This is a genomic window from Alexandriicola marinus (assembly GCF_004000435.1).
In the GTDB taxonomy this organism is placed as follows: domain Bacteria; phylum Pseudomonadota; class Alphaproteobacteria; order Rhodobacterales; family Rhodobacteraceae; genus Alexandriicola; species Alexandriicola marinus.
On record NZ_RBVZ01000003.1, the window covers coordinates 225,364 to 322,888 of the forward strand.

A 97,525-nucleotide genomic window follows, 5' to 3' on the forward strand; every position below is an offset into this window, starting at 1 on the left:
GGTCATGTCCGTGCGCCCGTCTTCGGAGATGTTCTGCACGATCATGTCGACATTCACACCCGCCTCGGCCAGCGGGCCAAAGATCGCGGCGGCGATCCCGGGCCGGTCGGCCACGGAGATGAGCGTCATCTTGGCCTCGTCGCGGCTATAGGCGACCCCGGCGACCACGTTGGATTCCATGATTTCCTCCTCGTCGCAGACGAGCGTTCCGGCTTCGTCGGACTGTTCCTCGAAACTTGACAGCACCCGAAGGCGCACCTTGTAGCGCATCGCCAGCTCGACCGAGCGGGTCTGCAGGACCTTGGCCCCAAGGGACGCGAGTTCCAGCATTTCCTCGAAGGCAATCTTGTCCAGCTTTCGGGCCTTGTCGCAGATGCGCGGGTCGGTGGTATAGACCCCGTCGACATCGGTGTAGATGTCGCAGCGCACCGCGCCAAAGGCCGCGGCAAAGGCCACGGCGGTGGTGTCCGATCCGCCCCGTCCCAGCGTGGTGATGCGGCCTTCGGGGCTGACGCCCTGAAATCCCGCGACAACGGCGACCTTCATCCCTTCGCCGAACTTGGCGAGGATGTTGGCGGGCGGGATCTCCTCGATCCGGGCGGAGGCATGGGCCGAGGTGGTCTTGACCGGCACTTGCCAGCCTTGCCAGCTGCGCGCGGGGATATCCATTTCCTGAAGCCGCAGGGCCATGAGGCCCGCGGTGACGTTCTCACCGGAGGACACGACGGCATCATATTCGCGGGCATCGTAAAGGGGGGAGGTCTCGCCGACCCAGCCCACCAGCTCGTTCGTCTTGCCTGCCATGGCCGAGACGATGACGATCACGTTGTGACCTTTGGCGACCTCGACGGCGACGCGCTTGGCGGCCCTCTGGATACGGTCGAGCGTGGCGACGGAGGTGCCGCCGAATTTCATGACGAGGATGGACATCTTGGGCGGTTCGATCCCGGTGGCGAATTTCGCGCCCTCTTACTGTTCTTGGCGCTTCAGCGCAATGCGCATGAGAGCGGTCCTAGAAGGGGATCGTCTCGCCGTCATAGGCCTCGAACGTGCCGGTGGTCGCAGGCGTCAGCGCTGCGATGCGGGCCTGAAGGCCACGGGCCGAGGTCGCCGCGTCGATATCGGCGCCCGCTCCGCCCATATCGGTTCGGACCCAGCCGGGATGATAGATGCCGACGCTGATGCCCTCTGGCGCCAGGTCGCGGGCGAGATTGCGCCCGATGTTCAGCGCCGCGGCCTTGGACGCGCGATAGATATAGCTGCCGCCGGGCGCGATGTCCTGGCTTCCCATCCGGCTCGAGATGATGGCGATCTTGCCGGCCTGCGCCCGGCGCAGCGCGGGCATCAGCGCCTGGATCGTCAGGAACACGCCGGTCACATTGGTGGCCAGTCCCTCGGCCCACATCTGGGCGGGAAAGGTGTCGCCGATATCCATTCCCTTGTCGGGATAGATGCCGGCATTGCAGACAAGAATATCCAGCGGCGCGTCACCCAGCGTGGCGGCAAGCGCCGCACAGGAGCCGGGATCGGTGACGTCGAGGGGATGCAGCCCGCCTGTTCCGGCGCGCGATGTGCCGATCACGTCATGGCCCGCCGAAGCATAGACATCGTGAAGGGCCGCACCTACACCGCGCGAGGCACCGGTGATCAGAACACGCATCAATTGGCCTTTGATTTGGGTCGGAAGGGCAGGGGCGCGACCGGCACGCCGTCTTCGATCAGTTTGCGCGCCTCTTCGGCCTTGGCCTCACCGTATATGGGGCGCTCGGGGGCGGCGCCCTCGTGGATGGCACGGGCCTCCTTGGCGAAGGACATGCCGACGTATTCGGAATTTTCCTCGACGTGGCGGCGCAGTTCAGCAAGGGCCTGTTCAGCCGGCGATGCCGGGGCCGAAAGCCTGGGCTCGGGCGTGTCGGCCTTGACGTTGGGCGCCATGAGCGCCTTTTCCACCTTCCCCGATCCGCAGACCGCGCAGGACAGGTGCCCCGATGCAGACAGGCCGTCGAACGCCTCGGCCGAGGCGAACCAGCTATCGAAACGGTGGCCGTCTGCGCATGAGAGGGTGTAGCGGATCATCTGTCTATCGGTGACTCCCGGTCTGTCGGTCAGAACTTAGGATCATGTCGCGTGAAGACAACGGCTGTCAGTCAGCGGTGATCAGGCCGATCATGTGGCGCGTGGCCAGCGCATAGCCCCGAACGCCAAAGCCTGCCATCACCGCATCCGCCCGCAGGCTGACATAGGAATGATGGCGGAAGCTTTCGCGTTTGTGAACCTGGCTTATGTGCAGTTCGATCACCGGACCGTCGAACGTGTTCAGCGCGTCGAGAACGGCGATGGAATAATGCGTCAGCGCGCCGGGATTGATGATGATGCCCGAGGCCTCTTCGCGGGCCTCGTGGATCCAGTCAACGATCTGGCCCTCGTAATTGGACTGCCGCAACAGGACTGAGACGTCCGAGCCTTCGGCCTCGGCCCGACACAGCGCCTCGACATCGTCGAGCGTGTCGTGGCCATAGATTTCGGGCTGACGTTTGCCCAGCAGGTTGAGGTTGGGCCCGTTGAGTATGTGGATCGACCTGGTCATCTGGATGCTACCGGAAAGAAAGCCGCCACTTGGCGCGCATTGGCGCAAGGCGTTAGCATTTTTCCCATGCGCTGCCTAGCCTTGCGCGCTCAGTCCGACAGATAGGCCGCAAGGGCCGCCTCTGCGCCCTTGTCCCAGATCAGCGTCAGCCAGCGGACGAAGGGATCGCGGAACGCCGGCTGGCCCGCGAGATCGCCGTAGATCTTGCGCTGCTCGAGCCACACCTCGGGCCGGGTGCGGGCGGCCCTGGCCGCGGCGACGAGATCGTCCCAGACCGGATCGTTGGGGGCGATGGCGCTGCCATCTTCGCGGGTGCCGGCGCACATCCGCGCCCAGAATGCCTCGACTAGCGCGAGGCCGTCGACCGAGCGGCCATCGGCCAGCGCCTGCGTGACGGCGGGCAGGACAAACCCGGTATGGCGGGACGAGCCGTCAAAGGCCACGCGGCGCGTCGTGTCGACGATGGCGGTGTTGGAAAACCTATCCTCGATCAGATCGACATAGCCCGCGGGCGTCATGTCCGGAACGGCGCGCACGATGGGGGCGATCTCTTCGGTCAGGACCTTGTGGAAATAGACCCCGATCAGCGGATGGTTCATGCAGCCCGAGATCGTCTCGACGGACAGGACCTCGCCCGCATTCGCCAGCACCTGGTGCCCGGCATTCAGAAGCCTGAGCTTCATCGTCTCATAATCGTGCACCCGGTTCGAGAACGTGGCCCCGACCTTGTCCCAGTCCGGGCGACCGGCGCAGAAATCATCCTCGATCACCCATTGGCGGAAGTTTTCGTGGGTGACGGGCGCGGCATCATCGATGCCGAAGTCGCGGACCAGGGCCAGTTCGGTCGGGCCTGTCGCGGGGACGATGCAATCGACCATGGAATTCGGAAAGCTGCATTCGTTGTCGATCCATGCGGCCAGACCGGGATCCGACAGCCGCGCCAGCGACACGACGGTCTGCCGCAGGATCCGACCGTTGCCCAGAAGGTTGTCGCAGCTTAGCCCGGTCAGGGGGCCGTGTCCTGCGTCGCGCCGCGCCCGCAGCGCCGCTACGATCGCACCAAAGGCGGTCCGGGGCCGGTCGGGATTGGCCGCGTCATGGACGATATCGAAGTGGCTGGGATCAAAGCTGTTGGTGACGGGATCGACGTAATAGCCTCCCTCCGTCACGGTCATGGCAACGATACGGATTTCGGGTTGGGCCATGCGCGCGATCAGGGCTGCATTGCCCTCTTCGATCGGGAGATAGTCGATCATGGAGCCGACCACTTCGGCGGATTTGCCGTTCGGACCAAGCTCGATCAACGTGGTCAGGCAATCCTGCGCCAGAAGCTTTTCCCGCATTGCCGCATCATAGGCCCGGACGCCCGCGCCGATGATCGCCCAGTCGAGCGCCTCGCCTGATTGCATCAGACGATGCAGATACCAGGATTGATGCGCGCGGTGGAAATTGCCGACGCCGATATGAACGATCCCGGGACGCAGGGCCGCGCGATCATAATGCGGACGGGCCACGCCTTGAGGGATCCTGTCGAGCGTCGCATCTGAAAGGGCGATCGCCTTTGACATTGTCTTTGTCTCCGTCATCAGCTCAACCAGTTTCCGCCATCGACATTATAGGTCTGGGCCACGATGTAGTCGGCCTCGTCCGACGCGAGGAAGATGGCCATACCGGTCAAATCCTCGGCGCGGCCCATCCGCCCATAGGGCACCGCGTCGCCGACTTCACGCTTCTTCTGGCCCGGGGCCTTGCCTTCGTATTTCGCAAAGAAGGCGTCCACGCCATCCCAATGTTCGCCGTCGACGACACCGGGGGCGATGGCGTTCACGTTGATGCCGTGTTCGATCAGGTTGAGCCCGGCCGACTGAGTCAGGCTGATGACCGCGGCCTTGGAGGCGCAATAGACCGCGACCAGCGGCTCGCCGCGCCGTCCGGCCTGGCTCGCCATGTTGATGATCCGTCCGCGGATACCTGCCTCGATCATGTGGCGTGCAACGGCCTGCATCACGAAAAGGGTGCCCGCCACGTTGATGTTGAAGACGCGGTCATAGTCGGCGCGCTCGATCTCGGCGATGGGAGCCGCGGTAAAGAGGGCGGCGTTGTTGATGAGGATGTCGATCTGGCCGAATTGCGCGATGACACGGGCCACGCCCGCATCGATGCTGGTCTGGTCCGTGACATCCATTGCGACGGCAAAGGCGGCGGGACCCAGTTCGCCGGCCGTCTGTTCGGCGCGCGCGATGTCGATATCCGCGATCGCCACGCGGGCGCCCTCGCGGATATAGGCCTCGGCAAAGGCGCGCCCGATACCCCTTGCGGCGCCCGTAATGAGGGCGCTCTTGCCGGCAAGCCGTGTCATGCGATCCGCAGCCCCTGTGCGTCGAAGCGGTGCAAATGTTCGAGCCGGGGGGACAGATAGACTTCCGCCCCGTATTCATAAGACAATTCACCGGTGGCCCGGACTGTCAGCGGCTCGGACGAGATGTCGCTGGTGATGTGAAAGAAGGTGTCGGAGCCCAAGTGTTCCGACACGCCGATCCTGCCCTTCCACAAACCATCCGTATCGGACAGGTCGATATGTTCGGGGCGAATGCCGATCGTCTCGGCCTCGTGCTTGCGGGCCTCGGCACCGGCGACCAGGTTCATCTTCGGCGATCCGATGAAGCCCGCGACAAAGGTGTTGCGGGGCGCCTGATACAGCTCGAGAGGGCTGCCCACCTGTTCGATGTTGCCGGCGCGCAGGACCACGATCTTGTCGGCCATTGTCATCGCCTCGACCTGGTCATGGGTGACGTAGATCATCGTGGTTGTCAGGCGCTTGTGCAGTTCGGAAATCTCAAGCCGCATGCCCACGCGCAGGGCGGCATCGAGGTTCGAGAGCGGCTCGTCGAAGAGGAACGCCGCCGGTTCGCGCACGATGGCCCGCCCGATCGCGACACGCTGGCGCTGACCGCCCGACAACTGGCCCGGCCGGCGGTCGAGGTAGTCGGTGAGGTTCAGGACAGAGGCCGCGCCGTTGACCCGCTTGTCGATTTCAGCCTGATCCATCTTGGCCATCCGCAGCGGGAAGGCGATGTTCTTGCGCACCGTCATATGCGGGTAAAGCGCATAGGACTGGAACACCATCGCAAGCCGGCGCTTGGCGGGCGGAACCATGGTGGCATCGTCGCCGTCGATCACGATCCGGCCCGAGCTGACATCCTCGAGCCCCGCGATCAGCCGCAGGAGCGTGGACTTGCCGCAGCCCGAGGGGCCGACGAAGACCACGAATTCGCCGTCGTTGATATCGAGGTCGAGAGGCGGGATGACATTGACGTCACCAAAGCTCTTCGTGACCTTTTCAAGTGTGATGCGTCCCATTGGTCGCTCCTTACTTCACGGCGCCGAAGGTCAAGCCCCGGACGAGTTGTTTCTGGCTGAACCAGCCAAGGATGAGGATCGGCGCGATCGCCATGGTGGAAGCCGCGCTGAGCTTGGCGAAGAACAGGCCCTCGGGGCTGGAGTAGCTGGCGATGAAAGCGGTCAGGGGGGCTGCGTTCACCGCGGTGAGGTTGAGAGTCCAGAAGGCCTCGTTCCACGCAAGGATGAAGTTCAGAAGCAGCGTTGACGCGATGCCCGGGATCGCCATCGGCGTCAGGACATAGATGATCTCGCTTCTCAGGCTGGCGCCATCCATCCGCGCGGCCTCGAGGATTTCGCCCGGGATCTCGCGGAAATAGGTATACAGCATCCAGACGATGATCGGCAGGTTGATCAGCATCAGAACAATGATCAGGCCGGCCCGGCTGTCGAGAAGCCCGAGTTTGATGAAGATCAGGTAGATCGGGTAGAGCACACCCACCGCCGGCAGCATCTTGGTCGAGAGCATCCACAAGAGGATGTCCTTGGTCCGACGCGACGGCACGAAGGCCATCGACCAGGCTGCGGGCACGGCGATGATGATCCCGAAGAGCGTGGACAGGCCGGCCAGCAGGACCGAGTTCCACAGGAAGCGCATGTAGTTCGACCTCTCCTGAACCACGGCGTAGTTCTCGAGCGTCCAGTCGAAGAACAGGAAGACCGGCGGATCGGCAATCGCGACAGCCTCGGTCTTGAAGCTGGTCAGGATCGTCCAGAGGATCGGGAAGAAGATCAGCAGACCGATCCCCCATGCGACGATGGTATAGATCGCCTTACGTTGCGTCGTGACGCTGCGGGCCATAGCGTTACCTCCTCAGGCGTCCAGGTTCTTGCCGACGATGCGCATCAGGAAGATGGCAACGATATTGGCAAGGATGATGGCATAGACACCGCCTGCAGACCCCAGCCCCACGTTCTGGCTTTCCAGAACCCTCTGGAAGATCAGGTAGGTCAGGGTGCGGGTTCCGAAGGCGCCGCCGGTGGTGACGAAGATCTCGGCGAAGATCGACAGAAGAAAGATCGTCTGGATCAACACCACGATGGTGATGGCGCGCGCGAGGTGCGGCAGCACGATGTAGACGAACCGTTTGTGCACGGGGGCGCCGTCCATTTCCGCGGCCTCAAGCTGTTCGCCATCCAGCGACTGGATCGCGGTCAGCAGGATCAGCGTCGCGAAAGGGAGCCACTGCCACGACACGATCATGATGATCGACCCCAGAGAGGCGTCACTGAGCCAGACCACGGGTTCGGCCCCGAAGAACCGCCAGAGATGGGCGAACAGGCCGTTGACCGGGTCCATGAACATGTTCTTCCAGACCAGCGCAGAGACGGTCGGCATGACGAAGAAGGGGGCAATCACGAGGATACGCACCGCGCCCTGTCCCCACATCGGCTGATCCAGAAGGATCGCCAGAAGAATGCCCAGAACGATCGTGATCAGAAGAACGCCGCCCACGATCACCAGCGTCGTCTGGACACTGGGCCAGAACGCGCTCGACGAGAAGAAACGGACATAATTGTCGAAGCCCGCCCAGCCAGGCTCTCGGTCGGGGCGCAGCGGGAAATAATTCCGGAACGAAAACCAGAGCGTCATCGTCAGGGGCACCAGCATCCAGCCCAAGAGCAGGATCACTGCGGGAGCCATCATCAGGCGCGCGGCTGATCGGGAATGCTGGGTGGCCATGGCGTAAACCCTCTGTGTTCAAGCAAGTCGCTCGGTCTTGGCGGTTCGGAGGCAGACCCTGAGAAACGGAACCCTGGCATGGACACGCAACGTCAAGACGTCGAGTGACAACGACACCAACAAAAACTCTTGGGTTTCAAGGACTGCTTCGGAAACGCTCGACACGGTCGTCGGAGATCCGGCGGAAAACGCCGGGGGGCCCGCTACTTAGGCCCCCCGACAAGGGAGAAGGATCAGTAGCCTGCGGCTTCCATCTCTTCGGTCGTGATCGCCTGCGCTTTTTCCAGCGCTTCTTCGATCGTCTGCTGGCCGGCGTAGGCTGCAGAGAACTCCTGGCTCACCTGGGAGGCGATACCAGCGAATTCGGGGATCGCGGCGAACTGCACACCCACGTAGGGGGTCGGCAGGACGGTCGAGTCGTTCGGATCAGCCGACAGGATCGAGTCGAGCGTCATCTGAGCGAAGGGCACGGCCTGGTAGTTCGGGTTCTCGTAGAGAGAAGTCCGCGCACCCGGGGGAACGTTGGCCCAGCCTTCGTTGGCAGCAACCAGCTCGATGTAGTCCGTCGACGTGGCCCACTCGATGAAGGTCTTGGCTTCAGCAACCTGCTGCGTGCCTGCCGGAACGGCGAGAGCCCATGCCCAGAGCCAGTTCGAACGCTTGCCAAGGCCGTTATCGGGGGCCAGGGCAAAGCCGACGCTGTCAGCGACTTCGCTGTCTTCCGGGTTGGTCACGAAGGAGGCTGCAACAGTGGCGTCAATCCACATGCCGCACTTGCCCTGGTTGAACAGCGACAGGTTTTCGTTGAAACCGTTCGTTGCATAACCGGCGGGGCCGGAAGCATCCATCATGTCCTTGAAGAAGTTGAGCGTATTGGCCCACTCTTCGGTGTCGAACTGGGCGTTCCAGTCTTCGTCGAACCAGCGTGCGCCGAACGAGTTGGACATGGCTGTGATGAAGGCACCGCCTTCGCCCCAGCCGGCCTTGCCGCGCAGGCAGATGCCGTTGATGTCGGCGTCGCGGTCGGTCATGGCGGCAACAGCTTCGGCGATGAATTCCCAGGTCGGATCGTCGGGCATTTCAAGACCGGCAGCTTCCATCAGGTCAGTGCGATACATGACCATCGAGGATTCGCCGTAGAACGGAGCCGCATAGAGCGTGCCGTCGTAGGACAGGCCACCAGCCATGGCGGGAAGAATGTCGCCGACGTTGTATTCTTCGGACAGGTCGTCCAGCGGGACCAGCCAGCCATTGGCACCCCAGATGGGGGTTTCGTACATGCCGATGGTCATGATGTCGAACTGGCCACCATTGGTGGTGATGTCCGTCGTAACGCGCTGGCGCAGAACGTTTTCTTCAAGGGTTACCCACTCGACTGCGATCCCCGTCTCGGCGGTGAACTGATCGGTGTAGCCCTGCATCCGGATCATGTCGCCATTGTTCACGGTCGCGATCGTGATGGTGGCCGAATGCGCATCGGCGAAAGCCGCCGTTCCGGACGTGAGTGCGAGCATGCTCGCCGCACAAAGTGCGCTTCTGAAAGACATCCTATTCCTCCCTGGTTTGGATGTGATGTCCGCAACCCTAAGAGACAACTTGTCGCGGCGTCAATTAAAATTTTGCGCGCGTTAAGTTTTAGGCGGAATCCCTGAGAATGAGCCGTGCCGGGAAAAGCGTTTCGGTCCGTCTGGCAAGGCGTCCGCCGCCTTCGATCACCTCGAACAACGTCTCGACGCTGCGATTCGCGACATTGTCATAATCGTGCGCCGCGGTGGTCAGGGACGGGCAGGTGAAGCGCGAGAACGGGTGATCGTCGTTCGAGGCAACCCTGAGCGCGGCCCCCGAATCGCGGCCTACGCGAATCCCTCGTTCATAGCAGGCCGCCAGGAATCCGATGGCCAGACGGTCGTTGCTGCACAGGATCGCATCCGTCGGCAGGTCATTGGCCTCGAGTATCTTGTGCGCGCCCTTGTGTCCGATTTCCTCGAAGTTCCAGCCCTCGCCTTCGACGCGGATGACGTGCGGTTCGAAGCCCAGCCTCTCCATCATCTCGAGATAGGCGAGCCGGCGTTTGTTCGCGTTCGGGTTGGCGGGGGTGCGCATTTCGAAAAAGGCGGGCGGCTCGCCCGTGCGGGTCAGGTATTCGACGGTCTGCGATACGAAGCTGTAATTGTCCGAACCGACGAACGCCTCGCCTACGCCGTCGATGTTACTGTCGAACAGCACGGTCGGGACATCTGCACAGAATTTCTCGATCTCGGCCCGGTCTGAGGAGCGGCCCAGCGGTGCCATCAGCACGCCTGCGGGTTTCAACGAGCGGAGGCTGTCGAGGATGTCGACTTCCAGCGTCTGCTGACCATGCGCGCTGTAGATCGTGGGGCGAAATCCGGCATCAAGGCAGCGCTGTTCGATCTTGCGCGCGATCTCGGCGAAGAAGGGATCGGCGAGATAGGGAACCACGATGCCGACATTCTTGGTCAGCTTGCGGTTCTGGTTCATCGCGAAGATATTCGGCCGATAATCGTATTGTTCCAACGCCTTCTCGATCCGGGCGCGTGTTGTCTGGCGCACGCTGTCGGGGTCGTTGAAATACTTCGAAACGGTCGGCCGGGAGATACCGCTGACCGCCGCGAACTCCTCCATATTCCGAATTTTGCTTTCTGCCATATCAAAGTGCCTTCACGACGGCTGTCCCGTCGCTTGCTCGTGGATTTTCCATTTGCCTGACGATTTCTTATCGCGCGCAAGAATTCAATGCGCTTGTTTCAGCACCTGCCCGGACATGTCCTGTGCAGATGTGTCTTATTGCCCGCCGGTGAATTCGATCCGCATCACGGCCGTGTCTCCGTCGATCCGGACGCCGCCTGCGATTTCACTGGCGTCCGGGCCGGCGAACCCGGCCTCGAACTCGATCTGGGAAGCGGTTGCATCGGCACTGACCCCGGCTTCCCCGAAATCGGCAAGAGAGGCCCCTGTCTCGGTGCCGCTGACAATGCCGAATTGGGTGTCTTCCAGGCCTGTGATCGACACGCTTTCCGTCCCTGTGGGTGTATAGGCACCCGGCCCTTCCGTGGGGGTCGCAGCACTCGAGAAGGTGGCATCTGCAAGGTTTTCGAGGGTCAGGCTGCTGCCTGTCGGATCATCGAAATCGGCGATGGCCCGGGCGTCCATGATGCCGACATAGGTTCCCGTGGCGTCGCCCGCATCCGTGAGCGTGACCAGAACGGCTGCAGCCCCGTTGAAGACGGATTGCCCCGTCGTCGGGATCTCGGAAAAGTCGGTGGGAACATAGACAAGCCGATAGCTCGACCCATCGTCGAGCGCTGCGCTGTAGAAGCGCCCGTCGTTCAGGGCCGAGGTGCTGTCGATCGTCAGTTCGAAGGATTGCCCGTCGACGGTAAGGTCCACGATATCAGTTGATCCGTCGAAATTGCCGGCGACGATGGTCACGAAGTCGCCGGAATTGTTCAGCTCGATCACGCGGACGTTGACGGCGGTTTCTGTGGTTTCGTCCAGAGAATCCGGTGGCGGCGGGATGTCGGTTCCGCCGCCGTCACCAGAGCCGCCGCCGTCGCCGGTTCCGCCACCGTCACCAGAGCCGCCGCCGCCGCCCGTGCCACCACCGTCACCAGAACCACCGCCATCTCCCGATGGGGGATCGTCGTCCATGTCGCCTCCGCTGCTGACGCAGCCTGACATGCCCATAACCAGAAGGAGCAGGATCGCGAGGGTGCGGGTCATGGTCATTCGATGGGCTCCTGTCTGGCGAAATCGCGCGCCCCGTCCGGACGTGGTTCTGGCAAGTATATGTTATACAAAGATGAAATCGCTCTCAGACAAGTCGGTGACCGAAAGACCCACGATGGTGATCGTGCCTTGTTCCGTGTCGATCAAAACGCCGTCCGACGTGTCCGTCAGCTCGAGATCATCGAAGGAGGTCACGTCCGCGATGGCGCTCAGGTCGATCCGGTCAAGCCCGGTCTGGAAATCTGCGCCCGCCAGCAGCGGCACGTCCGAGATGTCCGCCGGCCTATCGGCAAAGACCGCGTCGATGTCGATCCGGGCGATGGTATCGTTGCCGTGGCCATCGCCGAAGACGAAGAGGTCGGCGCCAAAGCCGCCCTGAAGCAGGTCGTCTCCTGTTCCGCCGTCGATCGTATCGGCGCCAAAGGCCCAGTCCTCGGCCGGGTCGCCGATCACGATGTCATGGCCAGCGCCCGCCATCAGAGCGTCGTCGCCCCAGCCGGCCACGAAGATATCGTCAACCGGCCTGTCGGTCGTCTGGGACGTGCCGGCATCGTCTTCGGCAAAGGTGGAGTTGCCGCTTTGGGTGATGCCGGTATCTGACCCCGCGCCGCCATCGATCTGGTCGTCGCCGCCGATGCTGAAGATGAAATCTGATCCGCCGCCGCCGTCGATTTGGTCATCGCCGCGGCCACCGGTCAGGAAATCGTCTCCGCTGCCGGCCTGAAGGACACCACCTGCGTCGGGCGTGCGGGCCACCGTGAAATTCTCGACGCCCGTGAAGCTGCCGGTATAGGTGACGGTCTCGCTGATGATCGCGATCTCGAACCCGTCATCCTCGACCTCGGGAACGATCCGGTCGAGGTCGTCGATACTGTCGGTGAAGATCGGGTCCGATTGGAGGATTTCGTCGGGCGTCAATGTCGTGCCGTTGATCGTTCGGCTGCCATCGGTGCCCTGCATGCTGGCGCCGTTATCGTCGGCCCAGACCGCCCGGCTGACAAGCAGTTCGGCGGTATAGGTGCCTTCGCCCGTCTCGGGGTCCACGATGACCTCGACCTTGGCCGAGGGGCCGAATTCCAATGTATCGACGCCCACGCCGCCATCGATCGTCATGGTTCCGGCACCGATCACGAAATAATCGTCGCCATCCCCGCCATAGGCCTCGTCGTTGCCCTGCAGAGCGATCCTGTCATCGCCGCCAAGCCCGATGATCGTGTCGTCGCCATCACCGGCATCAAGCGCGTTGTCGCCCGCATCCCCGATGATCTCGTCATCGGCCGAGGTGCCCACGACATTCTCGATCCCCTGAAGGGTGTCGGTCTGGCTTGTCCCGTCATTTGGGGCGGCCCAGCCTTCGGACAGGTTGACGTAGATGCCGGCGGTGACGGCACTTTCGGATGATGCACGCGTGATCGCGCGGTCGGCCCCCGGCGCGGATAGCGCATAGGAGGCCGTGTCGTTGCCGGAGCCCCCGATCAGAATGTCCCGGCCCGCGCCGCCATGCAGCAGATCGTCGCCGTCGCCGCCGTGAAGCGTATCGTTACCCTCACCGCCATAAAGCAGGTCGTTGCCGGAGGGATCACCCGGAGAACCGGTGGATTCGTCGGCCGCGATCACGCCTGTCCTGCCTTCGAGGATGTCGTTGCCGCCGCCGCCGATCAGGACGTTGCCGTTTTCGTCGCCGCCCAGAACATCGTTATCTTCGTCCGATCCGATGGCGCCTTCGAATTCCGAAATCCCGGCGTTGATGGTCGTGCCGCCGAAGTTGTCGATCATCGTGCCGGCCAGCAGGTCGATGGTCACACCGCCGGGTGGATTGTTGGGCCGGACCGAGATGTAATCGAGGTCGCGTCGCTGGTTGCCATCTTCGTCGACAGGGTCCTCGCCGCCGCGCAGGATCGTGCCCGGGTCTGCGCGATTGACCATGATGAAATCGTCGCCCGCGCCGCCATTCACGGAGCCGGAGCGTTCGACGAAGATTTCATCTTCGCCGTCACCGCCTTCGGCAAGGCCATCTTGATCGAGCGTGATCACGTCGTCGCCCGCGCCACCAAACACGTTGTGGCGTTCCGAGCCGTTGCCATCCACGCGGATCTGGTCATCCCCGGCGCCGCCATAGATCGTCAGCTCGTAATTCTCGTCGATCGAGAATTCGTCGTCGAAATCGCTGCCGATGAAGGTGCTGAAGCCGCTGAGCGAACCGCCGTTGAATTGCGTGACGGCCCCGGTGCTCGTGATGTCCTGATTGTCGATGGCCGAATAGGCGCGCAGACCGCTGTCGACCCGCCAGCGCACATCCTCGACCGCGGTCAGATCAAGGGTGGCTTCCGTCGAGCCTCGGTAACTCGCCCCGCCCGTCCCGGCAAAGACGATGTCGGCCCCTTCGCCGCCGTCCACAACGCCATAGGTGTTGCCGCCATAGATGATGTCGTCGCCTGCGGCACCGTGAAGCCCATAAAGCGCGTCGTCGCTGGTGGAACCATAGAGCGTATCGTTGAAATCCGAGCCGACGTAGTCCTCGATGTTGATGGCGATATCGATGGCCAGAACCGTCGATCCGTCGGACGACAGCCTCTCGACCGTGCCGTCACCAAGCACGCGGACGGGGCCGGAGGCGACCTGGTCATAGGCGCGGTCGCGGAAGCCCGCGAGTTCATCGCTGGGGAAGGGGGCATCGACGATATCGCGGATATCGGTGGAATAGTTCAGGCTGTCGGTATCGCCCTCGCCGCCGTCATAGAACTGTCCGTTCCCTTCAGGCGTCCCGCCGATATCGTCGGCCAGAACGTCGCCCACGATCAGGTCGTCGTTGCCCTTGCCGCCAAACAGGCTGTCGTTGCCCAAGCCGCCGATCAGAACGTCGCCGTTCGATCCGCCGCGCAGGATATCGTCGCCGCCGCGCCCGTCGATCAGGGACCGCTCATCGCCGCTGGCGGCCAATTCGTTGGCCATGTCGTCGCCAAAGATCGCGGATTGCCTGTCATCCTCGATCAGGACGTTCTCGATGCTGTTCAGCTCGACTTGGAAGGAGGAGTTGATCTCGACGTTCGGGCCTTCGGTGCCGGATTGAACCGTGCCGGCGAGATCGACCTTGAGGGGGCCGCCGCCGCCCTCGCCATCGTAGTAATATACGTAGGTATCCTGGCCCTCGCCTCCGAAGATGGTGTCGAAGCCGCCAAGGCTTTCCATCAGGTCGTCGCCATCGCCACCGCTCAGGACATCGTTGCCCGTCGAACCCGAGATCAGGTCGTCACCACCCGCACCCGTCAGCGTGGCGCCGTTGACCGCGGCAAACAGGAAAAACTGGGTCAGCGGATCGTCGGCCAGAAGGGCCGCGGCGTCCGGATCGTCGTTGACGTCGAAGGTCGTGGTGTCGACGCGGATGACCTGGCCCAGCAACTCGTCGATGGTGAGCGTGAGTTCGGTGCCGCTGGAGCCGCCAAGGAAAGAGACGCTGTCGATATCGATCAGAGTGTCGCGCCCGTCGAGGGATTCGCCCGCAATCGGCGAGGCGTGTTCGATGATGACGGGCGCCGTATCGTCTTCGCGGCTGATCAGGTATTCGCCGAGCCGCCCGAGAAACACCGCGCGATCGTCGCCATCGCCCTCGGCGCCGATCAGCGTGTCGTCACCCTCGGAGCCGAACAGCACATTGTCGCCGCCGCTCGCGGTGATCGTGTTGTTCTCGGCATTGCCGATCATGATCAGATCGTTGATGGGGGTGCCGACACCCGGGATCTCGGCCGTCAGATCCTCGTCATCGTCCGAACCTGTAAGCCCGGTTGGTATCTCGACCGCGATCCCGATACCCTCGGCGCTGAGCGTCCCGAAGGTGTCGGTGATGACAGAGGTCAGCCCGTCGCGCAGCTCTTCTGCGACCCATTGGCCGATGCCGAAGGGATCGGGGATCTCATCCGTGCCGGCATCGTTGTCATGATCGTATGTGGGCAGGTCCGCCTGCAGCGGGTCATAGGCGGCAAGCGCCTCTTCCAGCTGATCGAACGACGCGTCGAGCGTGTCGAGGAAATCGACATTCGGCAGCAGGGCAAAGATCTTGTCGGCGGCATCATCCAGCAGATCGTCGACACCGATCGTGTCGAAGATGATGTCGATCACCGGATCGACGGTAATCGCGGTGATGAACCCCACAGCATCGAGCAGCGGCTCGATCGGTTTGAGAAGGTTGTAGACGTCGTTCAGGGGCTGACGGATGAAATCGAGTGAATCGAAGACCTTGGCCATCGCCTTTTCGGCCTCGATCAGAAGCGAGAAATCGGCATCGGGCGTATCGACGTTGAAGGCGGTGATCACGTCACGAAGTTCGGCATAGACCTCGTTGATCAACGTCAGTGCGGCGAGAGGCGGCTCCACGAGGGTGCCTGCTGCCACGATCGGTTCAGAGGCAAACGTCGACAGTTTCGAGACGATGGACGCCACGCTGCTGAATGCGGCCTGATGCGATTCAAGCTCGCCCTCGACATCGGCCAGCATGTCGTCGAAATCCTCGAGGTTCTCGATGATGTCGTCGACCAGCCGCTTGACGGCACTGTTCTCGATCCGCTCGACCACGTCGTCCAGCTTGCGTTCGAAACTGTCGATCCGGTCGCCAACCGCGTCGGCAATGTCGCGGCCGATCTTTGCCACGGTCTTGAGGGGGCCGGCCTTCTCGAGAAGCTTGAAGACCAGTTCCAGCTTGTCGAGATCGTCACCGAAACCGCCGACCGCGTCGCGGAAATCGACGATTTTGTCGATGGCCCTGTCGATGATGCCCAGTGAATCCAGAGCGCTCCAGACGGCGTCGCGGATCTCGGCGACGTTGTCGAGGCTTTCGAACAGGGCCGCGTCATAGGCCACCAGGTTGTCGACGGCGGTGTCGACCTCATCCTGCGTGACCATGGCCTGCAGGGCGCGTGCCGAGGAATCGGAGGCAGCCTCTGACCGGATCGCAGCCGACAGTTCGGCCTGAGCGGCGTCCAGATCGCGCGCGAAGTCGCGCAACTGAGCGACCATCGCACCATCGGCGGCGAACGGGTTCGAAGTGGCCGCGTCCTGCATCGCCGAAAGATCGGAGAGGGCCAAGGCCAGTTCCGACCGCGCCGTTTCGGCCTCGTCCTGCGTGCGGGAGGGCAAATCCTCAAGCGGGCGAAGCTCGGCGCGCAACTCTTTCAGAGCAGAGACAAGTGCGTCGATGTCAGGCTCGGTCTGTTGGGCAGTCGTGTCGGCCGCATCGAACCCGTCGATCCCGATGGGGCCGGTCAGGCCCTGAACGTCGCGTAGCGCGGTCCGAACCAGCAAGAGGGCGGCTTGCAAAGCCTCGTGCTCAGTCTGGAGTCCGGCCAGATCCGCGTGCAAATCTCTCAAATCAAATTCCCGAAAAACCGAGGTGACCAAACGTCAATAAAAAACCCTACCACGCTTTCTTCGCGCGGGTCACGTATTTCCGCACCAAGCCCGGCGCGGTCGGTATCACAGGAAGGTAATGGGTTTTTCCCAAAGGATCAGAACGACGCAGCCCGGATCGGACCAGACCGAATGCGCGCTGCCCGGCGGGTTGAGCACGACATCGCCCGTTTGGTAGGTCCCGCGTTCGTCCGATTGGGCACCATCAAGAACGCAGATCATCTCGAGCCCGTTATGGCGATGCATCGGCACGCGGGCACCCGGTGCATAGCGCAGAAGGGCGACGGCGGGGTCGACTTCGCGCAGGCGGGCGATTTCGATCCCGTCGCGGAAGGGCTGGTAATCGGCATCGCGCCAGTCGGTCGTGAGGTAGCCGCGCAGGATCGTGGGATCAGTCATCAAGAGCCTCGAGGATTTGCGCCGTCTCCGCCGCCCAGCCGACGATGGCGCCCTGCGCCGTCATCATCTCGATCGCGGCGCGTTTGAATTCGGGGAAATAGCTGGCGGTGGCATCGACGGCCAAAAGGCAATCGAAACCGCGGTCATTGGCCTCGCGCATGGTGGTCTGGACGCAGACCTCGGTCGTGACGCCGGCAAAGATCAGCTGTCTCAGGCCCAGATCGCCGAGGATCGTCTCGAAACCTGTCCGGCAGAAGGCCCCCTTGCCGGGCTTGTCGATCACGATCTCGCCGGGCAGGGGGGCAAGCTCGGGGATGATTTCGGCCCCGGGTTCCCCGGCGATGAGGATGCGCCCCATCGGGCCCGGATCACCGATGCGCAGGGCGGGATCGCCGCGCAGCCGTTTCGCGGGCGGGCAATCCGAGAGGTCGGCCGCATGGCATTCTCGGGTGTGCAGGACAGGCAGGCCGTGGGCGCGGAACCCTGCGATCAGGCTCGCCGTGGTCGGCACGATCTGCTGAAGCGGGCTGACGTCATTGCCAAGGCTTTCCCCGAACCCGCCCGGCTCGACGAAATCGCGCTGCATGTCGATCACCACGAGGCCGACGGAACCGGCATCAAGTTCAAAGGCAAACGGGCGCGCGTCGATCCGGGTCATGCGTGGCCTGACATGTATTGGCCGAGCATTGCCAGATCGGCGGACGCGGCCGGGGTTTCGTGGACCAATGTTCCCTCCGCCATGACGATGATGCGGTCGGCGAGTTTCAGAAGCTCGTCCAGATCCTCGCTGATCATCAGGACGGCCGTGCCGGAATTGCGCGCGGCCATGATCCGGTCGTGGATCGCCTCGGTCGCCGCAAAATCCAGGCCAAAGCAGGGGTTGGCCACGATCAGCAGATCGACATCCCCGGTCAGTTCACGCGCGAGCGCGGTGCGCTGCACGTTCCCGCCCGACAGCGCGCGCACCGGGGCCTCGGGCGACCGTGTCTTGATGTCGAATTCGGCGATCCGGGTCTTGGCGCGGGCCGCGATGCCCGCACGGTCGAGCCAGATGCCGCGCCCGTCGTCGAAACTGCGCAGGGCAAGATTGTCGGCCACGCTCATCCGTGGGGCGCAGGCATTGTGCAGCGGCTCTTCGGGCAGGTAGCGCACCTTGAGGCGCTGTGCCTCTGGTCTGCGGGCATGGTAGGGCGTGTCGTGGACCCGCATTTCGCCCGACAAAAGGCTCCGCTGGCCTGTCAGGATTTCCATCAGGTCGGATTGCCCGTTGCCTGATATGCCGGCGATGCCCACGATTTCGCCCGCCCGGACCTTGAGGTCCCGGATCGCGATCTCGCGCAGGCCGCTTCGGTCGAGGGCGCGGATATCGTGGAGCGAGAGAACCGTGGCGCCGGGGGTTCCCGCGCGGTCCGGGATCGGCTGACTCTGACGTTCGCCGATCATCATGCGCGCCATGTCGGCATGGCTCAGGTCACCGACGCGGCCATGGCCCGCGTGGATGCCATTGCGCAGAACCGTCACCTCGTCGGCGAATTCGGTCACCTCGCGGAACTTGTGGGTGATCATCAGGACCGTGATCTCGCCCGCCTGCGTAAGCGCGCGCACATGGCTGAGGATCTCCGTGGCCTCCTGCGGGGTAAGCACAGAGGTCGGTTCGTCGAGCACGAGGAACCGGTGGCCGAGGTAAAGCTGCTTGAGGATCTCGAGCTTCTGTTTCTCGCCTGCCGAAAGATCGGCCACGGGCGTGTCGAGGGGGGCGGTGAACGGCATACGCGCCATGAAGGCGCGCAGATCGCGGTTCTCGCGGGCCCAGTCGATGCGCATCGGCACATCGCCCCGGCTGATCACGAGGTTTTCGGCGCCCGTCAGGGACGGGACCAGCGTGAAATGCTGATAGACCATGCCGAGCCCCAGACCCTGCGCCACGCGCGGGTGGGTCATGTGCACCTCGTGACCGCCCACGAGAATGTCGCCGTCGCTGGCCTGGTAAAAGCCCATGAGGCATTTGACGAAGGTCGATTTGCCTGCGCCGTTTTCGCCCAGAAGCGCGTGAAAGCTGCCGGGCCGGATGCGGATCGACACGGCATCAAGTGCGGTGAACGACCCGAACCGCATGGTCAGTCCCACGGCCTCGACGCCGAGGGCGCCGTTCTCGTGGTGCCAATCGATCATCCCGGCAATCCCGAGACAAAGGTCGCGCTGTCGGACACAGTGCCAAAGACCCCGCCCTGCATCTTGACCATCTTGATCGCCGCGTCGTGATTGCCCTTGTCGGTCGCGCCGCAGCAATCCTCGAGCAGGAGGCATTCGAAGCCACGGTCATTGGCCTCGCGCATGGTGGTGTGGACACAGACATCGGTGGTGATGCCGGTCAGGATCAGGTTCTCGATCCCGCGGGTGCGCAACATCAGTTCCAGATCGGTCGCGCAGAAGCTGCCCTTGCCGGGCTTGTCGATGATCGGCTCTCCGGGTTCGGGGGCAAGCTCGTCGATGATTTCCCAGCCGGGTTCGCCCCGCACGAGGATCTTGCCACAGGGGCCCGGATCGCCGATGCCCGCGCCGATGCGTTGCGAGCGCCACCGCTTGTTGGCAGGCAGATCGGCCAGGTCGGGGCGGTGGCCTTCGCGCGTGTGGATCACATGATAGCCCTTGGCCCGCATCGCGGCCAGCACTGCCCGGATCGGCTCGATCGGGGCGCGGGTCAGCGACAGGTCATAGCCCATCGCATCCACATAGCCGCCCTTGCCGCAGAAATCGGTTTGCATGTCGATGACGATCAACGCGGTGTTCTCGGGCCGCAGATCGCCGTTATAGGGCCAGTCATAGGGATCGGCCTTGATGACGCTCATTCCGCGGCCTCCTGCGCCTTCTCGCCATAGAGCCGGGTCGGGGCCGGAAAGCCGAAGCCGGTGCCATCGGTGACCTTGACCTCGTCTTCCCACGGCAGGCGATATTTCCCCGCCGCGAGATCGGTCATGTAGGTATAGGGGCAATCCTGCGCGCCGCCCTTGACCGCGACATAGCCGCGATGGCCGAACTGGTAGATGTTGTTCTCCACCCCCCAGCCCGCGCGCGCCTCGCGGACCAGATCGGGGCGGACCTCGGCGGTTATGATCTCGTCCGCGCGCCCGGTCGTGCCGTGGGCCAGGATCGATCCGTCGTAGTTGCAGATCATGCCTTCGCCCATGCTGTCGAATGTGCCGTCGCTGCCGCACATGCAGACATTGGCCGTGACCATGAGGTTGCAGAAGGCGTTGGACTGGTTCGTGAACCGCCAGCTGTTTCGGATCGGCGCGGTATAGCCTGCAGTGCGGATCATGATCTCGGCCCCCTTGTAGGCGCATTCGCGCGCCATTTCAGGGAACATGCCGTCATGACAGATGATCAGCGCGATCTTTGATCCATTGGGCCCGTCGCAGACCGGGATGCCGCCGTCACCCGGTTCCCAGGGCTCCACCGGGACCCAGGGGTGCATCTTGCGATAGTAGAGCTGCAGTTCGCCCTGATCGTCGAAGATCAGGCCGGTGTTATAGGGATAGCCGCCGGGATTGGCTTCCATGATCGAGAAACATCCCCAGATCGCATTGTCGATGCAGGCCTGTCTCAGGGCGGCGACTTCGGGGCCGTCCATGCTGCACATGATCTCGGGATTGGTGTCCATCGACAGGCCGTGCAGCGCGTATTCGGGAAACACGACAAGGTCCATTGTGCCCATGTTGCGCCGTGCCTTGCCCACCAGCTCGACCACGCGGGCCGTCTGGGCGGTGAGGTCCGCCTTGGTTTCGACAACGGGCAATTGCAGCTGGACCATGCCCAGCACGACGCCGTTTTCCGATTTGTTCAAGCCTCCGAGACCGTTCATTGCATTCTCCGTTTACTTGGTGATGCTCAGCTCGCCCGGGGCGCCGCGCAGGGCGCGTTCGGGCGAACTGGTCAGGATGAGAAGCGCCAGCGTGAGCACGTAAGGCGCGGCATAGAAAAGGTAGTATCCGTCACTGACACCCACCGACTGAAGCGCGGGGCCAAGCGCGCCCGCCCCGCCGAACAGCAGTGCTGCCCAGAAACAGGCGATCGGGCTCCAGCGGGCAAAGATCACGAGAGCGACGGCCATCAGGCCCTGGCCCGACGAGATGCCTTCGTTCCAGCTGCCGGGATAGGCCAGCGACAGGTAGGCCCCGCCCACGCCCGTCAGCGCGCCGCCCGCCGCAGTCGCCAGAAGGCGGACCCGGTCGATATTCATGCCCATGGCGCGGGCGGCATCGGCGCTGTCGCCCACGACCCGGATCACGAGGCCCACACGCGTCTGCCGGAACATCCACCACATGGCCAGGGCAAGGCCCGCGCCCACGAAGAACAGGATGTTGATCTGGAGCGCTGCGCGGATTTGAGGGATGTCGGACCAGTTGCCCAGCGGGATCGCCGGCAGGTCGGGAGCGACGGGTTGGATGTAGCCCTTGCCGAAATAGAACGCGAGGCCGAGGCCCAGAAGCATCATCGCGATGCCCATGGCGATGTCGTTCACGCCGCGAAACTTGCAGATCCAGCCGTGAAACAGCCCGAAGAGCGACCCGGCCAACGCTGCCCCCGCGACACCGACAAAGGGGTTGCCCGTCTCGTAGGAAATCGCATAGCCCGCCATTGCCCCGAAGACGAGCGTGCCTTCGAGGCCAAGGTTGATCCGGCCCGACCGTTCGGTCAGGCATTCGCCAAGCGCCACGAACAGAAACGGGATCGAGACCCGGATCGCACCCGCGAGGATCGCGAGCGGGACACCCCAAAGACCGATATCTGCGCTCATGTCCGCCCCCATGTTCCGGGCTGCAGGAGTTTCAGGCGGCCGGTCAGCGTCTCGCTGAAGAGGATCGCCACGAAGATCATGCCCTGCAGGACGAGGTTGGTGGCATCCGGCAGGTCCATCCGGCGCTGGATCAGGCCGCTCGACGCCTCGATCCCGCCCAGAAGGATGGCCACGGGGATGATCGCCAGCGGATTATGGCGAGCAAGGAAGGACACGAGGATGCCGGTGTAGCCGTAACCGGCGATCAGCGACGCATTGGCCGAGCCATGAACGGCGGCCACCTCGAACAGGCCGGCAAGGCCGGCCAGCGCGCCGCCGAGGGCCATGAACCCGATGATAAGCCGGTCGACCGGCAGGCCCTGCACCTTGGCCGCGCGGGCGCTGTCCCCGGCAAGGCGGGCCGCAAATCCCAGCTTGGTCCGTTCGATCAGAACCCAGCAGGCGATGCAGGCGCAGATGCCCACGATCAGGCCCCAATGGGTCGTGATGACGGGCATGTCGCCCACGCGCAGCCCGTCGGGCAGGGGCGCGGTCGAGGGTTTGTTCAGGCTGGCCGGATCGCGAAAGACCGTCTCGACGAAATGGTTGAAGAGCGCGATCGCGATATAGGCCATCAGGAGAGAGGCAATCGTTTCGTTCACGCCGCGCTTGACGCGCATGACGCCGACAAGGCCCATCCATAGGCCCGCCAGTCCCATTGCGGCGATGACCATGCCGGCGAACCCCATCACTGAGGGCAGGCCCGCCAGCGCCACCCCCGCGACACCTGCACCGAGCCCGCCCAGAACGATCGCGCCCTCGCCGCCGATGACGACAAGGCCGAGACGCGCAGGCAGGGCCACGCACAGCGCCGCGAACAGAAGCGGCGCCACGCGAGAGAACGTATTCTGTAGTGAAAAGGCCGAGGAATACCCGGCCTTCCACACCAAAGTTGCGAATTCGACAGGCGACTTGCCCTGCGACAACAGGAAGACGGCGAAAATGGCGAAGCCGCCGATCAGGCCGATGGCGGGGATCGCCACGGCCTCGATCCGGGGCAGCAGCGTCTCGAGTGCTGCTGCCCGGACCGGCAATCGTCTGCCATGAAGCGCCTGATCGGCCATGAGTCGGCTCAGGCCCCGGTCGAACCGATGACGCCCTCGACGAGGTAGTCCATGCTCTCGAGCGCGACATCATCCTCGGGGAAGGACTGGCTTGCCGTTGCGATCACGTTGCCCTCATTGTCATTGAGCGGACCTTTGATCGCGGCGAAACCGCCTTGCATGATCTCGGCCTTCACGGCCTCGAACTGGTTGCGTGCGGCGTCCGACACGGCGGGGCCGAGCGGGCTCATCTTGATGAAGCCGTCGGCGAGGCCGCCGCGGACGAAATTGTCGATGCTGCCGCCGGCCTGAACCGTTTCTATCATGTTCTGGTAGACGCCGGCCCAGTTCCATTCGGCGCCGGTCAGATACAGGTCGGGGGCAAGCGCGCTCTGATCGGCATGATAGCCACAGACATAGGCCCCGCGCCCGGCGGCGGTTTCGACGACGACCTTGGGCCCGTCGACATGGCAGGTGATGACATCGCAGCCCTGATCGGCCAGCGCGTTGGTGGCCTCGGCCTCCTTGACGGCCAGCGACCATTCCCCGGTGAAGATCACCTGGCAGACGATCTCGGGATCGACGGCGCGCGCGCCCAGCAGGAACGAGTTGATGTTGTTGAGCACCTGCGGGATCGGTTTGGCCGCGACGAAGCCGATCTTCTTCGACTGGGTGGCGTGGCCTGCGGCGATGCCGTTGAGGTACTGACCCATCCCGATATAGCCGAAGTAGGACCCGACGTTCGAGGGATGCTCGGCGCTGTTCCACAATCCGCCGCAATGCTGGAACCGCAGATCGGGATAGTTCGGTGCGACTTCGAGGATGTGGGGATTGAAATAGCCGAACGAGGTCGGGAACAGGAGCGTCGCGCCGTCGAACTGGATCATCGACTGCATCGTGTTCTGAACGTCCTGCGTTTCGGGGACGTTCTCTTCCTCGATGACGGTCACGCCTTCCATGGCGGCCACGGCGGCGGCGCCTTCGGCATGGGCCTGATTATAGCCGAAATCGTCGCGCGGCCCGACATAGATGAAACCGACGGTCAGGGGCGTGGCGGCAAAGGCCTGCTGGGCGGTTCCGCCCAAAGCGAGGGCGCCGATACCCGCGGCGCTCTGGTTCAGAAAGCTGCGCCGGGACAGGGTCTTTCGATTGGTCATGCTCTTCACTCCGGATGATTGCGATTCTCATGGCGCGGGAGGTCTGTGCGCCGGATTGCATTAACCGTAGCGAAGGGGAATGCTCCTGACTTCTGCTATATTTTTCCAAATCCGATGCATTTTTTGCAGCGCTCCGTGCGGGCGGCTTGTCTGTCACTGCAGGGTTTCAAGCGTCGCGATGAGGTCCTGCGCGAATTTCGCGGAGGCCACCGGCAGGCTCCGCCCGCGCCTCTGGCCGAGGATGAGCGCCCCGGGCGGGATGTCGCGGGTCGAGATCGGACGGGCGATCAGGCCGTCTTCGTCGCGGGGGCGCAGGCCGATGGGGATCTGAAAGGCGAGGACATTTTCATGCAGCACATAATGGCGCATGAAATCAAAGCTACCGGATTCGACACTGGGCTGGGCGTGCCGGGTGCTTCCGCTCAGCGCGATGTCGATCAGGGCCCGCACGCCGAATTCCGGCGCAGGCAGGATATGCGGCACGTCGATGCAATCGCGCAGCCGCAATTCCGACTTCGAGGCAAGCGGATGATCGTGGCGCATCAGCGCATGGATGACTTGCGGCAGGTGGCCCAGAACCTCGAAATCGACCATCTGGACCGGCTCGAACACCAGCGCGAGATCGGAGTTGAATTCGCTGAGATCCTTTTCCGCGGCGCGCCTGTCGCGCACGTTGACGGTGAAGGTCACGCCGGGGTGCTTGAGCCGGTAGGCCGCGATCCGTTCGGGCAGGAAATAGGGCACAAGCGCCTGCGAACAGGCGATCGAGACATGGCCGCGCCGTTCGCCTGCAAGATCGGCGACCTGGCTTTGCACGCGCCGGAGATCGGATTCCTGCTGGCGAAAATGCTGGATCAGCAATTCGCCCGCCGGGTTGAGCCGCACACCGCGCGGCAGGCGCTCGAAGATCTCGAACCCGAATTCCTCTTCAAAGCGCTGGATGCGGCGGTTCAGGGCCGAAGAGGTGATGTTCATGTCATCGGCCGCCCGGCGGATGGACCCCGCCCGCATCACGGCTTCGATATAGCGAAAGTTCTGAAGGTGGCGCATGGGGCCTCGGTCCAGTGATGCAAAAAAGGAAGCGGTTTATTGAATTAATAGCGATTGTCTTGAGCGCGACAACGCGCATTGTGATCGCAAGAAGCTGAGAAAGAGGCCCGTCGCATGGATTTCGTTCCCACCCTCCCCTGGTTGCGCAGGGCCTATGGCGATGGATTGTCGGTCAGCGACGTTGTGGAGAAGGTCTATGACCGGATCGCAGAGATCGGGGATCCGGCGATCTTCATCTCGCTGCGTGACAAGGCCGAGGTCCTGGCAGACGGACAGGCGCTGGGCGATTTCGACCCCGACCTGCCGCTATGGGGCGTGCCCTTCGTGGTGAAGGACAATATCGACGTGGCCGGCATGGTTACGACGGCGGCCTGTCCGGCCTATGCCTACACCGCTGATGCCGATGCTCATGTGGTGGCGCAGCTGCGCGCAGCCGGCGCGCTTCTGATCGGCAAGACGAACCTCGATCAGTTCGCGACGGGGCTCGTGGGCGTGCGATCGCCCTATGGCGTTCCGCGCAACGCGATTGATCCCGACATCGTGCCGGGCGGGTCGTCCTCGGGCTCGGGCGTTGCGGTGGCGCATGGGATCGTGACGTTCTCGCTGGGCACCGACACGGCAGGCTCGGGGCGGGTTCCGGCCGCGCTCAACAACATTGTCGGGTTGAAACCCACGCTGGGGGCGCTGTCGGCGCGCGGCGTGGTGCCGGCCTGCCGCAGCGTCGAGACGGTGTCGATCTTCGCGCTGTCGGCCGAGGATGCCTATCGTGTCTTCCAGGTGGCGGCCGATTACGACCCGGGCGACGCGTTCGCCCGCCCCGTCGCGGCCCCGGATCTGGCCCGCGCGCCAATCGCGCCGGTGGTGGGCGTGCCCGATGCCGCCAGTCGCGAATTCTTTGGTGATGCGGTTCAGGCGCAGGCGTTCGACGAGGGTGTGGCGCTCTTGCGCGCCTCGGGGGCCGAGGTCCGCGAGATCGACCTCAACCCGTTCTACCAGGTGGCCGAGATGCTGTACGAGGGCGCCTGGGTGGCCGAGCGTCATACCGTGATCGAGGATTTGCTGCGCCGCGATCCCGAGGCGATCCTGCCCGTGACCCGCGCGATCATCGGCCGGGCCGAGGGGATGTCGGCGGCCGATGCGTTTCGGGGGATCTACCGGCTGAAGGAATTGTCCAGGCTGGCCGAGGCGCAAATGGCGGGGCTTGACCTGCTGTGCGTGCCGTCGATCCCGACATTCTACAGTTGCGCCGATCTCGAGGCCGACCCGGTCACGCCCAATTCGCGGCTGGGCACCTATACGAATTTCGTGAACCTGATGGACATGTGCGCCCTGGCGGTGCCGACGCCCGCGCGCGCCGATGGCCGCCCCGGCAGTGTCACCCTGATCGCAAAGGCGGGGCAGGACGGTCTGCTGGCCGCAATGGCCGAGACGTTCGAAATGGCCGGTGACAGGACGCTGGGGGCGACCGGCGCGATGCGGGAGTCGCGCTCAGAACCGCTCGATTGCGCCTCGACCCACCTGCAGATCGCGGTTTGCGGGGCGCATATGTCGGGGCTTCCGCTGAACGGTGACATGAAGCGGCTTGGCGCGGTGTTTCAGCGAGAGGCGGAAACCCTGCCAGAATACAGGCTTTTCGCCCTGCCAGGCGGGCCGCCCGAACGGCCGGGGCTTGTCCGGGTGGGCGATGGCGGATCGGCGATCGCGGTCGAGGTCTGGGCCATGCCGCGCGACAGCGTGGGCGACTTCCTCGCCTCGATCCCCGCGCCCTTGTCGCTCGGCCGCGTCGCGCTCGACGATGGCGCGCAGGTGACAGGTTTCCTCTGCGAGGCCTGGGCCGTGAATCAGGCGCGCGACATCACCGATCTGGGCGGCTGGCGCAGCTATCTGGCGCAGGCGGGCTAGGGGCCGGTGCTGCCCTCGTCGCGCAGATGGGGCAGAATGTGCAGGCGCACCACGTCGGACGCAAAGGGCGCGTCGGTCGCGATCTCGTGCCAGAGAAGTTCCGCGATTTCGCTTGCCGCGCGAGGTGCGCCCGTGACCTCTGCGGAATAGAGCCTTACCTCGACCTCGACACCCGATCTGCCGGCCGCCGGCGCCACGAAGGTGCCGACGTTCCGGTCCGTTCCGGGGATCAGGGAGACCTCGAGTTCTTCGGCCGTTTCCCGGATCAGGGCTGTCAGGTCATCCTCGCCCGCCTCGGGCTTGCCCCCGGGGATCTGAAAGACCCGATCCCCATGGGACCGGGCCAGCAGGACATGGGCCCCGCGGATCAGGCAGAGCCCGACCTTGACGATCCGTTTCTTCCGGCCAGTCATTCGGACGGGGCCGCGGATCAGCTCAGCTCGAAGGAGATGTCTTTCGCGCCCTCCCACAGGACCGAATTGCCAAGCGCCATCAGGTTTTCCAGCCCTGATGTCAGGGTGATGAAGTGATTGCCTGCCAGCTGACCCATCTTTGACGAGAAATCGACGCCGCCATAGGCCAGCAGAATCTCGGTCTCGCTGATGCCGCCGGGATAGAGGATGATGTGGCCCGGCGCCGGGTGGCTGGTATGATTTTCATAGCCGACGCCGAAATCCTCGTCGCCCAGCGGGATCCACACGCCTTCGCCCGACCAGCGCACATGCACGATCTTGCCGGTATAGGGCAGAAGCTTGCGGAAGGCCGCGCAGGTCTGCGGCGCGGCCGCGTCTTCAAGGTGCCCGCCGAAGGTGAAGTCGCCGGCCTTGACGATAAGTTCGCTCATGTTGGGGTATCCTTCCTGTAGATGATGCAGACGGGGCCGCCGCCATCGGGGCCCTGATGTTCCGCGCCGCCCGAGACGAACAGATCGGTCAGACCCGTCAGCCCGGCCAGAACGCCGCCGACAAAGCCGCGTGCGTGCCGGGTCGATGAGATGTCGCTGTCGTCGAGCATCGTGTGCCGCTGGCCCCGGATCGTGCCACCCGCGCTGGCCTCGGCCTTGGCAAGGACGGCTTGCAGGCGGTCGGCCTGCGACTGGATCGGCGCGCCGGGGGCGATGGTGTCGAGGACCCGGGCAATCGAGCCTGCGTCGATCGCGTCGCGCATGACCGTATGGGCCACGGCCAGATCGCCCGACCAGTCGGACGAGAGGCCGATCACCACGATCTCGCAGCTCATCAATTCGATGCCCGACGAGGCGGATGCGCGCGATGACCAGAGCGACCAGTCGGAGCCGATCGCGGTGTCGGGCACCGGCCCGACCTCGCCCAGGGCTTGCGCCACGCCAAGGGCCGAGGCCCCACGCGACAGCCCCATGGATTTCAGCGTATCGCGGGTGGCCACGTCGCCTGCAACCTGCTCGATCCGCTCGCTGGTCAGGAGCGGGCATTTGATCTGGACGAAATGGACGTCCTCGGGGCGGGTGATGCCCGCGTCTTTCATGGCGGTCAGAACCGCGTCCCTGACCAGTTCGACCTGCGCGCCGCGGCCGATCTCTGACGGGCTCAGGGGGCGGGTGACCGCGCTGGCCAGCGCAAGTGAGGGGCCGGTCGCGGTGTCGGGGCCGTCAGCCTCGCTCAGCACGATCCAGTGCGGCGAGAGGCCCCCCTCGGTTCCGCCCGACATCACCATGGGCAGCCTGTCGATACGGTCGGGGGGCAGATGCGGGGCAAGGGCCGCGCGCAGGGATTGCACCGCGTAGCCACGGGTGAAATCGTTTACACAGCCGTTGCCTTCGGTCTTGCCGAGAATGGCCACGATGGCGTCGGGGGCAAGGTCACCAGAGGCGAACAGGGCCTCGATCGCGGAGACATCGGACGGCACCGACATCGGCAGGCGGTGCACATGGGCGGTTCGGGCCATCAGCAGCACCCCTTGTAATGGGCGGCGATCCCGGCCTCGATCGCGGGCCAGGCGGCACGCAGGGCCTCGGTTCCGGGCAGGGCCGCGCGGTATTCCTCACGAAGCGCCTCTTCCAGTGCGGGCAGGTCGACGCCGGTGACGGTGCCGTCCGCCAGAACGCGGCGGCCCCCGGACCAGACCTCGGCGATATGGGCCGACGTCGCCCGGGCAAACAGCAGATCGCGCGGGTCGACGGCCATCACCGCGTCCCGGTCCAGCAGGTCCAGATCGAGGAGGAGGAGGTCGGCCGGCATCCCTTCCGCGATCAGGCCGCCATCGCCTAGGCCGAGGCCGGCACGGCCCGTGCGGCACGCGGCATGGAGCGCGCGGGCCGGGGTCATCGCATCGTCGCGAAATCCCGGCGCATGGTTGAGCAGGTGAAACAGCCGCAATTCGCGCAGTCCGTCGTCATCTTCGTCGAAGGCGCAGCCATCAAGGCCCATCGCCACGTCGACCCCGGCCTCGAGCATGGCGGGCACCGGCGCGCAGCCGGAATAGAGGTGCAGGTTCGACGAGGTGTTGACGGCGATCCGGGCGCGATGTGCGGCGATGACGGTAAGCTCTTCGGGGCGGGCCCAGACGCAATGCGCGAGCGTCAGCCGGGGTGACAGAAGGCCGATTTCGGCCAGCCGGGCAACGATGCCCTCCGGGTAGGCCTCATCGGCCCATTGGCGCTGCGGCTCGGTTTCCAGAAGGTGCATGTGAACGCGGCGGCCGGTTCTTTCCGAGGCCTCGGCGATCGCGGACAAGAGCGCGTCGCTGCACCACTGCACGCCGGTGGGTCCGTATTGCACGTCGACATGCGGCGCATCGGCCAGCGCTTCGGCCACGGTGTCGACCAGCGCAAGCTGATCGGCGGTGGAGGGCAGGGGGCGGAGCCATGTCTGGCGGGCCAGCGTAGCGGCCTGGTCGGGCATGGCATCCAGGGCGGGGTCGTGCTTGCCATAGACCAGCGGGTTGCGGTCGCGCATCGAGATGGCAAAGCCGATCGAGATACCGACATCCGCGGCGGCGCGGGCAATCTCGCGGGCCTCGTCGGGCAGAGGGCGCTGGCCCATGGGTCGGGTCAGGTGAACCATGACCGAGGTCGCCCCGCCGCGCAGCGAACGCGCGAAGGAGGCAGCGCAGGCCGTATAGGGATCGACGGCGGGCATGGTGGCCAGTTGCGGCAGCCAGAGTTCCAGCGGTTTGCCACCGCAGCCGAAGGATGTCGTCGACAGGGGCCGGGCATGGTTATGCGCATCGGCCAGCGCCGGAATGGCCAGCCGGGCCGGCCCGTCCGGGGCTTGATCGAGCGGCTCGATCCCGGCGATCACCCCGTCGGACAAGTGCAGCCGGACGGGGCCGGAGGGGGCATAGTCCGGGCCGGTCAGCGCGGAGGCGACATCAATCGTGGTGTGGGGGGGCATTGGGTCAGTCCTTGATCGGGGGCCGGGGAAGTCCGGCCCCCAAAGTCACGTCACAGAGCGCGCTCTTCAAGCGGGGGAAGAAACTCGTCGGTGAAAATCGTTGACGCCTCGGGCGTGGTCTCGAATTCATAGACCGACTGGATGATGCCGATTGTCCGGGCAAGCCGGTCCATGTCGACGCCGCCGACGCCAAGTTCGAGGCTTTCGGCCGACCGGATGAGGTATTCCAGCGCGAAGTTCAGACGCTTCTCTTCCAGTTCTTCATCGATGAGGGGCTCGACCTCCTTCACCGCTGCGGCACCGATCGCGGGATCGGCGATGATTTCCATCACCGCGCGGTTGATCGCGCGGACAAGGCCCGCGACGGCTTCGGGGTTTTCCTCGTAAAGCTCGCGCGAGACCATGACACCGTTCGAATAGATGTCGAGCCCGGCATCGCCGTAGCCGATGAAGCGGTACTCGGTGTCGGGGTTCTTTCCGAGGCCAATCAGGTTCAGGTAGCTGGTGACGTTGAAGACAAGGCTTGCGTCAACATCGCCCTGAAGCAGCATCTGCTCCTGAAGGTTGGGCTGGACGCTGAGGATATCGACGGTCTCCAGATCGAGCCCGGCCTGCGCCGCGAGCGCGGGGAAGAGCTTGGTCACGGCCGAACCGGGCGGTGAGCCGACGGTCCGGCCCGCGAGATCGGCGGCACCCTGAATGGGGCTGTCGGCCGGAACGAGGATCGAGAACGGCGGCTGGTTGTAGATCTGGTAGACCATGATCGGCGCCAGTTCGGGGTTCACGGCGGCGTTCTGCACGATGGCGTTCATGTCGCCGAAGCCCGCATCATAGGCGCCCGTCATGATCCGGGTGATCGTCGCGGCCGAGCCTTCGCCCTGATCGATCGTCACGTCGAGGCCTTCCTCGGCGAAATAGCCCTTCTGCTCTGCCAGGTAGAACCACGAATGGATGCCCTGCAGCTTCCAGTCGAGGGTAAATCGGATTTCGACGTCCTGCGCGAACGAGGGGGTCGCCAGACCCGCCATGATCGCCGCGATTGATAACAGCTTCTTCATAGTCAAACTCCTGTCGGATTGGATTTTTCTTGGTCTTCAGAGGTCCTTGCGCATCGCCCAGCCGGCCATCCGGCGTTCGACGAAGGCGAAGATCGCGTAGAGAGAGATGCCCATGGTCGCCAGCACCATCAGGCCCGAGAACACCAGCGGGACGTTGAACGAGGACGAGGCGATCAGCATCATGTTGCCCACGCCCTTGTTCGAGGCCACGGTCTCGGCGATGACGGAGCCCACGAAGCTGAGCGTGATCGCGACCTTGAGCGAGGCAAAGAAATAGGGGAGCGACCGGGGCAGACCGACGTTCCACAGGATTTCCCACTTGCTCGCCTTGAGAGAGCGCATGACGTCTTCAAGCTCGGGCTCGACCGTCGCGATACCGGTGGAGACGTTCACCACGATGGGAAAAATGCAGATGATCATCGCCGTCAGGATCGCGGGCACGGTGCCTGCGCCGAACCAAAGGACAAAGATCGGCACGACGGCGACCTTGGGGATCGAGGAGATCCCCACCAGAAGCGGGTAGCAGGTGTCATAGGCCAGCTTGGACGATCCGATCAGGACGCCCAGCGACAACCCGATCAGTACGCCGAAGAAGAAGCCCACCATCGTGGTGTAGAGCGTCTGCCAGGCATGGGGCCGGATCGCCGGGGCGTATTCGAGGAAGGCCCCCACGATCTGTGTCGGGCGTGGCAGGATCAGTTCGGATATCCCGAAGGCCAGGCAGATCAGTTCCCAAAGGACGAACACGCTGACGATCAGGCCGGCGGAGGCGAATTTCTGTGTGCGCGGGCTCATGCTGCGGAAGACCTCTTGCCTGTGGGGGTGTGAACGATCTGGCTGCGCAGTTCCTGAACCAGCTTGACGAAGGCCGGCTCGAACGTGGCGTCGATCGGGCGCGGGCGCTCGAATGTGACGGCGCGATCCTCGATGATCCGGCCGGGACGGGGCGACATCACGCAGACGCGGTTCGCCAGATAGGCGGCCTCGCGCAGATCGTGGGTGACGAGAAGAACGGTGGGTTTGCGGGCAAGCCAGAGGTCCTGCATCGTCTGCCACAATTCTTCGCGGGTGAACTGGTCGAGCGCGCCGAAGGGCTCGTCCAGCAGCAGAAGATCGGGGTCATGGACAAGCGCGCGGCACAGGTTCGCCCGCTGCATCATGCCGCCCGACAGCTGCCACGGGTTCTTGTCGGCGAAATCCAGAAGACCCACCTGTTCAAGAAGCGCATCGACCCGGTCGCGGTACTCGCCGCCGCGCTTGGACCGGTAGTCGGACTTGAAGGGAGGCACGATCTTGAGGGGCAGCATGACGTTGTCGCGGATCGACATCCACGGCAGGAGAGACGCGCTCTGGAACGCCATGCCGACGCGCACGGGGCGGGCGCCCAACTCGCGTCCGCCGAAAAAGATGTTGCCCTGCGTGGGTTTGAGAAGTTCGCTCACCAGTTTCAGGATGGTGGATTTGCCACAGCCGGACGGGCCGACGAGCGCGACGAAATCCCCCTCGGACAAGGACAGATCGGTGGGGCAGAGGGCTTCGGTCTGGTCGGGGCCCAAACCATAGGTCACGCCCACGCCCTCGAGTTTGACGTAATCGGAGCGGCTCACTCGGCGGCCTCCTGTTGTTGGAGCAAAGCCGCGAGGCTTTGATCGGTGTTTCGGGGGGTCGGCGTCGGCATCTTCTGTATCGCGGTGACCTGCCGGCCATGGCCGCGCACGCCGTCGCACAGGGTGCGGTCGCGCTGGACGAACCGGCCGCGCACGATCGTGTGGATCGGGGCGCCGGTGGTCTTGCGGCCCTCGAACGGGGTGATCTTTCCGCGGCTGTGCAGCCTTTCGGCGCGGATCACCTCTTCGCGGGCCATGTCGAGAACGGCGATGTCGGCCTGCGCACCCACGGCGATGCGGCCCTTGGCGGGCCACATTCCGAAAGCGCGTGCCGGGTTGGCCGACGAGATGCGCACGTAATGTTCAAGCGTCATGCGACCGGCCGCCACCTCACTCAGCATCAAGGGCATCTGCGTCTCGACGCCGGGAAAGCCGCAATCGGCCTTCCAGATGATGTCGTTCGTTTTCTCTTCCGGCGTGTGGGGCGCGTGATCGGTGGCGATCATGTCGACGACGCCGGATTGCAGCGCCTCCCAGATGGCGATGGAATCCTTCTTCTCGCGCACCGGCGGGTTGACCCGTATCACGCTGCCCAGTCGGTCATAGTCGCTACTGTCAAGGAACAGATAGCAGGGGCAGGTCTCGCCGGTGATGTCGACGCCGCGGGTCTTGGCCTCGGCCAATGGGCGCAGCTCCCCCGCAGACGAGATGTGCAGGACATGGACGCGTGCGCCTGTCCATTCGGCGAGGATCGCGGCGCGGGCCACGGCCTCGATCGCCACGACCTCGGGCCGGGCCGCAATGTGGTAGAGCGGTGAATTCTTGCCCGCCGCTTCGAGTTTCGCCTGACGCCAGGCCATGATCGAGGCGGTCTCGGCATGAAGCGAGATGCGCAGGCCGGACGGGGCGATGATCTCGAAGCCTTCGAGCATCGCGCCCGTTGAGGGGGAGGGCAGGTTGCCGAAGGTGTTGCCCATGAAGCATTTGAAGGCGTTGACGCCTGCCTCGATCAGGCCGGGGATCTCGTCGATATTGTCCTCGGCCAGAAGCCCGTAGATGCCGTAATCGACACAGGCCTTTTCGGCGAGCGCCTGTTTCTCGCGGAATTCCTTGACCGACCGGGTGGGCGGATGCGTGTTGGGCATCTCGAACACCGTCGTCACGCCGCCCATGGCGGCGGCCTGCGTGCCGGTTTCCCAGTCTTCCTTGTGGGTGTAGCCGGGTTCGCGGAAATGCACATGCATGTCGATGCCACCGGGGATCAGGTGAAGCCCGGTCACATCTACGATCTCGGCCGCGTCGCCCAAGGTGCCGGGCAGGCCGATGGCCGAAATGACGCCATCGGTGATGGCGACATCGGCGTGCGCGCGGGCGCCCTCGTTCACGACGGTTCCGCCCGTCAGGATCAGGTCGGTCATGTTGTCCTCATAGTGATGCCCAGCCGCCATCGACGGGCAGGTCCACGCCAGTGATCTGGCGCGCGCGGTCGGAGGCGAGAAACAGCGTCGCGTCAGCAATGTCCTCGTCGGTGCTGATCCGGCCCAGCGCATAATCGGAGGCGTGTTTCGCAGCCGCCTCATCGGGCGAGATCCCATGCTGGGCCGCGACCTGCGGGACGACCTTTTCCCGGAAGCGGGGGCCGTCGACCATGCCGGGTGCGACAAGGTTGACGTTGATGTTGTCGGGGCCAAGCTCGAGCGCGAAGCTTTTCGTGATCCCGCGCAGACCCCATTTGGAGCTGGAGTAGGCCAGTCGCATCGCGCGGCCACGCATCCCGAATGTGCCGCCGACATTGACGATCTTGCCACCGCCACCCGCCCGCATGATCGGCGCCACGGCGCGGATCATGTTGAAGGGCCCCTGCATGTTCAGGGTGACGATCTCGTCGAATTCCTCCGGCGTCGTCTCGACGCCGGTCTTGCCGATCGGGCCGGTGCCACCCGCCACGTTGACGAGGATATCGACACGGTTCCCGAACCGCCCGCCGATGGCGCTGACCGCGGCGTCGACCATGGTGGCGTCGGTCACGTCACAGGCGAAGATTTCCGCTTCGACGCCGATCTCGCGCGCGGCCGCGCAGACCGGTTCGATCGCGGCGGTGTCCCGCCCGAGAAGCGCCAGTCTGGCGCCTTCCCGGGCGAAACCCAACGTGATGGCGGCGCCCATGCCCTTGGCCGGGCCCGTGATCACCGCCACCTTGTTCCTGAGATTGAGGTCCATCCGATTACAGCAGGCTGTAGATCCGGTCTTCCTCGGCCGGCAGGAAGGCGTCGGTATAGACCTCGGAGGCATCCGGCGTGCGCGGCAGCTGATCGGCCTCGACCACGATGTCGATCGAAGTCGCGAAGCGTTCGGGATCGACGGCGCCCAGGCCCGTGGTCGCAAGCTCGGGATGGTTCATCTCGTCCTGCAGAGTGGCGATCAGGCGTTCCTTCTCGACCTCCTTGTTGATCAGCGGTTCGCGGGCGGCGACCGAATCGACGGCGGCGTCGAGATCGGCGAGCGTGTCCTTCACACCTTCGTTGATCGCCCAGATCATGCCCTTGACCATTTCGGGCTCGTTCTCGGCCATGGCCTTGGGGATGATCATGCCATTGGAATACAGGTCCATCCCGTAATCGCCGTAAGAGATGAAGCGGATGTCCTCATCCGGGTTCATGCCCGACAGCTTGGCGGAGAAGCGGATCGTGTTGACATAGCCGAAGACGCCTTCGACCTGCTCGGTCCGGAGCATCTGTTCGCGCAGGCTGGACTGGAAGTTCAGGATTTCGATCGACGACGTGTCGAGACCGGCGAGATTGGCGAATGCCGGGAACAGCTTCAGCGCGCCGTCATTGGGCGCCCCGCCCAGCAGGCGGCCTTCGAGGTCTTCGGCTGTCATGATGTCGCTGTCCGACAGGACGGCTACGGTGAAGGGTGGCTTGTTATACATCTGATAGACGCAGATCGGCGCCTCGTCGGGGTTGGTCGCGGCCAGACGGATCAAGGCGTTCACATCGCCGAAGCCCACGTCATAAGCGCCGCCGGCCACCTGGCCCACGGCGGCACCCGAGCCGCTGCCCTGATCCATGACCATGTCGATCCCGGCCTCGGCGAAATAGCCCTTGTCATCGGCGAGGAAGAACCATGATTGCGGGCCCTGGTAACGCCAGTTGAGGATCATCTTGATCTCGCGATTGCCCTGGGCGATCGCGGGGGCGGCCAGGCCCGACATCGCGGATGCGGCGGCGAGTTTCGTGAACGTGCGTCGTGTCATTGTCATTGGGATATTCCTTCTTCCTGAGAGAGTGAGGAAATCGCGGGGAGGAGGTCCGCGGATCGGGTCGTGAAGCCGTAGAGAAGACGGATCAGGTAGAGGATCGCGTCGGTCACATACGGGGGAGAGACGGTGGTGGTCGCGTCTTCGACCAGCACCGCGTCAAAGCCGCCAAAGCAGCCATCGGCCAGGGTCGCAAAGACGCAACGGTCCAGATTGACCCCGGTGAAGAACAAGGTGTCCACGCCAAGCCGGCGCAGAATCGGGTCCAGTTCGTTGTCGCGGAACCCGGTCAGGCGGTGTTTGCCCACGTGAATGTCGGACGGCGCAGTCTCGATCGCGTCGACGCTTTGCGCGCCCCATTCGCCCGCCACCAGAACGCGGCCCGAGGCGATCTCGTCGCCATAGCCCGGCCGCGCGCCGCAGGACGACCCCTTGTCGAGCACGTTGGCCGGCAGGTTCGCCACGTCGGCGCGCACCGCCCAGTTCACATGCAGGACCGGCGCGCCGATCGTGCGGAAGGCCCGGCTGAGCGCATTCACGGTGCCGATCACTTCTGACAGGGGGGAGACGTCGACGCCGCGGGCCGTTGCGAACCAGCCCTCGGATTCGAGGAAATCGTTCTGCATGTCGATGATGACAAGTGCCGCGCGTGCCATGTCGACGACGACCGGCTCGGGCGCTGCATCAAAGCGGACGGGCCGGGGCGCAGGGCGATTGCGCAGGAGGCTGACACTGGTGCCATCACTCTTCCAGCGGTCGCTATGCGGCAGTCCTTGCGCGTCGGTCATTCCGATCCCCCATGGTTCGGCCGGATCGTTCACGATTCGCGTGTTGCTGTCGTCTGCTAGATTTGCGCCTATGTGTTGCTCAAAACGCAACGCAATGGCAGAATGGTCCGATGAAACATCTCACCACCTTCATGATCATTGAAACGATCGCCCGGACCGGCTCGATCCGGGCTGCGGCGGAACAGGCGGCATTGACTCCTTCGGCCGTTCAGCGCCGTTTGCAGGGCTACGAGGATGAGCTTGGCTACGAGATATTCGAGCGCAGTTCGAAAGGGGTCCGGCTGAACGCCGCGGGGGAGTTGGTCATTCAGCATGTCCGCGAGACGCTGGCCGAGACAGAGCGCCTGCAATCGCGGATCGCGGATCTGTCGGGGTTGCGCCGGGGCCGTGTTTCGATCGGATGCAGCCAGGCCCTGATCCGGTATTTCCTGCCCGCCCAGATCGCGGCCTACCAGTCCGAGTTTCCCAATGTGAATTTCGAGGTCATGGTTCTGGAACATGGCGCGGCGCAGCAGGCGCTGCAGGATTACCTTGTAGATCTGGTGCTTGTTTTCGACGACGGGGCGCTTCCGGAATACAAGGTCCTGCTGGGGGTGCAGCAACGACTGGCAGCCATCATGGCGGCGGACCACCCCCTGACCCGGCACAAGACGCTCCGCCTGCGGCAATGCTTCGGCTATCCGGTGATTCTGCCGGGGCAGGGCTTTGGCGGGCGGGCCCTGATCAACGCCGCGATCCTCGACAAGACCTATGGCCGGCCGCCGGTGCTGGAAAGCAATTCCTTCGAATACCTCAAGGCCCATGTGGCGCGCACCGATTCGCTCACCTTCCAGATCGAGATCGGTGCCCCGGACGAAGGGACCGCGCAGGACGGTCTGGTCAGCCGCCTGATCGACGAGCGCGACATCAAACCCGGAACCTTGCGGCTGGGTCAGCATCGTGACCGGGCGATGTCGGTCGCTGTTTCGCGCTTTGCCGAACAGATCAGTCGCGCGCTGACAGATCAGTACAGCCATGTCTGAACCGTCGGTCGGGGTCGGCATGATATCCGGAACCCGGCGATCCGGCGGATGCGCTGTTGCAACAAATTGACTGGATGTCCCATTGGATAATCGGATGATCAACATTGGGTCCTGCGAAACTTGCCGGTGCTAGCCTTCTCGGGACGCTGTGTGATCATGGGCCTTGCCATGGGAGGGGCAAGCCGATGAAACAAATAGATTTCAACAAGTTGCTAGCGGGTTCCTTCGCCGGATCGCCGCCTGCGCGTGCCTTTGCACTTTCGCCGACGGCCAAGAAGCTGACCGCCGGCGTGCCGTTGAACGGCACCTCCAGCTGGGAGATGGAAACGATCATCGAGGGCGGCATCTATGGCCGCAACGGGATTGAGCTGTCCCTGATGGATGTCGTGCACAAGCAGGCCGGACATGTGGCGTTCTTGTCGGGCGCGGCGATCTTTCGGACGACATCTGGCATGCCTCGGTGCGCTCACGTGGTGAGGTCGTGACCTGTATGCCGTATGCGTTGGCAGCGGCAGGCGTGATGGTGCCCGAAGGCAGTGATATCGCCTGTGCCCGCGATCTTGCCGGCAAGTCGATCGGGATCGCTGGTGGCCCGGCTGACAAGAGCTGGAGGGAGCGGCAGGCTCATTATACCAATCGGACAGGGGTGACGCAGGCCGACAAGGTTGCCAGGCACCGGGACGCGATCACAGGGTTTCCGGGCGCCTCGTTCGAGGCTAGGGACGTTCTGGTGAACGACGACGCCGCATGGAAGGCGTTGCGCAAAGAGATGGGTGCCGTGGACAACGACACCCTGTTCGAAACCCTCGGGACGGACTATCGCGCGGGTATCGCGCCGGGCTATACCGACGACATGATCGACGCGGCGGCCGCAGCGTTCGCGATCATGGCCGAATATTGCGGGCCCGACCTCACGGGCGATGGCGAAACACGCGATCCGGGGACTTACTGGTCCGCCGACCGGGGCTGAAAGGGCTTGAATGGGACGGGCAAGGGGGGATGGCACGCGCGGTTTCTTGCTTGAGGCCGCCTCGCTCCCGCTTCTATTTCTGATCTGGCATCTTCTGGCGCTGGCCGTGTCGCATCGTCTTTTCCCGACCCCTGTCGAGGTGATCGTGGAATTGTGGCGGCTCGCGACCGAACGGCACCTGGTTGCCGACCTTGCCAAGACGCTGGTCCGCGCGGCCTGGGCCTTTGTTGCGGCGATGACCATCGGCTCCTTGATCGGCGCGGTGCTCGGGCGGTTTCGCGGCGTCGACAGGCTTTTCGGAAGCTGGGTTCTGATCGGTCTGAACATCCCGGCGATCGTCGTGGCGATTACCTGCTATATCTGGCTCGGGTTGAGCGAATTTGCCCTGATCCTCGCGGTTACGATCAACAAGACCCCGCTTGTCGCGGTCACCATGCGCGAAGGCGTTCGCGCGCTCGATTACGGTTTTGCCGAACTGGGCCGTGTCTACCGGCTCGACCTGTGGCGTCGGGTCCGGCTCATCGTGATCCCGCAATTGATGCCCTACATGCTGACCGCGGCGCGCACCGGGCTTTCGCTGATCTGGAAGATCGTTCTGGTCTTCGAGGTGCTGGGGTCGGACGGAGGCGTCGGGTTCCGCATCGGGGTCTTTTTCCAGAACTTCGATATCGAGGGCATACTGGCCTATACGCTGGCCTTCATGACCGTGGTGATCACCTTTGAATACCTCGTGATGCGGCGGCTGGAAGCAAGGATACTCGGATGGCGACCGACCTAGCCGTATCCGTCGATCTGCGCGCCAAGCGGTTCACCGGCGCAACGGGGCTTCTGTTCGAAGACCTTCGTTTCGACGTGGAGCAGGGCGAGGTTCTGGCGCTGATCGGCCCGTCGGGCGTCGGCAAGTCGACGCTCTTGCGGATGATCGCCGGGCTCGACACCGATTTCGATGGCCGCGTCGATGTGATGGGCCGCCCCGCGGCAGAGGCCTCTCCACCGGGCTTCGTGTTCCAGGACCCGCGCCTGCTGCCATGGCTCGACGCGGTGGGCAATATCCGTGCGGTCTCCCCCGACACGAGCAAGGAGGAGGCCGCGCGTCTGCTGTCGGAAATGGGTCTTTCGGGCTATGAAAGCGCGCGGCCGGGCGATCTGTCCGGTGGAATGCAGCGCCGCGTGGCTCTGGCCCGTGCCCTCGCCGTCGAGCCGCGACTTTTGCTTCTGGACGAGCCATTCGTCTCGATCGACCGGCAACTGGTGCGCGAATTGCAGAAGGTCGTCGCCCGCGTCATCGAGGATCGGAAGCCCACGATGATCCTTGTCAGTCACGAACCCGAAGATGCCGCCCGTCTGGCCGACCGGGTGCTCCGAATAGAGGGACGGCCAGCCTCGATCATCCGTGACGATCGGCTTGATGTGCCCCGCGCAAAGCGGGACGCCACCGCGATCCGGCAGATTACCGAGGCCCTTGGCGGCGGGGAGGAAGGCCTGTCATGACAAGTCCTGTGCCGCCGAGGCCGTCATCTTTTCCGAAAGCCTGACGGCTGCACCTTCGCCGCCGCATTGGCCCCGTATGTGCGATCCCGTGGCGAGAAAGGGGCTGCCCGGACCCCGAGGCCCGCGCACAGGTCCCGTGCCAGGGCCATGCGGATTTCATCGTCGGCAACCCGCCGTTGATCCGGGCCGCGCGCCTGCGGAGCATCCTGTGCATTGCGACAGGGAGCGGGCCCGAGATAGATCTGCCAATGCAGATGGGGGAGCTACACGCCGTGTCAGATCAAGCACCCTTCTGTGCCTTAACGTTGATGACCGGCCACCGCTTCCGTCGGAATCAGTGTATTCAGCGCAAATGCGATCAGACGACAACTGCCGTGTGTTTTCCCAGCGCCTTTGCTCGATAAAGCGCTTGATCCAACTTGTGATAAAGAGTGCTGAAGTTGCTTGTCTCTTCATCTATCCTGGAAAACCCAGCACTTAATCCCAACACTTGGCCAGTGCTGCTCGTTCGATATTCAGCGCAGGCCTGGTCGAAATCGGATTTGAACATATGAAAAAAGTCCGTCGGGCAGGTTCCGTTTTCGACGTTTACAATGCCCAGAAATTCGTCCCCGCCCATGCGGCCGAAATGGTTGATCGACGCAGAGTGCCGGCGTGCTATTGCGGCCAAGTCTTGGAGAACCTGGTCGCCAATCAGATGGCCGTGCGTATCATTGACTGTCTTGAAGTGGTCCAGATCGACGAGCATCGCATATCTATGAACTTCATCTTCCGGCTCTCCCAAGAGAATTTGCTCGACTTGCGAGATAATTGCCTCACGACTAAGCGCACCTGTCAGGAAGTCGGTGTTCAAAGCTCTTTGTAGCTCATCATTTGCCTTGGCCAGACGGTCGTTCTTGTCCATTAGGTCAGAGTAAAGCTGGCGCAATTCCGTGACTTCTGTCTGCACGCTCACAAATCCGCCGTCTGGAAGCCGTCGATCTGTCGTCTTGATCCAGCGTCCGTCCTTCAGATGGACGAAGAAAGATCCTTTCAAACGTGCGCGGTACTCTGCCTTTCGCGCCAGGTATTCCGCACCTTCTCCAATGTCGTCGCCGATCGCAACGTTGCCTTTCTGAACATCGAGTCTTCCCAATTCCGAAAAATGGATTCCGACCGAAAGCTCATCATCCGTGTATGCGTAGAGTTCTTTGAACTTCTTGTTCCAATACGCTAGGCCGCCATCTTTGTCATAGACGACAACAGCTTCTTCCACGTGATCCAGAATCGTCTGCCAGATTGGATCAGAGCATGCTTGAAATCGCATAAGATGGTTCCGATAACTCAGCGGGATTGGTCAACCATCCCGTTTGCTTCTGTAGGTTGCGAAGCGTTTGGAGTGGCGCCCAAACGGCTCGGGCCCCTACTAACTGGATTTCGAGACACCTTTCCATAAGAATATCTGCACCGCCTGATTGTGCTATCGGCACCTCCGCGGGTATTACAGCCCCCGACACAGATATGGGCCGGTTTCTGCAGATTGGCTTCGAATTCTATGGGCGATGCGTGAGGTTCTTCGTGTCACCTCCTTCCCAATCTTGGCGGATCCCAATGTCGTCGAAAATGCTCCCGATAAACACTTGGTCGGTGAGTGATATCTTGTCAGTCAAGACACTGGCAGCGTTGCTGTCTCTCATTTCTTATTTCTGGTTTGCATCAGGTATTCAGGCGGGGCGCATGGAGATCCCCAAACATCTGTTGCGCGTTTCGCCCCCTTCGTGTCGGGCATTGTGTCTGCTGAACAGCCGAAAGAAATTAAGTAAAGCCCTCTTCGTCTTCCGTCATCCATTTGGGCCAAATCACTAGAACTCCACGTCCGCGAATATCTCGCGTGAAGCCTGGCTACGGCGCCATCCGTCGTGGGCCGCTACATGGACCATCGGACACCGCTACCCCGCGCGTGCAGGCCGGTCCAGCGTGTCGCTGGTGACATCAGTTGAAGTCATCTGACTTGGGATCGTTGAACTGGCGGGACTTGCTGAAAAGGTCAGCGGCACACGAATCGTAAGGACACCACAGCGCCACATCGTCGAACATGCGGAATAACAAGCCCTCTTAGCAGCCCACCAAACGTCTTGATCCACACAGTGATTCAGCGCTGCATCAGGTGTGTGCAGGTAGCATAAGGCGCGTATCGCTATTTTGGCGGCCGAAGTCGCTCTAAATGTCTGATTTTAATGGAGGCGAGTACCGGAATCGAACCGGTGTACACGGATTTGCAATCCGCTGCGTCACCACTCCGCCAACTCGCCTCTCGAGGGTCCGAATATACGAGGCGCCGGGGCCTTGCAAGCGTGGTGAGGCAGGTACATGGCCGTTGCCGAGGGGGCGTCGATGTGGCATCACCGATCAGAGCCAAATGAACGAAAGAGTTTACCGCCTTGCCCGACTATACCTCTCGCCGGATCATGATGGTCGACACGCAGGTCCGGCCGTCGGATGTGACAAAGTTTCCGATCATCGACGCGATGCTGAATGTGCCGCGCGAGTTGTACGTGCCGCAGGGGCAGCGCGAGGCCGCCTATGTCGGCGACAACATCCCTCTGGGCGGCGATCGTGTGCTGCTGGAGCCGCGGACGTTCGCCAAGCTTCTGGACGGGCTGGAAATCAGGCCGGGCGATGTCATCCTCGATGTCGGTTGCGGCCTTGGCTATTCGACGGCCGTTCTGGCGCGGATGGCGGAATTCGTCGTCGGTCTGGAAGATGACCCCGAGCGGGCGCAGGAGGCGCAGGCCACACTTTCGGCCAATGGCGTCGACAATGCCGCCGTGCTGGAAGGGCCTCTGGCCGAAGGTGCCGAGAAGAACGGCCCCTATGACGTGATCGTCATCGAGGGCGCGGTCGAGACATTGCCCGAGGCGTTTGTTGCCCAGCTCAACGACGGTGGCCGGATCGGCTGCCTGTTTTCGGAGGGCACGCTTGGCGTGGCACGGGTCGGGGTGAAGGCGGACGGACGGATCAGCTGGCGCTCATCGTTCAACGCCGCGGCCCCTGTACTGACGGGTTTTGAACGCCCGGAGGTGTTTGCACTTTAGGCGGTGAAGGTATTGGCGGATCGGTTGGATTGATCGGGGAACAGATGGGCATTTTTCACAAGATAGCAGGTAGTGTCGGTGCGGCGGCGCTGTGTCTTGGTCTGGCATCTCAGGCCTCGTCGGAATCGCTCGCGGATGCGCTGGCACACGGCTACGAGGCAAGCGGGCTTCTGGAACAGAACCGTGCCCTGCTGCGCGCCGCCGACGAAGGCGTTGCGAACGCGGTGTCTGCCCTGATGCCGGTTGTCAGCTGGTCGATGTCGGCTCAGTCCCAGTTCCCGCAAGCGCCCAATTCCGATTTCATCACCGGGGGTCTTCAGCTTCAGGCGGAAATGACGCTCTATGATGGCGGGCGCAACCAGCTGGCCGTGGATGGCCAGAAAGAGCTGGTTCTGGCGACGCGTGAGGGGCTCGTCAACATCGAACAGCAGGTCCTGCTGCGCATCGTCGAGGCCTACATGGAAGTGCGCCGCGCGTCTGAATTCGTGGCGCTGCGGCAGAACAACGTCCGGCTGATCACGCAGGAATTGCGTGCTGCGGAGGATCGGTTCGAGGTCGGTGAAATCACCCGGACGGATGTCGCCTCCGCCGAAGCGCGCCTTGCCTCGGCCCGGAGCCAGCTTGCCGCCGAAGAGGGCACTCTTGCCCGGGCGATTGCGGAATATGTTGCGGCGGTCGGACGACAGCCCGGCCAGCTTCAGCCGGCCAATCAGGTGCCGATCCGGCGGTCGCTGCGCGAGATCAAGGAATTCGCGCTGCGCAATCATCCGGTGATCCTGCAGGCACGGCATTCGGTCGCATCGGCCGATATCAGTGTGGAGAGGGCCGAACTGGCCCATGTGCCGACGGTCAGCCTCAACGGGACGGCCCGGATCGATTTCGACGGACGCGAAAGCCAGAGCATCGGGTTGAGTGTCGGTGGCCCGATTTATCAGGGCGGACGGCTTGCAAGCCAGCTTCGCGAGGCACAGGCGCGCCGGGATGCTGCGCGGGCCGATCTGTACGTGACAGCGCAGTCGATCGAACAGAATGTCACCAATGCCTATGCCTTCTGGGAGGTCGCGCGGGCGACGCGCGATGCGTCCGAACGTCAGGTTCGGGCAGCGACCATCGCCTTCCGCGGCGTGCGGGAAGAGGCCGATCTAGGCGCGCGGACAACGCTTGATGTTCTCAATGCCGAGCAGGAACTGCTCGATGCCCGCGCAAATCTGATCGCGGCTCAGGTGGATGAGGTCGTGGCCTCCTACACCGTTTTGTCGTCGATGGGCCTTATGACCGCCGAGCATCTGAACCTGAACGTCCAGCTGTACGATCCCGAGGCCTACTACAATCTGGTCAAGGACGCGCCGACACAGCTGTCCGAACAGGGCCGGGCGCTTGATCGGGTGCTGGAAGCGATCGGGCAGCAATAGCGCGCTGGAAGTGTCTCAAATCCCGCGTATCTGTTGTGGGATTTTCACTTAGTGTCTAGAGTGATGGCCGAGGCCAATCAGAGTAGACGATGTCCGATCCTGTGACCAATATCCAGATAGAGGATGTCTTGTCCTCGATTCGTCGGCTCGTGTCCGAGGGCGAGAAACTGCGTGATCCGGGCACTTCTTCCGAAACGAAGTCGTCTTCCAAGACGGGGGCCGCGTCGCCAGAGGAGGAACCCGGCGTGCTCGAGCTCGGTGCCGAATACCGGGCGGATATCGCGGGCCCCGATGGGCGCGAAGATGCGGGCGAGGGTGACCGATCGGAGGTCGACAACCCCGTTCGATTTGTTCTGACCCCGGCCTATCGTGTTGAAGAGCCGGAGCCTCAGGAGTGGCTTGACGAGACGGACACCGCCGATACGCAGGCCGACACGACCGCTGACGCCGGCCCCGAGAATGCCGAGGCCGACGAAGAGGGCGATGACGCCGGCCTCCGGGGGGAGATTGTCTGGACCGACGAAGATGATCCCGAAGCCGCGGTCACCTCGGATACCGCTCCCGATACCCCGGCGGCAAAGGCCCGGGACGACGGGGGCGTGCCGGAGGCCGAAAAGACGGATCAGGTGCCCGAATGGGTGGCGCGCGGGCAGGCGGAGCTGGATGCGCTCGAATCCGAAGGTGCCGATCCCGAGGCGGGACTGACCAATGATGCCGCGCTCCAGGGTGACGATGATTTGGCGGGGCCGTCCGGGCAGGACACGCCCGCGCAGCAGACCGCCGAGATCGAAATCCCGGCGCCTGAGGCCGAACACTCTGATCGTCGCGCGATCGAATCAACCATTGCCGAACTCGAGGCCGCGATTTCGGGTGCGGCTGAAGAGTGGGAACCTGACGGAAGCGAAGAAACGCCCGTCATGGATTGGGACGCCGCAAGCGAGGTGGGCGTCTTCTTTTCCAGTCGGTTCGCATCGGGCGGGCCGGTCGAAGATGCCGAGATGTCGGATACCCCGGATCAGCGAGACGAGACGGACCCCGAGGATGCGGCGGAGAAGTTCGAGGCCGCCGAAGCCTATTTCGCAGAGGCCGAAATCGAAGATGCCCCCGACCCGCTCGAAGACCAGCTGACCGCTTATCTGGAGCAGGACGAGGTTCTCGACGAAGAGACACTGCGCCGAATGGTGGCCGAAATCGTCCGCGAGGAATTGCAGGGCCCGTTGGGCGAACGCATCACCCGCAACGTCCGCAAGCTGGTGCGCCGCGAGATTTACCGCGCCCTGGCAGAACAGGGGTTCGAATAGCGCCCCTTCAGACCGGCCCCGCCAGTCCGAATAGCCGATCCAGATCCATATGGGTTTCAAGGTGCCGGGCCAGATGGTCGAGCGTGTCATCGACCGTTTGGCCATAGTCGGTCACGGTGCTTGCACCACCCATCTCGGTCAGCCATTCGGCCCGGAAATCGTCGGCCGAGAACAGACCGTGCAGATAACATCCCCGCACGCGGCCATCGGGTGATGCGGCCCCCTCGGGGCGACCGTCGATGCTCAGCCATGCGCGCGCGGTGTCGGGACCATCGGTCTGGCCGATATGGATCTCATATCCGTTGACCGCCCGCCCGGACGCCAGATCGACCGCGTCGGTCAGGGCCAACCGCTTTTCCGGCGTCATGACGGTTTCGATGTCCAGAAAACCCAGACCCTCGACTTCGCAGGCGGCCCCTTCGATCCCGTCCGGATCGGCAATCCGCCGGCCCAGCATCTGGTATCCACCGCAAATCCCGAGGATACGCCCGCCGCGGCGCTGATGCGCCCGCAGATCGATATCCCATCCCTGTTCCCGGAAATGAGCCAGATCGGCGATCGTGCTCTTCGATCCGGGGATCAGGACCACATCCGCATCGCCGGGCAGGGGGCGACCCGCCTCGATCAGCTCGACCGAGACGCCCGGCTCGGCAGACAGGGGATCGAGGTCGTCGAAATTCGCGATCCGGCGCAGCCGCGGCACGGCGATGCGCAACCCATCGCCCGGGCGGCCCCGGATATCGAGGATATCCTCGGCCGGTAGGCGCCACGCCTCCTCGAACCACGGAATGATGCCCAGCGGTGCCCAGCCTGTGCGAGAGGCGATCTCGTCCATCCCGTCGTGAAATAGGCTGGTGTCGCCCCGAAACTTGTTCACGGCAAAGGCGCTGATCCGGTCGCGATCCGCCTTTGGCAGAACCGCATGGGTTCCGACAAGCTGGGCGATCACGCCGCCCCGGTCGATGTCACCGATCAGGGCAACGGGCACACCGGCGGCTTCGGCAAATCCCATATTGGCAATGTCACCCCGGCGCAGATTGATCTCGGCGGGGCTGCCCGCGCCTTCGACAATGACAAGGTCATGTCCCGAGGCCAGCCGCCGAAAGCTTTCCAGAACGCGGGGCAGCAAAGTGGCCTTCAGCGCCCCGTATTCCCGGGCGCGCGCAGTTGCGATGCGGCGGCCCTGAACAACGACCTGCGCACCGGTTTCCGTCTCGGGCTTGAGCAGTACCGGGTTCATGTCCGTCACCGGATCAAGGCCCGCGGCCCGCGCCTGAAGCGCCTGTGCCCGGCCGATCTCGCCGCCATCGACGGTGACGGCCGCGTTGTTCGACATGTTCTGCGGCTTGAACGGGACCACCGACATCCCGCGCGCCCGTGCCGCACGCGCTATACCGGCCACCAGCATCGACTTGCCGACATTCGACCCCGCGCCCTGGATCATGATGCTCTTGGTCATACGGCTCCTCCGGGCTAACTCCTTACGGAGCCTCGCTGACGGAGGGAAGAGGATGAATACGCCCGCCCACCTGATTTTCGGCATGACTGCCTTTGGCAAGGCCGGGCAAAAGGGGCTGACGGCGGCGGCATTCGCCGGTGCGCTGATCCCGGATCTGTCGCTCTACATCCTCGCGGGTAGCCATCTTCTTGTTCTCGGAACGGCCCCCGATGTGGTCTTTGGACAGCTGTACTATTCGCAAACCTGGCAATCGATCTTCCGGATCGACAATTCGATCCTGCTGTGGGGCATAGCGCTGATGGGCGCGATCCTGGCACGCGCTCCGATCGCCGTGGCCTTCTGCGGCGCGGGGCTCCTGCATCTGGGGCTTGATATGCCGTTTCATCATGATGATGGGCGCGCGCATTTCTGGCCGTTGACGGATTGGGTGTTCCAAAGCCCGGTCAGCTATTGGGATCGAGACCACTATGGTCTTTGGGTCGGCGGGATCGAGATCGCGGCCGCTCTGGCCTGTTGCGTGGTTCTGTGGCGGCGGTTCGTCGCGCTGGCATGGCGGGCGTTGATCATCGTCCTTGCTTTTGTCGAGGCGCTGCCCGGGCTTGTCTGGGCATTCGTGTTCTAAGGCCCCTGAAAACGAGAAACGCGGCTCCCCCGGAACCGCGTTTTCCCATCGAAAGAGTGGTGGTGAGTGGATCAGGCAGCCTTGGCGGCGGCCTCCAGTTCGGCAGCGTGGCGACGTTCGCTTTCTTCGCGCGACAGCGCGACGGACGTGCGGACACCCTTGCCTACGAAATCCATCAGGCCCTGCACGACACGTTCGTTCGGGTCGATGCCGGCACAGGACAGAACTTCCCGACCATCGCGGGACCGTGCCCAGCGGGCAATCTGTTCAGGACCGTTGCCGTATTTCTTATCGTCGGCGATGGCATCATCCAACGCAGCAAGAACCACCGCAGCAAACAGCTTGCGAGCGCGGTTGCCCTGTTCGTTGTTGAATGCCGTACCGTCTACGAAATCTCTCATCATGCGTCCTTGTCTTTTTTGGTCTTGCGGCTGCAGCCGTGACGGCGAATATGCAGGTTTAGAGCTGATTCGGGTGGCTTCATTTTGCATAACTGCCATGCGCAAGGCGCATGGCTCTCGCCGAACACTTGCCGCATATTGTTGATAGCTCCCGGTCTAACTCGCTAGATATAGCTTTCGCTAACTTTCCTTCAAGATTTTGTCATGAATTTGACGCAAGCCTGGGCTGGCGGATTCATGCCAATCTAGGCATCCCCAGCCCGCTTCGGAACCGTGGTGCCATAGTTGGCGATGGGCTCCGCCCGGCCTACACGGCCTTTTCAAGCAGGGTCACGCGGGCCGCGCCGGCCAGCATCTCTCCATCTGCCCGGTCGAACCGCAGATAGGCGATGGCGTCGTCACCCGCGCGGGTATGCAGCGTGCCGATCGTCTTTCCATCCACCGTGATCGGTGTTTCGGGATCGGCCGCGCCCTCGACCCGCACCCGCGCAAGGCCCTTTCGCAACTCCGTCTTGTGCTTCATCCGCGCGGTGACCTCTTGCCCGACATAGCAGCCCTTGCGGAAATCGACGCCTGCCAGACGCTCGAACCCGGCCTCGAGAAGGTAGGTCTCTGGTCCCAGTTCGATCCCGGTTTCGGGCACGATATGCGCCACGCGCAACGCCGCCCATTCCGAGCCGTCGTCGCCGCCCTCTTCGCCGTAGAGCCGCCATCCCATGGCGGGGTGGCGCGGGTCGGCAAGCGCTCCGTCGGGCGGCGGCTCGCCGGTGCCGCGGAACACCTGGACCGGCGCCTCGGTGATCGTGACATCTGCGCGCAGCTTGTACATCGACAGACGCTGAAACAGGGTGGCTGCCACGGGCGTGGCCACGTCGATGAGGTAGTCGTCCTCGCGACCGATTAGAAAGAAGTCGGCGATCAGCTTGCCCTGCGGTGTCAGGATCGCGGCATAGGCGATGCCCGCGTCGGCGCGGGCCATGTCGTTCGAGACAAGCCCCTGCAGGAATTCGCGCCGGTCGGAACCGGCGACGGACAGGATGGTGCGGTCGGTCATGATCCCTCCTTCGGACGTCCTTCCTCATTTAGGGTGCCATCGCGAAATTGCATCGCATGAAGCGTGGCATATGTGCCGCCGCGGGCCATAAGGTCGTCATGCGTGCCCTGTTCGACGACGCGGCCGGCCTCCATCACGACGATCCGGTCCGCGGCCCGCACGGTCGAGAGCCGATGCGCGATCACGAGCGTGGTGCGACCCCGGCTCAACCGGTCGAGCGCACCTTGGACGACGGCCTCTGCATGGGAATCAAGCGCGCTCGTCGCCTCGTCCAGCAAAAGGACCGGCGCGTTGCGCAGCAGGGCGCGCGCGATGGCGATCCGCTGCCGTTGCCCGCCCGACAGGGCCGATCCGCGCGGCCCGGCCGGGCTGTCGAGCCCCTGGGGCATGGCGGACAGAAAGTCCGCCACATGCGCCCCGGTCAGCACCTCGTCCAATTCTTCCTGAGAGACACCGGCCCGGTTCAGGACGATGTTGTCCCTGAGCGTTTCATCGAAAAGCGCCGTGTCCTGACTGACGACGGAGAACAGCTCCCGCAGATCATCCAGCGCCATGGCGGTCACCGGCACGCCGTCCAGCGTGATCCGTCCCGACTGTGGATCGACGAGGCGTGTCAGCAGGTGAAAGACGGTGCTTTTCCCCGCACCTGAGGGGCCGACGATTGCCGTCGTCTGGCCCGCCGGTGCCACGAGGTCCAGCCCGCGCAGGACTTCCGTGTCGCCATAGGACAGGTGAACGCCCTCGATGCGGATCTCGGGCGCGCCCTCGGGTGCGGCGACAGGATTGGCGGGCGATTTCAGCGTGGGCTCCGTGTCGAGGATCGCCTTGATCCGCTCGATCGAGGCCGCCGCCGCCTGCCAAAGCCCGGTGAGGTTGCCAAGACGGCGCAGCGGCTCGAACGCGAGGCTGATCGCGGTGAAGAACGCCATGAATTCGCCCAGCGTCTTTTCGCCTTCGATAATCTGGGTGCCGCCATAGATCAGCACGCCCAGAAACCCGAGACCGGTCATCACGTCGATCAGCGCGGGGATGCCGGCCTGCCCGGCGGCGGCGCGGGTCTCGGCTGCGATGCGATCCTGGGCGAGGCGGTCGAACCGGTCGGCCTGATGGCGCTCCAGCCGGTTGAGTTTGACCGCGGCCATGCCGTGGAACACCTCGTCCAGCCGGGTCGACATGCGGCCCGCGATCTCGCGGCTTTGTCGCGCGCGGGCGCGGACGAAGCGCTGCACCATCAGGGCCGGCGAGATCAGGAGAGGCACGCCGATCAGGGCCACGAGCGTCCATCGCCAGTCGACGGTCAGTGCCACGGTGAAAAGGGCTACGACGGAAACGGCGTCCCGACCCAGACCCGTCAGGATATTGGACCAGACCTTGCCCAAGGCCGCCACATCGCCCTGAACCCGTTCGATCAGTGCCCCGGGCGGGTTGGCCTGATGGAATGCGCCGTCAAGCCGCATCAGGTGGCGTAACATGTCCGCCCGCAGGTCGGCAGATGAGACTTCTGCCACGCGGGCCAGAAGGATCCGTTGTCCCATCGACGTGACCGCGCGCAGGAGGAAGACACCCATCACCACCGCCCCAACGGTCCAGAGCGCGTCGCGCGCACCTTCTACGAAGACGCGGTCGAACATCGGCTCCATCATCGAGGCGAAGACACCGAGGGAGGCGCCCTCGATCGCCATGAACAGCAGCGCCAGCGCCAGGGGCCGCCAATGCCGCGCCAGGTAGCCACGCCAGAGCCAGCGGGCCAGTCGGGGCGCGCGCGCCTGTGTCATCCGCGGCGGTCCGCGGCCCAGCTGCGGGAGATGTCGTCGACGGAATATTCCGTTTCGATCCAGTCGCGGATGGAGATCGGACCATCGGCCTGGCGCGCTTCGAACCGGTCGAGGATATGATCGAGGATACCCGTCGCACTGTGCTTGATATGCAGATAGCGGAAGGACAGCATCCCCCGTGCCTCTTCGACCGAGGCGTCCTCCTGGTCCAGCAGATAGAGCGCCGAGGCAAGGCCTGCCCGGTCAGCCCCCGATTTGCAATGCATCAGGAAAGGACGCGGGACTGTGCGGAACAGGTCGAGCAGCTTGACAAGCTCGTCTCTCGAGATGGGTTTGCGGGCATTCGCGCGGATCGTGAACATCGTGATGTCAAGGGCGTCGCAGGAGGCGCGCTCCATGCGCTGATGGATCGCGTTGCCGCTGCCCCGAAGCGTGATCACGTTCTCGATCCCCATGGCACGATAGGCCGCGAGGCGGCCGTGGGTCGGCTGGTTGGACCGGAAGACGCCCGGCGCGATCTCGTGGAAATTATGCCAGCGATAGCGCAGGACGGCGTGATCCACGAACAGGTAACGCATCCGCTCTTTCAGCGTGAATTCGGTGATCTGGGGGTCGGTTTTTTCCATCTTCGTGAGGGTCTAGTCGCAAATCCACCCGGGTGGCAAGAAAGCCGTGAGGTCGCGATTGACGCCGGGGGCGAACTGGCTAACGTCCGGGCGTTCTTTCCGCGCATATCCCCGGAGTCGCAGATGCTAGCCAATGGTCGTTCCTACCTTGCCATTCCAGGGCCGTCGGTCATGCCCGACGCCGTGTTGCAGGCGATGCATCGCTCCGCGCCCAACATCTATACCGGCGCATTGCATGACCTGACCCACAGCCTGATCCCCGACCTCAAGAAAGTGGCGCGGACCGAGGGCGAGGTGGCGATCTATATCGGTAACGGCCACGCCGCATGGGAGGCCGCGCTGGCCAATGTCCTGTCGCGGGGGGACAGGATCCTCGTTCTAGTCACCGGACGATTCGGCCATGGATGGGCAAGGATGGCGGCAGGGCTGGGCGTCGGCTGCGAGGTGGTGGATTTCGGTGAACGTTCAGATATCGACCTCGCCCGCGTCGAAGAGGCCCTGCGCGCCGATAGCGGTCATACCTACAAGGCGGTTCTGGTGACCCATGTCGATACCTCGACCGGGGTTCGCAACGACGTGGCGGGCGTGCGTGCGGTTCTGGATGCCACGGGGCATCCCGGCCTGTTGATGGTGGATTGCATCGCCTCGTTCGCCTGTGACCGGTTCGAGATGGACGCCTGGGGCGCCGATGTCGCCGTTGCCGCAAGTCAGAAGGGCCTGATGACGCCGCCGGGGCTGGGGTTCGTCTATTTCAACGACCGGGCCAACGCGGCGCGCGACCATGCCGATCTGGCGACGGAATACTGGGATTGGCGGCCGCGCATCCGGCCGGAGATTTATTCCGAATATTTCGACGGCACCGCGCCCACGCATCACCTTTACGGGCTGCGGACGGCGCTCGACATGATCCTCGCCGAGGGGATGGAGGCCGTCTGGGCCCGGCACGAGGCGCTGGCCCAATGCCTGTGGGAGGCGTCGGAGATCTGGGCGTCCGACGGGCCGCTGGAGCTGAACATCGCGGATCGGTCCAAGCGGTCTCATGCGATCACGTCCTTTGCCATGGAGGAAGGGCAGGCCGATCGCCTGCGGGATTGGTGCGAACACAAGACCGGCGTGACGCTGGGCATCGGTGTCGGTCGGCAGCCGGCCAGCGCGTTCTTTCGCGTGGGCCATATGGGGCATGTCAACGCGCATATGATGCTGGGTGTCATCGCGGTGATCGATGCCGGGCTGAAGGCGCTGGATATCGCGCATGGTGCCAATGCCGTGGAGGCCGCGACGCGCCATGTGGCGCGGGTCGTCGGGGCCTAGTCTGCGATCCGGTTTCCGATCAGGCGGATCACCCGGTCGATCACATATCCCGTGATCATCGCCCAGAGGAACCCCACGACATAGGCGATCACGCAGAACGCCATGAACAGGACAACGCCGAAACTGACCAGAAAGGCGTCGGTGTAGTTCTCGACCGGTTTGGGCGGTGGTCTGGTGCTCATGGCAGGCTCCGGCTTCACTCTGCTCGGTATACTTTAAGGCGGATTTCCTGCGCGTCGATCAAACTTTTCGCGCATCGGCCAGCGCGCCGGGCAATTCCTCGGCAAAGGCATCAAGATCGGCGGGACGGCCTGCGCTGATCCGGATGCAGCGATCCTGCGGGGCCACGAACGGCATCCGCACGAAGATGCCCCGCGCCATCAAACCATCGAGGACCTTTCGTGCGAATGCCCCGTCGGACCCGCAATCGATCGCCACGAAATTCGTGGCCGACGGGATCGGTGTCAGGCCGTTCTGGGTGGCAATCGCTGCGATCCTGTCGCGTGCCGCGGCTACTTCGCTGCGAATATGGCCCAACCACTCCTGATCCTGAAGGGCGGCAAGGGCGGCGGCCTGACTGATCCGCGACATACCGAAGTGATTGCGGATGCGGTGAAAGGCGGAAATCACGCCCGCCTCGCCGATGACATAGCCGACCCGCGCACCCGCGAGGCCATGCGCCTTGGAGAAGGTGCGGAACCGCAGGACCCTTGGGTCGTCGACGGGCAGGGCCGGGCAGGCGCTGTCGGGCGCCAGTTCGATATAGGCCTCGTCGAGCAGCAGCAGCGCACCGTCCGGCACGGCATGCACAGCGTCGCGGATTGTGCCAGCGTCATGCCATGTGCCCATCGGGTTGTCGGGGTTCGTCAGGTAGACCAGCTTTGCCCCGGTCTCCCGGGCGCGTGCCATCAGACGCTCCGGGTCTTCGTGATCGGCGGTGTAGGGGACGGCCTCGATCCGGCCACCGAACCCGGCCACGTGATAGTTGAACGTCGGATAGGCGCCGGTCGACGTGACTGCCACATCGCCGGGTCCGATGAACAGCCGCACCGTCAGACCGAGAAGCCCGTCGATCCCTTCGCCCACGAGGATGTTTTCCGGTGCACATCCATGATGGCGGGCCAGCGCGGCGCGCAGATCGTGGGATTCGCTGTCGCCGTATTTCCAGGCCTCTGGCGCGGCCGCCTCGATCGCGGCGATGGCCTTGGGCGAGGGGCCGAACAGGCTTTCGTTGGCGCCAAGCCGGGCGCGAAAGGGTCTGCCGCGCGCGCGTTCATGCGCCTCGGGTCCGACAAAAGGAACAGACGCCGGTAGCGAGCGGACAAGCGGGGTAAGTCGGGGATCGTTTTCCATGGGTGGACTGTCTCTTTTCTGTGGCGGAACGGCAAGCGTCCGGTCGCAAGAGCCGATCGGGGATTGCCGGTTCCGCGATGGCGAGGCAGAAGTTTTCCCGGGAAGACGGGAGGACGGTTCGCTGGAAATTTCGAATGTTCGGCCGGCGGGCCTGGTCCTGCCGTCCCTTGCCCTGTGTGGCGCGTTGATCTGCGGCCCGGTGTCCGCGCAAGACAGGTCCTTCGTGGCCGAAGGCACCGATACGGTGATCGGGCTTGGCGCACGGCATCTGGCGATGGGGGGCACCGGAACGGCCACAGCCGACGATCCCTACGCGCTCTATTACAATCCCGCTCGGCTTGCCCTTATCGGACGTCCAATGTTGACTTTCGGGCGCCAGGTCGATGCGGAATTGCAGAATTTCAGCTTTGCGGGCTTTGCCATCCCGCTGTCGTTCGCCCGGGATCTCGGTTGGCGTGCCACGGTGGGCGCGGGCCGGTATCCGCGTGTTCATGCGCGCTCCACGGGTGCGTTCGACGAGGATGATCCCGAGAGCATCTTTCTGCGCATCCTGCTGCCCGGCATTTCCGGCACCTATGACGGCGACATCGATTCCAAGACGCTGGTCTACAAGTTCGCCGCCGGGTTCAGCCCGATCGCCCATGACCGGTTGAGTTTCGGCATAAGCATGGACTGGATCGATTGTCGCACCAACAGCTGCGGCGTTCATGCGGGGTCTGACGGCGTCGAAGAGGCGACCGTCCATGCCCGCGCCCTGAGTTTCGGGGCCGGCATCGATTACCGGCTGACGGATCGTCTGACACTGGCCGCCTCGGTCACGGATATCGACACGACGCTCAAGGTCGATGCGGTGGCCACGGACGAGTCTGGCACGACCGAAAAGGATTTCGAGGCAAAGGTCCCGATGCGCCTGAATTTCGAGGCCGCATGGCAGGCGCGCGACACCCTTTTGCTGGCGGCGGGCTACCAGCTTTACACCGGCGAATACGGGAAAGAGCCGCTGGATGTGCGGACCGTGCATCTGGGCGCCGAATGGCAACTGACCGAGGCCTGGGCGCCGCGCTTCGGAATGGTCGTTCCGCTGGAATTCAGCAATGGCGGCGGCGACACGATTGAGATGCCGTTTCCTTTCGCCCCGACACTTGGCCTTGGGTGGGAGAGCGGCGGATTATCCGCCGATCTCGCCGTTTTTGCCCACCCCATCATGACGTTCCACGAAAACGCCCCCGTAATTTCGGCCGAGGTGAGCGTCAGTTACAGGTTCTGACCCGGGCGATCAGCCGATCTCGGCAAGCCGGGCCAGACCGTCGCGCAACTTGGCCTCTTCTTCCTTGCGGGCCGCGAGGTTGCCGCGCGCCTCTTCGACCACCTCGTCCGGGGCGGAGGCCACGAAATTGGGGTTGTTCAGCCGCCCCTCGAGCCCGCCGATTTCCTTCATCAGCTTGTCGATGGCCTTGGTCAGGCGGGCCTTTTCGGCCTCGACGTCGATGATGTCGGCCAGGGGCAGGCAGAAGGTCGCGCCCGGCACCGGAACGGTGATCGCCCCCTTCGGCGCGACATCCGTTGCCTTGATGGAGTCGATCCGGGCCAGCTTGCGGATCAGGCTGTCGTTGTTCTCGAGCGCCATTTCCGCCGCCGCATCGCTGTCGAGTTTCAGAACGGGGATCTGAAGGCCGGCCGGCACGTTCATCTGCGACCGCGCCGAACGGACACCCTCGATCAGTGCGATCGTCCAGCCCATTTCGGCATCCGAGGCACCGTCGGCCAGGTCGGAGGCGGTATAGGTCGGCCAGGCCGCATGAACGAGCATGCCGTCACGCGTGTGCGACAGCTGCCACAGCTCTTCGGTGATGAAGGGCATGATCGGGTGCAGCATGATCAGGCATTGATCGAGGACCCAACCCATCACCTCGCGGGTTTCGATCTGTTCAACCTCGCTGCCGTCCAGGAGCAGTGGCTTGGACAATTCGACATACCAGTCGCAGACCTTGCCCCAGACAAAGGTATAGAGCGCGTTGGCCGCGTCGTTGAACCGGTAGGCGGCAAGGGCTGCATCCACCTCTTCGCGGACGCGGGCGGTCTCGCCGATGATCCAGCGGTTTACGGTGCGGGTGGCGGTGACGTCTGCGGCAGAGTTGATCGTCAGGCGGCGCGCTTCGAAGACGCCGTTCATCTCGGCGAAGCGGCAGGCATTCCAAAGCTTGGTGCCGAAATTGCGGTAACCAGTTATCTTGTCCTTCGACAATTTCAGAACGCCGCCAAGGGCTGCCATCTGCGCATTGGTGAAGCGCAGGGCATCGGCGCCGAATTCGTCAACGATCTCAAGCGGGTCGATGACGTTGCCCGTCGTCTTCGACATCTTCTTGCCCTTCTCGTCGCGGACAAGCTGATGGAGATAGACGGTATGGAACGGCACCTCGCCGCGCACGGCGATCTGCATCATCATCATCCGGGCGACCCAGAAGAACAGAATGTCAAAGCCCGTCACGAGAACGTCGGTCGGGTGATACTTGTTCAGCTCGGGCGTTTCCTCGGGCCAGCCCAGCGTCCCGATGGGCCAGAGCCCCGACGAGAACCAGGTGTCGAGCACGTCGGCATCGCGCCAGATCGGATAGACCAGGTGGGTGGGGTCGCCACTTGTCGTGTAATCGGCGAGCGATCCGGCCATGACGTGCAGCGCCTCGGCCCGGTCGGCCACTTCGACGATGCGCGCGGCCGAGATCGGGACGGGCGTGTCTTCGAGTTCCTTGCGGAAGGCGGCGGTCACGGCATCCGCGTCGGCGGCACAATGCTTGACCAGCCCCAGATGAACCATGCCGTCCGTGAGAAGGCGGCCCATCTCGACCATGTCGAGATCGCCATCGCCCTCGTCATCGACGAAATCGGGCGCCGACAGGTCGAAACCGTACCAGACGGGGATCTGGTGGCCCCACCACAGCTGACGCGAGATGCACCACGGCTCGATATTCTCAAGCCAGTGATAATAGGTCTTCTCGCCGCTTTCGGGCATGATCGTGACCTCGCCCTTGCGCACGGCATCAAGCGCCGGGCCCACGATCTTGGCGGTGTCGACGAACCACTGATCGGTCAGCATCGGCTCAATCACCACTTTCGAGCGGTCGCCGAAGGGCTGCATGATCGGCTTGTCCTCGACCGTGATCATCAGGCCCTCGGCGTCGATGTCGGCCACGACCCGCTCACGCGCCTCGAACCGGTCGAGGCCGCGATATTCATCGGGCACAAGGTTGATCGCGTCGATCTCTTCCTCGTCGAAGGGCGCCCCTTTGGCAAAGGCCTGCGCGCGGGCGGCCTCTTCGGCGTAGGGGGCGCCGTCATCGCGCATCTGCCCTCGGGTATCCATCAACCGGTAGCAGGGGATCTTGCCACGACGCGCCACGGCATAGTCGTTGAAATCATGTGCGCCCGTGATCTTGACCGCGCCCGAGCCGAAATCGGGATCGGGGTAATCGTCATGGATGATCGGGATCAGGCGGCGGTGCTCTTTCGGGCCGACGGGGATCTCGCACATCATGCCGACGATGGGGGCGTAGCGTTCGTCCTTGGGATTTACGGCCACCGCACCGTCGCCAAGCATCGTCTCGGGCCGGGTGGTGGCGATCGAGATATAATCCCGCTCCTCGCGGAAAGTGACATTCCCGTCCTCGTCCTTTTCGAGGTATTCGTAGGTCGCACCACCGGCCAGCGGATATTTGAAGTGCCACATATGGCCCGCGATTTCGATGTTTTCGACCTCGAGATCCGAGATCGCGGTTTCGAAATGCGGGTCCCAATTGACCAGCCGCTTGCCGCGGTAGATCAGGCCCTTGTCGTACATGTCGACAAAGACCTTGATCACGGCATCGTGGAAATTGGCGCTGTTCTCGTGGCCCGTGCGCCGGTCGCCGGGAGCGCCGGCCATGGTGAATGCGTTGCGATCCCAGTCGCACGAACAGCCAAGCCGTTTCAGCTGTTCGACGATGGTGCCGCCGAATTCGCCCTTCCATTCCCAGACCTTCTCGAGGAATTCCTCGCGTGTCAGGTCGGTGCGGCGCTTGCCTTCTTCGGCCATCAGCTTCTTTTCGACCTGAAGCTGGGTCGCGATGCCGGCGTGATCCTGCCCGGGCTGCCAGAGCGTGTCGAAGCCCCGCATCCGGTGCCAGCGGACAAGGATGTCCTGAAGCGTGTTGTTGAAGGCATGGCCCACATGCAGCGCGCCCGTGACGTTGGGCGGCGGGATCATGACGGTGAAGGTTTCATCGCGCGAGGCGTTGGCGCCAGCGCGAAACGCACCGGCCTCGACCCAGTCGCGATAGATCCGGGCCTCAGACTCTTGGGGCTGGAACGTCTTTTCCATCGGCATGGGGCTGGCTCCTGTTGCAATCGGGCGCCTTGCATCTAGCGTGCCGGCGATCGAAGTGAAAGGGGGATGGCCCTTTTGGCGCGCGGATGCTGGACAGTGGCGGCAGGACCGCTAGGGTCTGATCCGGCAAAACCGAGGGAGCATCAGGGATCGTCATGGAAAAGTTTGGTCGCAGTCAGCCTGTCAAACGTGTCGAGGATATCCGGTTCCTGACCGGTAAGGGCCGCTACATCGCCGACGAGACCCCTGAAGGCGCGCTGGCGGGATTTGTCGTGCGCTCGCCGATGGCGCATGGGCGCATCGTCTCCCTTGATGTGTCGGCGGCAGAAGCGGCCGATGGCGTGCACCTCGTGCTGACCGCCGACCGCCTGATCGAGGCAGGTGTGCGGATCGGCATGTCGGGCGCGCGGGTGACGAATATCGACGGAACCAAGGGCGCACGTCCCGAACGCCCGATCCTGGCCCGTGGCAAGGTACGCTACGTGGGCGAGGCGATCGCCTTCATCGTGGCTGACACGCTGCTGCAGGCCAAGGACGCGGCCGAACTCGTCGAGATCGAGATCGAGGATGAACCCGCCCATGTGCGGGTCGAGGTTGGCGGGCCGGAGTTGCATGAGGGCGTTCCCGACAACAGGGCCTTCCACTATGGGCTGGGCGACAAGGGCGCGACCGACGCCGCCCTTGCGTCTGCGGCCAAGGTGGTCACGGTCGAGGTTCCCGACCAGCGGATCATCGTCAATTCCATGGAGCCGCGCGGCGTCACGGCCCATACCGGCGACGGCCGGTTGCATGTCGCGGTGAACGGGCAGGGCGTCTGGGGGCCGCGCGACGATCTGGCCAAGCATTTCGGCATCGACAAGAGCGAGGTCCATGTCACAACTCCCGATGTGGGCGGCGGATTTGGGATGAAGGGCTTCACCTATCCCGAATTGTTCCTTGTGGCGCAATCGGCCCGGGTTCTGGACAAGCCCGTCCATTGGATGTCGGAACGCACCGAGGCGATGCTGAGCGACAATGGCGGACGCGATCTGACGACCACGGCGACCATCGGGTTCGATGCGAACAACCGCATCGTGGCCTACAAGCTGTCGTCCATCGCCAACATGGGCGCTTACAATTCGGGCTTTGCCCAGAACATCCAGACCGAGCTTTTCTCCAAGGTGATGCCCGGCACCTACGATATCCAGACCGCGTGGATGGAATGCGTGGGCGTCTATACCAACACCGCACCCGTCGATGCCTATCGCGGGGCAGGGCGGCCCGAGGCGATTTTCGTGCTGGAACGCACGATCGAATTCGCCGCCCGCACGCTGGGCATCGATCCATGGGAACTGCGCCGGATCAACTTCATCCGGCCGGACCAGTTTCCCTATACCTCTGTGACGGGCATGACGTATGACGTGGGCGAATTCGACAAGGTCCTGACCCGCGCCGAGGCCGAGGCGGACAAGGCCGGCTTTGCCGCGCGGCGTGCGGCGTCGCGGCAGGCGGGCAAGCTGCGCGGCATGGGGCTGTGCTATTACATCGAGTCGATCCTCGGCGACAAACAAGAGACGACGACCGTCGTCTTTGCCGAGGATGGCACGGTCGAGATCCATGTGGGGACGCAGTCGAACGGTCAGGGCCACGAGACGGTCTTTACCCAGTTCCTTGCCGATCAGACGGGCATCCCGGCCGATCGTATTCGCCTTGTTCAGGGCGATACGGATGTGATCGCCAAGGGCGGTGGCACCGGCGGGTCGCGCTCGGTCACGGTGCAGAACACCGCGACACTGGCCACGGTCGAGACGATGGTCGAGGCGTTCGGCGCCTATCTTGCGGAAAAAGAGGGGGCCAAGGCCGAGGACATCACCTTCGATGACGAGACGTTCCGTATCCCCGGCTCTAACCTCACGCCCACGATGCTGGAAGTGGCCGACATGGCCCGCGAAGATGGCCGGACGGACCTCTTGCGCCATACCAGGACGATCGAACTCGAGAACCGGTCCTTCCCGAACGGCGCCCACGTGGCCGAGGTCGAGATCGATCCCGAAACAGGCGTGACCCGGGTCGACCGCTATACCGTCGTTGACGATTTCGGCAACCTGATCAACCCGATGCTGGCCGAAGGCCAGGTCCATGGCGGGGTGGCGCAGGGGCTGGGGCAGGCCCTGACCGAACGCGCGGTGTTCGACGAGGACGGTCAGCTGCTCACGGCAACGTTCATGGACTACGCGATGCCGCGGGCCGACGATATGCCCATGATCTCGTTCACGTCGGAACCCACGCCCTCGCTCTATAATCCCATGGGGATGAAGGGTTGCGGCGAGGCCGGGACCGTCGGTGCTTTGGCGGCGGTCGTCAACGCCATTCAGGATGCGGTCTGGGAGTTCGGGATCACCGAACTGGAAATGCCGTTCACGCCGCATCGCGTCTGGTCGATGCTGCAAGAGAGGATGCGTGAAGCTTCGTGACTGGATCCTCCGCCTCGCGAGGCGGAGCCCGCGGCGCAAGGATGCCCGGCTCCGCCACAGGGGGGCTGCGACCCATGTCATCATCCTCGACGGAACCATGTCATCGCTTCGGCGTGGCCGAGAGACGAATGCCGGCAAGACGTTCAAGCTGTTGCGCGAGGTCGGGCTGACCGCCAACCTGACGGTCTATTACGAGGCGGGCATCCAGTGGCCCGACTGGTCATCGACGCTTGACGTGATGATGGGCCGGGGCATCAACCGGCAGATCGAACGCGCCTATGGCGTTCTGGCCTCGCGGTGGCGAGACGGCGACCGGATCATCCTCGTGGGCTATTCGAGGGGCGCCTATGCCGTGAGGTCCCTGGCCGGGCTGATCGGCCGCGTCGGGCTCGTGCGTCATAACGATGCCAATGTGCGCAACATCCGGCAGGCCTATCGCCATTACCGGATCGGGGCCGACACCCGGACCATCGCCGATTTCAGGTCGGCCTTCTGCCATCACGACGTGCAGATCGAGGCGGTGTGCGTCTGGGATACGGTCAAGGCGCTGGGCCTTCGGCTGCCGATCCTGTGGCGCTGGACCGAAGCGCGACACAGCTTTCACGATCATGCGCTGGGACCGCAGGTCAGAAACGGGTTCCATGCCCTCGCGCTTGATGAAACACGCGAGGTCTTTGCCCCCATCCTCTGGAGGACCGATTCCGCTCGGCCCGGACGGATCGAGCAGGTCTGGTTCAAGGGTACCCATGGCGACGTGGGCGGCCAGATCAACGACATGCTGGAGGCGCGTCCGTTGGCCAATATCCCGCTTGTCTGGATGCTTGAACGGCTTGTCATGAGTGGCGTGCCGCTGCCCGATGGATGGCAGGCGAGGTTTCCCTGCGATCCGTCGGCCCCCTCGATCGGGACGTGGCGCGGATGGGGAAAGATCTTCGTGATCCGGGAGCGCCGGATCTGCGGCACAGACCCCTCAGAGCGTTTGCACCCGACGGTCGATCGCGAGGTTCCCGGCCTTTCGGCCCGGAGCCAGGCGTTGAACGCGCCCTCCGGCCAGGAGCCGGAAGGCAAGGTCGATCAGGCGACTTCCTGAAGCGAGGCCTTTGGCATGATCCCGAGGGCGTGGCACACGTCGCGGGTCAGTTCGGGCCGGTTGAGCGTGTAGAAGTGCAGATGCTCGACCCCGCCCTGCAGAAGCTCGTCGCAGAGCTCGGTTGCGACGGCGGTCGCCAGAAGCTCGGTCGTGCCGTCGCGGGTCGCGTTCTCGAACGCGTCATTGATCACGGCGGGGATCGAGGTTCCGCAGGACTGGGCAAAACGCTTGGCGCCCGACCAGTTCTCGATCGGGAGGATGCCGGGGATGATCGGCGCGTCGATGCCGGCCTTCACGCAGGCGTCGCGGAACCGGAAGAAGGTCTCTGCCTCGAAGAAGAACTGCGTGATCGCCGAATGGGCGCCCGCGTCGATCTTGCGCTTGAGGTGGTCGATATCGGCCTGATTGTCCGCGGCATCGGGGTGCTTTTCGGGATAGGCGCCGACGCGAAGACGGAACTTGTTCATCGCTGACAGCGCCTCGATCAGCTCGACCGAGCCGGAAAAGCCATTTTCGGCAGGCGTGAATTTGCCCTGACCCTTGGGCGGGTCGCCCCGCAGGGCGACGATCTCGCTTACGCGGGCCTCGGCATAGGCTTCGGCGATTTCCATCGTCTCGGCCTTGGTCGCGTCGACGCATGTCAGGTGCGCCGCGACACGCAGGCCGGAGGTTTTGTGGATGGTGGCGACGGCCTCGTGGGTGAGCGTCCGGGTCGTGCCACCCGCGCCGTAGGTGACGGACACGAATTCAGGCGCCAGCGGCGCGAGGGTCTGAACGCAATCCCAAAGGCGGAAGGATCCTTCGAGCGACTTGGGCGGGAAGAATTCGAAGCTGACGGAGGGTACGGACATGGGAATGCTCTCTGATCTGGACACCACCTTGTCTCACGCCGCGCTATCTGAGACAAATTCATAACTTTCACTACAAACATGAAGCCGGCTCACATACATCATGCCCATGCATATCGAATTTCGCCATCTGCGCACGATCAAGGCCATTCATGATACCGGCGGGCTGGCCCGCGCGGCCGAGCAGCTGAACATCACCCAAAGCGCGCTGAGCCACCAGATCAAGGGCATCGAGGATCAGGCGGGGGTTGAGTTGTTCGTGCGCCGCTCGAAACCCCTCAAACTGTCGTCGGCGGGGCGCAAGTTATTGGACGCGGCCGAGAAAATACTGCCCCAGATCGCGGAACTCGAGGCGGAATTCTCGGGCCTTGTCAGCGGAAGATCGGGCCGGTTGCACATCGCGATCGAATGCCACGCATGTTTCGAATGGTTGTTTCCCGTGCTGGAACGGTTCCGTCAGGCCTGGCCCGATGTGGATGTGGACATCCGGCCCGGCCTCGCCTTCGATGCGCTGCCGGCCCTCAAGCGCGAGGATGTGGATCTCGTGATCTCGTCCGATCCCGAGGACCTTCCCGAAACAGATTTCACGCCGCTGTTCGATTACGAACCGGTCTTCGTAGCCTCGAGCCAGCATCCCCTTGCGCAGAAGGACGTCATCGAGGCCGAGGATTTCCGGGGCCAGACGCTGATCACCTATCCAGTCGAACGGTCGCGGCTGGACATCTTTTCGCAATTGCTGACACCCGCCAAGGTCGAACCCGAGGCCGTGCGCAAGGTCGAGCTGACGGCAGTGATCCTGCTTCTGGTGGCATCGAACCGTGGCGTGGCGGTCCTGCCCGACTGGGTTGTCCGGCAGGAGCGCTACAAGTCCGACTATGTCGCGCGCCCGCTCGTTAAGGATCGCGAACGGATCGTCCGCCGGCTTTATGCCGCGACCCGGGCCGAGGATACGCAAAGGCCCTTCATGGCGCATCTTGTCCGGCTTGCCCGGCAAGAGGCCGTCAAGCTGCAACAGGGCCGTTAGCGCCCGCCCCTTGCCGGGGCGCGGGCGAGGGCCTATACGCCGCGTCTCAGAACCCAAGGACGAAAGGCGGACCCATGGTCGGCAGCGCGAACCTCAATGTCATGATCCGCACGGCCCGCAAGGCGGGGCGCGCGCTTGTGAAGGATTTCGGCGAGGTCGAGAACCTTCAGGTCTCTGCCAAGGGCCCGGCAGATTTCGTGAGCCGTGCCGATCGTCAGGCCGAAGAGATGATCCGCGCCGACCTCATGGAAGCGCGGCCCACCTACGGGTTCCTCGGCGAAGAGAGCAAGGAAATCGAAGGGGACGATCCGACGCGGCGCTGGATCGTCGATCCGCTGGACGGAACGACGAACTTCCTGCACGGCCTGCCGCATTGGGCGGTGTCGATCGCGCTGGAACACAAGGGCCAGATCGTGGCCGGCGTGATCCATGACCCGGTCAAGGCCGAGACCTTCTTTGCCGAGAAGGGCGAGGGCGCGTGGCTGAACGAAAGCCGCCTGCGCGTTTCGGGTCGCACGCGGATGAACGAATCCATCTTTGCCACCGGCGTGCCTTTTGCGGGCAAGCGGACCCTTCCCGCCACGCTGCAGGATCTTGCGCGTCTAATGCCGGAATCCGCCGGCGTGCGGCGGTACGGTGCCGCGGCGCTTGACCTCGCCTATGTGGCGGCTGGCCGATACGAAGGCTATTGGGAACGCGAACTGCATCCGTGGGACATCGCGGCTGGCATCGTGATCGTGCGCGAGGCCGGCGGCATGATCGGCCCGATCCGCGACGGGCACGATCCGCTGCGCGACGGTGACATCATTGCCGCGAATGGCGAGATTTTCGAAAAGTTCGCCCGCATCATCCGTCATCGGGACGGCTAGCTCCTTCGGTCCAACCCGCCTGTTTCCAGAGCGTGAGCGCCTCCCTCACAAGGGTCTGGAGCGGATCAGACGCCCGTGGTAGCGTTCCATCCGGAGTTGTGTTGGTAGGAGGAAATATGCTGAAACCTTTACGAGTGATCGCGGCTTCGGCGATCGCGATGACGCTGGCCGCGACAACGGCCAACGCCGCGACTTGCGGAAATGACGCGAGCGGGTTCAATCGCTGGAAACAGGAATTCGCAGCCGAGGCCGCGGCCGCAGGTGTCGGGCAAGCGGGGCTGCAGGCTCTGGCGGGTGCGACCTATGCAACGCGCACGATCGCGGCGGATCGCAACCAGAGGGGTGTGCGTTATTCGCTGGACGAGTTCATCCGGATCAGGCTGGGGTCGCTCGATGGGTTTTCGGCGCAGGTGCGCAACCGCATCAACAGCAACCCCGCCTTCTACCAGTCGCTGGAAAATGCCTACGGCGTGCCGGCGGGTATTCTCGTGGCGATCCACGGCATGGAGACGGGCTTCGGCAACTTCATGGGCAATGAAAACGTCGTGAGTTCGATCCTAACGGTGGCCTATGACTGCCGCCGGTCGGATTTCTTCACCCCCCATGCGCTGGCCGCGTTGCAGATGGTCGATCGCGGCATGCTGTCGCCAAGCCAGAACGGTGCCGCCCATGGCGAGCTGGGTCACACGCAGTTTCTGCCCGGCAATGCGCTGCGCTATGGCGTGGATGCCAATGGCGATGGCCGGATCGATCTTTACAGCCTGGCCGATTCGATGGCCTCGACGGCGAATTTCCTCCGTCAGAAGGGCTGGCAGCCCGGGCAACCCTTCAACGAGGGCACCCGGAATTTCCAGGTCCTGAACGAATGGAACGCCGCGACCGTCTATCAGCAGGCGATCGCGCTGGTGGCCGAACGGGTCTAACGACCGGTCGGTCTATCATTCCCTGAGATATCTCAGAAGCAACGGATCATGGGCGGAGCCATAGGCTCCGGCCATGCGCCCAAGGCTGCCCTCGAGGATTTTCGGCGGCCTGACCCCGCGCGTATCCACGTTCGGCATTTGCGCCTCGACCTTGTCGCGCAGCCGTTTTCGGATCTCCGGGGGGAAGCTGCCATCGACGACCATCTGGGGCAGGTCGAGCACGGCCGTCACCGCGACGATGGCCGTCGCGAGGCCAAAGGTCGTCCGATCCAGCCAATCTTCGAGCACCGGGCCCATCTGCGACCAATCGTCGGGTTCGGTCCAGAGACGCGAGGGATCGCCGCCCGCGTTCCGGATGTCCCGTTCGAGCGTGTGAATGGAAGCATGTTCAATTAGCTGATGCCCGGGCTTGGCCGGGTCCGAGACCGGGATCGATCCGAAGGCTCCGGCATTTCCGTTCGTCCCCCGCACCAGCCGCCCGTCGATCACGACACCCCCCCCGACAAAGGCACCCACGTAGAAATAGCCGAAATCCCGCAGGTCGGGACGCATCCCGAAATGCAATTCGCCAAAGGCCGCCATGCTGATGTCGTTGCCAACCAGGATGGGAATGTCGTCCTGCAGCCCGAGGTCCAGATCACGGGTGAAGTCGAAATCCCGCCACCCATCCATCTGGGCTTGTTCTGCGCCCACGAGATCGAGCCAGTTCCAAAGTTCGAAGGGTTTTGCGATGCCCAGCCCAGCGATCCGGCTTGTCGCATTCGGCGCCGGCAATTCCCGAAGACCGCGGGTCAAGAACTCGCGGATCACGTCCGGCGTGGGCACGGGATAGACCTGTGTCAGATGTCCGAGCAGGGCACCGGACAGATCGATCTGAAGAAAGTCCGCGCTGCGCCGCCCGATGCGCAACCCGTAGGACACGACACTATCGGGGGCGATGATCAGGGGGGTCGTGGGTTTGCCGACCCGGCCTTTGACGGGCGCGCCGCGCATCACGAGCCCTTCGGATTCGAGCGCTCTCGTGATGACAGACGAGGTCTGGGCCGACAGGTTCGTGGCGCGCGCGATCTCGGCACTGCCGATAGGGCCACTGTCGCGGATCAGGGACAGGACCAGCCGTTCGTTGTGGTCGCGCACACCAACGGGCCGCGCCCCTTCGGACGCACTGACCGTATCACGCGGATAAGCGCCGCGAAGCTGCATCTTGTCCTCCCATCCCCAACTTAGGGAGGGTCGCCTTAATAAATCAAGTTGATTTATTTATTGACGGAGACTCTCGAATCAAACATTCTTGGGGAATTCCCGGAGGGGAATGAACGAACGCCCGCAAGGGCAAGGGAGGACTACATGAAAAAGCTACTTGCCAGCTCCGCGCTGGCCTTTGCCGCTATGTCCGGCACCGCAATGGCCGACGCCCACGGCGTCAGCGCTTGCCTTATCACCAAGACCGACACCAACCCCTTCTTCGTCAAGATGCGCGAAGGCGCCGAGGCCAAGGCGGAAGAACTGGGCATTTCGCTCAACTCCTATGCCGGCACGGTTGACGGCGACCACGAAAGCCAGGTTGCGGCGATCGAAACCTGCATCGCCAATGGCGCCTCGGGTATCCTGATCACCGCCTCCGACACTGCGGCCATCGTCGAGCCGGTGCAGCAGGCACGCGATGCGGGCCTTCTGGTGATCGCACTCGACACACCGCTGGAGCCGATCGACGCGGCTGACGCGACCTTTGCCACCGACAATTTCCTTGCCGGCGAACTCATCGGTCGTTGGGCTGCCGCCGCCATGGGCGACGCTGCCGCAGATGCCAAGATCGCGATGCTCGACCTTGCGATCAGCCAGCCGACCGTGGGCGTGCTCCGCGATCAGGGCTTCCTGACCGGGTTCGGCATCGATGTCGTCGATCCCAACATGTGGGGCGACGAAACCGATGAACGCATCATCTGCAACGAGGTGACCGCGGGCAACGAAGAGGGTGGACGCACCGCGATGGAGACCTGCCTTGCCGCAGATCCCGACATCAACGTCGTCTACACGATCAACGAGCCCGCCGCCGCAGGCGCCTACGAGGCTCTGGTCGCCGTGGGTCGTCAGGATGATGTCCTGATCGTGTCCGTTGACGGTGGCTGCCCGGGTGTGGCCGATGTCGCCGATGGCGTGATCGGTGCCACTTCCCAGCAGTATCCGCTGCTGATGGCATCCCTCGGCATCGAGGCGATCGCGGCCTATGCCGCCGATGGCACGCTGCCCGAGAATACCCCCGGCAAGGAATTCTTCGACACCGGCGTCGCGCTTGTCACCGGCGAGCCGGTTGACGGGGTCGACTCGATCTCTGTTGAAGAAGGCACCGAGCTCTGCTGGGGCTGATGCGAAAACGCAAATCCGAAGCGTAGTCTTTATCAATGCGAGGGGCGGACTTTGATCCGCCCTTCGTCTACAATGTCGGGTGATTTCCGACGGACGGAGACAAACATGGCCGAAACTCCTGACAACTACGAATCCGGTTTGAAGGACGCATCGCAAAACGTCGCGTCGTTCGACTCGGCCGATACCTCGGTCGTCACGCGAATTCAGGGGGCGCTGCACAAGACACCCTCGCTGGTGCCGCTGATCGTTCTGGTCTGTGCCATCATGATCTTTACCGGTTGGCTTGGGCCCCGCTTCCTGCCGCAGATGACGCTGGTCTTTCAGCAGATCCAGATCGTCGGCATTCTCGCCTTGGCCCAGACCCTCGTCATCCTGACTGCCGGGATCGATCTGTCGGTCGGCGCGATCGCGGTGTTCTGCTCCGTGATCATGGGGCAATTCACGTTCCGATACGGGCTGCCGCCCGCCGTTGCCGTCGCCTGCGGGCTGGCGGCAGGCGCCGCCATCGGCGCCGTGTCGGGCTGGCTGGTGACGCGGGTCAGGATCCCGCCGTTCATCGCGACGCTGGGCGTCTGGCAGATCGTTCTGGCCGCCAACTACATCTATTCCAAGAACGAGACGATCCGCGCCCGCGACATCCGCGAAGAGGCCCCGATGCTACAATGGTTGGGGCTCAAGCCGAACGAACAGTTCGTGACATGGTTCGAGACGCTGCGCGGGATCACCTATGAGCGCATCCGACCCAATGACACGGACCAGTTCCTGCTGGACCTGATCTGGCAGACCAAGATCACCTACGGCGTGCTCGTCATGATCGGTCTCACGATTGTGCTGGCCTATGTTCTGCGCTCGACTGCATGGGGCCGCCATGTCTATGCCGTGGGCGACGATCCCGAGGCCGCCGAGCTTGCCGGGGTCAACGTCAAGCGGACGCTGATGTCGGTCTATATGCTTGCAGGCTTGATCGCCGCGATCGCGGGCTGGTCGATGATCGGACGATTTGCCTCGGTCTCTCCCTCCGCGTCGACGGGGCTCGAGGGAAATATCGAATCCATCACCGCGGTCGTGATCGGGGGCATCTCCCTGTTCGGGGGACGGGGCTCGATCTGGGGCGCCTTCTTCGGCGCCGTGATCGTCGGCGTGTTCATGCTCGGCCTCGGCATGGCGGGGGTCAACCCGCAATGGACCTTCATGCTGATCGGCACGCTGATTATCGTTGCCGTGGCCATCGACCAGTGGATCAGAAAGGTGACGACATGAGCGATCCCATTCTCAAGGCCGTCAATCTCACCAAGCGGTATGGCAAGGTCGTGGCCCTCGACCACTGCGACTTCGAGCTGTATCCCGGCGAGATCCTCGGTGTTATCGGCGACAACGGCGCTGGCAAATCGACCCTGATCAAGGCGCTGTCGGGGGCGGTCGTCCCCGATGGAGGCGAGGTCTGGCTCGAGGGGCAGAAGGTCAGTTTCGGCTCTCCGAATGATGCCCGCCACGCGGGGATCGAGACCGTCTACCAGACGCTGGCCGTCAGCCCGGCTCTGTCGATCACCGACAACCTGTTCATGGGCCGCGAACTGCGCCAGCCGGGGATCATGGGCAAGGTCTTCCGCCGGCTCGACAAGGCCCGGATGGAGGAATTCGCCCGGCAGAAGCTGAACGATCTGGGCCTGATGACGATCCAGAACATCAATCAGCCGGTCGAGACGCTTTCGGGTGGCCAGCGGCAGGGCGTCGCGGTGGCGCGTGCAGCGGCCTTCGGCTCCAAGGTCATCATCCTCGACGAGCCGACAGCCGCGCTGGGCGTAAAGGAAAGCCGCCGGGTGCTGGAGCTGATCAAGGACGTGCGCGCACGCGGCATTCCGATCATCCTGATCAGCCACAACATGCCCCATGTCTTCGAAGTCTGCGACCGGGTGCATGTGCACCGCCTTGGCAAGCGGCTCTGCGTGATCGACCCCAAGACGCATTCGATGTCGGATGCCGTGGCCTATATGACCGGCGCCAAGGAGCCCGATCAGCATCTCGAAGACGCATGAGCCTATGCGGCGCGCCGGGGTCAGACCTGGCGCGCGGCAATCCTGCGGGTCATGTCGATCATCCGCGCCGAAAACCCCCATTCATTGTCATACCAGCCCATGATCCTGACCTGATCCGCGCCGCTGCGCATCGTCTCGGGCAGGGCGAGGACAACCGATTCCGGCCGTCCGCGCAGATCGGTCGACACGCAGGGATCGTCGATCAGGCCGACAAGCCGCGACCCGGAGAATGTCGCGCGCAGCAGATCGTTGAAATCCCCCTCGGGGCGCGTCTTAAGCCGGATCGTCGCGTCGATGGTCGAGACGCTGATCGCAGGCACCCGGATCGCCGCCACACTGATCCGGCCGGCAAGCCCGGGCAGAACCTTGATCACCTGGCTCGCGGCGCTGGTCGTTGTCGGCACCATCGACACGGCCGCGGCACGGCTTCGTTCATAGCTGGCCGCCGGCGCGTCTACGGTGGGCTGGCTGCCGGTATAGCAATGCACCGTGGTCACATGCGCGGCCTCGATCCCGAGTGCCGCGTCGATCGCGGCCATCAGGGGGCCGATCGCGTTCGTTGTGCAGGATGCGTTCGAGATGATCCGAGCCCCGCCCAGATCGGCCTCGTTGGCGCCCAGAACGATGGTCTGGTCCGCGGCCTCTGACGGTCCGGACACCAGAACCGCGCCCGCGCCCGCAAGGACACCGGCCTCGGCGCGGGGTCTTGTGTGGGCAGTGCCCGTGCACTCTAGAACCACGTCGACACCCGCCAGATCACGGCCCGAGATGTCGGCGCTTTGCCAGAACGGGATCCGACGCCCGGCGACCAGCAGATGACCGTCGTCCGCCTCGACCGTGCCGGGCCACGGGCCAAAGACGCTGTCATAGCGAAACAGGTATGCGCACATGTCGAGAGGGGCGATATCGTTGATCGCGGCAATCTCGATATCCGTGTGTGCCGGATCGCGGAGCAGCTGTCGCAGCACGGTCCGGCCGATGCGGCCGAAGCCATTGATCATGATGCGGGGCATCGGGGTGTCTTCGCTTTCAGAAATCGACCTCGATCGCGAGGCCCTGTTCGATCGCAACCTCGACCAGAGTGGCGGCAACTGCAAGGTCCTGCAAACCGACGCCGGTCCCGTCAAAGAGCGTCACCTCGTCCTTCCCTGTCCGCCCCGGTGTGCTGCCATTGATCACCGCGCCAAGCGGCGTGATGGCCTCAGCCGAGAGCGTGCCTGCCGCGACCGCATGTTGTGCCTCGCCCAGTGTCACGGATTGGGCAACCTCGTCGGTAAAGACCCGCGCCGTCGCCAGCAGGTCGGCCCCGACCTCCTGTTTGCCGATTGTATCGGTGCCCATGCAGGCGAGATGCGTCCCGGGCGCGACGTGATCCGAAAGCAGGACCGGCGCGAAACAGGAAGTGATCGTGATGATCACATCCGCATCGCGCATCCCCTCAATGGACACCGCTTCGAAGGGCAGACCGGCCTCGGCCGCGATTGCAGCCAGCCGGTCGAGTTTGCCCGCGTCGCGGTTCCAGCCGATGACCCTGTCGAAGGGCCGTTGCTCGAGCGCGGCGCGAAGCTGGAACGCCGATTGATGGCCTGCGCCGACGATCCCGAGCGTCCGCGCATCCGTACGCGCGAGGTGGCGGATCGATACCGCAGAGGCCGCAGCCGTGCGCAGCGCCGTCAGAAGATTGCCGCCCACCATGGCCCGCACCCGTCCGCTGTCGGGATCGAACAGGAAGACGGTCGATTGATGGTTGATCAGCCCGCGCCGCGCGTGATTGTGCGGCCAATATCCCCCGGCCTTGAGCCCGAGCGCGCCCCCCGCGGCATCGAACCCGCCCTTGAAGCCGTAAAGCGCGTCTTCATGGCCAAGCGCCTCGCGGATCACGGGGAAGTTGCGGGCCGCACCCTGCGCCATCGCGGCAAAGACCTGTTCCACTGCATCAAAGGCAGCCTGTCGGGTCAGAAGCGACCCGATTTCACGTTCCGGCACGATCCACATGGGCGGCGGTCCTTCCTGTCTTGCGTTCAGAACGCCTTGCCGCGCGCCGAGACGGGCCAGAGCGTTTCGACCTTGCCGTCCCGCACGCCCACATACCAATCGTGGACATTGGCGGTCGGGTCGCAATGGCCCGGCACAAGCCTGAGCTTGTCACCCACCGCCAGCACCCTGTCGGGATCTGCGACCACGCCATGCTCGTCCGAGCATTTGACGTATTCGACATCCGTTCGGCCAAAGATCACCGGCAGGCCGCTGTCGACGGATTGCGCCTTGAGCCCCGCGTCCACGATGGCCTTGTCGGCCTTGGCATGGCTCATGACCTGCGTCAGGAGGAACATCGCGTTTTCCCATTCGCCCTGATCGATGCGGTTGCCCTCGGCATCGCGGATGCGGCCGTAATCGGCATCCATGAAAGCATAGGACCCACATTGCAATTCATTGTAGACGCCTGAATTACTTTCGAAATAATAGCTTCCGGTGCCGCCGCCCCCGACGATGTCGCATTCAAGTCCGTGTGTCTTCAGCGCCTCGACGGCGTCGCTGACCATGGCGATGGCGACTGCTATCTTGGCCTTCCGCTCGGCGTAATCGTCCAGATGCTGCATCGCGCCCTGATAGGCCTGAAGCCCGCCGAATTTCAGCCCCGGGGCGGCGTCGATCGCGCGGGCGATTTCGACCACGGCTTCCGTTGTCGTGACGCCACAGCGGCCTGCGCCGCAATCGATCTCGATCAGGCATTCGATCTGGGTTCCGTGTCGGGTCGCGGCCTCGGATAGGTCGGCCACATTGGCGATATCGTCGACACAGCACAGCGTGCGCGCACCCAGAAGCGGTAGGCGGGCCAGCCGGTCGATCTTGAGCGGATCGCGCACCTGGTTCGAGACCAGAACATCGGTGATGCCGCCGCGTGCGAAGACCTCGGCTTCCGATACCTTCTGGCAGCAGACGCCGCAGGCGCCACCAAGCTCCATCTGAAGCCGGGCGATATCGACGGATTTGTGCATCTTGCCGTGGACGCGGTGGCGCATGCCATGCGCCTTTGCATAGGCCCCCATCTTGGCGATGTTGCGTTCCAGCGCGTCCAGATCAAGCACAAGGGCCGGCGTCTGGATGTCGGCCGCGTCCATGCCGGGCAGGGCCGGGATGTCAAAGCCCAGCTCGTATGCGTCAAGGTCGGTGCGATCTTTCATGTTGGTCTCCTGTGTTGGGTGGGCGGGATTTATCCCGTCACCCAGGGAAGGGTATCGAGGTCGACATTGCCGCCGGTGAGGATCACGCCCACGCGTTTGCCGGCAAAGCGGTCAGGGTTCTTGAGGATCGTGGCAAGCGGCACCGCGCAGCTGGCTTCGATGATGATCTTCATCCGTTTCCACGTGAGTTTCATGGCCTCCACGATCTCGTCTTCCGACGCCGTCAGGATGTCGGTCACGTGGTTGGACACGAAATGCCATGTCAGCTCCTTGAGCGGCACCTTCAGCCCATCGGCCACCGTTTGCGGCGCGTCGTCGGCGATGATGTGACCGGCCTTCAAGCTGCGACAGGCGTCGTCGGCCTGTTCCGGCTCGGCGGCGATGATCTGCGTCTCCGGCGCAAGGGTCGACAGGGTCAGGCAAGTGCCCGAGATCATGCCACCACCGCCGATCGGCGCCACCACGATGTCGAGCCCGTCCGTCTGCTCCATCAGCTCTCGCGAGCAGGTGCCTTGCCCGGCAATCACGCGCGGATCGTTGTAAGGATGGACGAAATTGCCGCCCGTGGCCGCCTGAACCTCTGCAAAGACGGCCTCACGCGAGGTGGTCGAGGGCGCGCATTCGGTGATGATCCCGCCATATCCGCGCACGGCATCCTTCTTGGCCTCGGGCGCGGTGCGCGGCATGACAACGTGGCAGGGGATCCCCCGCCGGCCCGCCGCGTAGGACAGGGACAGCGCGTGGTTCCCGCTGGAATGGGTGCAGACGCCGCGTGCTGCCTCTTCGTCGCTCAGAATGAAGACGGCGTTCGACGCCCCGCGCACCTTGAACGCCCCGGCTTTCTGGAAGTTCTCGCATTTGAAAAAAATCTGCGCGCCGGTCAGGTCGTTCAGGAAAGATGACGTCAGAACCGGGGTCCGGTGGATATGGGGGGCGATCCTGTCATGCGCGGCCAGCATGTCATCGAAGGTCGGGATCGTCATCTGGTCGATATCCTTCATCATGCGGCCGCCTTCCGGGTCTGCGCGTTGGTCACGCGGTAGTAGTCCTGTGCCGCGGCAACGCCCGATCCCAGCGTGATATCAAGGCCAAGATCGACCATGCACATCTCGGCCGTCGCGATCCCCGACAGGGCCATGACATCCGTCATGCTGCCAAGATGGCCGATGCGGAACACCTTGCCCGCAACCTCGCCCAGGCCCGTGCCGAAGGCCACGCCATAGGCCTCTGCCGCGTGGGAGACGATGCGGGTCGCGTCGAACCCGTCCGGCGTGCGGATCGCGCTGACCGTATCGGATTGCACCTCCGGCGTCGCCGCGCACAGCTCCAGCCCCCAAGCCGCGACGGCCTGTCGCACGCCCGTCGCGATGCGGTGATGGCGGGCGAAAACTTGATCCAACCCTTCCGACAGGAGCATCTCGCAGGCCAGGTTCAGCCCGTTCAAGAGACCCACAGCAGGGTTGTAGGGATAGGCATTGGCCGCGTATCCGCGCGCCATGTCATGTACGTCGAAAAAGGTGCGGGGAAGTCGGGCCGTCGCGGTCGCCTCCATCGCGCGGGCGCTGAACCCAAGGATCGCAAGCCCCGGCGGCAGCATGAAGCCCTTCTGCGAGCCCGTCACCGCGATGTCGATGCCCCAGTCGTCGAAGCGGAAGTCTATCGAGGCGATGGAACTCACCCCATCGACGAAAAGCATCGCGGGGTGCCGGGCCGCATCCATTGCCGCGCGGATCGCCGCGATGTCAGAGCGGACGCCGGTCGCGGTCTCGTTATGGGTGGCCAGAACAGCGCGGATCTCGTGGCCGGTATCGGCGGCGAGCGCCTCTTCGATGCGGTCAGCGGGGATGCCGTGACCCCAGGGCGTTTCGATGATCTGCACGGTCAGGCCGTGGCGCTGGCACATGTCGATCCAGCGATGGCTGAACATGCCATTGCGGGCCGCCAGAACGGTATCGCCAGCCGAGAGCGTGTTGGTGATCGCCGCTTCCCAGCCACCCGTCCCGGTCGAGGGAAAGATGAACACCTCGGCCGCTTCGCTTTGCAGAACCCGGCGCACGCCGTCGCGGGCGGGGTGCAGGATTTGCCCGAACAGCGGCGACCGGTGATCGATCGTCGGCATGTCGCAGGCCTTCCGCAGCGCCTCGGGGATATTGGTGGGGCCGGGAATGAAGACGGGGTTCTGGAAGCTCATGGCTCTGTCCTTTTAGATTGGGATCACCCTAGGCCTGGGCTGGACAGGAGGAAACTTTTTTGAAATTGTTTTTCAAAAACGATGTTGCAGAATAATAGTATCTATATCAGTGACTTAAGTTTTTCATGATATGAAAAATATATTCATTAATGATACGGAGGCAATAACTTGGGTGACACCGCAGCCGAATCCACCCCGCGTCGCGCCCGAGGTCGACCGCGCGGATGGGATGACAAGACAGAACAGAACACGATCAAGTCGCTTGATCGCGCAATGGCCGTCTTCGAGTATCTGAGCGAGAATCCGGGCCTTGCCCTGTCCGAGATCGCGACCCGGATGGGCCAGTCGCCCGCCACGATCTACCGGATCCTCGTGACCCTCGAAGGGCGCGGTCTCGTGGAATTCGATGCCGGTGCGCAGGTCTGGCATATCGGCTCGCGAGCCTTCGTCATCGGGGCGCGCTTCCTTCGCCGCACCAGCCTTGTGGAACGGGCGCGCCCCTTTCTTCGGCAGCTGATGGAAGAGACGGGCGAGACCGCCAATCTTGGCATCGTTCAGGGTGCGAATGTCCTGTTCGTCAGCCAGGTGGAGACACAGGCGACGATCCGGGCCTTCTTTGCGCCGGGCACCTTGTCACCGCTGCATTCCTCGGGGATCGGCAAGGCGCTTCTGTCACAGATGGATCCGGCGCGGCGCGACCGGCTCCTGGGGCACGATCCGCTCGAGGCGTTTACGCCGCATACGCTGACCGACAGGCAGGCGCTGTCCGCTGACCTCGACCGCGCCCGCGCGCTGGGCTTTGCCGAGGACCGGGAGGAAAAGAACCTCGGCATGCGCTGCATCGCGGCCCCCGTCTTCGACATTCATGACGAGGCGGTGGCCGGCATCTCGGTCTCGGGGCCGACAAGCCGGATGCCGGAGGAGGCGGTGCCTGCATTGGGCCGCGCCGTGGCCGGGGCGGCGCGCAACCTGACGCTCGCCTTGGGTGGCACGGCCCCGGCCTGAGGCTCAGGCCCGGTCGAGAACCTCGACCGACAGGATCGTGGGCAGGTGGCGGGCGATCTCGTCCCAGCTGTCGCCTTCATCGAGGCTCGCAAAGACGGAGCCGCTGTTCGTGCCGAAGTAGAGGCCCACCGGATCGCGGGTGTCACCCGCCATCGCCTGCCGCAGGACGGTGAAGAAGCAGCCCTCTTGCGGCAGGCCGTCGCGCATTGCCTGCCAACTGGCCCCGCCATCGCGCGACCGCCAGACGGCGGCGGCGGCATCGGGCGGAAAGCGCCCGGCCATGTCGCCGTTCAGGGGCAGGGTCCAGAGCGTGTCGGGATCGCGGGGATGGACCCGGATCGGAAAGCCGAAGGTCGAGGGAAGGCCCTCGGTGATGTCATCCCAACTGCGCCCGCCATCGGCCGACCGCCAGACGCCGTGGTGGTTCTGCTGATAAAGCACGTCGCCATCGCCGGGCGCGCGCATCATGTTGTGGATGCAATGCCCCGTCTCGCCGTCGCGGGGGGCTGCGGGATGGTCATGGCCCTCGCAGGCCTCGGCGTTCGACAGGCGATTGCGCCTGTCCCATGTCGCGCCGCCGTCCTCGGTCGCAAAGACGCCGGCTGCGGAAATGCCGATCCACATCTTGGCCTTGTCGTCGGGATGCGGGACGATCGTGTGCAGGACAAGGCCCGCCGCGCCGCCGTGCCAGCTCTCGGCTGAGGGGTGGTTCGTCAGCCCTTCGACCTTGGTCCATGTCGCGCCGTCATCATCGCTGACCAGAAGGCGCGCGGGCTTGGTTCCCGCATAAAGCCGGCCCTCGTCGCGGCACAGGCTCCAGATCTGGGTGAAGTCGTCGCCATGGGGCAGGGGCTCGCCGGTCCAGCCGACCATGGCGGCGAAATCGGGGTCGTTGACCGCCCAGTCATCCAGTGTTCCGGTGGTCAGCCGGGTAAGGGCCCAGTCGGTGCCATTCTCGCTTCGCCAGACGCCCGCGCCGTGGAAATCGCCGCCGCCCGCGGCCCAGATCATGCCCGTCGCCGGGTCGCCGGCCATGTGATTGATCGTCCAGCCACCGCAGAACGGGCCGTGAGCGCGCCAGCCGGACCTGTCGGTCCCGCCCGACAGCAGGAACGCGCCCTTCGTGGTGCCTACAAGGAGGGTGATCCCGGGTTCAGCCATGACGAGACCTCATATTGATGGGCAATATTATCAACGGTCCCCCGGAACGCCTAATGTCAAAGCGTGATGGCGTGACCCTTGCGAATGCTTTCATCGGCGGCAATGCAGATCCTGAGCGAACTGACCGCGTCGGCCATGTGGCGCGACAGGTCGATATCCTCGGCGATCGCGCGCAGCAGATAGGCCTGTTCCGCATCGCACAGCGCCTGATGCCCCGGCTCGTCATCGAGCGCGATCATCTGGTCTCCGCCGGGGCGGTGCACGAGGATGCCGCCAACCTTGGTGTGGCCATCGATATCGGCGCTGTCGCCCTTGTCGGCATCAAGGATCGAGACCGATCCGTTGGGGCTGACGATATCTTTCACGAAGAACGCGGTTTCCGACATCATCGGCCCCCAGCCCGCCTCGTACCAGCCGACAGAGCCATCCTCGAACACGACCTGAAGCTGGCCGTAGTTGTACATGTCTGGGGCGATCTCGTCCGACAAGCGCAGGCCGATGCCCTGAACGCGCACCGGCCGCGCGTCGGTGACTTGGCACATCACGTCGACGTAATGAACGCCGCAATCGACAAGCGGGCTTGTCGTCTTCATCAGCGATTTGTGGGTGTCCCATTCCGCGCCGGAGGATTGCTGGTTGAGGTTCATCCGGAACACGTAAGGACCGCCAAGGCTACGGGCCTCGTCGATCAGGCGGACCCATGAGGGGTGATGTCGCAGGATATAGCCCACCGCCAGTTTGCGGTTGAGGCGGGTCGCCGTTTCGACCACCCGCTCGGCATCGGCGACAGTCGTGGCGAGCGGCTTTTCCACAAAGACATGGGCGCCCGCCTCCATCGCGCGGATCGCGTAATCGGCGTGGCTGTCGGAATAGGTGGCGATCACGACAAGGTCGGGACCGGTTTCCATGCCTGCCTCGAAGCTGTTGAACCGCGGGTAGCGGGCCAGAGCCTCGGGCAGATCGACATCCGACCGGTTCACGAGGCCCACGATTTCGGACCCGTCGAGGGCATGATGGGCCAGCGCATGAGACCGGCCCATGTTGCCAAGGCCCACGATCAGAACGCGTGTCATGGTGTGTCTCCCGGAAGGTGCCGCACGGCGCCGATATCTACAGGCCGCCCCGTGCGGGACGATTCAATCGCCGCGAAACACAGGGCAAGGCTTTGCAGGTTCTCGCGCGCGCCATTGCCCGGTTCGCGATCCTCTTCGATGGCGCAGAGAAGCTCCCCCATCGCGCCGCGGAACCCGTCGTTGAACCATGTGCCGGTCAGCGTAGGCGAGGCCCGGCCCTCTGCCGTGGTCAGCGTGACGACCTGCTCTCCCAGCGATTCCCCGATGCTCGACAGGCTGCCGTCGGTGCCGGTGATCTGCGTGGTGTCGCGGGGCCCGTGTGGCGTGGCGCCGTCAAACACTAGGCTTGCCTGTCCGTCGTCAAGCTCCACCAGAGCCTGCGCCAGCAGGGGTGGCCGCGGGGTCTGACCGGCGGCGCGCGCCGTCGAGGCGCTGACCCTGCGGATACGGTCCCCGGCGATCGAGACCAGAAAGTCGAACCAGTGAACCCCGAAATCATACAGGATCAGGTCGTCGATATCCTCGAACGGTGTGCCCTTGATCCATGAATGATCCCAACCGATCGAGACATGCGCACTGCGCAGCGTGCCCAGATGCCCGCCCCTGACGGCCCCGCGCATCCAGGCGTGATGGGGCGACCAGCGGCCGTTCTGGTTCACGGCGAGTTTCACGCCCTTCGCCTCGGCCAGCGCGACCAGCCGCTCCCCGTCGTCAAGGGAGGTCACGAAGGGTTTCTGGCTCAGAACATGTTTGCCGGCCTCGAGCGCTGCCTCGATGATCGGAAGCCGCGCGGCGGGATAGGGCGTGATGTCGACCACGTCGATTTCCGGATCGGCAAGGACTGTGGCCCAGTCATCGGTAACCCGGGCCTGCGGGTAGAACCTGGCGGCCTTGTCTTCTGCCTTCGACAGCGTGCGATTGCAGATCGTGGTGACGTTCCACCCGGCGGTGCGACAGGCGTCAAGATGACTGACCGAAATGCCGCCCGCCCCGATCAGCCCGATCCTCGGGCTGTCATCGCGGGGCGAGGGGGGCTGGTAGGCGATATCGGGGGCCGCGATCTCGGCGACCTTGGCCGCGCGCAGGGCATAGGTGTCGGTATCGGCCTCGCTCATGGCAAGAGGTCCAGCGTGCGTTTCTGCGCGGCCGAGGCGGCGGCGGTATCGACGATGCGCTGCGCGGTCAGGCAGAGCGCGGGATCAAGCGGTCCGCCCACAGGTTCCCCGCGCGCGATGCAGCCGAGAACGTATTCGATGGCGTTGCGTTCGCCCTCGGGCAGCGGATCGGCGGGAATCGGATGCACCTCGGGCCGGGCGCGGGTCTGGACGGTGACGTGATCGGCGTAATCCTCGCTTGCGATCGTGCCGTCGCTGCCCACGAAAACGAACCCGCAGCGCGGCTGCGGTTGACGCGCCCATGGGTCGGTGAAGGTGCCCCAGCGCGTTTCCATCTTTGACAGGCCCCTGGCATAGCGGCAGATGGTGATCGAATGCTGATCGACCTCGATCCCCGGCGTCTCGTCCACAACGCAGGTCACCTCGAGCGGCGCCTCACCATTCATGTACCACGTGCCGAGCGTTGCTCCGTAGCCGAGGTAATCCAGAAGGCTCCCGCCGCCCGAGGCCTTCTTGTACCACCAGCTGTCCGGTTTCTGGCGTTCGACCTCTTCAGGGCTCACCTCGACCTTGTCGGCCAGATGGTAAAGCGGGCCGCGATTGCCATCGTAGAAATGCACCTCGATCAGTTCACCGATCAGCCCCTCGTCGATCAGCCGCTTGGCCGTCACATGGCTTTCGACCCAGCGTAGAGGCCAGTTGATCGCCATCTGTTTGCCGGTGCCCTCCATCGCGGCGATCATCCGGCGCGCATCATCGGTGCTGGCCGCAAAGGGTTTTTCCACAAAGACGTGGCAGCCATGCGGGGCGAGCCGTTCGGTATAGGCCGCGTGATCTGCCGTTGCCGCGCAGAGGATCGCCATGTCATAGGGCCCGGCGGCCATGCAGGCATCGAAGTCGGTGAAAAGGCGATCCTCCGGCACGCCGAAGGCCTCGGCCGCGATCCGCATCTTCGCCCGGTCGGGGTCGAAAAGAGCGGCGATCTCGGCCTCGGGATGGTCGTGGACGAGCCGCAGGAGATCGCCCATATGCATGTGATCGAAGCTGATGCCTGCGATGCGGAACGGGGCCATGTCTGCCTCCCTAGCGTTGATCGGTGAGCCGCACGTAAAGCGCGGTGACGAACAGGATGATCAGCCCGAAGAGGATGCGCCGCGCGCCCTCGGGCATCTGAAGAAGCGTGAGAAGCGTGCCCAGAACCGTCAGGATCAGTGCGCCCACGATGGTGCCGGCATAGCCGCCCCGACCGCCGAAGATGGATGTGCCGCCCACCACGGCCGCCGCGATCGAGGGCAGCATCAGCGGATTGGCAAGGCTCAGCGAGGGGGCCTTGATCAGCCCCACGTAAAGAAGCCCGGCGATGCCGGCGATCAGCGCCGACAGGACATAGAGCGCCATATAGACCTGCCAGGCCCGGACGCCCGACAGCTTGGCCGCACGTTCGTTCGATCCCAAGGCGTAAAGCAACCGACCGAACCCTGTGCGCCGCTGGCCCCAGAGGATCAGGATGGCAAAGGGGATGAATAGGACCAGCGCGTTGGGAAACCCCCACGTCCGCCCGGTGCCGAGCCAGGCGAGGAATTCCGGCACCTCCGATCCGGTCGCGATGACGAACCGCTGATAGACCTGAAGGCAGCCCGTCCCGATCAGCCCCGTGCCCAGCGTCATGATCAACGGGTGAACCCGGGCAAAGGCCACGCCGATCCCGTTTGCCAGACCCATGAGGATGGCGGGGATCAGGCTCAGGAGGATGGCCCCCGTCGGCCCGTAGACCGGCACCAGCGTCGCCATGACGAACGAGGTGATCGTGGCCACGATCCCCGCCGAAAGGTCGATCCCGCCGGTCAGCATCGTCAGCGTCTGACAGGCGGCCAGCATTGCCAGCGGGATCGCGAATTTCACCGTGTTGCCCAGCCAGCGTTCGTTGACGATGCCGGGGCGCATGAATTCGAGGATGCCGATCAGGACGATCAGCAAGAGGATCAGCGGGATCACCGGGTTGTCCCGCATGAAGCGGCCGAGCCGTTTCAGGAATGTCGTGTCCGGGGCAAGCGTCGTCATGATCGCGCACTCCTTATCGCCAGAACCCCGCCCAGCATCACGACGGCCACCATGATCGTGCCCTCCACGATGGTCGTGACGTTGGGATCGACCGACATCAGCGTCAGGTCCATCCGCACCAGCCGCAGGATGAAGACGGCGACGATGGGTCCGATCAGCCCGCCCTTGCCACCGCCAAGAACGACACCGCCAAGGACGACCGCCGCGACGCTGGCCAGAAGGTAGGGGCCGGGGATCGGCTCACCGATGCCGGTGCTCATGGTCAGACTCAGCCCGCCCATCGCGGCAAACAGCCCGCAGATCGCATAGGCGATGATCCGGGTCCGGCCCACCGCGATGCCCGAGCGAAAGGCTGCGTTCTCATCGCTGCCGATCGCATAGATCGACAGGCCCAGGCGCGACCGCCGCAGCGGTATCCAGACGACCAGCACACAGACGGCAAGCACGATCAGCGCCTTGGGTATACCCAGAAGCCCCGTGCCACCGACGATCAGCGCTTCGAGCCAGTCGGCCGCGGCGCCCCCCGGGGCATTGAGGATCAGAAGGGCCACGCCCTCCCAGACAAAGAGCATGGCGAGGGTCACGACGATGTCGGGCACCTTCGTGATCACGATCAGAGCGCCGTTGATCGCGCCCATGATCACCCCGATGACGAGGACGAGGATCACGATGGGAATGGCCATCGCGTCGCTTGCGCCCTGCATCAGAACGGCCGCGGTGACGCTGGCGACCGCCATCATCGAGGCGACCGACAGATCGATCCCGCCGGCGATCACCACGACGGCCATCGCAGCGGTCGCGAAGGCGAAGGGCAGGGACGCGCGCGCCAGCGATTCCACGCCCGATGCGCCGAAGTCCGGCTGGATGATCTTCGTCACCACGAACAAGAGCGCCAGAACGACGAACAGACCCATGGTCCAGCGGTTCTTCGAGATGAGACGCATCATGACACGGCCTCCGCGCGATCCTGCTCGGTCAGACCGTAGGCCGCGCGCATGAGCGTCTGTTCGTCGGCATGGGCCGCGTCGACCACGTCGACGACCCGGCCGTTGAAGATGACGATGGCCCGGTCGCAGGCCAGCTGAACCTCATCGAGTTCTGAGGTGTAATAAAGGATCGCGGCGCCCCGTTCGGCCAGTTCCCGGACAAGCGGATAGATCTGGCGCTTGGTCCTGACGTCGATGCCGCGTGTGGGATCGAACAGCAACAGCGTCTCGACCCCCGTGGCGATCCACCGACCGATCGTGACCTTCTGCTGGTTGCCGCCTGACAGGCGCTGAACCTCGCCCTGCGCGCGGGTGTCGATCTGAAGCTTGTCGATCGCCTCGCCCACGCGGGCGGCCTCGTCGCGCATACGGATCGGCCCCCAGTGCCGGATCCGCGCCAGCAGCGGGAGCGCGATGTTCTCGCGCACCGACCGCTCCATCAGCAGCGCCTCGGCCCGGTTGCCGGGCACGTAGGTCAGGCCCTTCGCGATAGCGTCGGCGGGGTGGCGAAAGCTGGCCTCCTGACCGTCGATGCGCACCGTGCCGCCATCCGCGCGGCGAAATCCCGAGAGCACATCGAACAACTCGTCCTGCCCCTGACCTTCAAGGGCGACGACGCCAAGAACCTCCCCGGGGAAGAGATCGAACCCCACATCCCGGAGCTTTGGTCCGGATGACAGGCCCGAGACCGCAAGGCGGGGTGTCCGCCCGGTTGCATGGGCTGGCTGGCCTTCGGAAGTGACGATGTGGCCCCGCTCGAGGGCTGCGCCAAGCATCAGCTCGACGATCTTTTCCTCGATGCCGGGTTCGATCGGCAGGTCGGCCACCGTGCCGCCGTCGCGCAGGATCGTGGCCCTGTCGCACAATTGCGCAATCTCGGCGAAGCGGTGGGAAATGAAGATGACGGACCGGCCTGCATCGGCCTGTTGCCGCACGACCCGCAGCACCTGTTCGACAAGGTTCGTGGGCAGGGCCGCCGTCATTTCATCAAGCAGGAGCACGTCGGGTTCGACCGCCAGCGCCCGCGCGAGATCGAGGATCCGCAGCGTGGCAAGCGGCAGGTCGCCAATCATGTCGTCAAGGCGCAGGCCCTCGATGCCCAGTTCCTCGACCCAGCGCAGGAACGGCTCGACCGGGGTATTGCCGAGGCGCAGGTTGTCGGCGACGTCGAGATCGGGGATCAGAGAGGGTTCCTGATAGATCGGGACAAGCCCGGATTTCCGGGCGTCGGCGGGGTTCCCGACCGTGCTGTCGCGGCCCTTGATGCGGACATGGCCGCCATCGGGCCTCAGCGCGCCGGTCAATATCTTGACGAAGGTGGATTTCCCGGCCCCGTTGGCGCCCATCAGGGCCACAACTTCGCCGGCCCGCACGGTCAGGGATGCGTCGGTCAGGGCCGATACCGCGCCGAACCGTTTTGCAACACCCTGCGCGTCAAGGACGGCGGGGGCGGAATTCGCCTCGTTCATGAAAGTTGCTCGCTTGCCCTGGTCTTGTGGGAAAAGCCCCCGGCATGATGCCGGGGACCTTTCGAAGCGGTGTCGATCACTCGCCGGGGCCCTTGCAGGCGATGATCTCTTCCATGGTGTAGGTGGTCCAGCCCGGGATCGAGACCGAGACGGGCCATTCCGGATCGAGGTTCGGGTTCTGGGCTGCGTTGATCAGCGCCATCCCTTCCTCTGTCGTGTTGTCCCACAGCGACGGGGTCACCAGAACAGTGCGGTCTTCGGGGATATCGCCGCCGAGGATCTGAAGCGCCAGCGTCACGCCCGCGCCACCGATGGAGCCGGGGTTGGTGACGGCCGCGCCCACAAGGCCGTCGACACTGGCCAGCTGGCCGACGAAGCCTGCGTTGTCTGCGCCCACGACAGGCACAAGCGGCACATCCGATTCTACCAGCGCATCGACGATCACGTTGTCGATGCCGCTCGTCCAGATGCCGTCGAAGGGCAGGCCGGTCGCGATATAGTCGAGGATCTGCTGCTTGCCCTGATCCTGCTGCCAGCCGGTGAACACCTCGTGCACGACGTTGATATCGGGGTATTCCTCGAGCGCGCGGGTGAAACCGGTGTGCCGGTCATTGTCCGCACCTGCGCCCGCGGCGCCCCGCATATAGACCACGTCACCCGAACCGCCCAGCTGTTCGAACAGCCACTTGGCACCCAGATAGGCATAGCCTTCCTGGTCGTTCGACAGGACATAGGCGCTTTCTTCCGTCACGGCCTGATCGACGGCCACGACGACGATCCCCGCCTCGGTGGCCTCGCGGATGGCAGAGTTCACGCCCTCTGTGTTCGACGGATTGAGCACGATGGCATCGACCCCGGCCTGAATGAGGTTGCGGATATCCTCCAGCTGACCGGCCGCATCGGTGTTGCGGTGCGCGATGTTGAGCGACCCCACATCGCCAGAGGCCAGTGCCTGCGCCTTCATCGCGCAGATCATCTCTTCGCGCCAGCCATTGCCCTGCACGGTGTTCGAGATGCCGATGGTGTAGTCCGCGTGGCCACCCGCGATGGCCGGTGCGCCGAGCCCGGCGGCAATTGCGGCCGCGGCCGCTGTCTTGAGCACTCTCTTCATTGGATTTTCCTCCCTGTTGAGTGTTCGTCGTCGTTCGCTGCCCCTCACTTGATGAAGGGCATGAGGTTGTCGCGCGCGATCAGGAAGCCGCGTTTGACCTTGTCGTCGGTGCCTTCGAAGATCCGGTCTTCATGTTCGATGATGATCGGGCCGTCGAACCCGACGCGGTAAAGGTCGGAGAAGAACTGTGACCAGTTCACGTCGCCCAGCCCGCAGAGCCGGGGGATCTGCCAGCCCATGCCCGCCGACAGGATGCCGCGTTCATAAAGACCGTCGCGATCGATCATCAGGTCCTTGGCATGAACGTGAACCATGTGCGCGCCGAATTCCATGATGAAGCGGCGCTGGTCGATCATTTGCAGGACAAGATGGGAGGGATCGAAATTCATGCCCACCGCATCGCCCCATTCCTCGAAGATACGCCGCCAGATGCGCGGCGAATAGGCAATGTTGTGCCCGCCGGGCCATTCGTCATAGCTGAAGATCATCGGGCAGTTTTCAAAGGCCAGCGTCACACCGCTGTCCTTCGCATGGTTCACGATGGGGGTGATGATCTCCTGCGCGCGGGTCCAGTTGTCATCGACCGTCAACGCCCTGTCACCACCGACAAAGGTGTTGACGACGCCCACGCCCATCGTGCCCGCCGCGGTGATGACCTTTTTCAGATGGCCGATCACCTCGTCGCGATGCCCGGCATCGGGATGGAGCGGGTTGGGGTAATAGCCCAGCCCTGAGATCTCGATCCCCTTTTCGGCCAGCGCGCCGGTGATCTCGTGACCCTGATCCCGTGTCAGGCCATCCACGTCGATATGAGAGGTCCCGGCATAGCGCCGTGCCTCGCCCCCCGATGCGGGCCAGCACGCGATTTCCAGCGCGGACATGCCGACGGAGGCCGTCCAGTCGGCGACCTCCATCAGGTCGGTATCCGGGAAAGGGGCGGTCAGAAGGCCCAGTTTCATGGCAGGCTCCTTTGTGGTGTCATTGGTCTGCGATGGCGATCCAGCGCCCTTCGCGCGCGCTTTGCAGCACGGCGTCACAGAACAGCATTTCGTAATGGCCATCCTCGAAGGAGGCATAGGTTGACGCATCCGCCCGCGCACCGGCCATCACGTCGCCGTAGAACTGGCGGAAGAAGGCGAAGAAGCTGTCGGCAAAGCCCTCCACATGTCCGGGTGGCAGGCTGGCGGCGGCGGTGCCGGCTGCGTTCATCAGGGTGAAGTCACGCTGAAGAATCTGGTTGGGCGCATCGCGATGGCCGATCCACAGGTGATCGGGCGTCTCGGAATGCCACGCGGCGGATGCCTCGGACCCGGCGATATCCCAGTTGAGTACGTTCTTGCGTCCGAAATTCACCTGGCTCGTGGACATGACCCCGCGCGCGCCATTGGGATAGCGCAGCATGATCATCGCCGCATCCTCGGTTTCGATCTTCACCGGTTCGGTCTGACCTTCGGCGGCAGAGAATGTCTCGACCGGGCCCACGGGTTTCTGGCGTTCCGGAAGGAAGGTGGACAGCTCGGCAAAGACCTCGGTCGCCTTCATCCCCGCGATGAAGCTGGTCAGATCGACCCAATGCGTGCCGATATCGCCGACCGAGCGCAACGCGCCGCCCTTGTCTGCCTCGAGCCGCCAGTTCCAGTCTGTGGGCCTTGCCAGCCAATCCTGATGGTAGTGGCCCGAGACAAAGCGGATATCGCCCAACTCGCCGCCCGCGACCATGCCGCGTGCCTGCTGGTTGAGGGGATAGAACCGGATGTTGTAGCAGACCGCGGCCAGCGTGCCGCTGGCCTTTGCGACCTCGACCATTTCGGCGGATTGCGCTGATGTCATGGCCAGCGGTTTTTCGCAGATCACGTGTTTTCCTGCCCGCAGGATCGCGCAGACCTGTTCGAAATGCGCGTCATTGGGCGAGGTGACATGCACCACATCGACCGACGGATCGGCCAGCAGCGTCTCAAGATCGGGATAGGCGTGCCCCACGCCCATGGCCTGAGCGCCCGCCGCCCCGCGCTCGGGGCTTGATCCCAGCACGCCGCGCACCGAAACGCCCAGCCGGCGCAGCGCCCATGTGTGAACGGTTCCGATGAACCCGGTGCCGACAACGGCCACCCCGACATCGCTAGAATTCGTCATCACAAATCCGCCGTCATCGGCGGCCTCCCTCGCGCATCATGTTCAAACAACGCTGTATCCCCCGTCAACCGGAAGGCAGGTGCCGGTAATGAACCGGGCGGCGTCGGAGGCAAGGAACAGGGCCGCGCCTGCGATGTCATCGGGGTTCCCCCAGCGCCCCAGCGGGGTGCGGGCCTCGATCCCCGCGACAAAAGCCGGATCGCTGCGCGCGCGGGCCGATTGTTCCGTCACGATGAAACCCGGGGCAATCGCATTGACCCGGATGCCGTCAGGTGCCCATGCGATGGCCAGCGACTTGGTCAGCTGTGCAACGCCTGCCTTGCTCGCGCCATAGGCCGGGTTCCTCGGGCTGCCAAAGAACGCGTACATCGACGCCACGTTGATCAGCGTTCCGTTCGCGGCCGACAGGCCCGGGTGAAATGCGCGGGCCGTCCGGAAACTGCCCGTGAGATTGATGTCGAGGACCGTTTCGAAGAAGTCGGGCTCCATCTCTGCGCCGCGCTGCGTGATCGCCGCGCAATTCACCAGAACGTCCAGTGTGGGGAAACTTGCGGCAAACGCCTCGACAGCCGTATTGTCGGTAACATCGAGCTGCTGGTAGGCAAACCGGTCGCTGTCTTCGGGGGCAGGGGCCGCTTCGACGCCGGTGATCATCACGTCAGCGCCGCTGTCGGCAAAGGACCGGGCGATAGAGGCGCCGATGCCGCCCCGGCTTGCGCCGATGACAACGACCCGCGACTTCGAAAAATCGAATACCGGCGACGCTAACATGTTACCTCCCCGCGCTCAGTCTGGGGGCCGGGGCTGATTCTGCGCAAGTCTTTTCTTTCGGGGGCTTAGCCCGGCGCGCCGGGCACCTTTTGTTCAAGATCGATGCTGGCGCCCGACATCGGGGCAGAGGCGTCGGACAGCAGATAGACCGCAAGGCGGGCGGCCTCAACGGGGGTGATCAGACGGCCCAGCGGCATGGTTTTTTCGGCCTCTGTCCGCCAAGCCGGGCCCTTGCCCAGAACGACGGATTGCATGTGATCCTCGCTTTCGGTTGCGGCCCAGCCGAGGTTGATGCCGTTCACGCGGATACGCTCGGCCATATGGGCGTGGGCGGCGTTGCGGGTCAGGGTCTGAAGCGCGCCCTTGGTCGCGGAATAGATGGCCAGATCGGGCGCGCCGCAATGCGCGTTGACCGACTGGATATTCACGATTGTCCCCCCTGCGCCGCGCGCGCGCATGTCGGTGATGGCCGCCTGCATCAGGAAGAACGGGGCCCGCGTGTTCACGTCGAAGAGCCTGTCCCATGTCGCCTGCGTGCCGTCCAGGAACGAGGCCCTGTCCGTCAGCCCGGCTGCATTCACCAGCCCGTCGATCCGGCCGAACCGGGCGATGCAGGCCCCGGCGATCGACCCGGGAGCCGCGCGATCCGTCAGGTCCGCCGCATGGGACGCCGCGCCCCCGGCTGCCAGTTCCCGCGCGATCTGTTCAAGCGCCGGGCCGTCCCTGTCGGTCAACAGGAGCTGCGCGCCCGATGCCGCCGCCTGCCGCGCGATTGCGGCGCCGATCCCGCGGGCCGCGCCGGTGATGATGATGGCCTTGCCGTCGATCCTCGCGTCCATAGGGCCGATCCTTTCGTGCGCATTTCCAATTTGTCATGTCGCCGCATCCGGGACATCCTCCGCGTCGGGAGGACGGATATGACAGATTCTGATCACAGCGCCCGCGCCTTGGAAAGCCCCGACCCGCCGGACCTGCGGTTGCGCGCCGGAGGCAACGCGGTGACCCTCGACCTGTCGCTGGGCAATATCGCCGCGCTTGACCTGGGTGGCATCGCGCCCCTGCATCGCGCGCCCTGGCTCGATGAACCGGAGGTGCAGGCGGATACGGGGATCGCGATGGTGGAAAGGCGGCTGTCCGGCGACTTTTTCTGCATGCCATTCGGCGGCAATGATGTGGAACCCGGTCCGATCCACGGCTGGACGGCCAACAGCCCGTGGAGCGTGATCGACCGGGGCGATGGCGCGGCGACGCTGGGGCTCGACCGCCCTGTCTTCGGTGCCACCGTTCGCCGCGAGGTTCGGATCGCAGGGGATGCGCCAATCCTCTACCAGCGGCACCGGATCTCCGGCGGGCAGGGCGAGGTGACCTTCGCACATCATCCCATGGTGTCGTTTGCATCCGGGTCGCGGTTCTTCTGTTCGCCAAAGCGGGTGCTGATCACGGCAGAAACCCCTCTGGAACCCGGGCGCAACCGGCTTTCGGCGGGCGCGGATTGTCGCGATCTGACTGCCGTTCCGGCCTCGGATGGCGGAACCGTCGATCTGAGCCGCCTTCCGATCGGGACCGCGCACGAGGATTTCGTCACTTTGGTCGAGGATGCCGGACGACAGATCGGCTGGACCGCGATCCTGCGCGAGGCTGAGGATGATATCGTCTTCTTCCTCAAGAACGCCGAACTGATGCCGGTGACGATGCTATGGCATTCGAACGCCGGGCGGGACTATGCGCCGTGGAATGGTCGGCATCGCAATGTTCTGGGCGTCGAGGATGGCCGCGCCGCGGGGGAACTGGGCCATGCCGGCGCGCTTGAGGCCTCGGTTCATACGCGCAACGGCATCCCCACGACGCTGACCTTGGGAGGCGAGATCATCGTGCCCCATGTGACAGGCGCGATCCCGCGCCCTCGGGGGTGGCACGAGATCACCGATATCCGTGTCTCGGGCGACCGCCTGACGATCGCGGGCGGACCGGGGCAAGAGGTCGTTCTGCCCTTCGAGGCGGGCTTCCTCGACCTCGTCTAGTCGGGCCGTTCCGCCGTTTCGAGGTTCAGCCACGCAACCTCGGCCTCGCTCAGTTCGAGGCCAAGGCCTGGCAGGGTCGAGGCGATTTCGCCAGGGCTTCGGGGGCCGATCAGCGCGAAGGAGGGGAAGGATTGGGCCAGGACCCAGGCCGTCGCCACGTTATGCGCCGAGACACCCTTGCGCGCCGCCACATCCTCGGCCCGTCTGCGGCGTTCGGCATTGGCATCCGAGCCGAAGCAGGTTTCGGGCCGGGTATCCTCCGGCAACCGGTCGCGCAATTGGGCGGGCAGGAAATAGCCCCGCGCCTGGCTTGACCAGCTGACATGGATCACGTCGTTGTCGCGCAGATAGGTCAGAGTCTCGGGGGTATTCGAGGTGATGCACCCGGCCCAGACCGGTTTCTCCATGACGGCCAGAGACAGGTTGTTGTTGAGGATGCGGGGTGGCTCGAGGCCCTTGGCCTCGGCATAGGCGACAGCTTCGGCAAACCGCTCCACGCTCCAGTTCGATCCTCCCCATATGCCGATCCGGCCCGCCGCGCGTTGCTCGGCGATCGCCTCGACGAATTCGCCGACAGGCACGTCGGTATTGTCGCGGTGCATGATGTAGATGGGCACGCTGTCCAGACCCAGCCGCCCCAGCGAGATCTCGAGCTGCGTGCCGATGGCGCGCGGCGTGCAATAGGGGCTGTGTGCGCCCTTGGCGATCACGTTGATGTCGCCCGCCACGCCGCGCGAGGCGATCCATTGGCCCAGAACCGCCTCGTGCCGGCCGCCGCCATAGACGAACGCGGTGTCAAAGGTGGTGCCTCCGGCTTCCATCCACGCGTCCCAGACGATGGCGCCCTCGGCGGGCGTGTCACGGTTGTCGCAGCCGATGATCAGGCGGCTGACCGGCTGCGCGACGCCCGGAAGCGTAACGGTGGGCATTGCCGGCAGGCCGGTCGGCAAGGTGCCGGCCAGCTTGCGCAGCACGCCCGGCGCCTCGGCAAAGGTGGCGTAGCCGATTGCCGCGCGCCACCGGTCGAGGGTTTCGGCATTGCCGATCGAGCCGCGCGGGGTCATGCCCGGAAACTCGAGGCCTCCGCGCCCCGCACGGATCGCACGGGAGGCAGCCTCGGCCTCGAAGGCAAAAAGCATGCGCGGATCGCGGATTTCCTCCGCCCGCTCCGATCCATCGGCGGCGATGATCCGGATGCTGCTGTCCGAGGGGCCCTCGTTGCGGCCCGGAACCCAAGGGTTGTCGAGGATGACGCGGCCCTTCTCGCACCGGATTTCGACCTGTTCGCCCAGACTTTCGGCCACGGCACAGGCGATCTCGGCGGTGATCCCGTCTTCAAACTGCAACAACCCGTAGGCTTCTGCATCAACGCCGGTGGGCGCAAGCCGGCCGACCCCTGTCACCGTGACAGGATTGGCAAAGCTGCCTGACCCGAGGCCCGCCACCATCCGCGCAAGCGAGACGGGATAGCCGCCCACATCGAGGATCCCGCCGCCTGCAAGATCATGGGAATAGAGCCGGGATTCCGGATTGAACCCGGCGGCAAATCCAAAGACGGCACGGATATGCCGCACGGGGCCCAAGGCGCCCTCAGACAGGATCTCGCACAGGCGGGCGATCTGCGGATGGCACAGATACATGAAGCCTTCCATGAAGAAGACGCCCTCCTGCTCGGCGGCCTCGACCATGGCCGTCACCTCGGCGGCGTTGAGGCCCGCGGGCTTTTCCACGGCGACATGCTTGCCTGCGCGGATTGTCTTCAGGGCAAGTTCGGCATGAAACGGATGGGGTGTCGCGATATAGATCGCCTCGATCTCGGGATCGGCGATCAGCGCGTCATAGCTGTCGAACCGTCGGTTCGCCGCGACCCCGAAGCGGTTGCCGAATTCCGCGCGCCGCTCGGCGGACCGGCTGGCGATGGCATCGAGCGTGCCGGTCTCGCTTTCGGCCAGACCCTGGGCGAAATTCGCGGCAATCGATCCGGGGCCGATGATGCCCCATTTCACATGTGTCATGTCGTCCTCCCGGCCGGGCAGGATGCGCGGCCCCTTCCTGTTGCCCCGGCTCCTCCACCGGGGGGCGCTTATTCCGGCGCGGTCTCGAGCATGGATGGCCGCGCCCCGAATGCCGCGTGCCATTCGGCCAGCGCCGGCCGGCCGTCGCGCCATGATCTGCCGGGATGGCGGAAATCGAGGTAGGAGAGCGCGCATCCAACCGCGATCTGAGCCGCATCGAGCGGACCCGCCAGATGGCTCATCCAGCGGTTCTCAATTGCGTCGAGCGCACCTGTCACCTTGCCCCATTGCGCCTCTGTCCAGGCCTCGGACCACAGCTCTTCAGGGCGGAGCCGGTGCTCATAGACCATCAGGACGGCTGCATCCATCAGCCCGTCCGCCGTCGCCTCGAGCGTGAGAACCTCCCACAGCCGCGACGCAGGGTAGAGGCGCAGATCGAACGTCGCGTCGAGATAGCGGGTGATGACCCGGCTGTCATAGATCGCAGGCCCGTCGTCACGCAGCAGAACGGGGATCTTGCCGGTCGGATTCGCGGCCCGGACTTCGGCGGGCGTGTCCAGTGCCGTGGTGGTGACCGGATGTTCGGTCACCTGTTCGGTCAGACCGCCTTCGTGAATGGTGACACGCACCTTGCGCACGAAGGGCGAGGCGGGAGACATGATCAATTTCATCTTGAGGGGTCCATCGCGGTTTCGAGGCAAAGCCTACTCTGCGTCGTGACCCCGCATCAAGCCGCCGAGAGCGTCTGTCCGGGAGCCGATCCTCGATTTTTCGAGGCCATCCGCCGCGCCAAGCCGCGCGGCTTCGGGCTTGTTCTGCCCCAGCTTCCACGTCTCGTCGGTGGCCTCGATGGTCAGCCGGGCCGTCAGGTGAACGGCGACATAGTTCCATGTCGGAACCTGGTCGGCCACGCCATATCAGTCGGGGGAAATGTAGCCATCGGGCCCAGACACCGCGATGCGCGCGGCTCTTGGCGCTGTCAGCAGGGCGCGGGTGATGGGGTTCGACCGGACGAGGTGAAGCCGCGCCTCCGACCCGTCCCCGGACAGGAGGAACGGCACGTGCGAGAGAAAGGGCACGTCGTCGCCGTCGGCGACGGCGACGGCGAGGATGCCAAAGCCCCGCGCCCGCGCAAAGGCTAGCCTCTCCTCACGCATGGTCTCGCGGAAGGCGGGGTTCGGATGCATCGGGCGTCAGACCGGGCGGGCGGCGAGGGTGGCGCCGGACGCGCCCGTGATCCGGGCGCGCAGGACCGCGCCGGTCGGCTGGTCCGCGTCGAAGCCTACCTCGGCGAAGCCCGGCGTTCGGCCCAGCCGCGGCGATTCCATGAGGATATCGCGGGTGGCCCCGATCTCCTCCGCGAGGTGGCGCGACACGGCGGCCTCGCCTGCGGCGCGCAGTCGGGCGGCGCGGTCGCGGATCGCGGCGCCATCGACGGCGGGCATTCGTGCGGCTGGCGTGCCCGCGCGGGGCGAGTAGGGAAAGACATGGAGCCATGTCAGCCCGCATTCCTCGACAAGGCGGAGCGAATTATCGAACATCGCCTCCGTTTCGGTCGGAAATCCCGCGATGATATCGGCGCCGAAGACGATGTCGGGCCGCAGGCGCCGCGCCTCTTCGCAGAAGGCGATCGCGTCATCGCGCAGGTGACGCCGCTTCATCCGCTTCAGGATCAGGTCATCGCCCGCCTGAAGGCTCAGGTGCAGATGCGGCATGAGCCGGGGTTCCGTCGCGATGGCCTCCATCAGCGCGGGATCGGCCTCGATCGAATCGATCGAGGAGATGCGCAGCCGGGGCACTGAGGTCAGCTTGAGGATCCGCCGAACCAGATCGCCGAGCCGCGGCTCTCCAGGCAGGTCGGCGCCCCATGACGTCAGATCGACGCCTGTCAGCACGACCTCGTTGTAGCCCTTGTCCACCAGTCGCGCGATCTGGTCGACCACAACGCCTGCCGGAACCGAGCGGGAATTGCCCCGACCATAGGGAATGATGCAGAAGGTGCAGCGGTGATCGCACCCATTCTGGACCTGCACATAGGCGCGCGCGCGGCTTCCGAAGCCGTCGATCAGGTGGCCCGCGGTTTCGGTCACCGACATGATGTCATCGACCTGCACCTGTTCGGTCTGACCGATCAGATCGGGGGCCAGTCCGCGCCACGTCTCGGCCTGCATCTTTTCGGTGTTGCCGATGACATGGGTCACCTCTGCCATCGACGAGAAGGTCTCGGGCTCCGTCTGCGCCGCGCAGCCGGTCACGATTAGAGGCGCGCCGGGATTGGCGCGCGCAAGGCGGCGGATTTCCTTGCGCGCCTTGCGCACGGCTTCGGCCGTGACGGCGCAGGTATTGACCACGACCGCGCCGCGGAGGCCCGCATTTGCAGCCAGGTCCTTCATCGCCTCGGTCTCGTAGGCGTTGAGCCGGCAGCCGAAGGTCGAAAAGACCGGGGCTTTGTTCTCTGCGGTCATGACCGCCAGACCCCATCGAAGACATGGGCCGTGGGCCCTGTCATCCAGATGCCGTCTTCCCCGATCCGGATCGCGATATCGCCACCATCGAGCTGGATGGTCACATCGGGCCCCGTCAGGCCGCGCCGATGCGCCGCCGACGCGACCGCACAGGACGACGATCCAGAGGCGAGCGTCAGGCCGACACCGCGTTCCCAGACCCGCATCCTCAGTCTGTTTGGGGCCATGACATGGGCCACCTGAACATTGGTGCGTTGCGGGAAAAGCGGGTGATGTTCGATCTCGGGGCCCAGCGTCTCAAGCGCGACGGCCTCGGCATCCTCGACGAAGAATGTGCAATGCGGATTGCCCATGCTCGTGGCGACGGGCGTGCCCTCGATCGGCAGGTGCAGCGTATCGACCTCGCGGGCCAGCGGAATCCTGTCCCACGCGGTCTGCGCAGGCCCCATGTTGACCGAGGTCAGGCCGCCGCCCGCATCTCGGGCGGGCAGCACCCCGTGGTCCGTCCGCAGGGAGAGGGAGGAACGTCCGGTCTCGTCCATCAGAAAGCGCGCGATGCAGCGCGTGGCATTGCCGCAGGCCGCGGAGGTGGAGCCGTCGGAATTGTAGAACGTCAGGAAGGCATCCGCCCGCTCATCTGCGGAAATGATCGCCAGCTGATCGAATCCCACCCCCCGGTGCCTGTCGGCGATCGCGGCAATGACAGCCGGATCGGGCAGGGCGCCTGCGCCCCGTCCGTCGATGACCACGAAGTCATTGCCCAACCCATGCATCTTCATGAAGGGAAGGCCGGATTGCCGATCCTGAACCATGAGGCCGGGCTATAGGGCAGGCCCACCGACAAATCCAGATGCCGCATCAGGAAAAGGGCTTGACCCCCCGGCTCGCCCTTTCTAAGTAGCGCCCTCGTGGGCCGTTAGCTCAGTTGGTAGAGCAACTGACTTTTAATCAGTGGGTCGCAGGTTCGAATCCTGCACGGCTCACCACTGAAATCAGATATTTTGCGGAAGCCTTGGCCATCGAAGGCATTCCTGGGTGCAAAAATATTTGATCTTGCCTTTGAGAAAGCGGGCTCGCCATCTGCTTTAAATCCGACCAAGTCTGCCATCGCCAACAGTGAGGGGTCATTTTGGCCTTTCGCTCCCGACTCTCGGCCTTTGCTGCTCGAAGCGTGGAGGCAGCGCTGGGGAATTTCGTTCGGGCTCCGTCGTCCGAAAGGGGCGATGGCCCGAGGACGAAGGGGTGCCGGGATTGTCAGCCAGACCAGTGGTCGGATTCGACACACAGGGAATTGCGTCACGCCGCCGCGTCGCTGAAGGGAAGGACGGCCTTATGATGACCTAGGTTCAGGACGCATTTGGTTTGAAAGCTTGAAGATGAAGATTTCTGCCAGTGCGATGGCTGAGAGAAAGGCCTGTGGACAGCGGAGGGTAGGTTGGCCAAGCAGCGGTCCCGCCGTCGTCGTGCAGAACTCTCTCGAAGAGATGGCGATCCGGATACGCAATCCGGTTCGAACAGCATGGCAATCGGGCGTTCAGACTATTCGCCGGCCCGTTGCCGTGTCGAACAGCCGGAGGGACGCTCTTTCGAAATCGACTGCAATGCTACCTGAATGATCAATTGGCTCGTTTCCA

At 64.1% G+C, this 97,525-nt stretch carries 87 protein-coding genes, 2 tRNA genes and 1 pseudogene (1 of these 90 cut by a window edge); 23 read left to right on the forward strand and 67 right to left on the reverse strand.

Going from position 1 to position 97,525, the window contains the following annotated elements:
* From EP376_RS13690 to EP376_RS13795, 22 genes are all read right to left on the reverse strand, one after another.
* Positions 1 to 930, reverse strand: partial view of an aspartate kinase gene (locus EP376_RS13690; RefSeq protein ID WP_127656158.1) — the 5' portion only. 309 nt of this gene lie to the left of the window's left edge; 930 of the gene's 1,239 nt are visible here — the first part of the coding sequence; it begins with the start codon at positions 928 to 930; its stop codon lies beyond the left edge, outside the window.
* Positions 931 to 1,012: 82 nt separating this feature from the next.
* Positions 1,013 to 1,660 carry an SDR family oxidoreductase gene (locus EP376_RS13695; protein WP_127656159.1) on the reverse strand — a complete coding sequence of 216 codons (648 nt, stop codon included), beginning with the start codon at positions 1,658 to 1,660 and terminating at the stop codon, positions 1,013 to 1,015.
* A complete protein-coding gene (locus EP376_RS13700) occupies positions 1,660 to 2,076 on the reverse strand; it encodes a DUF1178 family protein (protein WP_127656160.1) in 417 nt (138 codons plus the stop codon). The genes EP376_RS13695 and EP376_RS13700 overlap by 1 nt, the downstream gene beginning before the upstream one ends.
* Before the next feature lie 67 nt (positions 2,077 to 2,143).
* Complete coding sequence (aroQ, locus tag EP376_RS13705; RefSeq protein WP_127656161.1) at positions 2,144 to 2,587, reverse strand: type II 3-dehydroquinate dehydratase; 444 nt, start codon at positions 2,585 to 2,587, stop codon at positions 2,144 to 2,146.
* An 89-nt stretch (positions 2,588 to 2,676) separates the two neighbouring features.
* Positions 2,677 to 4,155, reverse strand: a complete 1,479-nt coding sequence (locus EP376_RS13710; RefSeq protein WP_127656162.1) for a mannitol dehydrogenase family protein — start codon at positions 4,153 to 4,155, stop codon at positions 2,677 to 2,679.
* Between the two features lie 17 nt (positions 4,156 to 4,172).
* Positions 4,173 to 4,946 carry an L-iditol 2-dehydrogenase gene (locus EP376_RS13715; RefSeq protein WP_127656163.1) on the reverse strand — a complete coding sequence of 258 codons (774 nt, stop codon included), beginning with the start codon at positions 4,944 to 4,946 and terminating at the stop codon, positions 4,173 to 4,175.
* Complete coding sequence (locus EP376_RS13720) at positions 4,943 to 5,947, reverse strand: ABC transporter ATP-binding protein (protein ID WP_127656164.1); 1,005 nt, start codon at positions 5,945 to 5,947, stop codon at positions 4,943 to 4,945. The genes EP376_RS13715 and EP376_RS13720 overlap by 4 nt, the downstream gene beginning before the upstream one ends.
* A 10-nt stretch (positions 5,948 to 5,957) precedes the next feature.
* Entirely contained in the window at positions 5,958 to 6,788 is an 831-nt protein-coding gene (locus tag EP376_RS13725) for a carbohydrate ABC transporter permease (RefSeq protein ID WP_127656165.1), read from the reverse strand.
* Between the two features lie 12 nt (positions 6,789 to 6,800).
* Positions 6,801 to 7,670, reverse strand: coding sequence for a carbohydrate ABC transporter permease (locus tag EP376_RS13730; protein WP_127656166.1), 870 nt, complete (start codon positions 7,668 to 7,670; stop codon positions 6,801 to 6,803).
* A 233-nt stretch (positions 7,671 to 7,903) separates the two neighbouring features.
* Entirely contained in the window at positions 7,904 to 9,217 is a 1,314-nt protein-coding gene (locus EP376_RS13735) for an ABC transporter substrate-binding protein (protein ID WP_127656167.1), read from the reverse strand.
* Positions 9,218 to 9,305: 88 nt separating this feature from the next.
* Positions 9,306 to 10,337 (reverse strand): LacI family DNA-binding transcriptional regulator, encoded by a 1,032-nt coding sequence (locus tag EP376_RS13740; protein ID WP_127656168.1) that lies wholly within the window; start codon positions 10,335 to 10,337, stop codon positions 9,306 to 9,308.
* Positions 10,338 to 10,472: 135 nt separating this feature from the next.
* Positions 10,473 to 11,417, reverse strand: coding sequence for a hypothetical protein (locus tag EP376_RS23195; RefSeq protein WP_206074795.1), 945 nt, complete (start codon positions 11,415 to 11,417; stop codon positions 10,473 to 10,475).
* 63 nt (positions 11,418 to 11,480) lie between these two features.
* Positions 11,481 to 16,712, reverse strand: a complete 5,232-nt coding sequence (locus tag EP376_RS13750) for a calcium-binding protein (RefSeq protein ID WP_127656169.1) — start codon at positions 16,710 to 16,712, stop codon at positions 11,481 to 11,483.
* A 171-nt stretch (positions 16,713 to 16,883) separates the two neighbouring features.
* Entirely contained in the window at positions 16,884 to 17,216 is a 333-nt protein-coding gene (locus EP376_RS13755; protein ID WP_127656170.1) for a cupin domain-containing protein, read from the reverse strand.
* On the reverse strand, positions 17,209 to 17,874 hold the full coding sequence (locus tag EP376_RS13760) for a cysteine hydrolase family protein (RefSeq protein ID WP_127656171.1): 666 nt from the start codon (positions 17,872 to 17,874) through the stop codon (positions 17,209 to 17,211). Before EP376_RS13760 ends, EP376_RS13755 begins: the two co-directional genes overlap by 8 nt.
* Entirely contained in the window at positions 17,871 to 19,388 is a 1,518-nt protein-coding gene (locus EP376_RS13765; RefSeq protein ID WP_127656172.1) for an ABC transporter ATP-binding protein, read from the reverse strand. Before EP376_RS13765 ends, EP376_RS13760 begins: the two co-directional genes overlap by 4 nt.
* On the reverse strand, positions 19,385 to 20,065 hold the full coding sequence (gene biuH / locus EP376_RS13770; protein ID WP_127656173.1) for a biuret amidohydrolase: 681 nt from the start codon (positions 20,063 to 20,065) through the stop codon (positions 19,385 to 19,387). The genes EP376_RS13765 and biuH overlap by 4 nt, the downstream gene beginning before the upstream one ends.
* A complete protein-coding gene (locus EP376_RS13775; protein ID WP_127656174.1) occupies positions 20,062 to 21,078 on the reverse strand; it encodes a formamidase in 1,017 nt (338 codons plus the stop codon). The genes biuH and EP376_RS13775 overlap by 4 nt, the downstream gene beginning before the upstream one ends.
* A 12-nt stretch (positions 21,079 to 21,090) precedes the next feature.
* On the reverse strand, positions 21,091 to 22,014 hold the full coding sequence (locus tag EP376_RS13780; RefSeq protein ID WP_127656175.1) for an ABC transporter permease: 924 nt from the start codon (positions 22,012 to 22,014) through the stop codon (positions 21,091 to 21,093).
* On the reverse strand, positions 22,011 to 23,117 hold the full coding sequence (locus tag EP376_RS13785; RefSeq protein WP_127656176.1) for an ABC transporter permease: 1,107 nt from the start codon (positions 23,115 to 23,117) through the stop codon (positions 22,011 to 22,013). Before EP376_RS13785 ends, EP376_RS13780 begins: the two co-directional genes overlap by 4 nt.
* A gap of 8 nt (positions 23,118 to 23,125) precedes the next feature.
* Positions 23,126 to 24,253 (reverse strand): BMP family ABC transporter substrate-binding protein, encoded by a 1,128-nt coding sequence (locus EP376_RS13790; RefSeq protein ID WP_127656177.1) that lies wholly within the window; start codon positions 24,251 to 24,253, stop codon positions 23,126 to 23,128.
* Between the two features lie 153 nt (positions 24,254 to 24,406).
* Positions 24,407 to 25,303: a LysR family transcriptional regulator gene (locus EP376_RS13795; protein WP_127656178.1), complete on the reverse strand. Its 897-nt coding sequence runs from the start codon at positions 25,301 to 25,303 to the stop codon at positions 24,407 to 24,409.
* A 114-nt stretch (positions 25,304 to 25,417) separates the two neighbouring features.
* On the opposite strand from EP376_RS13795, the gene atzF reads away from it, so the two are divergent.
* Positions 25,418 to 27,205 carry an allophanate hydrolase gene (atzF, locus tag EP376_RS13800; protein WP_127656179.1) on the forward strand — a complete coding sequence of 596 codons (1,788 nt, stop codon included), beginning with the start codon at positions 25,418 to 25,420 and terminating at the stop codon, positions 27,203 to 27,205.
* On the opposite strand, the gene EP376_RS13805 is transcribed toward atzF, so the two are convergent.
* From EP376_RS13805 to EP376_RS13855, 11 genes are read right to left on the reverse strand one after another with little or no spacing between them, the layout of a single operon-like run.
* Positions 27,202 to 27,618, reverse strand: coding sequence for an NUDIX hydrolase (locus tag EP376_RS13805; protein ID WP_127656180.1), 417 nt, complete (start codon positions 27,616 to 27,618; stop codon positions 27,202 to 27,204). The two genes, atzF and EP376_RS13805, sit on opposite strands and share 4 nt — an antisense overlap.
* 17 nt (positions 27,619 to 27,635) lie before the next feature.
* Positions 27,636 to 28,049, reverse strand: a complete 414-nt coding sequence (locus EP376_RS13810; RefSeq protein ID WP_127656181.1) for a DUF3830 family protein — start codon at positions 28,047 to 28,049, stop codon at positions 27,636 to 27,638.
* Entirely contained in the window at positions 28,046 to 29,128 is a 1,083-nt protein-coding gene (gene atzD / locus EP376_RS13815) for a cyanuric acid amidohydrolase (RefSeq protein WP_127656182.1), read from the reverse strand. Before atzD ends, EP376_RS13810 begins: the two co-directional genes overlap by 4 nt.
* Positions 29,128 to 30,576 (reverse strand): amidohydrolase family protein, encoded by a 1,449-nt coding sequence (locus EP376_RS13820; RefSeq protein ID WP_203331016.1) that lies wholly within the window; start codon positions 30,574 to 30,576, stop codon positions 29,128 to 29,130. Before EP376_RS13820 ends, atzD begins: the two co-directional genes overlap by 1 nt.
* 50 nt (positions 30,577 to 30,626) lie before the next feature.
* Complete coding sequence (locus EP376_RS13825) at positions 30,627 to 31,634, reverse strand: ABC transporter substrate-binding protein (protein ID WP_127656183.1); 1,008 nt, start codon at positions 31,632 to 31,634, stop codon at positions 30,627 to 30,629.
* Positions 31,635 to 31,670: 36 nt separating this feature from the next.
* Positions 31,671 to 32,429 (reverse strand): ABC transporter permease, encoded by a 759-nt coding sequence (locus tag EP376_RS13830; protein WP_127656184.1) that lies wholly within the window; start codon positions 32,427 to 32,429, stop codon positions 31,671 to 31,673.
* Entirely contained in the window at positions 32,426 to 33,241 is an 816-nt protein-coding gene (locus tag EP376_RS13835; RefSeq protein ID WP_127656185.1) for an ABC transporter ATP-binding protein, read from the reverse strand. The genes EP376_RS13830 and EP376_RS13835 overlap by 4 nt, the downstream gene beginning before the upstream one ends.
* Positions 33,238 to 34,659 carry an allantoinase AllB gene (allB, locus tag EP376_RS13840; RefSeq protein WP_127656186.1) on the reverse strand — a complete coding sequence of 474 codons (1,422 nt, stop codon included), beginning with the start codon at positions 34,657 to 34,659 and terminating at the stop codon, positions 33,238 to 33,240. Before allB ends, EP376_RS13835 begins: the two co-directional genes overlap by 4 nt.
* A gap of 7 nt (positions 34,660 to 34,666) precedes the next feature.
* Positions 34,667 to 35,461: an SDR family NAD(P)-dependent oxidoreductase gene (locus EP376_RS13845; protein ID WP_127656187.1), complete on the reverse strand. Its 795-nt coding sequence runs from the start codon at positions 35,459 to 35,461 to the stop codon at positions 34,667 to 34,669.
* A gap of 4 nt (positions 35,462 to 35,465) precedes the next feature.
* Positions 35,466 to 36,503 (reverse strand): ABC transporter substrate-binding protein, encoded by a 1,038-nt coding sequence (locus EP376_RS13850; RefSeq protein ID WP_203331018.1) that lies wholly within the window; start codon positions 36,501 to 36,503, stop codon positions 35,466 to 35,468.
* Positions 36,500 to 37,288 carry a cysteine hydrolase family protein gene (locus tag EP376_RS13855; protein ID WP_127656188.1) on the reverse strand — a complete coding sequence of 263 codons (789 nt, stop codon included), beginning with the start codon at positions 37,286 to 37,288 and terminating at the stop codon, positions 36,500 to 36,502. The genes EP376_RS13850 and EP376_RS13855 overlap by 4 nt, the downstream gene beginning before the upstream one ends.
* 110 nt (positions 37,289 to 37,398) lie before the next feature.
* Between EP376_RS13855 and EP376_RS13860 the strand changes: the two genes are divergently transcribed.
* The 5 genes from EP376_RS13860 (at position 37,399) to EP376_RS13880 (ending at position 40,771) form a co-directional block, all read left to right on the forward strand.
* Positions 37,399 to 38,310 (forward strand): LysR family transcriptional regulator, encoded by a 912-nt coding sequence (locus tag EP376_RS13860; RefSeq protein WP_164744939.1) that lies wholly within the window; start codon positions 37,399 to 37,401, stop codon positions 38,308 to 38,310.
* 185 nt (positions 38,311 to 38,495) lie between these two features.
* Positions 38,496 to 38,795 (forward strand): hypothetical protein, encoded by a 300-nt coding sequence (locus EP376_RS13865; protein ID WP_127656190.1) that lies wholly within the window; start codon positions 38,496 to 38,498, stop codon positions 38,793 to 38,795.
* On the forward strand, positions 38,792 to 39,280 hold the full coding sequence (locus tag EP376_RS13870; protein WP_127656191.1) for a type 2 periplasmic-binding domain-containing protein: 489 nt from the start codon (positions 38,792 to 38,794) through the stop codon (positions 39,278 to 39,280). Before EP376_RS13865 ends, EP376_RS13870 begins: the two co-directional genes overlap by 4 nt.
* 10 nt (positions 39,281 to 39,290) lie before the next feature.
* A complete protein-coding gene (locus tag EP376_RS13875; protein ID WP_127656192.1) occupies positions 39,291 to 40,058 on the forward strand; it encodes an ABC transporter permease in 768 nt (255 codons plus the stop codon).
* Positions 40,043 to 40,771 (forward strand): ABC transporter ATP-binding protein, encoded by a 729-nt coding sequence (locus tag EP376_RS13880; protein ID WP_127656193.1) that lies wholly within the window; start codon positions 40,043 to 40,045, stop codon positions 40,769 to 40,771. The genes EP376_RS13875 and EP376_RS13880 overlap by 16 nt, the downstream gene beginning before the upstream one ends.
* A gap of 358 nt (positions 40,772 to 41,129) precedes the next feature.
* Here EP376_RS13880 and EP376_RS13885 read toward each other — a convergent pair whose 3' ends face one another.
* Together EP376_RS13885 and EP376_RS13890 are read right to left on the reverse strand one after the other, a co-directional pair.
* Entirely contained in the window at positions 41,130 to 42,077 is a 948-nt protein-coding gene (locus tag EP376_RS13885) for a sensor domain-containing diguanylate cyclase (protein WP_127656194.1), read from the reverse strand.
* Positions 42,078 to 42,988: 911 nt separating this feature from the next.
* Positions 42,989 to 43,062 (reverse strand) — tRNA-Cys (locus EP376_RS13890).
* A gap of 129 nt (positions 43,063 to 43,191) precedes the next feature.
* Here EP376_RS13890 and EP376_RS13895 point away from each other — a divergent pair.
* The 3 genes from EP376_RS13895 to EP376_RS13905 all read left to right on the forward strand — a co-directional run bounded on the left by EP376_RS13895 (position 43,192) and on the right by EP376_RS13905 (position 46,558).
* Complete coding sequence (locus EP376_RS13895) at positions 43,192 to 43,845, forward strand: protein-L-isoaspartate O-methyltransferase family protein (protein ID WP_127656195.1); 654 nt, start codon at positions 43,192 to 43,194, stop codon at positions 43,843 to 43,845.
* A gap of 44 nt (positions 43,846 to 43,889) precedes the next feature.
* Positions 43,890 to 45,257: a TolC family outer membrane protein gene (locus tag EP376_RS13900; RefSeq protein WP_127656196.1), complete on the forward strand. Its 1,368-nt coding sequence runs from the start codon at positions 43,890 to 43,892 to the stop codon at positions 45,255 to 45,257.
* Between the two features lie 89 nt (positions 45,258 to 45,346).
* Entirely contained in the window at positions 45,347 to 46,558 is a 1,212-nt protein-coding gene (locus tag EP376_RS13905) for a hypothetical protein (RefSeq protein WP_127656197.1), read from the forward strand.
* A 7-nt stretch (positions 46,559 to 46,565) separates the two neighbouring features.
* On the opposite strand, the gene EP376_RS13910 is transcribed toward EP376_RS13905, so the two are convergent.
* A complete protein-coding gene (locus tag EP376_RS13910; RefSeq protein WP_127656198.1) occupies positions 46,566 to 48,017 on the reverse strand; it encodes a cobyric acid synthase in 1,452 nt (483 codons plus the stop codon).
* Between the two features lie 52 nt (positions 48,018 to 48,069).
* On the opposite strand from EP376_RS13910, the gene EP376_RS13915 reads away from it, so the two are divergent.
* A complete protein-coding gene (locus EP376_RS13915; RefSeq protein ID WP_127656199.1) occupies positions 48,070 to 48,639 on the forward strand; it encodes a cobalamin biosynthesis protein CobQ in 570 nt (189 codons plus the stop codon).
* Between the two features lie 71 nt (positions 48,640 to 48,710).
* On the opposite strand, the gene EP376_RS13920 is transcribed toward EP376_RS13915, so the two are convergent.
* The 4 genes from EP376_RS13920 to EP376_RS13935 all read right to left on the reverse strand — a co-directional run bounded on the left by EP376_RS13920 (position 48,711) and on the right by EP376_RS13935 (position 52,495).
* On the reverse strand, positions 48,711 to 49,040 hold the full coding sequence (locus tag EP376_RS13920) for a DUF6280 family protein (RefSeq protein ID WP_127656261.1): 330 nt from the start codon (positions 49,038 to 49,040) through the stop codon (positions 48,711 to 48,713).
* A gap of 307 nt (positions 49,041 to 49,347) precedes the next feature.
* Entirely contained in the window at positions 49,348 to 50,094 is a 747-nt protein-coding gene (gene ygfZ, locus EP376_RS13925) for a CAF17-like 4Fe-4S cluster assembly/insertion protein YgfZ (RefSeq protein ID WP_127656200.1), read from the reverse strand.
* Positions 50,091 to 51,869, reverse strand: a complete 1,779-nt coding sequence (locus EP376_RS13930) for an ABC transporter ATP-binding protein (protein WP_127656201.1) — start codon at positions 51,867 to 51,869, stop codon at positions 50,091 to 50,093. The genes ygfZ and EP376_RS13930 overlap by 4 nt, the downstream gene beginning before the upstream one ends.
* On the reverse strand, positions 51,866 to 52,495 hold the full coding sequence (locus EP376_RS13935) for a tyrosine-protein phosphatase (protein ID WP_127656202.1): 630 nt from the start codon (positions 52,493 to 52,495) through the stop codon (positions 51,866 to 51,868). The genes EP376_RS13930 and EP376_RS13935 overlap by 4 nt, the downstream gene beginning before the upstream one ends.
* Positions 52,496 to 52,618: 123 nt before the next feature.
* Between EP376_RS13935 and EP376_RS13940 the strand changes: the two genes are divergently transcribed.
* Entirely contained in the window at positions 52,619 to 53,806 is a 1,188-nt protein-coding gene (locus EP376_RS13940; protein ID WP_127656203.1) for a pyridoxal-phosphate-dependent aminotransferase family protein, read from the forward strand.
* Here the strand turns inward: EP376_RS13940 and EP376_RS13945 are convergent.
* Together EP376_RS13945 and EP376_RS13950 are read right to left on the reverse strand one after the other, a co-directional pair.
* A complete protein-coding gene (locus tag EP376_RS13945) occupies positions 53,803 to 53,988 on the reverse strand; it encodes a hypothetical protein (protein ID WP_127656204.1) in 186 nt (61 codons plus the stop codon). The two genes, EP376_RS13940 and EP376_RS13945, sit on opposite strands and share 4 nt — an antisense overlap.
* A gap of 58 nt (positions 53,989 to 54,046) precedes the next feature.
* Complete coding sequence (locus tag EP376_RS13950; RefSeq protein WP_127656205.1) at positions 54,047 to 55,159, reverse strand: pyridoxal phosphate-dependent aminotransferase; 1,113 nt, start codon at positions 55,157 to 55,159, stop codon at positions 54,047 to 54,049.
* Here EP376_RS13950 and EP376_RS13955 point away from each other — a divergent pair.
* Positions 55,158 to 56,426 carry an OmpP1/FadL family transporter gene (locus tag EP376_RS13955; RefSeq protein WP_127656206.1) on the forward strand — a complete coding sequence of 423 codons (1,269 nt, stop codon included), beginning with the start codon at positions 55,158 to 55,160 and terminating at the stop codon, positions 56,424 to 56,426. The genes EP376_RS13950 and EP376_RS13955 overlap by 2 nt on opposite strands.
* A 9-nt stretch (positions 56,427 to 56,435) precedes the next feature.
* On the opposite strand, the gene EP376_RS13960 is transcribed toward EP376_RS13955, so the two are convergent.
* Positions 56,436 to 59,519, reverse strand: a complete 3,084-nt coding sequence (locus EP376_RS13960; RefSeq protein WP_127656207.1) for a valine--tRNA ligase — start codon at positions 59,517 to 59,519, stop codon at positions 56,436 to 56,438.
* A 155-nt stretch (positions 59,520 to 59,674) separates the two neighbouring features.
* Between EP376_RS13960 and EP376_RS13965 the strand changes: the two genes are divergently transcribed.
* Positions 59,675 to 61,972 (forward strand): xanthine dehydrogenase family protein molybdopterin-binding subunit, encoded by a 2,298-nt coding sequence (locus EP376_RS13965; RefSeq protein ID WP_127656208.1) that lies wholly within the window; start codon positions 59,675 to 59,677, stop codon positions 61,970 to 61,972.
* Positions 61,959 to 63,062 (forward strand): DUF2235 domain-containing protein, encoded by a 1,104-nt coding sequence (locus tag EP376_RS13970; RefSeq protein WP_240652466.1) that lies wholly within the window; start codon positions 61,959 to 61,961, stop codon positions 63,060 to 63,062. Before EP376_RS13965 ends, EP376_RS13970 begins: the two co-directional genes overlap by 14 nt.
* Here EP376_RS13970 and metF read toward each other — a convergent pair.
* Positions 63,047 to 63,913, reverse strand: coding sequence for a methylenetetrahydrofolate reductase [NAD(P)H] (gene metF / locus EP376_RS13975; RefSeq protein WP_127656210.1), 867 nt, complete (start codon positions 63,911 to 63,913; stop codon positions 63,047 to 63,049). The two genes, EP376_RS13970 and metF, sit on opposite strands and share 16 nt — an antisense overlap.
* Before the next feature lie 106 nt (positions 63,914 to 64,019).
* Here metF and EP376_RS13980 point away from each other — a divergent pair, with 106 nt between their 5' ends.
* The 3 genes from EP376_RS13980 to EP376_RS13990 all read left to right on the forward strand — a co-directional run bounded on the left by EP376_RS13980 (position 64,020) and on the right by EP376_RS13990 (position 66,726).
* Positions 64,020 to 64,934 (forward strand): LysR family transcriptional regulator, encoded by a 915-nt coding sequence (locus tag EP376_RS13980; RefSeq protein WP_127656262.1) that lies wholly within the window; start codon positions 64,020 to 64,022, stop codon positions 64,932 to 64,934.
* Positions 64,935 to 65,008: 74 nt separating this feature from the next.
* On the forward strand, positions 65,009 to 65,803 hold the full coding sequence (locus EP376_RS13985) for an inositol monophosphatase family protein (RefSeq protein WP_127656211.1): 795 nt from the start codon (positions 65,009 to 65,011) through the stop codon (positions 65,801 to 65,803).
* Between the two features lie 116 nt (positions 65,804 to 65,919).
* On the forward strand, positions 65,920 to 66,726 hold the full coding sequence (locus EP376_RS13990) for a lytic murein transglycosylase (RefSeq protein ID WP_127656212.1): 807 nt from the start codon (positions 65,920 to 65,922) through the stop codon (positions 66,724 to 66,726).
* A gap of 15 nt (positions 66,727 to 66,741) precedes the next feature.
* Here the strand turns inward: EP376_RS13990 and EP376_RS13995 are convergent, their stop codons facing one another.
* On the reverse strand, positions 66,742 to 67,929 hold the full coding sequence (locus EP376_RS13995; protein WP_127656213.1) for an ROK family transcriptional regulator: 1,188 nt from the start codon (positions 67,927 to 67,929) through the stop codon (positions 66,742 to 66,744).
* 144 nt (positions 67,930 to 68,073) lie between these two features.
* Here EP376_RS13995 and EP376_RS14000 point away from each other — a divergent pair, with 144 nt between their 5' ends.
* The 3 genes from EP376_RS14000 to EP376_RS14010 all read left to right on the forward strand — a co-directional run bounded on the left by EP376_RS14000 (position 68,074) and on the right by EP376_RS14010 (position 71,129).
* The gene (locus EP376_RS14000) at positions 68,074 to 69,093 is read left to right on the forward strand and encodes a sugar ABC transporter substrate-binding protein (RefSeq protein WP_127656214.1); all 1,020 of its coding nucleotides are present in this window, start codon (positions 68,074 to 68,076) and stop codon (positions 69,091 to 69,093) included.
* Positions 69,094 to 69,198: 105 nt separating this feature from the next.
* Positions 69,199 to 70,353, forward strand: a complete 1,155-nt coding sequence (locus EP376_RS14005; protein ID WP_127656215.1) for an ABC transporter permease — start codon at positions 69,199 to 69,201, stop codon at positions 70,351 to 70,353.
* Entirely contained in the window at positions 70,350 to 71,129 is a 780-nt protein-coding gene (locus EP376_RS14010) for an ATP-binding cassette domain-containing protein (protein ID WP_127656216.1), read from the forward strand. Before EP376_RS14005 ends, EP376_RS14010 begins: the two co-directional genes overlap by 4 nt.
* 20 nt (positions 71,130 to 71,149) lie before the next feature.
* On the opposite strand, the gene EP376_RS14015 is transcribed toward EP376_RS14010, so the two are convergent.
* The 5 genes from EP376_RS14015 to bhcA are packed head-to-tail and all read right to left on the reverse strand — an operon-like array spanning position 71,150 to position 76,505.
* Positions 71,150 to 72,142, reverse strand: a complete 993-nt coding sequence (locus EP376_RS14015) for a type I glyceraldehyde-3-phosphate dehydrogenase (protein ID WP_127656217.1) — start codon at positions 72,140 to 72,142, stop codon at positions 71,150 to 71,152.
* Positions 72,143 to 72,158: 16 nt separating this feature from the next.
* A complete protein-coding gene (bhcD, locus tag EP376_RS14020) occupies positions 72,159 to 73,124 on the reverse strand; it encodes an iminosuccinate reductase BhcD (protein ID WP_127656218.1) in 966 nt (321 codons plus the stop codon).
* A gap of 26 nt (positions 73,125 to 73,150) precedes the next feature.
* Complete coding sequence (bhcC, locus tag EP376_RS14025) at positions 73,151 to 74,314, reverse strand: 3-hydroxy-D-aspartate aldolase BhcC (RefSeq protein WP_127656219.1); 1,164 nt, start codon at positions 74,312 to 74,314, stop codon at positions 73,151 to 73,153.
* A gap of 29 nt (positions 74,315 to 74,343) precedes the next feature.
* The gene (gene bhcB / locus EP376_RS14030; RefSeq protein WP_127656263.1) at positions 74,344 to 75,315 is read right to left on the reverse strand and encodes a beta-hydroxyaspartate dehydratase BhcB; all 972 of its coding nucleotides are present in this window, start codon (positions 75,313 to 75,315) and stop codon (positions 74,344 to 74,346) included.
* Complete coding sequence (gene bhcA / locus EP376_RS14035; protein WP_127656220.1) at positions 75,315 to 76,505, reverse strand: L-aspartate--glyoxylate aminotransferase BhcA; 1,191 nt, start codon at positions 76,503 to 76,505, stop codon at positions 75,315 to 75,317. Before bhcA ends, bhcB begins: the two co-directional genes overlap by 1 nt.
* A gap of 168 nt (positions 76,506 to 76,673) precedes the next feature.
* Here bhcA and bhcR point away from each other — a divergent pair, with 168 nt between their 5' ends.
* A complete protein-coding gene (gene bhcR / locus EP376_RS14040) occupies positions 76,674 to 77,510 on the forward strand; it encodes an HTH-type transcriptional regulator BhcR (RefSeq protein WP_238928845.1) in 837 nt (278 codons plus the stop codon).
* 3 nt (positions 77,511 to 77,513) lie between these two features.
* Here bhcR and EP376_RS14045 read toward each other — a convergent pair whose 3' ends face one another.
* From EP376_RS14045 to EP376_RS14100, 12 genes are all read right to left on the reverse strand, one after another.
* Positions 77,514 to 78,671 carry a WD40/YVTN/BNR-like repeat-containing protein gene (locus EP376_RS14045; protein ID WP_127656221.1) on the reverse strand — a complete coding sequence of 386 codons (1,158 nt, stop codon included), beginning with the start codon at positions 78,669 to 78,671 and terminating at the stop codon, positions 77,514 to 77,516.
* A 56-nt stretch (positions 78,672 to 78,727) separates the two neighbouring features.
* Positions 78,728 to 79,744 (reverse strand): Gfo/Idh/MocA family protein, encoded by a 1,017-nt coding sequence (locus EP376_RS14050; RefSeq protein ID WP_127656222.1) that lies wholly within the window; start codon positions 79,742 to 79,744, stop codon positions 78,728 to 78,730.
* The gene (locus EP376_RS14055) at positions 79,741 to 80,859 is read right to left on the reverse strand and encodes a Gfo/Idh/MocA family protein (protein WP_127656223.1); all 1,119 of its coding nucleotides are present in this window, start codon (positions 80,857 to 80,859) and stop codon (positions 79,741 to 79,743) included. The genes EP376_RS14050 and EP376_RS14055 overlap by 4 nt, the downstream gene beginning before the upstream one ends.
* Positions 80,856 to 81,932: a Gfo/Idh/MocA family protein gene (locus EP376_RS14060; RefSeq protein WP_127656224.1), complete on the reverse strand. Its 1,077-nt coding sequence runs from the start codon at positions 81,930 to 81,932 to the stop codon at positions 80,856 to 80,858. Before EP376_RS14060 ends, EP376_RS14055 begins: the two co-directional genes overlap by 4 nt.
* A 10-nt stretch (positions 81,933 to 81,942) precedes the next feature.
* A complete protein-coding gene (locus tag EP376_RS14065; protein WP_127656225.1) occupies positions 81,943 to 82,920 on the reverse strand; it encodes an ABC transporter permease in 978 nt (325 codons plus the stop codon).
* Positions 82,917 to 83,867 carry an ABC transporter permease gene (locus EP376_RS14070; RefSeq protein WP_127656226.1) on the reverse strand — a complete coding sequence of 317 codons (951 nt, stop codon included), beginning with the start codon at positions 83,865 to 83,867 and terminating at the stop codon, positions 82,917 to 82,919. Before EP376_RS14070 ends, EP376_RS14065 begins: the two co-directional genes overlap by 4 nt.
* The gene (locus EP376_RS14075) at positions 83,864 to 85,375 is read right to left on the reverse strand and encodes a sugar ABC transporter ATP-binding protein (RefSeq protein ID WP_127656227.1); all 1,512 of its coding nucleotides are present in this window, start codon (positions 85,373 to 85,375) and stop codon (positions 83,864 to 83,866) included. The genes EP376_RS14070 and EP376_RS14075 overlap by 4 nt, the downstream gene beginning before the upstream one ends.
* A gap of 76 nt (positions 85,376 to 85,451) precedes the next feature.
* Positions 85,452 to 86,486 carry an ABC transporter substrate-binding protein gene (locus tag EP376_RS14080; protein WP_127656228.1) on the reverse strand — a complete coding sequence of 345 codons (1,035 nt, stop codon included), beginning with the start codon at positions 86,484 to 86,486 and terminating at the stop codon, positions 85,452 to 85,454.
* Between the two features lie 44 nt (positions 86,487 to 86,530).
* Entirely contained in the window at positions 86,531 to 87,445 is a 915-nt protein-coding gene (locus tag EP376_RS14085; protein WP_127656229.1) for a sugar phosphate isomerase/epimerase family protein, read from the reverse strand.
* A gap of 19 nt (positions 87,446 to 87,464) precedes the next feature.
* Entirely contained in the window at positions 87,465 to 88,619 is a 1,155-nt protein-coding gene (locus tag EP376_RS14090) for a Gfo/Idh/MocA family protein (RefSeq protein WP_127656230.1), read from the reverse strand.
* 42 nt (positions 88,620 to 88,661) lie between these two features.
* A complete protein-coding gene (locus EP376_RS14095; protein WP_127656231.1) occupies positions 88,662 to 89,390 on the reverse strand; it encodes an SDR family NAD(P)-dependent oxidoreductase in 729 nt (242 codons plus the stop codon).
* 65 nt (positions 89,391 to 89,455) lie between these two features.
* Positions 89,456 to 90,229 carry an oxidoreductase gene (locus EP376_RS14100; RefSeq protein ID WP_127656232.1) on the reverse strand — a complete coding sequence of 258 codons (774 nt, stop codon included), beginning with the start codon at positions 90,227 to 90,229 and terminating at the stop codon, positions 89,456 to 89,458.
* Positions 90,230 to 90,307: 78 nt separating this feature from the next.
* Here EP376_RS14100 and EP376_RS14105 point away from each other — a divergent pair, with 78 nt between their 5' ends.
* Positions 90,308 to 91,411, forward strand: a complete 1,104-nt coding sequence (locus EP376_RS14105) for an aldose epimerase family protein (RefSeq protein ID WP_127656233.1) — start codon at positions 90,308 to 90,310, stop codon at positions 91,409 to 91,411.
* On the opposite strand, the gene EP376_RS14110 is transcribed toward EP376_RS14105, so the two are convergent.
* The 5 genes and pseudogenes from EP376_RS14110 to dapF form a co-directional block, all read right to left on the reverse strand.
* A complete protein-coding gene (locus EP376_RS14110; RefSeq protein WP_127656234.1) occupies positions 91,408 to 93,426 on the reverse strand; it encodes an aldo/keto reductase in 2,019 nt (672 codons plus the stop codon). The two genes, EP376_RS14105 and EP376_RS14110, sit on opposite strands and share 4 nt — an antisense overlap.
* Positions 93,427 to 93,494: 68 nt before the next feature.
* Positions 93,495 to 94,097, reverse strand: coding sequence for a glutathione S-transferase (locus EP376_RS14115; RefSeq protein ID WP_127656235.1), 603 nt, complete (start codon positions 94,095 to 94,097; stop codon positions 93,495 to 93,497).
* Between the two features lie 33 nt (positions 94,098 to 94,130).
* A pseudogene (locus EP376_RS14120) lies at positions 94,131 to 94,613 on the reverse strand (FMN-binding negative transcriptional regulator).
* Between the two features lie 6 nt (positions 94,614 to 94,619).
* Entirely contained in the window at positions 94,620 to 95,891 is a 1,272-nt protein-coding gene (gene mtaB / locus EP376_RS14125; RefSeq protein WP_127656236.1) for a tRNA (N(6)-L-threonylcarbamoyladenosine(37)-C(2))-methylthiotransferase MtaB, read from the reverse strand.
* Complete coding sequence (dapF, locus tag EP376_RS14130) at positions 95,888 to 96,703, reverse strand: diaminopimelate epimerase (protein WP_127656237.1); 816 nt, start codon at positions 96,701 to 96,703, stop codon at positions 95,888 to 95,890. Before dapF ends, mtaB begins: the two co-directional genes overlap by 4 nt.
* Before the next feature lie 98 nt (positions 96,704 to 96,801).
* On the opposite strand from dapF, the gene EP376_RS14135 reads away from it, so the two are divergent.
* Positions 96,802 to 96,877 (forward strand) — tRNA-Lys (locus tag EP376_RS14135).
* Positions 96,878 to 97,525 lie beyond the last annotated feature (648 nt).

What these genes read in the sequence shown, in the direction of transcription:
- EP376_RS13695 (WP_127656159.1), bottom strand. Translation starts at nt 1,660, where the DNA reads ATGCGTGTTCTGATCACCGGTGCCTCGCGCGGTGTAGGTGCGGCCCTT.
- EP376_RS13700 (WP_127656160.1), bottom strand. Translation starts at nt 2,076, where the DNA reads ATGATCCGCTACACCCTCTCATGCGCAGACGGCCACCGTTTCGATAGC.
- aroQ (WP_127656161.1), bottom strand. Translation starts at nt 2,587, where the DNA reads ATGACCAGGTCGATCCACATACTCAACGGGCCCAACCTCAACCTGCTG.
- EP376_RS13710 (WP_127656162.1), bottom strand. Translation starts at nt 4,155, where the DNA reads ATGTCAAAGGCGATCGCCCTTTCAGATGCGACGCTCGACAGGATCCCT.
- EP376_RS13715 (WP_127656163.1), bottom strand. Translation starts at nt 4,946, where the DNA reads ATGACACGGCTTGCCGGCAAGAGCGCCCTCATTACGGGCGCCGCAAGG.
- EP376_RS13720 (WP_127656164.1), bottom strand. Translation starts at nt 5,947, where the DNA reads ATGGGACGCATCACACTTGAAAAGGTCACGAAGAGCTTTGGTGACGTC.
- EP376_RS13725 (WP_127656165.1), bottom strand. Translation starts at nt 6,788, where the DNA reads ATGGCCCGCAGCGTCACGACGCAACGTAAGGCGATCTATACCATCGTC.
- EP376_RS13730 (WP_127656166.1), bottom strand. Translation starts at nt 7,670, where the DNA reads ATGGCCACCCAGCATTCCCGATCAGCCGCGCGCCTGATGATGGCTCCC.
- EP376_RS13735 (WP_127656167.1), bottom strand. Translation starts at nt 9,217, where the DNA reads ATGTCTTTCAGAAGCGCACTTTGTGCGGCGAGCATGCTCGCACTCACG.
- EP376_RS13740 (WP_127656168.1), bottom strand. Translation starts at nt 10,337, where the DNA reads ATGGCAGAAAGCAAAATTCGGAATATGGAGGAGTTCGCGGCGGTCAGC.
- EP376_RS23195 (WP_206074795.1), bottom strand. Translation starts at nt 11,417, where the DNA reads ATGACCATGACCCGCACCCTCGCGATCCTGCTCCTTCTGGTTATGGGC.
- EP376_RS13755 (WP_127656170.1), bottom strand. Translation starts at nt 17,216, where the DNA reads ATGACTGATCCCACGATCCTGCGCGGCTACCTCACGACCGACTGGCGC.
- EP376_RS13760 (WP_127656171.1), bottom strand. Translation starts at nt 17,874, where the DNA reads ATGACCCGGATCGACGCGCGCCCGTTTGCCTTTGAACTTGATGCCGGT.
- EP376_RS13765 (WP_127656172.1), bottom strand. Translation starts at nt 19,388, where the DNA reads ATGATCGATTGGCACCACGAGAACGGCGCCCTCGGCGTCGAGGCCGTG.
- biuH (WP_127656173.1), bottom strand. Translation starts at nt 20,065, where the DNA reads ATGAGCGTCATCAAGGCCGATCCCTATGACTGGCCCTATAACGGCGAT.
- EP376_RS13775 (WP_127656174.1), bottom strand. Translation starts at nt 21,078, where the DNA reads ATGAACGGTCTCGGAGGCTTGAACAAATCGGAAAACGGCGTCGTGCTG.
- EP376_RS13780 (WP_127656175.1), bottom strand. Translation starts at nt 22,014, where the DNA reads ATGAGCGCAGATATCGGTCTTTGGGGTGTCCCGCTCGCGATCCTCGCG.
- EP376_RS13785 (WP_127656176.1), bottom strand. Translation starts at nt 23,117, where the DNA reads ATGGCCGATCAGGCGCTTCATGGCAGACGATTGCCGGTCCGGGCAGCA.
- EP376_RS13790 (WP_127656177.1), bottom strand. Translation starts at nt 24,253, where the DNA reads ATGACCAATCGAAAGACCCTGTCCCGGCGCAGCTTTCTGAACCAGAGC.
- EP376_RS13795 (WP_127656178.1), bottom strand. Translation starts at nt 25,303, where the DNA reads ATGCGCCACCTTCAGAACTTTCGCTATATCGAAGCCGTGATGCGGGCG.
- atzF (WP_127656179.1), top strand. Translation starts at nt 25,418, where the DNA reads ATGGATTTCGTTCCCACCCTCCCCTGGTTGCGCAGGGCCTATGGCGAT.
- EP376_RS13805 (WP_127656180.1), bottom strand. Translation starts at nt 27,618, where the DNA reads ATGACTGGCCGGAAGAAACGGATCGTCAAGGTCGGGCTCTGCCTGATC.
- EP376_RS13810 (WP_127656181.1), bottom strand. Translation starts at nt 28,049, where the DNA reads ATGAGCGAACTTATCGTCAAGGCCGGCGACTTCACCTTCGGCGGGCAC.
- atzD (WP_127656182.1), bottom strand. Translation starts at nt 29,128, where the DNA reads ATGGCCCGAACCGCCCATGTGCACCGCCTGCCGATGTCGGTGCCGTCC.
- EP376_RS13820 (WP_203331016.1), bottom strand. Translation starts at nt 30,576, where the DNA reads ATGCCCCCCCACACCACGATTGATGTCGCCTCCGCGCTGACCGGCCCG.
- EP376_RS13825 (WP_127656183.1), bottom strand. Translation starts at nt 31,634, where the DNA reads ATGAAGAAGCTGTTATCAATCGCGGCGATCATGGCGGGTCTGGCGACC.
- EP376_RS13830 (WP_127656184.1), bottom strand. Translation starts at nt 32,429, where the DNA reads ATGAGCCCGCGCACACAGAAATTCGCCTCCGCCGGCCTGATCGTCAGC.
- allB (WP_127656186.1), bottom strand. Translation starts at nt 34,659, where the DNA reads ATGACCGACCTGATCCTGACGGGCGGAACCGTCGTGAACGAGGGCGCC.
- EP376_RS13845 (WP_127656187.1), bottom strand. Translation starts at nt 35,461, where the DNA reads ATGGACCTCAATCTCAGGAACAAGGTGGCGGTGATCACGGGCCCGGCC.
- EP376_RS13850 (WP_203331018.1), bottom strand. Translation starts at nt 36,503, where the DNA reads ATGACAATGACACGACGCACGTTCACGAAACTCGCCGCCGCATCCGCG.
- EP376_RS13855 (WP_127656188.1), bottom strand. Translation starts at nt 37,288, where the DNA reads ATGACCGACGCGCAAGGACTGCCGCATAGCGACCGCTGGAAGAGTGAT.
- EP376_RS13860 (WP_164744939.1), top strand. Translation starts at nt 37,399, where the DNA reads ATGAAACATCTCACCACCTTCATGATCATTGAAACGATCGCCCGGACC.
- EP376_RS13865 (WP_127656190.1), top strand. Translation starts at nt 38,496, where the DNA reads ATGAAACAAATAGATTTCAACAAGTTGCTAGCGGGTTCCTTCGCCGGA.
- EP376_RS13875 (WP_127656192.1), top strand. Translation starts at nt 39,291, where the DNA reads ATGGGACGGGCAAGGGGGGATGGCACGCGCGGTTTCTTGCTTGAGGCC.
- EP376_RS13880 (WP_127656193.1), top strand. Translation starts at nt 40,043, where the DNA reads ATGGCGACCGACCTAGCCGTATCCGTCGATCTGCGCGCCAAGCGGTTC.
- EP376_RS13885 (WP_127656194.1), bottom strand. Translation starts at nt 42,077, where the DNA reads ATGCGATTTCAAGCATGCTCTGATCCAATCTGGCAGACGATTCTGGAT.
- EP376_RS13900 (WP_127656196.1), top strand. Translation starts at nt 43,890, where the DNA reads ATGGGCATTTTTCACAAGATAGCAGGTAGTGTCGGTGCGGCGGCGCTG.
- EP376_RS13905 (WP_127656197.1), top strand. Translation starts at nt 45,347, where the DNA reads ATGTCCGATCCTGTGACCAATATCCAGATAGAGGATGTCTTGTCCTCG.
- EP376_RS13910 (WP_127656198.1), bottom strand. Translation starts at nt 48,017, where the DNA reads ATGACCAAGAGCATCATGATCCAGGGCGCGGGGTCGAATGTCGGCAAG.
- EP376_RS13915 (WP_127656199.1), top strand. Translation starts at nt 48,070, where the DNA reads ATGAATACGCCCGCCCACCTGATTTTCGGCATGACTGCCTTTGGCAAG.
- EP376_RS13920 (WP_127656261.1), bottom strand. Translation starts at nt 49,040, where the DNA reads ATGAGAGATTTCGTAGACGGTACGGCATTCAACAACGAACAGGGCAAC.
- ygfZ (WP_127656200.1), bottom strand. Translation starts at nt 50,094, where the DNA reads ATGACCGACCGCACCATCCTGTCCGTCGCCGGTTCCGACCGGCGCGAA.
- EP376_RS13930 (WP_127656201.1), bottom strand. Translation starts at nt 51,869, where the DNA reads ATGACACAGGCGCGCGCGCCCCGACTGGCCCGCTGGCTCTGGCGTGGC.
- EP376_RS13935 (WP_127656202.1), bottom strand. Translation starts at nt 52,495, where the DNA reads ATGGAAAAAACCGACCCCCAGATCACCGAATTCACGCTGAAAGAGCGG.
- EP376_RS13940 (WP_127656203.1), top strand. Translation starts at nt 52,619, where the DNA reads ATGCTAGCCAATGGTCGTTCCTACCTTGCCATTCCAGGGCCGTCGGTC.
- EP376_RS13945 (WP_127656204.1), bottom strand. Translation starts at nt 53,988, where the DNA reads ATGAGCACCAGACCACCGCCCAAACCGGTCGAGAACTACACCGACGCC.
- EP376_RS13955 (WP_127656206.1), top strand. Translation starts at nt 55,158, where the DNA reads ATGGGTGGACTGTCTCTTTTCTGTGGCGGAACGGCAAGCGTCCGGTCG.
- EP376_RS13950 (WP_127656205.1), bottom strand. Translation starts at nt 55,159, where the DNA reads ATGGAAAACGATCCCCGACTTACCCCGCTTGTCCGCTCGCTACCGGCG.
- EP376_RS13960 (WP_127656207.1), bottom strand. Translation starts at nt 59,519, where the DNA reads ATGCCGATGGAAAAGACGTTCCAGCCCCAAGAGTCTGAGGCCCGGATC.
- EP376_RS13965 (WP_127656208.1), top strand. Translation starts at nt 59,675, where the DNA reads ATGGAAAAGTTTGGTCGCAGTCAGCCTGTCAAACGTGTCGAGGATATC.
- metF (WP_127656210.1), bottom strand. Translation starts at nt 63,913, where the DNA reads ATGTCCGTACCCTCCGTCAGCTTCGAATTCTTCCCGCCCAAGTCGCTC.
- EP376_RS13980 (WP_127656262.1), top strand. Translation starts at nt 64,020, where the DNA reads ATGCATATCGAATTTCGCCATCTGCGCACGATCAAGGCCATTCATGAT.
- EP376_RS13985 (WP_127656211.1), top strand. Translation starts at nt 65,009, where the DNA reads ATGGTCGGCAGCGCGAACCTCAATGTCATGATCCGCACGGCCCGCAAG.
- EP376_RS13990 (WP_127656212.1), top strand. Translation starts at nt 65,920, where the DNA reads ATGCTGAAACCTTTACGAGTGATCGCGGCTTCGGCGATCGCGATGACG.
- EP376_RS13995 (WP_127656213.1), bottom strand. Translation starts at nt 67,929, where the DNA reads ATGCAGCTTCGCGGCGCTTATCCGCGTGATACGGTCAGTGCGTCCGAA.
- EP376_RS14000 (WP_127656214.1), top strand. Translation starts at nt 68,074, where the DNA reads ATGAAAAAGCTACTTGCCAGCTCCGCGCTGGCCTTTGCCGCTATGTCC.
- EP376_RS14005 (WP_127656215.1), top strand. Translation starts at nt 69,199, where the DNA reads ATGGCCGAAACTCCTGACAACTACGAATCCGGTTTGAAGGACGCATCG.
- EP376_RS14010 (WP_127656216.1), top strand. Translation starts at nt 70,350, where the DNA reads ATGAGCGATCCCATTCTCAAGGCCGTCAATCTCACCAAGCGGTATGGC.
- EP376_RS14015 (WP_127656217.1), bottom strand. Translation starts at nt 72,142, where the DNA reads ATGCCCCGCATCATGATCAATGGCTTCGGCCGCATCGGCCGGACCGTG.
- bhcD (WP_127656218.1), bottom strand. Translation starts at nt 73,124, where the DNA reads ATGTGGATCGTGCCGGAACGTGAAATCGGGTCGCTTCTGACCCGACAG.
- bhcC (WP_127656219.1), bottom strand. Translation starts at nt 74,314, where the DNA reads ATGAAAGATCGCACCGACCTTGACGCATACGAGCTGGGCTTTGACATC.
- bhcB (WP_127656263.1), bottom strand. Translation starts at nt 75,315, where the DNA reads ATGAAGGATATCGACCAGATGACGATCCCGACCTTCGATGACATGCTG.
- bhcA (WP_127656220.1), bottom strand. Translation starts at nt 76,505, where the DNA reads ATGAGCTTCCAGAACCCCGTCTTCATTCCCGGCCCCACCAATATCCCC.
- EP376_RS14045 (WP_127656221.1), bottom strand. Translation starts at nt 78,671, where the DNA reads ATGGCTGAACCCGGGATCACCCTCCTTGTAGGCACCACGAAGGGCGCG.
- EP376_RS14050 (WP_127656222.1), bottom strand. Translation starts at nt 79,744, where the DNA reads ATGACACGCGTTCTGATCGTGGGCCTTGGCAACATGGGCCGGTCTCAT.
- EP376_RS14055 (WP_127656223.1), bottom strand. Translation starts at nt 80,859, where the DNA reads ATGAGCGAGGCCGATACCGACACCTATGCCCTGCGCGCGGCCAAGGTC.
- EP376_RS14060 (WP_127656224.1), bottom strand. Translation starts at nt 81,932, where the DNA reads ATGGCCCCGTTCCGCATCGCAGGCATCAGCTTCGATCACATGCATATG.
- EP376_RS14065 (WP_127656225.1), bottom strand. Translation starts at nt 82,920, where the DNA reads ATGACGACGCTTGCCCCGGACACGACATTCCTGAAACGGCTCGGCCGC.
- EP376_RS14070 (WP_127656226.1), bottom strand. Translation starts at nt 83,867, where the DNA reads ATGATGCGTCTCATCTCGAAGAACCGCTGGACCATGGGTCTGTTCGTC.
- EP376_RS14075 (WP_127656227.1), bottom strand. Translation starts at nt 85,375, where the DNA reads ATGAACGAGGCGAATTCCGCCCCCGCCGTCCTTGACGCGCAGGGTGTT.
- EP376_RS14080 (WP_127656228.1), bottom strand. Translation starts at nt 86,486, where the DNA reads ATGAAGAGAGTGCTCAAGACAGCGGCCGCGGCCGCAATTGCCGCCGGG.
- EP376_RS14085 (WP_127656229.1), bottom strand. Translation starts at nt 87,445, where the DNA reads ATGAAACTGGGCCTTCTGACCGCCCCTTTCCCGGATACCGACCTGATG.
- EP376_RS14090 (WP_127656230.1), bottom strand. Translation starts at nt 88,619, where the DNA reads ATGACGAATTCTAGCGATGTCGGGGTGGCCGTTGTCGGCACCGGGTTC.
- EP376_RS14095 (WP_127656231.1), bottom strand. Translation starts at nt 89,390, where the DNA reads ATGTTAGCGTCGCCGGTATTCGATTTTTCGAAGTCGCGGGTCGTTGTC.
- EP376_RS14100 (WP_127656232.1), bottom strand. Translation starts at nt 90,229, where the DNA reads ATGGACGCGAGGATCGACGGCAAGGCCATCATCATCACCGGCGCGGCC.
- EP376_RS14105 (WP_127656233.1), top strand. Translation starts at nt 90,308, where the DNA reads ATGACAGATTCTGATCACAGCGCCCGCGCCTTGGAAAGCCCCGACCCG.
- EP376_RS14110 (WP_127656234.1), bottom strand. Translation starts at nt 93,426, where the DNA reads ATGACACATGTGAAATGGGGCATCATCGGCCCCGGATCGATTGCCGCG.
- EP376_RS14115 (WP_127656235.1), bottom strand. Translation starts at nt 94,097, where the DNA reads ATGAAATTGATCATGTCTCCCGCCTCGCCCTTCGTGCGCAAGGTGCGT.
- mtaB (WP_127656236.1), bottom strand. Translation starts at nt 95,891, where the DNA reads ATGACCGCAGAGAACAAAGCCCCGGTCTTTTCGACCTTCGGCTGCCGG.
- dapF (WP_127656237.1), bottom strand. Translation starts at nt 96,703, where the DNA reads ATGGTTCAGGATCGGCAATCCGGCCTTCCCTTCATGAAGATGCATGGG.